Source organism: Streptomyces sp. NBC_01216 (genome assembly GCF_035994945.1).
GTDB lineage: Bacteria > Actinomycetota > Actinomycetes > Streptomycetales > Streptomycetaceae > Streptomyces.
On the sequence record NZ_CP108677.1, the window covers coordinates 1 to 115,343 of the forward strand.

Annotated in this window: 84 protein-coding genes and 9 pseudogenes (1 of these 93 running past the window's edge); 32 read left to right on the forward strand and 61 right to left on the reverse strand. The window is 69.9% G+C overall.

Features of this window, described 5'->3' with window-relative positions:
- Nucleotides 1-522 precede the first annotated feature (522 nt).
- Both OG393_RS00005 and OG393_RS00010 read left to right on the forward strand, forming a co-directional pair.
- The gene (locus tag OG393_RS00005) at nucleotides 523-912 is read left to right on the forward strand and encodes a hypothetical protein (protein WP_327372397.1); all 390 of its coding nucleotides are present in this window, start codon (nucleotides 523-525) and stop codon (nucleotides 910-912) included.
- Between the two features lie 66 nt (nucleotides 913-978).
- Complete coding sequence (locus OG393_RS00010; RefSeq protein WP_327372398.1) at nucleotides 979-3,498, forward strand: DEAD/DEAH box helicase; 2,520 nt, start codon at nucleotides 979-981, stop codon at nucleotides 3,496-3,498.
- Nucleotides 3,499-4,025: 527 nt separating this feature from the next.
- Here OG393_RS00010 and OG393_RS00015 read toward each other — a convergent pair.
- Nucleotides 4,026-4,673 (reverse strand): IS4 family transposase, encoded by a 648-nt coding sequence (locus OG393_RS00015; RefSeq protein WP_327372400.1) that lies wholly within the window; start codon nucleotides 4,671-4,673, stop codon nucleotides 4,026-4,028.
- 309 nt (nucleotides 4,674-4,982) lie between these two features.
- Nucleotides 4,983-5,306 carry a hypothetical protein gene (locus OG393_RS00020; protein ID WP_327372401.1) on the reverse strand — a complete coding sequence of 108 codons (324 nt, stop codon included), beginning with the start codon at nucleotides 5,304-5,306 and terminating at the stop codon, nucleotides 4,983-4,985.
- 746 nt (nucleotides 5,307-6,052) lie between these two features.
- Here OG393_RS00020 and OG393_RS00025 point away from each other — a divergent pair.
- The gene (locus OG393_RS00025) at nucleotides 6,053-7,813 is read left to right on the forward strand and encodes a proprotein convertase P-domain-containing protein (protein ID WP_327372402.1); all 1,761 of its coding nucleotides are present in this window, start codon (nucleotides 6,053-6,055) and stop codon (nucleotides 7,811-7,813) included.
- Nucleotides 7,814-7,858: 45 nt separating this feature from the next.
- Nucleotides 7,859-8,497, forward strand: a complete 639-nt coding sequence (locus OG393_RS35365) for a helix-turn-helix domain-containing protein (protein WP_442817236.1) — start codon at nucleotides 7,859-7,861, stop codon at nucleotides 8,495-8,497.
- A 1-nt stretch (nucleotide 8,498) separates the two neighbouring features.
- Here OG393_RS35365 and OG393_RS00035 read toward each other — a convergent pair whose 3' ends face one another.
- On the reverse strand, nucleotides 8,499-10,043 hold the full coding sequence (locus OG393_RS00035) for a replication-relaxation family protein (RefSeq protein WP_327372403.1): 1,545 nt from the start codon (nucleotides 10,041-10,043) through the stop codon (nucleotides 8,499-8,501).
- Between the two features lie 688 nt (nucleotides 10,044-10,731).
- Here OG393_RS00035 and OG393_RS00040 point away from each other — a divergent pair.
- On the forward strand, nucleotides 10,732-11,175 hold the full coding sequence (locus OG393_RS00040; protein WP_327372404.1) for a hypothetical protein: 444 nt from the start codon (nucleotides 10,732-10,734) through the stop codon (nucleotides 11,173-11,175).
- Nucleotides 11,176-11,607: 432 nt separating this feature from the next.
- On the opposite strand, the gene mobF is transcribed toward OG393_RS00040, so the two are convergent.
- Nucleotides 11,608-13,578 carry a MobF family relaxase gene (gene mobF, locus OG393_RS00045; protein WP_327372405.1) on the reverse strand — a complete coding sequence of 657 codons (1,971 nt, stop codon included), beginning with the start codon at nucleotides 13,576-13,578 and terminating at the stop codon, nucleotides 11,608-11,610.
- 485 nt (nucleotides 13,579-14,063) lie between these two features.
- Entirely contained in the window at nucleotides 14,064-14,774 is a 711-nt protein-coding gene (locus OG393_RS00050; protein WP_327372407.1) for a tectonin domain-containing protein, read from the reverse strand.
- Nucleotides 14,775-15,450: 676 nt separating this feature from the next.
- Here OG393_RS00050 and OG393_RS00055 point away from each other — a divergent pair.
- Nucleotides 15,451-16,182, forward strand: coding sequence for an HNH endonuclease family protein (locus OG393_RS00055; protein WP_327372408.1), 732 nt, complete (start codon nucleotides 15,451-15,453; stop codon nucleotides 16,180-16,182).
- Nucleotides 16,183-16,272: 90 nt separating this feature from the next.
- Nucleotides 16,273-16,488, forward strand: coding sequence for a DUF6207 family protein (locus OG393_RS00060; RefSeq protein ID WP_327372409.1), 216 nt, complete (start codon nucleotides 16,273-16,275; stop codon nucleotides 16,486-16,488).
- A gap of 153 nt (nucleotides 16,489-16,641) precedes the next feature.
- Here the strand turns inward: OG393_RS00060 and OG393_RS00065 are convergent.
- Nucleotides 16,642-17,249, reverse strand: a pseudogene (locus OG393_RS00065) (ATP dependent DNA ligase); the annotation flags it as partial.
- A 175-nt stretch (nucleotides 17,250-17,424) separates the two neighbouring features.
- Between OG393_RS00065 and OG393_RS00070 the strand changes: the two are divergent.
- Nucleotides 17,425-18,174, forward strand: a pseudogene (locus OG393_RS00070) (ATP dependent DNA ligase); the annotation flags it as partial.
- Nucleotides 18,175-18,408: 234 nt separating this feature from the next.
- Here the strand turns inward: OG393_RS00070 and OG393_RS00075 are convergent.
- Complete coding sequence (locus OG393_RS00075) at nucleotides 18,409-19,266, reverse strand: hypothetical protein (protein WP_327372410.1); 858 nt, start codon at nucleotides 19,264-19,266, stop codon at nucleotides 18,409-18,411.
- 413 nt (nucleotides 19,267-19,679) lie between these two features.
- Here OG393_RS00075 and OG393_RS00080 point away from each other — a divergent pair, with 413 nt between their 5' ends.
- The 4 genes from OG393_RS00080 to OG393_RS00095 are packed head-to-tail and all read left to right on the forward strand — an operon-like array spanning nucleotide 19,680 to nucleotide 26,341.
- Nucleotides 19,680-23,126 carry a DNA polymerase III subunit alpha gene (locus tag OG393_RS00080; protein WP_327372411.1) on the forward strand — a complete coding sequence of 1,149 codons (3,447 nt, stop codon included), beginning with the start codon at nucleotides 19,680-19,682 and terminating at the stop codon, nucleotides 23,124-23,126.
- Nucleotides 23,123-24,268 carry a DNA polymerase Y family protein gene (locus OG393_RS00085; protein WP_327372412.1) on the forward strand — a complete coding sequence of 382 codons (1,146 nt, stop codon included), beginning with the start codon at nucleotides 23,123-23,125 and terminating at the stop codon, nucleotides 24,266-24,268. Before OG393_RS00080 ends, OG393_RS00085 begins: the two co-directional genes overlap by 4 nt.
- Nucleotides 24,177-25,325, forward strand: coding sequence for a ParA family protein (locus tag OG393_RS00090; RefSeq protein ID WP_327372413.1), 1,149 nt, complete (start codon nucleotides 24,177-24,179; stop codon nucleotides 25,323-25,325). Before OG393_RS00085 ends, OG393_RS00090 begins: the two co-directional genes overlap by 92 nt.
- Entirely contained in the window at nucleotides 25,322-26,341 is a 1,020-nt protein-coding gene (locus tag OG393_RS00095; RefSeq protein ID WP_327372414.1) for a ParB/RepB/Spo0J family partition protein, read from the forward strand. Before OG393_RS00090 ends, OG393_RS00095 begins: the two co-directional genes overlap by 4 nt.
- Before the next feature lie 115 nt (nucleotides 26,342-26,456).
- Here the strand turns inward: OG393_RS00095 and OG393_RS00100 are convergent, their stop codons facing one another.
- The 12 genes from OG393_RS00100 to OG393_RS00155 form a co-directional block, all read right to left on the reverse strand.
- On the reverse strand, nucleotides 26,457-27,464 hold the full coding sequence (locus tag OG393_RS00100; RefSeq protein WP_327372415.1) for a DUF6207 family protein: 1,008 nt from the start codon (nucleotides 27,462-27,464) through the stop codon (nucleotides 26,457-26,459).
- Nucleotides 27,461-28,366 carry an XRE family transcriptional regulator gene (locus OG393_RS00105; protein ID WP_327372416.1) on the reverse strand — a complete coding sequence of 302 codons (906 nt, stop codon included), beginning with the start codon at nucleotides 28,364-28,366 and terminating at the stop codon, nucleotides 27,461-27,463. Before OG393_RS00105 ends, OG393_RS00100 begins: the two co-directional genes overlap by 4 nt.
- Complete coding sequence (locus tag OG393_RS00110; RefSeq protein ID WP_327372417.1) at nucleotides 28,363-28,587, reverse strand: hypothetical protein; 225 nt, start codon at nucleotides 28,585-28,587, stop codon at nucleotides 28,363-28,365. The genes OG393_RS00105 and OG393_RS00110 overlap by 4 nt, the downstream gene beginning before the upstream one ends.
- 923 nt (nucleotides 28,588-29,510) lie before the next feature.
- Nucleotides 29,511-30,608 carry a hypothetical protein gene (locus tag OG393_RS00115; protein ID WP_327372418.1) on the reverse strand — a complete coding sequence of 366 codons (1,098 nt, stop codon included), beginning with the start codon at nucleotides 30,606-30,608 and terminating at the stop codon, nucleotides 29,511-29,513.
- Complete coding sequence (locus OG393_RS00120; RefSeq protein WP_327372419.1) at nucleotides 30,523-31,464, reverse strand: phosphotransferase; 942 nt, start codon at nucleotides 31,462-31,464, stop codon at nucleotides 30,523-30,525. Before OG393_RS00120 ends, OG393_RS00115 begins: the two co-directional genes overlap by 86 nt.
- A complete protein-coding gene (locus tag OG393_RS00125; RefSeq protein WP_327372420.1) occupies nucleotides 31,464-32,618 on the reverse strand; it encodes a hypothetical protein in 1,155 nt (384 codons plus the stop codon). The genes OG393_RS00120 and OG393_RS00125 overlap by 1 nt, the downstream gene beginning before the upstream one ends.
- 13 nt (nucleotides 32,619-32,631) lie before the next feature.
- Nucleotides 32,632-33,297, reverse strand: coding sequence for a histidine phosphatase family protein (locus OG393_RS00130; RefSeq protein WP_327372421.1), 666 nt, complete (start codon nucleotides 33,295-33,297; stop codon nucleotides 32,632-32,634).
- Complete coding sequence (locus OG393_RS00135) at nucleotides 33,257-33,757, reverse strand: hypothetical protein (RefSeq protein ID WP_327372422.1); 501 nt, start codon at nucleotides 33,755-33,757, stop codon at nucleotides 33,257-33,259. The genes OG393_RS00130 and OG393_RS00135 overlap by 41 nt, the downstream gene beginning before the upstream one ends.
- Before the next feature lie 10 nt (nucleotides 33,758-33,767).
- The gene (locus OG393_RS00140; RefSeq protein WP_327372423.1) at nucleotides 33,768-34,256 is read right to left on the reverse strand and encodes a hypothetical protein; all 489 of its coding nucleotides are present in this window, start codon (nucleotides 34,254-34,256) and stop codon (nucleotides 33,768-33,770) included.
- Nucleotides 34,257-34,259: 3 nt separating this feature from the next.
- Nucleotides 34,260-35,102, reverse strand: a complete 843-nt coding sequence (locus tag OG393_RS00145) for an Lsr2 family DNA-binding protein (RefSeq protein WP_327372424.1) — start codon at nucleotides 35,100-35,102, stop codon at nucleotides 34,260-34,262.
- A 2-nt stretch (nucleotides 35,103-35,104) separates the two neighbouring features.
- On the reverse strand, nucleotides 35,105-35,665 hold the full coding sequence (locus OG393_RS00150; RefSeq protein ID WP_327372425.1) for a WhiB family transcriptional regulator: 561 nt from the start codon (nucleotides 35,663-35,665) through the stop codon (nucleotides 35,105-35,107).
- The gene (locus OG393_RS00155) at nucleotides 35,662-35,904 is read right to left on the reverse strand and encodes a hypothetical protein (RefSeq protein WP_327372426.1); all 243 of its coding nucleotides are present in this window, start codon (nucleotides 35,902-35,904) and stop codon (nucleotides 35,662-35,664) included. Before OG393_RS00155 ends, OG393_RS00150 begins: the two co-directional genes overlap by 4 nt.
- Nucleotides 35,905-36,007: 103 nt before the next feature.
- Between OG393_RS00155 and OG393_RS00160 the strand changes: the two genes are divergently transcribed.
- From OG393_RS00160 to OG393_RS00175, 4 genes are all read left to right on the forward strand, one after another.
- Nucleotides 36,008-37,111, forward strand: coding sequence for a tyrosine-type recombinase/integrase (locus OG393_RS00160; protein WP_327372427.1), 1,104 nt, complete (start codon nucleotides 36,008-36,010; stop codon nucleotides 37,109-37,111).
- A 9-nt stretch (nucleotides 37,112-37,120) separates the two neighbouring features.
- A complete protein-coding gene (locus tag OG393_RS00165; protein ID WP_327372428.1) occupies nucleotides 37,121-37,471 on the forward strand; it encodes a helix-turn-helix domain-containing protein in 351 nt (116 codons plus the stop codon).
- A gap of 3 nt (nucleotides 37,472-37,474) precedes the next feature.
- The gene (locus OG393_RS00170) at nucleotides 37,475-39,988 is read left to right on the forward strand and encodes a hypothetical protein (protein ID WP_327372429.1); all 2,514 of its coding nucleotides are present in this window, start codon (nucleotides 37,475-37,477) and stop codon (nucleotides 39,986-39,988) included.
- 781 nt (nucleotides 39,989-40,769) lie between these two features.
- Entirely contained in the window at nucleotides 40,770-42,269 is a 1,500-nt protein-coding gene (locus OG393_RS00175) for a YncE family protein (RefSeq protein ID WP_327372431.1), read from the forward strand.
- A gap of 151 nt (nucleotides 42,270-42,420) precedes the next feature.
- Here the strand turns inward: OG393_RS00175 and OG393_RS00180 are convergent, their stop codons facing one another.
- Nucleotides 42,421-43,827 (reverse strand): IS1380 family transposase, encoded by a 1,407-nt coding sequence (locus tag OG393_RS00180; protein WP_327372432.1) that lies wholly within the window; start codon nucleotides 43,825-43,827, stop codon nucleotides 42,421-42,423.
- Nucleotides 43,828-44,245: 418 nt separating this feature from the next.
- On the opposite strand from OG393_RS00180, the gene OG393_RS00185 reads away from it, so the two are divergent.
- Nucleotides 44,246-45,127 carry a hypothetical protein gene (locus OG393_RS00185; RefSeq protein ID WP_327372433.1) on the forward strand — a complete coding sequence of 294 codons (882 nt, stop codon included), beginning with the start codon at nucleotides 44,246-44,248 and terminating at the stop codon, nucleotides 45,125-45,127.
- A gap of 167 nt (nucleotides 45,128-45,294) precedes the next feature.
- Here OG393_RS00185 and OG393_RS00190 read toward each other — a convergent pair.
- From OG393_RS00190 to OG393_RS00235, 10 genes and pseudogenes are all read right to left on the reverse strand, one after another.
- A pseudogene (locus OG393_RS00190) lies at nucleotides 45,295-45,519 on the reverse strand (hypothetical protein); the annotation flags it as partial.
- Nucleotides 45,520-45,656: 137 nt separating this feature from the next.
- Nucleotides 45,657-47,219, reverse strand: coding sequence for a ricin-type beta-trefoil lectin domain protein (locus OG393_RS00195; protein ID WP_327372434.1), 1,563 nt, complete (start codon nucleotides 47,217-47,219; stop codon nucleotides 45,657-45,659).
- A gap of 329 nt (nucleotides 47,220-47,548) precedes the next feature.
- A pseudogene (locus tag OG393_RS00200) lies at nucleotides 47,549-47,827 on the reverse strand (hypothetical protein); the annotation flags it as partial.
- Nucleotides 47,824-48,504 carry a GGDEF domain-containing protein gene (locus tag OG393_RS00205; protein ID WP_327372435.1) on the reverse strand — a complete coding sequence of 227 codons (681 nt, stop codon included), beginning with the start codon at nucleotides 48,502-48,504 and terminating at the stop codon, nucleotides 47,824-47,826. The gene OG393_RS00205 and the pseudogene OG393_RS00200, both read right to left, overlap by 4 nt.
- Nucleotides 48,505-48,593: 89 nt before the next feature.
- Nucleotides 48,594-48,896: a hypothetical protein gene (locus OG393_RS00210; RefSeq protein ID WP_327372436.1), complete on the reverse strand. Its 303-nt coding sequence runs from the start codon at nucleotides 48,894-48,896 to the stop codon at nucleotides 48,594-48,596.
- A gap of 40 nt (nucleotides 48,897-48,936) precedes the next feature.
- The gene (locus OG393_RS00215) at nucleotides 48,937-49,317 is read right to left on the reverse strand and encodes a hypothetical protein (RefSeq protein WP_327372437.1); all 381 of its coding nucleotides are present in this window, start codon (nucleotides 49,315-49,317) and stop codon (nucleotides 48,937-48,939) included.
- Nucleotides 49,318-49,431: 114 nt separating this feature from the next.
- Nucleotides 49,432-49,650: a hypothetical protein gene (locus OG393_RS00220; RefSeq protein WP_327372438.1), complete on the reverse strand. Its 219-nt coding sequence runs from the start codon at nucleotides 49,648-49,650 to the stop codon at nucleotides 49,432-49,434.
- Nucleotides 49,651-50,011: 361 nt separating this feature from the next.
- The gene (locus tag OG393_RS00225; protein ID WP_327372439.1) at nucleotides 50,012-50,143 is read right to left on the reverse strand and encodes a hypothetical protein; all 132 of its coding nucleotides are present in this window, start codon (nucleotides 50,141-50,143) and stop codon (nucleotides 50,012-50,014) included.
- Entirely contained in the window at nucleotides 50,140-50,397 is a 258-nt protein-coding gene (locus tag OG393_RS00230; RefSeq protein ID WP_327372440.1) for a hypothetical protein, read from the reverse strand. The genes OG393_RS00225 and OG393_RS00230 overlap by 4 nt, the downstream gene beginning before the upstream one ends.
- A complete protein-coding gene (locus tag OG393_RS00235) occupies nucleotides 50,394-50,555 on the reverse strand; it encodes a hypothetical protein (RefSeq protein WP_327372441.1) in 162 nt (53 codons plus the stop codon). The genes OG393_RS00230 and OG393_RS00235 overlap by 4 nt, the downstream gene beginning before the upstream one ends.
- Nucleotides 50,556-50,558: 3 nt before the next feature.
- Between OG393_RS00235 and OG393_RS00240 the strand changes: the two genes are divergently transcribed.
- The 4 genes from OG393_RS00240 to OG393_RS00255 all read left to right on the forward strand — a co-directional run bounded on the left by OG393_RS00240 (nucleotide 50,559) and on the right by OG393_RS00255 (nucleotide 55,622).
- Nucleotides 50,559-51,761, forward strand: a complete 1,203-nt coding sequence (locus tag OG393_RS00240; protein ID WP_327372442.1) for a tyrosine-type recombinase/integrase — start codon at nucleotides 50,559-50,561, stop codon at nucleotides 51,759-51,761.
- Between the two features lie 25 nt (nucleotides 51,762-51,786).
- A complete protein-coding gene (locus tag OG393_RS00245) occupies nucleotides 51,787-54,228 on the forward strand; it encodes a tyrosine-type recombinase/integrase (RefSeq protein ID WP_327372443.1) in 2,442 nt (813 codons plus the stop codon).
- Nucleotides 54,229-54,392: 164 nt separating this feature from the next.
- Nucleotides 54,393-54,581 carry a hypothetical protein gene (locus OG393_RS00250; protein WP_327372444.1) on the forward strand — a complete coding sequence of 63 codons (189 nt, stop codon included), beginning with the start codon at nucleotides 54,393-54,395 and terminating at the stop codon, nucleotides 54,579-54,581.
- Nucleotides 54,582-54,950: 369 nt separating this feature from the next.
- Nucleotides 54,951-55,622, forward strand: coding sequence for a hypothetical protein (locus OG393_RS00255; RefSeq protein ID WP_327372445.1), 672 nt, complete (start codon nucleotides 54,951-54,953; stop codon nucleotides 55,620-55,622).
- A 5-nt stretch (nucleotides 55,623-55,627) separates the two neighbouring features.
- Here OG393_RS00255 and OG393_RS00260 read toward each other — a convergent pair whose 3' ends face one another.
- Nucleotides 55,628-56,098, reverse strand: a complete 471-nt coding sequence (locus tag OG393_RS00260) for a hypothetical protein (protein ID WP_327372446.1) — start codon at nucleotides 56,096-56,098, stop codon at nucleotides 55,628-55,630.
- Nucleotides 56,099-56,251: 153 nt separating this feature from the next.
- Between OG393_RS00260 and OG393_RS00265 the strand changes: the two genes are divergently transcribed.
- Nucleotides 56,252-57,457: an IS256 family transposase gene (locus OG393_RS00265; protein ID WP_327378267.1), complete on the forward strand. Its 1,206-nt coding sequence runs from the start codon at nucleotides 56,252-56,254 to the stop codon at nucleotides 57,455-57,457.
- A 25-nt stretch (nucleotides 57,458-57,482) separates the two neighbouring features.
- Here the strand turns inward: OG393_RS00265 and OG393_RS00270 are convergent, their stop codons facing one another.
- The 8 genes and pseudogenes from OG393_RS00270 to OG393_RS00305 all read right to left on the reverse strand — a co-directional run bounded on the left by OG393_RS00270 (nucleotide 57,483) and on the right by OG393_RS00305 (nucleotide 65,127).
- Complete coding sequence (locus tag OG393_RS00270) at nucleotides 57,483-57,689, reverse strand: hypothetical protein (RefSeq protein WP_327372447.1); 207 nt, start codon at nucleotides 57,687-57,689, stop codon at nucleotides 57,483-57,485.
- A gap of 73 nt (nucleotides 57,690-57,762) precedes the next feature.
- Nucleotides 57,763-58,056, reverse strand: a pseudogene (locus tag OG393_RS35370) (transposase); the annotation flags it as partial.
- A 94-nt stretch (nucleotides 58,057-58,150) separates the two neighbouring features.
- Entirely contained in the window at nucleotides 58,151-59,848 is a 1,698-nt protein-coding gene (ptsP, locus tag OG393_RS00280) for a phosphoenolpyruvate--protein phosphotransferase (RefSeq protein ID WP_327372448.1), read from the reverse strand.
- A complete protein-coding gene (locus tag OG393_RS00285; protein ID WP_327372449.1) occupies nucleotides 59,845-60,123 on the reverse strand; it encodes an HPr family phosphocarrier protein in 279 nt (92 codons plus the stop codon). Before OG393_RS00285 ends, ptsP begins: the two co-directional genes overlap by 4 nt.
- A 282-nt stretch (nucleotides 60,124-60,405) precedes the next feature.
- Nucleotides 60,406-62,403, reverse strand: a complete 1,998-nt coding sequence (locus OG393_RS00290) for a PTS fructose transporter subunit IIABC (protein WP_327372450.1) — start codon at nucleotides 62,401-62,403, stop codon at nucleotides 60,406-60,408.
- 145 nt (nucleotides 62,404-62,548) lie between these two features.
- On the reverse strand, nucleotides 62,549-63,496 hold the full coding sequence (gene pfkB / locus OG393_RS00295) for a 1-phosphofructokinase (protein ID WP_327372451.1): 948 nt from the start codon (nucleotides 63,494-63,496) through the stop codon (nucleotides 62,549-62,551).
- Entirely contained in the window at nucleotides 63,493-64,254 is a 762-nt protein-coding gene (locus OG393_RS00300) for a DeoR/GlpR family DNA-binding transcription regulator (RefSeq protein ID WP_327372452.1), read from the reverse strand. The genes pfkB and OG393_RS00300 overlap by 4 nt, the downstream gene beginning before the upstream one ends.
- A 393-nt stretch (nucleotides 64,255-64,647) precedes the next feature.
- Nucleotides 64,648-65,127 (reverse strand): hypothetical protein, encoded by a 480-nt coding sequence (locus OG393_RS00305; protein ID WP_327372453.1) that lies wholly within the window; start codon nucleotides 65,125-65,127, stop codon nucleotides 64,648-64,650.
- A 223-nt stretch (nucleotides 65,128-65,350) separates the two neighbouring features.
- Between OG393_RS00305 and OG393_RS00310 the strand changes: the two genes are divergently transcribed.
- Both OG393_RS00310 and OG393_RS00315 read left to right on the forward strand, forming a co-directional pair.
- Nucleotides 65,351-66,052 carry a transposase gene (locus tag OG393_RS00310; RefSeq protein WP_327372454.1) on the forward strand — a complete coding sequence of 234 codons (702 nt, stop codon included), beginning with the start codon at nucleotides 65,351-65,353 and terminating at the stop codon, nucleotides 66,050-66,052.
- Nucleotides 66,053-66,288: 236 nt separating this feature from the next.
- Nucleotides 66,289-67,815 (forward strand): DUF1996 domain-containing protein, encoded by a 1,527-nt coding sequence (locus OG393_RS00315; protein WP_327372455.1) that lies wholly within the window; start codon nucleotides 66,289-66,291, stop codon nucleotides 67,813-67,815.
- 100 nt (nucleotides 67,816-67,915) lie between these two features.
- Here the strand turns inward: OG393_RS00315 and OG393_RS00320 are convergent, their stop codons facing one another.
- Together OG393_RS00320 and OG393_RS00325 are read right to left on the reverse strand one after the other, a co-directional pair.
- Nucleotides 67,916-68,707 carry a transposase family protein gene (locus tag OG393_RS00320; RefSeq protein ID WP_327372456.1) on the reverse strand — a complete coding sequence of 264 codons (792 nt, stop codon included), beginning with the start codon at nucleotides 68,705-68,707 and terminating at the stop codon, nucleotides 67,916-67,918.
- A 96-nt stretch (nucleotides 68,708-68,803) separates the two neighbouring features.
- Nucleotides 68,804-69,397, reverse strand: a complete 594-nt coding sequence (locus OG393_RS00325) for a hypothetical protein (RefSeq protein ID WP_327378620.1) — start codon at nucleotides 69,395-69,397, stop codon at nucleotides 68,804-68,806.
- Between the two features lie 59 nt (nucleotides 69,398-69,456).
- Here OG393_RS00325 and thiC point away from each other — a divergent pair.
- A pseudogene (thiC, locus tag OG393_RS00330) lies at nucleotides 69,457-71,112 on the forward strand (phosphomethylpyrimidine synthase ThiC); the annotation flags it as partial.
- Between the two features lie 389 nt (nucleotides 71,113-71,501).
- On the opposite strand, the gene OG393_RS00335 reads toward thiC, so the two are convergent.
- The 3 genes from OG393_RS00335 to OG393_RS00345 all read right to left on the reverse strand — a co-directional run bounded on the left by OG393_RS00335 (nucleotide 71,502) and on the right by OG393_RS00345 (nucleotide 74,063).
- Nucleotides 71,502-71,900, reverse strand: coding sequence for a hypothetical protein (locus OG393_RS00335; protein WP_327372457.1), 399 nt, complete (start codon nucleotides 71,898-71,900; stop codon nucleotides 71,502-71,504).
- The gene (locus OG393_RS00340; protein ID WP_327372458.1) at nucleotides 71,897-72,181 is read right to left on the reverse strand and encodes a hypothetical protein; all 285 of its coding nucleotides are present in this window, start codon (nucleotides 72,179-72,181) and stop codon (nucleotides 71,897-71,899) included. The genes OG393_RS00335 and OG393_RS00340 overlap by 4 nt, the downstream gene beginning before the upstream one ends.
- A 238-nt stretch (nucleotides 72,182-72,419) precedes the next feature.
- Nucleotides 72,420-74,063 carry an ISAzo13 family transposase gene (locus OG393_RS00345; RefSeq protein WP_442817387.1) on the reverse strand — a complete coding sequence of 548 codons (1,644 nt, stop codon included), beginning with the start codon at nucleotides 74,061-74,063 and terminating at the stop codon, nucleotides 72,420-72,422.
- A gap of 81 nt (nucleotides 74,064-74,144) precedes the next feature.
- On the opposite strand from OG393_RS00345, the gene OG393_RS00350 reads away from it, so the two are divergent.
- Nucleotides 74,145-74,711, forward strand: a complete 567-nt coding sequence (locus tag OG393_RS00350) for a hypothetical protein (RefSeq protein WP_327373031.1) — start codon at nucleotides 74,145-74,147, stop codon at nucleotides 74,709-74,711.
- Here the strand turns inward: OG393_RS00350 and OG393_RS00355 are convergent.
- Nucleotides 74,629-75,459, reverse strand: coding sequence for an IS5 family transposase (locus OG393_RS00355; RefSeq protein WP_327372459.1), 831 nt, complete (start codon nucleotides 75,457-75,459; stop codon nucleotides 74,629-74,631). The genes OG393_RS00350 and OG393_RS00355 overlap by 83 nt on opposite strands.
- Before the next feature lie 283 nt (nucleotides 75,460-75,742).
- Here OG393_RS00355 and OG393_RS00360 point away from each other — a divergent pair.
- The 4 genes and pseudogenes from OG393_RS00360 to OG393_RS00375 all read left to right on the forward strand — a co-directional run.
- Nucleotides 75,743-76,187, forward strand: a pseudogene (locus OG393_RS00360) (transposase); the annotation flags it as partial.
- Between the two features lie 282 nt (nucleotides 76,188-76,469).
- Entirely contained in the window at nucleotides 76,470-77,837 is a 1,368-nt protein-coding gene (locus tag OG393_RS00365) for a S1 family peptidase (protein ID WP_327372460.1), read from the forward strand.
- Nucleotides 77,838-78,104: 267 nt separating this feature from the next.
- The gene (locus OG393_RS00370; protein ID WP_327372461.1) at nucleotides 78,105-78,347 is read left to right on the forward strand and encodes a transposase; all 243 of its coding nucleotides are present in this window, start codon (nucleotides 78,105-78,107) and stop codon (nucleotides 78,345-78,347) included.
- Nucleotides 78,348-78,953: 606 nt separating this feature from the next.
- Nucleotides 78,954-79,580: pseudogene (locus OG393_RS00375) on the forward strand (transposase); the annotation flags it as partial.
- 229 nt (nucleotides 79,581-79,809) lie between these two features.
- Here the strand turns inward: OG393_RS00375 and OG393_RS00380 are convergent.
- From OG393_RS00380 to OG393_RS00400, 5 genes are all read right to left on the reverse strand, one after another.
- Entirely contained in the window at nucleotides 79,810-81,519 is a 1,710-nt protein-coding gene (locus OG393_RS00380; protein WP_327372462.1) for a nickel transporter, read from the reverse strand.
- Nucleotides 81,519-82,955 carry a tetratricopeptide repeat protein gene (locus OG393_RS00385; protein WP_327372463.1) on the reverse strand — a complete coding sequence of 479 codons (1,437 nt, stop codon included), beginning with the start codon at nucleotides 82,953-82,955 and terminating at the stop codon, nucleotides 81,519-81,521. Before OG393_RS00385 ends, OG393_RS00380 begins: the two co-directional genes overlap by 1 nt.
- 131 nt (nucleotides 82,956-83,086) lie before the next feature.
- Nucleotides 83,087-84,667, reverse strand: coding sequence for a DUF4331 domain-containing protein (locus OG393_RS00390; protein ID WP_327372464.1), 1,581 nt, complete (start codon nucleotides 84,665-84,667; stop codon nucleotides 83,087-83,089).
- Between the two features lie 333 nt (nucleotides 84,668-85,000).
- Entirely contained in the window at nucleotides 85,001-85,429 is a 429-nt protein-coding gene (locus OG393_RS00395) for a hypothetical protein (protein ID WP_327372465.1), read from the reverse strand.
- A 142-nt stretch (nucleotides 85,430-85,571) separates the two neighbouring features.
- Nucleotides 85,572-85,733: a hypothetical protein gene (locus OG393_RS00400; RefSeq protein ID WP_327372466.1), complete on the reverse strand. Its 162-nt coding sequence runs from the start codon at nucleotides 85,731-85,733 to the stop codon at nucleotides 85,572-85,574.
- A gap of 225 nt (nucleotides 85,734-85,958) precedes the next feature.
- Here OG393_RS00400 and OG393_RS35375 point away from each other — a divergent pair, with 225 nt between their 5' ends.
- A complete protein-coding gene (locus OG393_RS35375; RefSeq protein WP_362950229.1) occupies nucleotides 85,959-86,339 on the forward strand; it encodes a transposase in 381 nt (126 codons plus the stop codon).
- Here OG393_RS35375 and OG393_RS00405 read toward each other — a convergent pair.
- The 11 genes and pseudogenes from OG393_RS00405 to eccD form a co-directional block, all read right to left on the reverse strand.
- Nucleotides 86,293-86,473 (reverse strand): annotated as a pseudogene (locus OG393_RS00405) (IS6 family transposase); the annotation flags it as partial. The gene OG393_RS35375 and the pseudogene OG393_RS00405 sit on opposite strands and share 47 nt — an antisense overlap.
- Before the next feature lie 90 nt (nucleotides 86,474-86,563).
- Nucleotides 86,564-89,875 (reverse strand): hypothetical protein, encoded by a 3,312-nt coding sequence (locus tag OG393_RS00410; RefSeq protein WP_327372467.1) that lies wholly within the window; start codon nucleotides 89,873-89,875, stop codon nucleotides 86,564-86,566.
- Between the two features lie 339 nt (nucleotides 89,876-90,214).
- The gene (locus OG393_RS00415; protein WP_327372468.1) at nucleotides 90,215-105,721 is read right to left on the reverse strand and encodes a WXG100-like domain-containing protein; all 15,507 of its coding nucleotides are present in this window, start codon (nucleotides 105,719-105,721) and stop codon (nucleotides 90,215-90,217) included.
- Between the two features lie 50 nt (nucleotides 105,722-105,771).
- Complete coding sequence (locus tag OG393_RS00420; protein WP_327372469.1) at nucleotides 105,772-106,134, reverse strand: hypothetical protein; 363 nt, start codon at nucleotides 106,132-106,134, stop codon at nucleotides 105,772-105,774.
- Nucleotides 106,131-106,607, reverse strand: coding sequence for a YbaB/EbfC family nucleoid-associated protein (locus OG393_RS00425; RefSeq protein ID WP_327372470.1), 477 nt, complete (start codon nucleotides 106,605-106,607; stop codon nucleotides 106,131-106,133). Before OG393_RS00425 ends, OG393_RS00420 begins: the two co-directional genes overlap by 4 nt.
- A gap of 31 nt (nucleotides 106,608-106,638) precedes the next feature.
- Nucleotides 106,639-110,106, reverse strand: a complete 3,468-nt coding sequence (locus OG393_RS00430) for an AAWKG family protein (RefSeq protein ID WP_327372471.1) — start codon at nucleotides 110,104-110,106, stop codon at nucleotides 106,639-106,641.
- A gap of 94 nt (nucleotides 110,107-110,200) precedes the next feature.
- On the reverse strand, nucleotides 110,201-110,665 hold the full coding sequence (locus tag OG393_RS00435) for a type VII secretion system-associated protein (RefSeq protein WP_327372472.1): 465 nt from the start codon (nucleotides 110,663-110,665) through the stop codon (nucleotides 110,201-110,203).
- A gap of 101 nt (nucleotides 110,666-110,766) precedes the next feature.
- A complete protein-coding gene (locus OG393_RS00440) occupies nucleotides 110,767-111,087 on the reverse strand; it encodes a WXG100 family type VII secretion target (RefSeq protein WP_327372473.1) in 321 nt (106 codons plus the stop codon).
- Nucleotides 111,088-111,166: 79 nt separating this feature from the next.
- On the reverse strand, nucleotides 111,167-111,442 hold the full coding sequence (locus OG393_RS00445) for a hypothetical protein (protein ID WP_442817388.1): 276 nt from the start codon (nucleotides 111,440-111,442) through the stop codon (nucleotides 111,167-111,169).
- Between the two features lie 277 nt (nucleotides 111,443-111,719).
- A complete protein-coding gene (eccB, locus tag OG393_RS00450) occupies nucleotides 111,720-113,261 on the reverse strand; it encodes a type VII secretion protein EccB (protein WP_327372475.1) in 1,542 nt (513 codons plus the stop codon).
- An 11-nt stretch (nucleotides 113,262-113,272) separates the two neighbouring features.
- The gene (eccD, locus tag OG393_RS00455) at nucleotides 113,273-114,673 is read right to left on the reverse strand and encodes a type VII secretion integral membrane protein EccD (RefSeq protein WP_327372476.1); all 1,401 of its coding nucleotides are present in this window, start codon (nucleotides 114,671-114,673) and stop codon (nucleotides 113,273-113,275) included.
- Between the two features lie 200 nt (nucleotides 114,674-114,873).
- On the opposite strand from eccD, the gene eccCa reads away from it, so the two are divergent.
- A protein-coding gene (gene eccCa / locus OG393_RS00460) for a type VII secretion protein EccCa (protein ID WP_327378268.1) crosses the window boundary here: on the forward strand, nucleotides 114,874-115,343 show its 5' portion. It continues 3,490 nt past the right edge of the window; the window shows 470 of its 3,960 coding nt (coding positions 1-470); its start codon is at nucleotides 114,874-114,876; the stop codon falls past the right edge of the window.

Here is a 115,343-nt window from a genome sequence, read left to right on the forward strand (position 1 = left end):
GAGCCGGGTCGCTGCGCTCCCCGGCCGCTCACGCTCCGCGTGAGCGGATGCGGCTCGCTCCGCTCACCGCCAGGCGGCACGCGCTGCGCGCGCCCCGCCAACCGCAGGGCAGGCGCCTCGCGTTGCGAGGCGCGGCCGGCCTCCGTCCGACCAGTGGCTTCCGCTGCGCTCCAGCCACCCGCAGTCGGCCCGTCAACTCCCGTGCGGACAAGGCGTGCCACGCTCCGCGCGGCCCACCCGTAGAGGTCACGCCACAAGCGGCAGCAAGAGGACGGTGGGTGACGGGCGATCGGATGAGAGCGGCAACACGGGGGGCCTGTCACTCGAACAAGAGAGTGAGCTGAGGGGCCATCAGGGCTCTGGATCGGCTTGCGATAAGTCAAGACCAACAGCTTTCAGCCACGTTAGGGGGATCTCAACTTTCGGGGTGTTTCATTTTGAGATGAGGATAGACTCTGGACTCAGAGCACACCACCTCGGACCGATCCGGCACTCCTTGGATCACGCCACCAGGAGGAACCAGTGTCATACCCGCAACCGCTCACCCCCGAGGAGAAGCTCGCCGACGCGAAGAAGCTGTTGAGCCTCCCGCGTATCGTCGTGATCTGCGGCTCCACCCGCTTCATGACCGAGATGAACGAGGCCGATCTGCGGGAGGCCAAAGCCGGAAGGATTGTCGTCAAACCGGGCTGTGACATGAAGTCGCCGCACGAACTCTGGTCCGATCCTGTCGAGGCCGAGGCGCTGAAGGTTCGACTCGACGATCTGCACCGGGCGAAGATCCGGCTCGCTGATGAGGTGCTCGTAGTCGGCGACTACATCGGAGACAGCACCCGAGCCGAAATCGCCTACGCCCGGTCGCTGGGCAAGCCCGTGCGGTTCACCCACCCCGAAGTCGACCCCGACGCCTGACCGTCCACCCCCACACCCTCCGCAGACACCCCTTGAAATTGATCATTTAGGAGAAGGCAGGCGAATATGTCGAGCACAGCCCGCGCTGACCAGCGCGAGGCAGCCCAGCGAGAAGCCATTGACGCGGTCCTGCGTGCCCTCGAATTGCCTGCAAGATCACTTGTGCCAGAGCGAGGGCTCCGAACGCAGGTGATCATGGCGACCGGGTCCGGGAAGACCCGGGTGGCGGTCCGCAGCGCGGAGGAGCTCCACGCGGGCCGCGTGCTGGTGCTCGTGCCCTCGCTGGACCTGCTCGCCCAGACCGAGGCCGCGTGGCGCGAGGGGGGCCGCCGGGGGCCGATGATCGGGGTGTCCTCGCTGCGGGGCGAGGAGGTGTCCTTCCCCAACACCACGGACGTGGACGAGCTGGTGGAGTGGACCCGCGGCCTGGAGAAGGTGACCGTCTACGCCACGTACGCCAGCCTGGGACTGGGCACGCTGGAGCGGGCGCACGCCGCGGGCCTCGCGGCGTGGGACTTGATCGTCGTGGACGAGGCCCACAGATGTTCCGGCCGGATCGGGAAACCCTGGGCGGTCGTCCACGACAACCAGAAGATCCCCTCCCTGCGCCGCCTCTACATGACAGCCACACCCCGGCTGTGGCAACTCGGAGACGAGGACGAGGCCGGCGCACCGGGCGAGCTGGTCGCGAGCATGGAAGACGACCCCGAGGGCCCCTTCGGCAGCAGGGCGTTCACTTTGACGCTCTCGGAGGCCATCGACCGGGGAATCTGTGCCCCCTACCAGGTCGTATGCGTCGACGTCACCGACACCGCGCTCCAGGCCGCGCAGCTCCTGGGCGCCGAAGGCCGCTCCGCAGAGGTCCGCGGGGCCCGGCTCGCCGCGCTGCAGACCGCCCTGGTGAAGGCGTCGGCGGAGGAGAACTTCCGGCGCACGCTCGTCTTCCACCACGTGGTCAAGGAGGCCGAAGCGTTCGCGGCCGGCCTCCCGGACGTCGCCGCGCAGCTGCATGCCAGCGACCCGGAGCTGTACCCCAAGACGATCTGGGCGGACTGGCTGTGCGGGGACCACAAGCCGCTCCACCGGCGCCGGCTGCTCGGGGAGTTCGCGGCCGGGATCGCCCCGGACGGCACCGTGGTAGAGAAGTGCTTCCTGTGCTCGGTGAAGGTCCTGGGCGAGGGCGTCGACACCAAGAACTGCGACTCCGTCTACTGGGCGGATGTGCGCGGCTCGATGCCCGACCTGGTCCAGGCGGTGGGCCGGGCGCTGCGGATGCAGCCGGGCGAGGGCAAGGTGGCGTCGCTCGTGGTGCCGGTGCTGCTCGGGCCGGGCGAGACGGCGGACAACATGCTGACCTCGCGGGCGTTCGGCGGGTTGGCGAAGCTGCTGGAGGCGCTGCGGGCGCACGACGCGCGGATCGTGGAGAGCCTCGCGGAGCAGCAGGCCCCGAGCCGCTACAAGCCCGTCAGCAAGGACGACAGCGGCAAGAGCACGGGCGGGAGCGGCGAGGGCTCCGGAGGCGTCAGCGCCCCCGCCAAGGCCCTGCTGAAGTTCTCCACGCCCCGCGACCCGGCCGCCCTCGCCGCGTTCATCAACCTGCGCGTCCTCAACCCGGAACACGAGCACTGGCGGCGCGGCGTGGAGGCCGCCGTCATCTACGCCCGCGAGCACGGCGACCTCCGCGTGCCGTTCACGTTCCGCGTGCCCGCCGCCGACGACCAGGAGGCGGAAGCCACCGGGTGGCCGGCCTCGCTCGCCGACTTCCCCCTCGGGCAGTGGACCGCCGACGCCCGCCGCTTCTACGCCCGCGGCGACATGGACGAGGACCGCGTCGCCCAGCTGGAGAAGCTCGGCATGATCTGGTCCCACCACGACGTCGCGTGGGAGGAGGGCCTCGCGGCCGCGCGCGGGTGGGCCGCCGAGCACGGCCACCTCCTGGCCCCGCTGGACGCCACCTACCAGGGCGCGAAGGTGGGCATCTTCCTGAAGAACGCGCGGGCCGCCGCCCGCAAGGCGCAGGAGAACGAGCAGCGGCGTGCCGAGGGGCTGCCGACGGGGTCTTCGGCCGGGGCGCTGTCGGACGAGCGGCGCGAGCAGCTGGAGGACATCGACGCGTCCTGGTGCCCGAGCTGGCCGGTGACATGGCAGCGGGCCTTCCACCTGGTCCGGATGCACCTGGACGCCGGTGAGGCGCTGCCCACCGAGGTGGGCGACGTCGTGCGCCAGGGCGAGGACCTCGGACGGTGGGTGCAGTCGGTCCGGCTCGGCTGGGACCAGCTCACGATCGTGCAGCAGTGGATGTGCGAGCAGGTCCTCGGCATCGAGCCCGCCACCGAGGACGAGACGCCCAAGCGCCGTACACAGGCCGACAAGTGGGCGCTGAACTACCAGGCCGCCCGCCAGTTCTACGAACGTGAGGGGCACCTTCAGGTCCCGAGGAAGCACGTCGAACGGATCATCGGCGAGGACCAACAGGAGCGGGAACACAAGCTGGGCGCCTGGATCAGCAACCAGCGCAGCAGGGCCGCGACACTGACCCCGGAACGGATCGAGCAACTGTCCGCGATCGGCATGCGCTGGGCATAGCCACGGCGGTGCCGGTCGCAGGGGCACTGGGCAGGCCGGGGCTCGCCGTTCCTGCGCTTCCGGCTCATCTCGTAGCTGGTGCCGGCCAGGTCGTTCAGATGCCACTCCAGCGTACGGAGTGCCTTGTCGACCTCATCCGGGAGTTCTTGGGCCAGCTCGACTTCGGCGTGGTGCGCCCACTCGCTGTGGGGGACCTCGCTCGTCTTGTCGGGGTCGTCGAAGTCCTCCTGCGCCACCGGTCGCGCGCGCCCCTCCCACCCGCAGCCGCAGACGACCTTGACGGCGGTGGGCGCGTGGGCGGCCGTCGCAGCCGTCTGCGAGCAGCCATAGCAGGCAACGAGCACCGGCTACCGCGGGAGCTACTGGCCGAACCCCCACGGCGTGAGGGGGCCCGCCGGCTCCCTCACCCCGTGTCACCAGCGGCAGGGACAGCCCCCTCGGGGAGAGTGGGCCTCTCCCCGAGGGGGCAGCGAGGGGCCGCCGCTGACGGCGGTCGGCAACCCCCCAGCACCGAACAACCCGCCGGCTCACCACGGCCACCAACTCGCACCGCACACACCGCGATCGGCCAGCAGCAGATCGTTCCCGCAGAGATGGCTGAACAGGCTGCGGGCCAGGGCTGGTTCGGACGACGACAGGGGCCCCAGGGCGGCGGCGGTGATGGCGTGGGTGCCGCACTCGGCCAGCGCCTCCATCTGTACCTGCGGATACGCACACCGTTCGATGCGATGGGTCTTCGGCCGCCCGAAGTGTGCGGCGTTCACATCGCTGTCGGGTGCGCCGAGGACCGTGCCATCGATCGCCACGAGCCTCCATCGCCCGTACCGGGCGCCCTGGGTCTCCCCGGTCGCCAACGGCCGTGCAACCTCGGCGAACAGCGCCTTCATCGGCTCCGGCCCCAGCTTCACCCGTGCCCTCGAGATCGCCGCCGTGCTCGGCACCTGCCACGAGCCCGACCATCGCTTCGCCCAGGCCAGACCCTGCGTCAACAGCCGTGCGACCTCCTCATAGCCCTGCCCGGAGAACAGACACATCGCCAGCACGAAGTAGACCACCACCCGCGGCGGCAGCAGCCGAGTGCGCACGCCCGGGCGACCGCACTCGGCGACCACCCGGTCCACCAGCTCCGGCGGAAACGTACGCGTCAGCAGCCCGACCGCGATCCGGTCCGACAACCGCTCATCCGTCTCCGGCTTGACCTGCCCAGGGCGAGGCTGATCCAGGACCCCAGGCGGTCCCGCAGCGATGACATGGACGCGGCGCGGCGCCCGAAACCGACCGGCCCCGACAAGCCTGCCACTCCGGGCCTGTTCCGGTGGTTGGTCTCCCGACGCGTACCGATCGGGGAGGAAGGGCGCGCTGAGACAGACCGCGAGGGCTGTTCGCGCACGTGATGATCAGGAAAGGGTCAGGCCCCGCCACTGCTGTCGGTGGCGGGGCCGAGCTGGCGCGGTTGTTTCTGGGACTTCTCGAAGGGCACTCCGTCAGGATGTTCGGATCATGATGATTTCCGAAGCACCCCCCGGCAGGTTGAGGGTGAAGCCGGTCACGGTCGGGGGTGACGTTCCGAGCATGCCGGACTGGCATTGCGTGTCGCTCGCCATGACCTCCACGTACGAGGTGGGTCCGGTGGGCTGGTAGACCGGCGCCATCAGCATCAGCCTGCCCACCGACTGGGTGGACATGATCTTCATGGGGCCCTGGACCTCGTGGGTGCCGCTCGAGCCGAGCACGGCCAGCTCCATGGCGTAGGTTCGATGCTTCGGGAACGTCAGCGTGTAGGTCACCTGCTGGGGGCCAGCGTTCACGAGCGCTGTCCCCGTGAACGTCCCCGAGTAGTCGCTGAAGGACTTCCCGCAGGCATTGGCTGCGACTGCCGTGGCCGCGGGGACAGCCCCCGGGACCATACCCCCGAGAGCCGCCACACCAGCGGCAACGGCAAGGCTCCTGCTCAGTACACGGGCAGACCTCATACAACCCCATTTCTCTCGTGGCCTAGGTGATCTGGCCACACTCATTGAGACGGGAGCACACCATGTGTTCCCCGGTGACCACGATCCTTACTGCGTCCTCGGCAGGACGCCACCTGACCAACCCAGACGAAGCATGAACGCTCACCACCCCATCCGGATGCCCGGAGGGAAGTGACAACAGGTCAGAAACGGCGTGCGAGGGAAGCGGCCGCGCCAGAACACTCCACCCCGACCAGGGCGACAGTAGGTACTACGCCAATCAGGCAGCCACCGAATCGGTGAATCTGAACCCATGCCAACCGGCGCTGAGGGTGACCGGTCACATCTGCCAGGGCTGTTGGCGCGGGATGTTCGAGGCTGAAACCGCCGGACTGTGCCAGTGTGGTGGCCGTACCGCAGCTACCGACTTCATCGAGAGCCGACACGGTACAACTCCTACCACGGCACATCGGCCTCGCTCAGTGCATTCCCATCGACTGCAAGGACGCGCTCGCGGTCAGAACGCCGATCCCCCCACCTCAAAGGCGACCATGTTCCCCACACCCCAGACGCCACCTGCAGTGCCCCCAGCGCACCTGAACATGCGCGCACTGCTCACCTACGTCATCACCGCAACGCTACTCGCAGCCTCCCTCGTCCTGGTAGCCGCAGCCCCCAGCCACGCGTCTCCCGGAAACCACCGCCCGGCCACCTGGAACATGCAAGGCGCCTCCAGCTCCAGTGACAGCAAGTGGACCAACACCGTCGCCCGCATGGCGGCTGGCGGAAGCAACTACGTCGAGCACGACGTGATCGCCCTTCAGGAGTCCGGCCCCCGCACCAGCCTGCCCGGCACCGTCATCGATACGGGTATCTTGACCGACTACGGAAGCAGGCACACATATTACCTTTACGAGGTGCGCAGATGGCGCATCGGCACTGCAACACGCGGCACAACCGTCTACGTCACCTGGCTGGATACTGATCCCACCGGCAACCGCAACAACGTCGCTTTCGTCACCCACGAAAGACCGACCAACGTTACGCTAGTCAGCGCGCCCCAGGCAGACAACCGCAACATGGGCATGCGCCCCGCACTCGGCATCCAACTTGCCGACGGCAGCCGATTCTGGAGCTTCCATGCCAGTTCCAACGGCGACAACCGCAGCAACGACGCACAGAACATGCTTACCGAAATCCAAAGGGCAAGCTCACCCGGCCTGTGGGCCGTCCTCGGCGATTTCAACCGCCGCCCCGAGAACCTCACCGCCCCCCCAGGCTCACAGATCTACAGCAGCGGCCAGGGAACACAGCAAAGCGGCGGCGAACTCGACTACATGGTCTCCAACGACCAACAGAACATGCAGGGATGGACGGGACGCCGACTCAACGGCGCAGGATCCGATCACTATCCCGTCGAATTCGCCTTCCGGGCAGCCTCTAGTAAGTACAAGGTATCCTCCGTGGATCATCCAGGCAGGTGTCTTGTCACACGAGACTGGAGCTGGGTCACAATGGAGAAATGCGAACAGGATCTGAATTGGTTCTACTATAGCGACATTGGTCATGATCTTCGTAATGCCGGCTTCCCTCGTCAGGTTTCGTGGTTTACTGGCGGCCAGACATGCATCTTCTTTCCCGAGCCCGAGAAGAATCCCGCTCACGCATGGATTCGCGCTTGCGATCAGTGGGATGAGAAGTACAGAAAGATCGAAGTTAAGGATGACGGAAGAATCATTCACAGCGCATCGGGGTACTGCCTCGACACGAGTGCCGATTGGGGCAATCAGTTGAGGCTCTGGTGGTGCGACGACGTCACGTATCCCGGTAACCAGAACTTCGTGCTCACCGGCAGATTCCCCTACGTCTGGAATTCCATCTGGCGCTTCGGCCCTGAGACCGGCACGGAAGATGCCGAGACCGGACTATCCGATAGAACTGCGGACCCCAGCCCCTGTCAGCACCCCCCGAATCCCTCCCTCGAGCCCTGCCACCACATCAGCAAGCGAGACACCCATGGCCACTTCGAGAATGGCACCGACGTCCCCATCCTCGACAACAACGAGAGTCACAGCCCTATCACGGTCAGCGGAATGACCGGAAAAGCTCCGGCAGACTTGAGTGTTGCCGTGGATATCGAGCACATGCGTCGCGGAGACCTTGAGGTCTCTCTCGAATCACCGACACGACGACGCTATTTGCTTGAATCCATCTCCCTGCAAGACAATGGCTACCACGTGTACAAGGCGTACACCGTTAACGCCTCCGCCGAAGACGCCAACGGAACGTGGAAACTCGTCGTCCACGACAGGCAAGCCCCTAACACCGGGAAAATCGATTCCTGGAGCCTCGTGTTCGATTGATCCTATTGATCCGAAACGCTTCTGATTCCGGGTCGTTGGAGGGGTGTGAGCGATCTGGCGGGGGACGCGCGGCATCTGTCGCCGTCGGCGCAGGAGGCCCTGCGGCTGCGGGCGGTGGCCGCGTTGGTGGCGGGGCAGGACCGTGAGGACGTGGCGGCGGTCTTCGGGGTGTCGCTGAAGGCGGTCGACACGTGGTGGGCGAAGTGGCAGGCCGGCGGGCGGGAAGCTCTGGTCATGCGGCCTCGCGGCAAACCGGTCAGGGTGCATCAGCTGCTCGGGGAGGCCGAGCAGGCCGCTGTGCGGCAGGCGGTCCTCGATCACCGGCCCTGCGACGTGGGGCTTTCCGGGCAGTTGTGGACGCGGCGGCTGGTGGGCGAGCTGACCGTGAAGCTGTACCGGCTGCGGCTGACCGAACCGGGGGTGGGCAAGTACCTGAGGCGGTGGGGGGCTGCCCTTCCGGCGTCCGGACAAGCGGGCCGTGGAGCAGGCGCTGACCTGGCCTTTTCAACCTGTGCCCATCGCCCGGCTGCCGCCGACGGCGCGGGCTTGCCCAGGGTGCCTTGGGCTTGCCCGCAGCCGCTGGCGGCTTGCCCGGCTCAGCCACGCAGGCGGGAGAACCAGCCGGCGGCCTTCTGCTTGGGCACGGCCTGGTCCTGCTCTTGGTCGCGCTCCTCCTGCCGGTGACTCACCCCCAGGTCTGCTCCAAGTCGGCCTCGAACCGCTGGTCGCAGTCGCCGCACAGAGACGGGCGCTTCGCTGGGGAGGGGCTCCAGCCGACGCGCGCGGTCGCCTTCCATCGTTCGTCGGTGAACGCGGCACCGCATTCGGTGCAGACGGGGCGCTGGGGGGCGGGCCAGAAGTCGTCCGGCCCCTCGCTGCGTTCCGGCTTTCGGCGCTCCTGGGTGGCAGCCGCTGGGCTGACGACGGCGCCGACCTTCTGCTTGCAGCTGTCGCACAGGTGCGGGTGGGAGTCCTTCGGGGTGCCCCAGTCCGTCGCCTGTGCCGCCTCCCAGCGTTCGTCGGTGAACTTCGCCCCGCAGCCGGTGCAGACGGGACGGCGGGCTTCGCGCTCGGCGGCCTGCTTCGCCGCCTGCTCCTGTGCCGCCCGTCGTACATCTGCTTGGTACGCCGCTGCACGGGCCTTGGCCTCTTCTGCCTCGCGGGCTTCGGCGGCCTCGAAGCGCGGGTTGCCGATCGCCTCCAGGAGCGGCTGCATGTGGTCGCGGCCGAAGCGGAGGAACACCGGGCCAGCCGGACCATGCTGGCGCAGCTGGTTCAGGCCGGTCGCGATGATCGGGATCTTCCGGTCGTAGAGATGGTGGCCGCCGCGCTGCCGCTCTCCCTGCCACGGGTGACGGGTCAGCTCTTGCAGGCGCGGGACGGTGCGGTTGGGGTTGCGCTCGCCGATGCGGTTGAACACCAGCAGCACGGGCGGATGCGGCGCATCGCCGTACCGGCCCTCGGGGACCGTCCAGCGGGTGCGCCACATCGGGCGCTCCTTGCCGTCGGTGTCCTTCACCTTCCGCCGGAAGAACCGGGCGTACTTCTCCAGCTTGGCGGCGAGCTCCTCCGCGGTCTCGTGGCAGTTGTCGACCTCGATGAACAGCAGCGGCACCTGGTCCTGCGGTGCGGTGAGAACCAGGTCGGCCTGGGCACCGCCCTTGCCGGGCGCGTTCCACGTGCCGGTCGCGGGCAGCGGGACCTCGGTCCAGTACGAGGCGATGGTGCCGATCCCGTCCGGTCCGTCGACGGCGGCCTGGGCGGCTGCCTGGACGTGCGGCGGGTCGTCGGCGAGCTTGGCCATGTTCGGCTTCGGGCGCAGCATCGCGATCACCGTCTCGTTGACGGCCATCGGGTGGGAGGCCCCGCTGGAGCCCGCGCCGCGCGCGGTGGAGCCCATCTCCGTCACCGGGCGCCGCAGCTCGTAGGAGGCGGCCTCCAGGCCCTTGGTGGTCAGGTTGCGCAGCGAGTCCCCCGTCTCGGTGGAGCCGCCGTTCTCGGACAGGCCGTGCTTGCGCATGTCGGAGAGTGCGCCGGTGTGCGAGGCGGTGCGGGCCTGCTTCTGCTTCGACGGGGTCTCCTTGTCGGCGTGGCGGTGGGTCAGGTGCGGTGCGCCGATCCGCTGGATCTGATCAGCCGTGGCCACCTTCAGCGCTCCGAGCACGCGCAGCACGTCGCCGCGGTAGTTGTTCGTCGACCCCGCCGGGTTGGTCTTCCGCTTCCCCGCCACCAGCTCTGCTCCCTCGTTGCTCGCGACCGGCCGCCGGCCGACCGCCGCCGCTGCTGGCCGCGCCCGGCCTGGGAGGGCGTCCGGGCCCCCCGGAACCCGATGCTCTCCTCCACCACGGACATATAGAGGAGAGAAGAGGGTCGTGACGGTGCAGTTTTCGCGCCGATTGCGGCCCTGACAAGGGGGGTTTTCCTCCGGCCTCGGGTGCCGGGCACCAAAGGGAGTTCCCAAGTGGCCTTCGAAGTGGGCACCCAGGGAGTTCCCTTGGGCTTGCCCGCCACGGGCCGGCCTTCCGGTGGGATCGGCCCGAGCGGTGCCGCTGCCCGGCCCCCCGGTGAGTGCTCTTCATCGTCCGCTCTCCTTCGCTGCCCCCGGCCGGGGCGGTCGTTGCGAAAGAGCAGCGTGCAACCGACCCCCTTGACCGCCGTCTGACCGGGGCCGGTAACGGCCCTGGTCAAGGAGAAACGCGGCGGTCGGGGCGGTAGCAGACCTGGACAAGGGGTCGGAAACGGGCTCGTGGTCGGACCGACCACGCTGGACAAGGGGGCCCGGTTTGGCCCTTGCAGCCCGGATTCGCCCCACCCCGGGGAGCTGAGAGAAATCTCTGATCTCTGTCCACAGGGTGATCATCCGAGGCTGCTGGGAGTCGTCGTGATCCGCGCGGCGCCACCCAGCTGAGGAGATCTCCATGCCGTACCTGATCCCGCCCCGTACCCCGCTGACGCCCAAGCAGGTGGAGCGGGGCTTCGACTACCTCTTGGCGCTGCAGATGGGTGGCGGCGCCGCTGTCGCCGGGCGGGCGGAAGCAGACCCGGAGCTGGCGTTCGTCATGCTGCGGCTGGCCGAGGACATCATCTGGCCCGTCACGGCCTTGGACGAGGACGCAGAGCTGTGCGCGGACTCCTTCGCGCTGGACGAGGTCGGGTGCGCGCTGCTGTCCGCGCTGCGCGACTGGGCGCGGGACTCCCCCATCACGGCGGCGCCGGGCATCGCCCGCAGCATCATCCGGTTCACGGTGAACGTCATTCCGGACCCCGATCACCCGGACACCGCCGACACCCTGGAGGCGATGCGCGATGAGCACCTGGTGCTCGCGCACGCGATGCACTCCGCACCCGGTGCGCACTCCTGACCGCACCACCGCACCGGGTGGGAGCGCACCGGTGCGGTGGGTGCGCACCCATCCAGTGCTCACTGGTGCGGTGGTGCGCGCACCGGGTCCATCCGGTGCGCTCCACTCGGTGGGCGGTGCGCGCACCGGTGCGGCCGGCGCGCGGAAGTGTGCGCACCGGATGGACGGTGGGGCGGTGGAGTGGGCCCGGGTGGAGGCGATGGGGCGGTGCGCTTCTCCTTGACCTGAGCTGAGGTCAAGGAGAAACGCACCGGGTGGATGCGCGGCCCCACTCCCGTCGATGGCGTCCACTCGGACCCGGTGGGCCCCACCCAGTGGAGTGGGTGGCGAGCACGATGGAGTCCACTCCCGGCCGGTGGACTCCACTCGGTGGAGTGGACACCTGACATCGCGGCGCGCACCACCGCACCGGTGCGCGCCATCGGGGTGCGCTCAGTGGCCGGCCTCCCGGCCTCGGTGCGGTCCGGGTTGCTGTGGGCGGTGCGCCTGCTGGTCGTCCCGGCGCACCGGGTGCACTGCATCGGCATCGTCCGGTGCGGTGGCGCGGGCCGCGCGGGTGCGGGCGTCCTCGCCCGCCTTGGTGAACACGTCCTGAAGGCGGCGCAGCCGGTCGGCCGTGAGATCGAGGGCTTCCACGTCCGTGCGGGACTCCCGCAAGGCCCGCAGCGCCGTCATGTCGATCGCCTCCCCGCGACCGGCCTCCGGCTCTTGGTCGTCGTGCTCGACTTCGCCGGCCGCAGACGCGAGCAGCTGCTCGGGCATCGCCGCCTGCTGATGGGCGACGACGTCGTACGCCCGGCCCCGCACGACGGCGGTCGTGGTAGTGCGCAGCTTCTCCCGCACCACCGCACCGGCGAGGACAGCTCGCTCGTACTGGAGCGGGATGCGGGGTATCTCCCACTCCCCCGTGTCCTGGCCCGGCGGCCGGAGCGCAGCCGGCTCGCCGGGATCGGTCGGGGGCTGCCGGTCCGGGTCGGGGGCCGGGGTGGGTGGGCGGCGCCGGCCGGGGAGGTCGGCCAGGTCCCACCGGGCGGTGTAGAGGCGGTACTCCGACAGTCGGCCGATCGTGGTCTTCGGCTCGCTGATGTCCAGGCAGTGGGTAGAGATGGCGGCAGCCACGATCTTCTCGTCCAGGTCCGGGTCGCGGCGGCGGCCGCGCAGGATCAGGGCGAGGTGGCGTCGGGCTTCGGCGAGCAGGTGCCGGCGGTGGAAGCGCCCGCCGTCGTTCATCACGAACACCGTCGCGGCGACGTCGACGGCCGCCAGCGCTATGTCGACCACGGCGGCGACCCGGGCCCGGATCGCGGCAGCCGCGGCGCGGGCGTACTCGAGGAGGGAGTTGATGACGTCGGCGGCGACCTTGGAGGTGAGGATCGCGCTCGTCTTCCACCGCGCGCGCAGCTGCGCGAGCGGCCGGGTCTTCTGCTTGGGCGGGCGGGTCTTGCGGGCGGCGATGGTGTTCAGCTTGGCGCGGGCGCGCTCGGAGACCACGGGCAGGAACCGCGGTTCGCCGTCGTCGTCGACGGCGGTGACGTACTCGTGCTCCAGCTCCGAAAGGCAGGTGGCGATCTGGTCGCTGCGCCGGGCAGTCCAGCGGATCAGCCCGTACGGCACCCCGGCGATCTCCATCACCGGCCGGCGCCCCGGAGTGACGGTGCGCGGCTCGGTCGCCAGCCCCAGCGTCTCGCAGACCTCCGCGGCCACGAGCTCGTTGTAGAGCGCGGAGGCGGCCACGGTGTTCTCGTACAGGGCGGTGGTGTGGATGGAGCCCCACTTCCCGTCCAGGCGCTGCCCCTTCACCGACAGCAGCACATGGTCATGGAGCAAGGGCCGGCCGGAGCGCGCCTCGTAGTGGCGGAAGCGGGCGGCGACCAGACCGCCCGGCGGCCGCACCCGGTAGATCCCGTCCTTGCCGTACCGGATCACCGCGACCTCGTCCTCGATCCACTCCAGCACCCGTACGATCGCGCACTCGTGCGCGGCCTCGATCACCCGCCGGGTCTCCTCATCCCCCAGCGCCCACAACAGGTAGATCGTCGGCTGCGGCCGGAACACGAAGTCGACACCGGTGACCATCACCCGGCGTCCGAGGGCGCCGGCCTTGAACGCCTCCCTCGGCGAAGCACCCGCAGCGAGCCGCTCGGCTTCGATCCGGTCCGCGTACGGATGCCGGCCCCACTCGCCGAACAGGTTCCGCAACTGCGCCTCGGTGACCTCCTCACCCGGCGCGAGACCGAACGCGGCCAGGCCGCGGCCCATCCAGCGACCGGCCGGGACCCCGGCCTGATCCTGGGCGGCGCGCAGCGGCGTACGCGCCGGACGGCGGCCGTCACCGACAACGGTCTCGCGCAAGTAGTAGCGGTACATCTGACCGGCCCGGACGACCCTGATATCCACTGTCATGCAGACCACGCCACACGGCTCTGACCTGCAAGAAAAGGCCGGACAGCCGTACGTCCCGCCAGGCGGGAGCAGCGGCCGAACTTTCTTCGCCGGTGCCCGCCGGGCGGGAAGCGGCCCCGGGCCGGACGCGAATGTCATCGCTCTCCGGCAGCCCCCACCGGCAGCCCTCAGACCACGGCCCGGGCGACACCATCCAGCGCCACCGAACGAACACCACCCACGAGCACCGTGCCCACCTTCGAGACCCGCCCCCGCCTCACCGCCGACCTCCAGCACCTCACCCCTCGCCCAGCGCCGACGCTTCCACCGCGTCGTCCTGGACGCCTTCGTAGCGGACCTGCCCACCGGCCGCCAGTTCCGCCCCGGCTTACGGGAAGCCGGCAGGTCCTCGGTGCCGGCTTGGTGGGCTCGTGCTACGTGATGGAGACGTGTGCGGCCCCCTGACCTGTTTCGGTCAGGGGGCCGCAAGGAGTGCTTGGTGGGGATCAGCTGGGCTGGTCGCCGGTGTAGCGGAAGATGTCCCCTGCGCTGTTGATGTGCCAGACGGTGCCGTCGGCGCCGGCGGCGATGTCGACGGCAGTGCCGGGAATCTTGATCCAGGGATTGCCGCCGCTGGCGTCGTTGTTGGTGTACCGGTAAATGCTGCCGGCCGGGTCGATGCCCCACACGTTGGTCCGGGAGCCCACCGCGATCCGCTTCAGGCTGCCGTTGACGTCCGCCCACGGGTCGGAGGGGTCCTGGTCCCCGGTGTACCGGTAGACCCGGTTGCTGCTGTTGACCCCCCAGACGGTGCCGTCCGCCCCGGCGCCGATGTCACTGAGCGAGCCGGGGATCTTGAGCCACGGGTTGGCGTCGTGGTTGGTGTACCGGTAGATGCTGCCGGCGGAGTCGACGCCCCACACGTTGGTCCGGGAGCCCGCGTCGATACGGACCAGGCTGCCGTTGATGCCCACCCAGTTCGTCGTGCTCTGGTCTCCGGTGTACCGGTAGATCTGGTTGCCGCTGTTGACCCCCCAGACGGTGCCGTCCGCCGCAGCGCCGATGTCACTCAAGCCTCCCGGGATGTTGATCCAGGGGCTTCCATCGTAGTTCGTGTAGTGGTAGATCGCGCTCGCCGCGTTCACACCCCACACCGTCGTCCTGGACCCCGCCGAGATGGCCGAGAGACCTCCCGCGACCTTCACCCAGTCCGCCATGATGCAATCACCCTTCCTTGACCGGCATTTGGCACCATCCTGAGCGAACTGGGCACGCTTAAGGAGGGCGTGACTGCTTGTCCCGATGCGGGACCAGCCGGAAAGAGCCGGTTTCAATTCCTGCCCGCCTTGCAGGCCAGCGGTGGAGGCCCCATGGTGGCCGGGGTTTCGACCGGAAGAGTCGTCACTCCCGCCGGGGATGGACACGAGATCCGGTTCGTGCATTTCGTCGAGATGGCGCCGCCGGACAGTCTTCGGCACCAGCGGGGCGTCACGGCCGCGTTCCCGAGCGCACGTCTTCTCCGGCCCGGAGGTCGTCAGCCCGGCCGGGTTACGGCCGGGCTGACGTGCATGCGGAGTGCGTGGGGCAGGCCCCTGCCACGCGAGAGCGGGAGGCCTACCGGCGTGTTCCCACTGGCCCGGCCGCAGCGTTGGTGCGGTTCTGGTGTGTGTGCTGCCGCTATCCGGCGAGGCTGAAGGCTCCGCCTCCGGCGATCAGCGGGACGCTGCTGAGGCCGGGCGGTCTCAGCCTCCCGCCCGTACGGGTGATAGCCGAACCACCGCGCAGCGCGCACAGAGCGGCCAAGCACGGCTGGGCACGAAGTGACGCGACTTCACGAAGGTCTGTGAGCTGCAATTATGAGCCCGCATCAGCCCTGATTCGTTGGAGATCTCCGTGAAGCTGCGCCGCCTCGGCTCCTTGTACGCCGCCGTGCTCACCGCCGCTGCCCTGACCGCCTGCTCGGCCGAGACTGTGGAGGCTGACGACGCCAAGCCCACCGCCACCGCGTCCGGGATCACCAGCCCGTCCGGTGCGCCCGGCGGTACACCGGAGGAGGCGGGGCTCCCCCTGGTCGAAGCCATCGGGGCGATCCCCGTCGCCGAGGAGAAGCGGACCGGGTACGAGCGGGACAGCTTCAAGCACTGGATCGACGAAGACGGCGACTCCTGCACGACCCGGGCGGAAGTCCTGCTCGCCGAGGCGGTCACCGCGCCGGAGCAGGGCGCCCGGTGTTCCCTGAGCGGGGGCAGCTGGCTCTCGTACTACGACGAAGTCGAGGTCACCGACGCCAGGAAGCTGGACATCGACCACATGGTCCCCTTGGCCGAGGCGTGGGACAGCGGCGCCTACGACTGGACGCCCGAGCGCCGTGAGGCATACGCCAACGACCTCGGCGCGGACAGGAGCCTGGTCGCGGTCACCGCGAAGACCAACCGGTCCAAGGCCGACCGGGACCCGGCCCAGTGGATGCCGCCCGCCGAGTCCGCGACGTGCACGTACCTCGTCGACTGGACCGCCACCAAGCTCCGCTGGGCCCTGACCATGGATGAAGCCGAGAAGGCCGCACTCCTCAACCTCGCCGAGCCGTGCACCGACTCCATCGTCCAGTACGAGCCGGCCTCGTAGCTCCACCCACCCCCGGGAGGCGGACTTCACCTTCAGTGAAGGCGGATTCGACTCTGAAGCGTGCGGGCGGCCGCAGCGTCAGGAGCAGGCATGAAGGAAATCGACGAGCAACACCTCATCGAGTCGGGCCTGGTGGTGCTCGACATCACCGCGGCCGATAACGAGACCGCGCACCGGGTCGTAGCCGAGTTGGGCCAGCGCTGGGCAACGTCCGGCCCGCCCGTTCTCCGGCGGACACCCGGCGTTCCGGGCGTCAGCGCACGTGTCTACGCCGACATCCGGCGCACCGGGACCGAAGAACCGTAGATCGGAGAGCAGGGCTGGGCACGAGCGACGTGGCCACCGGGCGTCTGTGCGTACGGCACGTTGGTGGACACCCTGGGAATTCGAGCGGGCCGGGCTGTAGCGCGCAGCCTGCGGCCGGCTGGCCCCGAGCCCCTCGCCCCGAGCGCTCACAGTTCAGCCGAGGTCGTCGCGGGTGAGGTCGGGGCGCAGGCGGTGCCAGGAGGGCTGGCGCAGGCGCCCGGCCTTGGTCCGGGTCGTGTACCGGACTTCTCCGACCAGGCGGGGCTCCACCCACCGGGCACCGGTCACCGCGCGCCGCTCGGTGAACGGGCACGTTTCGGACGCCGCGGTCTCGAAAGGGCCGAGAGGGTGGTGCGCTCAGCATCGCTCCAGCCGGTGCCGACGCTGCCGACGTAGTGGAGCTCCCCGCCGGGGTGGGGTTGGCCCATGAGGAGGGCACCGGGAAGGGAAGTGAGCCTGAGCCTCCCGCGGCCTGGCACCCATCCGCCGATCACGATGTCCTCGGTCCGCACGTGCCGGACCTTGATCCACGCCCGGGACCTGATACCCGGCTCGTAGAGCGAGGTGAGGTGCTTGGCGACCATGCCTTCCAGGCCGGCAGTCCGGGTCATCTCCAGTGCTTGCCGCCCGTGCCCGACGACCGCAGCAGGCGTCGACCAGACGGCCCCGGCCAAGCGCAGGGACCCCAGGACGGAGCGGCGCTCGAAGTACGGGGTGCGGGTCAGGCCGGGGGTGTCGAGGAAGAGGATGTCGAACAGCGAAGCGCGCGGGTTCGTGGATTCCTGGGGGCGTAGGCGTAGGAACCCGACCGCGGAAGCGCTGTTTTGCCTTTCCTTCAGTCTGGTTCCCGTCCCGACGGTTCGAAGACGCCTGCGAAGAAGCGCAGTGCCTCCTGACCCTCCTCCTACGAGTGCCGTCCTGCCGAGGATCGAGCCGATGCTCGCAACACCCGGCCCCCTGCCCTCGGCGGGGGTGGAGGACCGGTGGGCGTTCGAGGTGAAGCAGGACGGCCAGCGGGCCATGGTCTACCTGCCGGGCGACGGCACCATCCTCCTGCACGCACGTTCAGGTACGGACATCACCGCCGCCTACCCCGAACTCCTCCCCCTCGCCGACGCCCTCGGCGCGCACAGGCTCCTGACCAAACTGCCGTACGCAGAGCGACGGGAACTGCTGGAAGGTCTCAAGCTGGCCGGGCCCGCCTGGTCGACGCCCGCGGCGATCGTTGGGCACGGCGCCCAGGCATGGGAGATGGCCCGGGACGCCGGACTGGAAGGGCTGATCGCGAAACGGCTCACCTCACGGTACGAGCCCGGGGCACGCTCGAAAACCTGGGTGAAGATCAAGGTCCACCGGATCGCCGACGTCGTGATCGGCGGGTGGACACCCGGGCGCGGACGGCTGACCGGCCTGCCCGGTGCCGTCCTGGTCGGCGAGCGGCGCAACGGATTGCTGCGTTACGCGGGAAGCGTCGGCACCGGCTGGAGCGAGGCCGAACGCACCCGCCTCACCGAACTCCTCCAGGCCGCGCCCATAGACGCCTGCCCCTTCGCGCAGGTCCCGCCGGTCACCGGAGCCCGGTGGGTACTCCCCCGCCTTGTCGGCGAGGTCCGCTACACCTCCCGCACCCGCGCCGGACGCCTGCGCCATCCCTCCTGGCACCGGCTACGCCCCGACCTCACTCCCCGGCGACCTGGCCTGAGAGTGCGGTGGGCAGGCGCTCCATGCGTGCCGCTCGTCTCGGGTGATCCGGGAACGTGTGACCGAGCACGGTACCTGGCGTGGATGGACAACTCCGATGCACAGAATTGGTCTACAGGTGACGCTGCAGGGAGCGCAGTAGAAGAGCGTCGGGCGCTTGCGCGTCGAAGACCATGTGAATCCTTGCTGGCACGCGCTGCGGCAACTCCTTTCGGGGGCTCAGCTGCTGAGGTCAACCACGCCCCACGCGGTGAACGGCTCGGCCTGGACGTAGATCCTGCTTCCTCGGCTGACGGCGCGGCGGCGGCCGGGCAGGTGGCCGTCGGGCAGGGTGAGCAGGCCGACGTCGGTTGGCTCGACGGATGCTTCGGTGAGCTCTCCGCGGGTGAGCCGGTCCACCTCTTCGCCGTAGCCGCCGTAGAGGGCGACCCGCTCGCCGTGGATGGCCACTGCCTTGGCGCCCCGTATCTGGTTCAGCCACACCCTCACGGGCCGGTCGGGGCGTATCTCGACGAGCGGGAAGTCGGTGTACGTGCACGCCCAGGCGGTGGTGCCCGACACGTTCAGGGCGTAGCAGTCGAAGAGGCCGGGGATGTTTGCGCCGTCGGACGTCCAGTAAATGTGGCCTGTGGGGCTCCAGCGGCGGATTCCGGCCGGGTTTTCGTCGAAGTGCCCGACCCAGATGTGGCCGGCCTCGTCCACGAGCAGGTGCTCGATGGCGTCCCCGACGGAGAAGGAGGAGGCCTCGCGGCCGAGCGCGTCGAAGACCTGGACCTGGTCCGCGTCCTCGTACCGGCGGGCGCGGGATGCTTCGACGACGAACCCGCCGTCGGGCAGGCGGTCCAGGTGCGGCCAGCGGGCCCGCACGGCGCTCAGCTCGGTGAGTTCGACGTCGCCGCCCGGATGGACGGAGACGACCAGCGCGTCGAAGGGCAGGGCATCGCCGCCGGGCTGCGGAGCACGGTCGGCAAGCAGCCAGTGGGCGGTGCCGAAGACGTCGACGGTGCTGGTCAGGACGTGGCGGGCCTGGTGCGCTCGGGGGAGGTGGGCGTAGGGAACGAGGGCAGTCTTCTGCACGGGCGGGCTCTCCTGGGCGGGCGGTCACGGCGTTCGGGCGCTGCGGTGAGCGGTGGCGGTGCGCGAGCGGTGGAGAGCGAAGCGGGGCGCCTAGAAGGCATAGCCCTTTCTGGTGGTCATGAGGTGATCATCGTCGATGTGTGGCCCCCGTGCCAAACCCTTTCGGTCCAGCGCTCACGCCGTCTGTGACCCCACCCGCTCAGCCTCGACGAGGGCCAACCCGCCCGCCAACTCGAATACACAGCGCGACAAGTCCAGTGCTCATTGGGCAGATGCAGTGCACGGTCACAAGAACGGCCTGCTGGCTGAAATCCGCATGCCGTGAACTCGCGTGTTCGAATTAATGTTCGATACAGTCAAGGTGTAGCGAGGCCGTTTGACCACATTTTGGGGGTTTTTGGGCGGAGGTTGTCATGCGAGGAAGCGTTCCTCACCTGCATGTCAGCAGTGGGTTTTCGGCCCGATACGGTGCCTCGCATCCACATGACCTCGTAGCCCGGGCCGCTGAGCGCGGGATCGAGACGGTGGCGCTGACTGACCGCGACATGGTCACCGGCGCGGTGCGTTTCGCGAAGGCCGCTGCGGCCGCCGGGGTGAAGCCGATGTTCGGTGTCGATCTGGGCGTCGCCCCTCACGTGCGTCCTGTCGGGGTGCACCGCCGTACCCCGGTGCGCGGCGGAGCGCACGTAGCGGAGGCACCGTTCCGGGCGACGTTCCTGGCCCAGGACGCAAAGGGCTGGGCGCGGCTGTGCCGGATGGTGTCTGCCGCGCACACCGAGGCCTTCCCTGGCGGCACGCCGCCGACAGCGTCGTGGGAGATGCTCGCCCAGTACGCCGACGAAGGCTTGATGGTGCTGCTCGGTCCCGCGTCGGAGCCCTTGCGGGCTCTCGCCGCCGGCCGATCCGACATCGCCGAGCAGCTTCTCGCCCCCTGGCAGCAGAGCGTCAGCGTCGGGCTGAGGCTGGAGATCGTGTGCTGGGGCCTGTCCGGTACCGGTCCAGGCTCGGTTCGCCTGGCCGCGCACACGCTCGCGCTCGCTGACCGCCTGGGTGTCCCGGCCGTGCTGACGAACGCTGTGCGGTACGCCGACCCGGTCCAGCACCGAGTCGCGGACGTGCTGGACTCGGCCAGGCTGCTGCGACCCGTCGACCGGCGGCGGCTGGACCGCGGGGAGCGCTGGCTCAAGGACGGGTCCGCGATGACCGAGATCGCCGGGCGGGTGGCGGCTGCCGCCGGGGCCGACGGGACGCGTGCAGTGCAGCTGATCGCGGACACGGTGGCCGTCGCGGAGGCGTGCGAGATCGACCCGGTCCGGGACCTCGGTCTTGGGGTACCGCATTTCCCCGAACCGTCCGTTGTCGGTGCCGAGCCGGGGCCGGAGGGGTCGATGCGGCTGCTGCGGCAGCGGTGCGAAAGTGGCATGGCCACCCGCGGTCTCCATCGCGACCGGCGTGCGATGGACCAGCTCGACTACGAGCTCGGGACCATCGGCCGCCTGCACTACGAGCCGTACTTCCTCGCCGTGGCCCAGGTCGTCGCCGACGTGCGGGACATGGGCATCCGGGTCGCAGCCCGCGGCTCCGGAGCCGGTTCCATGGTCAACCACGCACTGTTCGTCGCCACCGCGAACCCGCTGGAGCACAACTTGCTCTTCGAGCGGTTCCTGTCCGAGCGGCGCTCCTCGCTGCCGGACATCGACATCGACGTCGAGTCCGCACGCCGTCTGGAGGTCTACGACCGGATCATCACCCGCTTCGGGCGGGAGCGGGTCGCGGTCACCGGTATGCCCGAGACCTACCGGGCCCGGCACGCTCTGCGGGACACCGGCCTCGCGCTCGGGATCGCCCCGGCCACCGTGGACCGGATCGCGAAGTCCTTTCCCCACATCCGGGCGTGCGACATCCGCTCCGCCCTGTCGGAGCTTCCGGAGCTGCGGGAGCTCGCGGCTGAGGCCGGGCGGTACGGGCCGCTGTGGGAACTCGCCGAGGGCCTGGACGCGCTGCCGCGCGGGATCGCGATGCACCCGTGCGGAGTGATCCTCTCCAACGTCAGCCTCCTGGACCGGCTGCCGGTCCAGCCCACCCCCGGCGGCGAGTACCCGATGCTCCAGGCCGACAAGGAGGACGTCGAGGACCTGGGCCTCCTCAAGCTCGACGTCCTCGGGGTGCGGATGCAGTCGGCGATGGCGCACGCCGTCACCGAGATCCGCCGTACAACCGGTAGGGCGATCGACCTCGACAACCCCGACCACGTCCCGCTGGACGACCGCTTCGCCTTCGCCCTCATCCAGGCCTCAGACACGGTCGGCATGTTCCAGCTGGAGTCACCCGGACAGCAGGACCTGGTCGGCCGACTCCAGCCCCGCGGCCCGCAGGACGTCATCGCCGACATCAGCCTGTTCCGTCCCGGCCCGGTCCAGGGTGGCATGCCCGCCCTCTACATCGCCGCCCGCCACGGCGCCACACCCGCATACCCGCACCCAGACCTGGAACCGGTCCTGCGCGACACCTACGGGGTGACGATCTGGCACGAGCAGATCATCGACATCCTCGCGGTCATGACCGGCTGCGACCGCGCCCTCGGCGAAGTGGCCCGCCGCGCCCTCAGCAACGAGCAACGGCTGCCGAAGGTCGAGGCGTGGTTCCGGCAGGAGGCGGGTGCACGCGGGTACAGCCCGAAGGTGCTGGACGACGTCTGGGACATCGTCGCCTCGTTCGGCAGCTATGGATTCTGCAGAGCGCACGCCGTCGCGTTCGCCGTACCCGCGCTCCAGTCCGCGTGGCTCAAGGCCCACCACCCGGCTGCCCTGTACGCCGGGCTGCTGGAGCACGACCCAGGCATGTGGCCGGCCCGCGTCATCGTTGCCGACGCCCGCCGCCACGACGTCCCCATCCTGCCCGTCGACATCAACACCTCCCAGGCGCAGTACACGGTCGAACAGACCCGATCCGGGTGGGGCGTGCGGATCTCCCTGGCCACGGTCCACGGCATCTCCGAGGACGAGATCGCCCGAATCGCCGAGGGCCAGCCCTACACCTCCCTGCAGGACTTCTACGCCCGCGCCCACCCCAAGCTCCCGACCGTCGAACGCCTCATCAGCATCGGCGCCCTCGACCAACTCAAGGGCGAGGCGACCCGGCGGGACCTGCTGCTGCAGGCGGCCGAGCTCCACCGCCAGGCCCGCACCCGCCCCGGGACCGGGCAGCTGCCGCTCGCCACCACCCCGCACGCAGCCGACTCGTCCGGGCTGCGGGAGATGACCGCCCGCGAACGGCTGGACGCCGAGCTCGGCGTCCTCAAGATCGACGTCTCCCGGCACCTGATGGAGGACCACCACCGGCTGCTGCGGGAGATCGGCGCCACCGACGCCAAGCACCTGCGCGCGATGCACCCCGGGCAGCGCGTCCTGGTCGCCGGCGTCCGCGCCTCCACCCAGACCCCGCCGATCGCCTCGGGCAAGCGGATCATCTTCGTCACCCTCGAAGATGGCTCCGGCCTCGTCGATATCGCCTTCTTCGAGGACTCCCACGAACGGTGCGCGCACACGGTCTTCCACCACGGCCTGCTCCTCGTCCGCGGCACCGTCGAAGCCCGCGGGCCCCGGCGCACCGTGGTTGGCGAGATGGCCTGGGACCTCGACGAACTCGCCACCGCCCGCGCCACCCACGGCCCGCAGGCCGTTCTCGACCTCCTCGGCCAGGCCCCCGCGCCCACACCGGCCCAGCCCGCATCCGGGCGGACGATCCCCGACGGCACCGCGGGTGCCCGCCTGCACCCCTGGAGTGACCTCCAGCCCGCCGGCACCCGCGCCGCCGACCTCACCCGCTTCGGGCACAAGAGCCCAGGGAGCGCCGGATGACCGCGAACCCTGCCTCCCGGCGACGGGCCCGCGCGATCCTGCGGATCCACTTCCACCCCGCCGAGCGGAGCGAAGAGCTGTACGGGCATCTGCTCACTGTCCTCGACGGCATCAGCTCCCGCGTGGAACCCCTGCCCGCAGACTTGTCCGCGTACGTCGACCTCACCGGCGCCCTGACGTACTGGGGCCGCGACGTCGAGGGCCTGGTGGCCGTGCTCCGTCTGCGCCTGCTCGCGCTCCACGGTGTCCCGAGCTCGGCTGGTGCCGGCCCCACACGCTCCATCGCGGCCATGGCCGCGGACGTCACCCCGCCGGGCGCCGCCACTGTGGTCTGCGACGACCCCTACGAGATTGCCGCGTTCCTCCGCACCAAGTCGGCCGCCGCCCTGCCGGGCATCGGCCCAAAGACCGCCCGGACGCTCGCCCGCTACGGCGTCACCACCGTCGGCGACATCGCCGACACCCCGCTCCACACCCTCCAGCGCATCCTCGGAACCACAGCCGCGCGGCAGGCCCACGACCTCGCACACGGGATCGACGAACGCCCCGTCGTCCCAGGCGCCGCGCGCAAGACCACGAGCGCCAGCCACCGCTTCGACCGCGACGAACTCGACCCCGAGCGGCACCACCGAACCGTCCTCCGCCTCGTCCAGGAACTTGGCAACCGGCTACGCACCAGCGGCGAGATCGCCCAGGCGCTCACGCTCACCGTCACCTACGCCGACCGCACCCAGACCACCCGCAGCCGCACCCTCGCCGAACTCACCGCCCACTCCCCCGCCCTGGCTGCCACTGCCCGCGAACTTCTCACCGGGCTCGGCCTCCAGCGCGCCCGCGTACGCACACTCGCCCTACGGGCGGAACGGCTGCGGCCCGCCGAGGACACCGTCCACCAGCTCACCTTCGACGAACGCGACGACAAGCTCCGCCGCCTCGAAACAGCCCTCGACAAGGCCGCGACCCGCTACCGACCGGGCATCGCCGGGGCCGCATCGGCCTTCCCCCTGGGCTGCGGTACAAACGGCAGCGTGCCTAGTAATGTTCGGCCGCATGAGCATCCCCAACCCCCGGGGAGAGCGAGAGAAGCTAATTACAGCCCTCACTCCCCAGCTACGCAGGCATCTGAAGATCCGCGCCTTTGAGCACGGAATGGACATCCAGGACGCGACCGAACACGCGATCAACGCCTGGTACTCGGCGGAGGGCTTGCCCGAGGTCAAGACCGACGGGGCGAAGACCTGGGGAACGTTCCTCCCGGTCGGCGGGCCAGACGAGTTCAAGGCCGCTTGCTCAGAACGCGGCGTCACCTACGTTCAAGGACTGGCGCAGGCCCTCACCCTGTGGCTCGACAACCACCCCTCCCCCAGCTCCCCATTGGTGGCGCAGCCGGTTGTACGGGTCATAGTGGCCAACCAGAAGGGCGGTGTCGGCAAGACGTTCATCTCCTCCGGCATGGCGCAGGCCCTCGCGGAGGCCGGCCACCGTGTCCTGCTGGTCGACTACGACCCGCAGGGGCACCTCACAGCGGAGCTGGGTTTCGAAGACCTCATGTACGAGGACGACGTCGAGACGCTCATGATGCACATGGACGGGACCGCCAAGGGCGATATACACGACCTTCTGGTGGCCCTGGACGGCGAGCGGTTCGGTGAACGGCTCCATCTGCTGCCAGCGTCCGACGACGCGTTCCTCCGTGATGTCGCGCTGTCCAAGGTGAGTTTCAGCGAGGCCGCGCTGGAGCGGGCGCTGGAGCCGCTGGAGGCGGACTACGACGTCATCATCATCGACGGGCCCCCCAGCCTCGGGCTGAACATGGACACCGCGCTGTACTACGTGCGGCGGCGTGACGGTGAACTGGCGGACCGGTCCGGCGTCATCACTCCGGTGTGGGCGAACAAGGCGTCGCACAGGGCGTTCCGGCTCCTGAAGTCGCAGAAGGACGACCTGTGCCGTAAGGGGCGTATTCAGGTCGACTACCTCGGCCTGATCATCAACGCGTATGACAGCCGTCGCGGCAAGCTCGTGAAGGAGAACAAGGACCAGTGGGAGAGGAGCAGCTCCCCGGGGGTCCTTGCCGTGATCGGTGATCTCAAGGAAGGGCGCGAGGCAGCGGACGGTGAGATCCCGCTGCTGGAGTATGCACCCGACAGTGAGCACGCACAGGTGATGCGCGACTTGGCGAAGGAGCTGGCGGTATGACACCCCCCACGCAGCGGGTCACCCGCGGCTTCAGCATCGATGACGAGGGGCAGGAGGCCAAGGCCGCTCCCCGTCGTATCCGTACCCGGCAGCAGATCATGAATGGGGAGGGTAAGCGTCCGCCGGCGGCGGTGGAGCTGAGGCATCTGGCGCACAATCCGTTCAACCCCCGCGAGGAACTCACCGACGTGGGGGAGACCGCTGCTTCGTTGAAGGAGCGCGGCCAGCTCCAGCCGGTTGCTGTGGTGCGCCGTGCGGCGTTCCTGGCTGTCCATCCTGACCAGGAAGCACAGATCGGCCTTGCCGAGTACGTGGTCGTGGACGGCAACCGGCGTTTGGCTGCCGCCAACGTGGCGGGTCTGGCGGAGTTGCGGATTGACGTCAACGACGAACTCGCGGCGACCGCTGCGGACATGGTGGAGTCCGCGCTCATCGCGAACATCCATCGCGTGGATGTACCGCCGCTGGACCAGGCGCGAGCGATCCAGGAGCTTGTGGGTGTGCACGGATCGCAGGGTCAGGTGGCCAAGCGGCTCGGGAAGACACCTGCTTGGGTTTCGCAGCGTCTCGCGCTTCTGGAGCTCACGCCCGCACTCCAGGAGAAGGTGGAGACGGGCGAGCTGAAGGTGGAGCCGGCGCGCCGTATCGGCCGGATGCCGAAGGACCGGCAGGCGGCGGAAGCCGAGAGGACCGTTAACGCCGTTAATACCCCTCGGAAGCGCTCCTCCCGGGCGACGCGGGAGGGTGCGGAGTCGCCTCAGGCTGTTAACGCCGTTAATACCCCTGGGGGCGGCGGTGACGGTACGACGGAGTCGGCTCCCGTGCCGGTCGGGGACAGTGTGGTGCCGCGGCAGGCCGGTGAGGTGTCTGTTCGATCGGAGGACCTGCCGTGGAACGACCCTCAGCTGATGCTTGAACAAGTCGTGTCGCGGATGGATCCTGCCAAGCGGCGGAAGCTCACGGCGCTGCTCTTGCAGTACAACTCGAAGGAGTCGGAGACAGCTGATGTCTCGTAGGGAAGCTCGCCTCAGCGGCTGATCTCGACGCCGAAGGGGGTTCGTGTCACCCGGCTGTCTGGGTGACACGAGAACCCCCTTCGGCGTTGCTGAGATGGTCGATTCGGTGTGGTGGCTATCGGGTCGTCTGTGACCCGGCTGGTTCGGTTGCCTGTGTGGTTCGCGGCTGGGGTGCCTTGGTGAGGGGGCGTCGGTCGAGGTAGTAGCGCATCCGTACGCCGGACCGGTCGGTTCTCCTGGGGGTTCGGTCGACGGTGGCCCTCTCCCAGCAGGCGGCAACTGCTTCGCGGAACGCGGATGCGGATTCGTCGTCCGAAGCAGCGATCTCGACCAGGACACGTTCCGGCTCCGCTGCACATTCTTCGTCGGGATGGTCGGGGGAGTCGGCGGTAGGACGGTTGGGAAGCGTCGTGGCTGACTGCTGTTGCCGGTCATGTGGGGTGTGCGGGGCTGCTGAGGTGGCGGCGAGGATGATCTGAATCTGCTCGGCGAAGTACGGGCCGGGCAGGGGGATCTCGTATTCAGGATGGCGGGCGTAGCCAGCGGCAACGGCTGCGGAGACGTACTCCATGACGGCGCGGGCGGCCTCAGTGTGTGCGCGGCGGGCCGTAGGGGTGAGGCGGCTGAGGATGCGAAGGAACGTTGGGATGCTTTCTTCGATGCTGGCCGTGTTGGCAGGGGTGTCGGTGGTGTCGGTCTGCTCATGCCAGAAGGCGGCTGCTTGGCGGTCGCCCAGGGCCCGGTGGTGAAGGTAGAGGCAGTAGGAGGCGGCTGTGTCTTCGGCACCGGCGGCGTACTGCCACCAGAAGCGTGCGCTGTCGCCAGCGCCGGCGAGTTCCAGAAGGCAGCCGAGAATCCATGCGCCGCGGGGGGCGGGGACCTGGTCGGTGATGAAGTCAGAGAGCTGTCCTGGGGTGGAGCGGCTTACGGCCACTTCGCACAGCGACCGTAGGTACGCTGCCGCGGTTTCGTCTGCCAGGTCACGGCCGTAGCCCTCTGCCAGGGGCAGCGCCTCAGGCGTGGAAGGGGGGTAGGCGGTGTCCTCGTACGCGACGGTGTCTCGCGGCACCTGCACGTCGTCTAGCAGCAGGGCTCGGGCAAGGAGGTCGTCGATGGTGCTCATTTCGGGGTGATCACTCCCGGGTTGTCATGGTGGGGGTAGATGCTCTCCAGTGCCCCTCGGGCGTGGTGGTCGTAGGCGTGAATGAGGGCGGGGGACAGGCCGGTGACCGTGGGGAGGGTGTCCTCATCAATGCCGCACAGGTAGCGCAGGACGACGAGGTCGAGGTGGTCCTGGGGGAGGCGGCCGACGGCGTCGAAGAAGGCAGCCATCTCACCGATTTCGGCCAGACGAGTCGCCATGTCGTCGATCTGGCTCTGGGCAACGGTGGAGAACGACGCGGAACGCAGGTCGGGGTGGCCGTCGGGGTGGTGATGGGCGCGGAGCATGACGCGCGAGCGCAGCAGGCGCCATGCGTGTCGGCGGACGTCAGGGCTCGCGACGGCTTCGTCCCAGCGGAGCCAGAGGATGTCGGAGGTCTCCGCGACGACCCAGGTGGCGCGCCTGTCTTGGAGGAAGGTGCGGGCGTAGGCGGTGTAGGGCCCTCGCATTGCCTGGGTGAAGGCCTGGTGGGCCACGGGTGGTTGTTCCTGCGTCAGGTACTGGACCTCGTGTATGCGTTCCTCGATCCACGTCTGGGGCTTGTTGGCTTCGCGGGCAGCCCCGGCCCACAGTCGGCGCAGTGGCCAGACGGGAAGGTCCAGGGCACGCACCACGCTGTAGGTGATCTCCCAGGTGGGGTAGTACTCCATGCCGCGCAGGAGGGCGGAGATACGGGTCTTGGAGTAGCCGGTGAGGCCGACGAGTTCGTCGAGAGTGAGGCGGGAGGCGGCCAGGCGGTTGCGTACCGGTTTCAGCCATGCCTGGTGGCAGGCGCCCGCCTGTTGTGAGATCGGCCCCTGCTTGCGGCCTCGCCGGCTCGGTTCCTCTGCCTTGGGCTGCTCCGGGACGGACGGTGGGGTCATCGCAGTGGCTCCTCCGGCCCGGCCGTGGCCGGCGGGGAGTCCACGGCGTCGGCGCGCCGTGTCTCCGTGCCGGTGAAGGCGACGACGATCTGCTGCACGAGCAGGCCGAGCGAGGGCAGCAGCGCGGCTACAGCCGCGAGTTGCCCCAGTACGGTCATGACCGTGCTCCACGCGAGGATTGTCGCCAGCACGGCAACGATCCACTTCTGCTTCTTGGGCATCGCACCATTCCCCTGAACTGGGTCCGTCTGAAAGGGCCTTCCGTGGCGGTGCTGACGCGCCGCGGGGGCTGGATCCAGCATGGTGTGCCGACCGTCAACCACTCAACGTGATCATGGAGTTACGGAACAATGCCGTCAGGGGTGGGGAGGCGTCCCGCTCTCAATACGCCACGACGCTCCGCGGTGAGGGCAAAACAGTGCTAAACGAACTCTTTTGACGGCGAAAATGCACATCGTCTTGCGGCACCCCCGGCTGGGCGCACCATGGAGGCGGGCGCCCTTGAGGCGTCGGACCTTCCCGTCTGGAAGGCCGTGCTGTCCCTTCGTGCTGAAGAACGACCGGAGGGGACTGCATTGCTCCCGCCCGCCCTCGTGCCGGGCGGGAGCCTTCGTCGAGCTGTTGAAGGGCAGCGTTTTGACCAGTGGGCGCCGCTGCCGTCGATGCCGCCTGCGACACCAGCCGTAGATGGCCACCCTGCCCGGCTGGATCCCCTCTCGATATCGCTGGCTTGCGCGCGTGAAGGTGGCTTCGGCGGTCCCTGAAATGCGAGAAGGCCCGTGCCCCCCAGCGGCGATTCGCCGGGGGCACGGGCCTTCAATGTGCTGGTCGTGTGGTCAGACCACCAGGTCGCGGGTGCGCCGTGGTCAGGGTTGGGGATGTGGCGGCGGTCGTCTGCGCGGCGGGGTGCCGCATGGTGGTGATCAAGACGGCTCCGGGCTCGGCGGGCGGTGCCCGGACCGTACGCCACGTGTCGCCCCCCTCGCATTCCACGGTCGTGGTCCGGGCCCGGATATGGAGGAAGATGCTGTGAGTCAGGACTGCGCGCGGGGTGCGGGGGATGGGCTCCGGTGGACCGTCGGCCGGGGGCACGGGTAAGGGTGCCGCCAGCCGTGAGCGCGGCCATGGACGCTGTGAGCATGACTCAGCGGGCCAGGTTGGCGAGGAAGGACTCGGCTGCCGACCACGGGGTCAGCTCGATGCCGAAGCCGCTGTGGGCATCGGGGCCTTGGATGTGGACCAACCGGCCGGACAGGTAGACGACGTCGCCGGTGCGGAACGCACCGGTGTACGCACCGAGGTAGCTGCGAAGGTGGGTGATCCGGCGGGCGAACACGGACGGCTCGTCGACCGTGGATTCCGTGACCGTGTCCACTTCGATCCCGTAGAGCGCCGGCGTGACCAGGCCTTCGGAGTGATCCGTGATACGGGCAAGGACGGAGATCGCCCCCACCTCCTTGGCAACCACCCCGGCGAACGTCCTGTCGCCGTCGGCCCTCAGCGGCTCGCAGTTGATGTGGGCCCCCGCTCCGGCTGTCAGTCCCTGCAGTTTGCGGGCCTCCTGACGCATGAGCGCGTCGAAGCTTCCTCCCACCATGTACTTGGCGCGCCGGACGTACAGCCGGGTGAGGGTCTCGCCCTCGTAGGGGTGGATGAGGGCACGTTCGGCGAACAGTGCTTGCGCGGCCTCGTAGCCGTGCGGCCCGTAGCAGACCAGATCGATGTCGGAGCGGGCGTTGCAGGCGCCGACGAGGAAGGACCCGGTCACGCCGATGACGTCCGCAGCGCCGGCCGCGACGATCCAGTTGATGATGGCGAGCAGGTCGTCGCCGACCGCTGTTTGGTCCAGGAGGCCGGGGGCCTGGTGCAGTGCGGTGAGGGTCTGGCGGCAGGAGTAGTGGGTGATGATCTCCTCGCGGGGCACGCCGGTGATGACGCATCCCACGGCGGGGGAGTAGATGTAGCACTCGGGCCGGTCGGCGAGGATCCCGAACGCTTTGGACACGACGCTGTTTTGCCGGTACGTCCGGCCGAACAGCACCCGGTCGCCGCGGTCGTCCGGGTAGTACTTGACGTACCCCAGGAAGTGCGTGCCGGGATGGACATCGCCGACGACTTTGAAGATCACCCCGGCGCGGTCCAGGAGGTAGTCGCGGTCACGGATGGTCGCCAGCGCTGTGCCCAGCGGCGAACTCTTCGAGCCGGAGGAAGAGGGCGGTATCGACCGTCCCGGTGCGCTCATACTGCTCGAGTCCCTTCGTGAAGAGATGGCGGCGGTACTGCCACTTCAGGTGCTTGTCCGTACGGGAGGGGTCGGTGGGCCGCATCAGGGCGAGGAAGAACAGGGCCTTGACGAGCAGGTATGCGCCCAGGTTCTGGCTGACCGGCTGTCCGGTTGCGGTCAGGCTCGCGTCGTCCAGCACGGCGGTGTAGCGGCGCCGCTGGCCGGGGCTGGCGGTGTAGCCCTTGCTGCCGCCCTTGAAGGCGATGATTTCCAGGGCCGGGAGGACGTCGTATCCGAGTGGCACCAGGCCGTGGTGCTGCCAGTCGATGACCCCGGCCGGAAGGACGTTGGGCAGGCCGTAATCGAGGTGGCCCGCCGCCAGGGGAACCGTGCCAAGGCGGTCCAGCGCGTGATCGAGCGCGGCGTGCGTCCGGGTGTTGTCCAGGTCGGGGTTCTCCTGGAAGACGTTCTGGGTGAACCCGGCGCTGTCCAGCCACTGCCGCAGTGAGCCGGGCGTGGGCTGGACGAGGTGGGCGGCCTGGGCGCGCAGCAGCCGGGCGGCGACCTGTGCGGCGGTGTCGGCGACGTCGTCGGCCAGAGCACGGCCGCCGTCCAGGGACGCCACCGCCCGGTCGTGCAGCGTCTGGTCGCCCAGCGACTCCTCCACGACGTAGTACTGGCCGTCGTCGGTGACGCCCTCCTCCAGGACGTGCGGGACCGGGTAGTTAAGGTCGGCGATCCGGCGCTGGAATTCTGCCTCCGCTTGGAGCTCGGCTCCGCCAGTGCGCCGGTAGCGCGTTCCGTCGGCGGAGACGTACACCACTCCGTCGGCGGCAGTCCGCTTCTTGACGAACTGCCAGTTGTTCTCGTTCATCAGCTCTCTCCTCCCGGCTCCTCTGCGAAGCCGTGGATGACCGGGTACTCGGGGATGGCCCGGGACAGGATCCGGACGTCCATGACCCAGCGCATATCACCCGCCGCGACGTGGCGCCGAAGTTCGGCGCGGGCGTCACTCCCGGGTGTGTCCGGCCGGGTCAGGTGGGCGCGGCGCCAGAACTTCAGCAGGCCCGGGAGCTGGGCCGCGGTGATGCCCGCCCGGATGTGTAGTGAGCACAGGGGCAGGAACCAGGTGAGGAACAGCTCTCGTAGCGCCGGGCTGACGCGGTGCACCTCGCACAGCCGCTCCAGCGTCGCGGTGTCGTCGTACGGGATGCGCCCGTGCAACGCGTACCGCAGCCGCGATCCGTTGTGCCTGCGGAACGGTGCCCCGTAGGCAGCGACGTTCACCGCGGCGTTCTCGGTGACCGTCATCACCGGCTGCCCGGCACCGTGCCGGGCGGCGGCGGCCAGCACGGCGATGTGCACGCCGACCCGCGGGTCCAGGACCAGGCCGTCGAGCCCGAGCGGCGCGAGGCTGATGCCGTGGTCGCGGGTGCGGGACAGGATCAGCCGCTCCGGGACGTTCTGCGCGATGGTCAGCAGATGCCCTGGTGGCTTGGCGTGGTGGGCGTGGAAGTCATCACGCGCGAGCACCGGCGTGCCGGGGGACCGGTCCCAGACCAGCAACCGCCGAGTGTGCGGCCGGGAGCCCTGGTGCCCGCACGCCCGGCAGGCGTGGGCGACCGTGCCGGTCATGTGGCCGCAGCGGGTGCAGAGACGGACCGCGACGGGAGTGAGGGTCAGGACCCTGTCCTGCAGGAGGCGCTCGGTCATCTCCAGCGCGAGGGCGGCCACGACGGGCGCGGTGTCGGTGAGAACGCCACCGGACGGAGCCGCTCCCGGTACGTACTTCGCGGCGATCGCGCGCTCCTCCCGCTCCTGCCGTCCGACGGTGCCACGGTCCGGGGCGTCGCGGTGGCGCAGGTCTCCGGCCAAGGTGGCGGTGTTCCACAGATGCGGGACCGGCCCGGTACCGAGGAGGGCGTTGAGCGCGTCGGCCGCGCGGATGCCAGCCGCCTTGCCCGGCCGTTCGGCGAGGGTGAAGGGGCCGTTCTGCACGGGCCCGTTGAGGTACAGCACGTTGTTCATGGCCGCGGCCTCCTCAGCAGTCCGGCTGGATGGTGCTGCGGGCGTGGAACAGGCCGTCGATCTGCTCGTAGACCAGGACGGCGGCGTTGGGTGTCTTGTGCTCCCGGGCCTCGTCGACCAGTTCTGTCACCGGCCGGCGCTCCAGGACCGCGCGCAGCGCGAGGATCGCGGTGTGGTGCGTGAACGCCACGACATTCGCTGCGGAGGCGGTGTGCAGGCCGTCGACGAACGCCGTGGCCCGCCGCAGGACGCCGCCCGCGAGGGACTCCCCACCGTCGCCCGGGGGCGTCCACAGGTGCTTGCGGGTCTGCCGGTCCTCCGCCCCCTCGGGGTAGGTGGCGTACAGCTCGTGTTTGGTCATGTAGGTGGCTGCGCCGTAGTGCTGCTCGTTGAGGAGCGCGGTCACTTCGTAGGGCAGGCCGGGCAGAGCGAGTTCGGCGGTGTCGAGGGCGCGGCGGTACTGCGAGGTGCGGATCGCCGGGTCGGGTCCGGTCAGGTCCCGCAGCGTCTGCCGCAGCCACAGGCACTGGTGGAAGCCTCGGGGAGTGAGGCCGACGATGTCCCGGGACAGGGCATGCGCGGCTGGCCCGGTCCACGGGCGGGGGTTCTCGTAGAAGCCGGTGTACTTGGTGGCGTTCTCAATCGATTCGGCGTGACGAACAAGGAAGAGCATCGTCATCCTCTTCAGGTTCAGGGAAGGGGAGTTGGTGAAGCGTGGCCGTGCGGGTGCGGTCCCGGATGGGGCGCGGCGGGGTGGGCGGCTCTGTGCGGGTGAGCGCGGTCTCGGGGAGGAGTCCGAGCTGTCCGGCGGCCGCCGTACGGGCGGCGAGGGTGATGGAGCGGGTGATCCGGTGGTGTCCGTGGTCGATGCGCAGGTGGCAGAGCTGGCAGGCGGCGAGCAGGTTCGTCTCTCGCACGTCTTCGGGGGTGTGGTTGAGGTGGGCGGTGGTGAGGCCGACCACGGACCCGGTATCGGGGTGGATCTCCTCGTGGACGGCGGGGCAGCGGCCGCCGGGGTGCGCCAGGCCGCACTGGCCTGTGCACTCGCAGCGGCCGCGGGCCCGCTCGAACCGGATCCGCGCGCTGATCTCGTTCCAGTCGCGCGGGTAGCGGTGCAGGTTCTCGGGACGGATGGGCACGGCGGCTCCGCTACTCGCCGCCGGCGGCCTGGCGCTGCTCGAAGGCTTCGAGCAGCTCGCCCAGGTCGTTCGGCTCGGGCGCGGTGCCGACCCACGTGCCGTCTTCGGTGAAGACCTCCACGTCGGTGGTGTCGGCGTCGAACCAGCAGACGTACGGCCCGTACCGCTCGATGAGGGCCGTGGCGACGGCGGCCGGGTCAGTCATCAGCGGCGCGGTTTCCAGCACGGTGAGCGCGGTGACGACCAGCCACATCGGCTCGTCCGGTGTGCGGGGGAGCCGGAGGTAGCCGGTGACGCGGAGCTTGTCGCCGGGGACCAGGTCGTGGATGACCGCGTGCGCCAGCTCCGCGTCGGCGACGCTGCACGGCAGGATCATCTCGTCCGTGCGCTCGTCCGTCGGGGAGACGGTGAGGCGGAACCGCGCCGTCGACCCGTGCAGGTCACCCGGCACGGTCTCTTCGTCCAGGAAGCCGTCCAGCGCTATCGCGTCGTCGCCCATGGGTCAGCCAGCCTTCCGGACCGGCGTCTGGTGGGCGGCGTCGTACGCCTCCAGGACCGCCTTGCGCACCATGCCCGCGTCGGCAACCTGGTGGCCGTTGGCGCGCGCCCACGTCCTGATGGCGGCGAGCTCCTCCCGGGTGCGGCCGCTGCCCAGGCCCGAGCGGATGGGGGTGGGCGCGGTGGCGGCCGCCGTGGTGGTGCGGGTGCCGGCCTTCACGGTGCGCAGCTCCTCCTGCGCCTTCTCCAGTTCGGCCTTGGCCTTGGCCACCTTCGCCTCCGCCTCGCGCTGCGCGGCCTCGCTGTCGCGGCGCTCGGTCAGCTCGGACAGGTCGGCGGTGATGCGGGCGGCGCGGCTGCGGACCGAGGCGGCCGGGTGCGCGGCCGCCCAGTCGAGCAGTTCCTGGATCTCGTTGGAGACGGCGAGCGGGACGACCGGGACTTCGATGCCCGGGGCGTCGGCGGCCGTGCGGGGCAGTCCGAGGACGTGGCTGGCGAGGAGGTCGCTGAGTTCGGTCTCGCTCAGGCCGGTGGCCTCGCGGATGGCCTGCTCGGTGTCGCCGTTGTTGTGCATGGAGATCGCCATGGCCTCGTGCGCGGACAGGGCCGGGGCGGCGGGGGTGTTCGTCATCGTGGGTGCGTCTCCGGTTTCCGGGATGAGGGGGAGCAGGGCGGTGAGGGTGTCGGTGTCGGTGGGCAGCCCGAGGACGTCCAGGAGCAGCACCATGTCGTCCTTGTCGCGGGAGCTGCGGGCGGTGACCCGGGCCGCGGCGGCGAGCTGCTGCTGCGGGTTCGGGTCCAGGGGCAGCGCTTCGGCCTCGAGGGCTTCGGTCCAGTCGGTGAACACGGTCAGGCCGCCTTGCCGCTGGCGACCAGCTCCAGCACGCGCCGGTTGGACGCGGCCTGTGCGGGGGTGATCGGTTCCTTCCAGCGGTTGTACGGCGCGGGCCGGGTGGGGATGGACTCCAGCTCGAGGCGGGCGAGGGCCAGTTCACGGACGGTCGGCGGCACGACGCGCGCCGCGCGTGCCCTCTCCCGCCGGAGCCGGTCCTGTTCAGCGACCACGCCGACCCAGTCGTCCCCGAGCCGCGCCACGAGCTGCTTGCGTAGCTGCTTACGGTCGCGGGCGGTGGTCGCCGCCCACACCCCGGCCTTCGTCAGGTCGGCGTTGGCGAGCGCCCACTTCAGGCAGCCCTTGACGATCGGGCAGCCGGAGCAGGCGTGCTTTGCCTTGACGAGCGCCTTCTCCCGGGCGCGGGGGTCTTCGTCTGTGTTGTGGATGTCCTCGATGGCGAACAGGCCGGGTTCCGTGCGGCAGCGCAGGGCCTGGTCGGTGTGGGGGAAGGGGATCCGGTCGTCGGCCGCGATGAACGTCGGCGGCTGTGGGACGCCGGTGCGGTTGCCGCTCATGAAGTGCCCTCCGGAGCGAGATGAGGGAGTTGGAGGAGGACCTGGTCCACGAGGTCCTGCGTGGGGCGCCACGGCCCGAGCTGGCCGTGCAGCCACGGGATGGGGAGGGCGAGCTCCTGGACGTCGGCGAGGACCAGGTGGTGAACGTCGGGCTGCGCCCAGCGGGAGCACGGGGCGGACTCCGGGGAATTGCATTTGATGCGTGAGGTTGGGCTGTCTGAGCTGGGGATCTGCGGCATCACTGTGCCTCCTGAGGGTGGGCGAGGCAGGCTTTTGACCTGCGCTCTTGCCGTGGATCAGTCATCTGATGCATGATTCGCGCACCCCGAGAAAGAGGGCTGCGTGACGACGACGGACTTGAGTGAAGGCTCTGCCCGGCTGGTGCTGCTGAACGGCGTGACGCTTCTACATCCCGAAGACGCCGTTTTCGAGGCGATGTTGGAAGGCTGGACGCGGCAGCAGCGTGGAGGCCGGCGTCTGCAGGCGAAGACGATCGGCGACCGTCTGCGCGTGGTGCGGCAGTTCAACGATTTCGCCGGGGCCTACCCGTGGAACTGGTCGGCCGCCGCGATGGACGAGTGGACGACTTACCTGATCGCGGAACTGCACCGCGCGGAGTCGACGATCCGCGGCTACCAGACGGCCGTTCGCCTGTTCAGCGACTACATCACCTCGCCGCACTATCAGTGGCCCCAGGAATGCGAACGGCGCTTCGGCACGCACCCGGTGCAGATCTGCCACGAGTGGAACACCGCCGCACACCTCATCGACTACGAGGGGCAGGCGGGCCGACGGCCGATGACCCGGGAGGAGATCCAGCTTCTCCTCGACTACGCCGACGACCAGGTCGAGCGCGCCATCAGACTCGGCCGCAAAGGTGCCCTGGCCGCATACCGGGACGCCACCGTGTTCAAAGTCCTCTACGGCTGGGGGCTGCGGTGCACGGAGGCGTCGAAGCTGGATCTCAACGACTGGTACCGCAATCCGAGGGCCGCGGACCTGGGCCGGTTCGGAACGCTGCACGTCCGGTACGGCAAGCGGTCCAAGGGTTCCCCGCCTCGTCGTCGGACCGTTCTGAGCGTGATGCCCTGGGCCGTGGAAGCGGTCGACGACTACGTCACCAACATCCGCCCCCGCTATCGTGCCGTGGCCGGGGCCGCCTTGTGGCCCACCGAGCGCGGCGGCCGACTCCAGAGCCGCGAGATCGAGGAGCGCTTCGCGGAGTACCGCGAGGCGCTGGGCCTGGACTCCGATCTCGTGCCGCACTGTCTGCGGCACAGCCATGTCACCCACCAGATCGAGGACGGCGCCGACCCGGCGTTCGTCCAGCGGCAGGTCGGCCACCGCTACGCCTCGACGACCGCGCTCTACACCGGAGTGAGCGGGGACTTCATGAACACGATGATGCGCAAGGTCTTGGACAAGGCCCTGCACCAGGGACAGTAGGGAGACGACGTGACGACGAAACTGGACTACCGGTGGCATCTGCGGGAGGTCATGGCCACCCGCGGCATGTTCTCCACCACCGATCTGCGGCCCCTGCTGGCTGAGCGCGGCATTGACCTGTCGGCCAGCCAGGTCTACCGGCTGGTCGTCGAGCGTCCGGAACGGCTCAGCCTGACCACGCTGATGGCGCTCCTCGACATCCTCCAGTGCCGCATGGAGGACCTGATCGAACCAGTGGCCGCACGGGCGGCGGGCAGGAAGACGGCAGCAGCAGGAGGCGACGGCACGGCTGCCGGCCCTGCAGCCGGTGTCGGCGATTACCGGCCCAAGCGGGCCCGTATCACACCCGCGGGGGAGTAGCGCGTGGACGCCTCCGCCCTTCCCCGCTACGCAATCGACCCCGAAGGCGTGATCGCCGAGGCGGTCGCCGTCGTCGAACCGGCTATGCCTCCCGAGCTGATCCGGTCCGTGGTGAAGGGCACCTTTCCCCGCGGCACTCAGCGGCGGAAGCTCGCCGAGCTCCTCCAGCGGGACCTGACGTGGCTGACGCAGGGGCGGTCGGAGTCGCCCACCATCGTCGAACGGCTCATCCGGGCACTGCGCGAACAGGGTGCCGTTCACGTTCAGCAGCCACGCTGCGGGAGCTGCGGCCAAGCGCGACGCCTTGTCGGCGTCCTTCCCGACAGCACGTCCCGCATCTGCAACACCTGTGAGGGGCGACGCCGGCACAAGGCGAATCCCTGCGCCGTCTGCGGCCGCCACGAGTTCATGACCCGGGACCGCGACGGGCAGCCCCGATGCCGTGCTCACCCTCCAGAGGACGGCGCCGACCCGATGGAAGGGCTGTGCCGGATCATCCAGCAGACCTGCCCGAATCTGCCCGTTGAGACGGTTGCCGAGGCCGTTCGAGCGGTTGCGCCGGTCATGGCCCGGCAGCGCAAGCTGCTGTGGGCTCTGGAGGAGCGGCCCGGCCTGCTGACCGGCCAAGGCGTCCACGGTTCGGTCAAAGTCCTGCACCTCATCGCGGCGCTCCAGGAGCGAGGAGCGGTGAACGTCGTGGCCCCGCCATGCCCCTACTGCGGCCGGGACGTGCCGCTGCCGCGTACACGTGACGGGCTCCGCTGCTGCACCGAGTGCCGCTCCGCCGCACGCGCCGAGGCATGCGCCCGGTGCGGACGCGACCGGCCGGTGATGGGTCGGACCCATGACGGCCTGCCCTTGTGCCACGCCTGCCGGCACCACAACCCAGTCGTCCACCAGGTCTGCGGTCAGTGCGGCGAGCGCCGCTACATCCGGGCTCGCAAAGACGGCCGCCCGCTGTGCCAGCGCTGCCACCAGTACCCCACCGCGACCTGCAGCGAGTGTGGGGAACAGCGCCCGTGCCTGCACATCTCCACCGACGCCCCCATCTGCGTTCCGTGCACACGGAAGCGGCGCCCCCGTGCCATCTGCGTCGGCTGCCAGCGCGACAACCAGGTCAGCTACCGCACGGTCGACGGAGAGCCGCTGTGCTCCTCCTGCGGCGCCACACCACGCCCCTGCGCCCAGTGCGGCCGGACGCTGCGCATCCACGGCATCACGCCGAACGGCGACGAACTGTGCCCCACCTGCTGGCGCCACCACCCGGCCCGCAAGCGGCCGTGCAGAGAGTGCGGCACAGCCACCCACCTGCACCATTACGGCCTCTGCCCCGACTGCGCTGCCCGCGCACGGCTTCGAGACATCCTCAGCGCCGGAGGACGCATGCGCCCCGGCATCGAACCGGTCTTCAACGCCCTGCTGAGGCAGCCCGGCACCAACGTCCTGTACTGGCTAAACCGCCGCCCCGCCCGGCTCAGCGTGCTGCGCACGCTGGCAGCCGGAAGCGGGCCGATCACCCATGACACCTTGGACGGCCTGCGGCCAGACAAGGTGGTCGACAACCTCCGCATGCACCTGGTGGCCGGCGGCGCCCTGCCCGCGCGAGATGAGCAACTCGCCACGCTCGAACGCTGGCTCGCGGCACGGACCACGCAGGTCCGTGACCCGCAGAGCCGCAAAGTACTCCAGGCGTACATCACCTGGCACCTGCTGCGCCGCCTTCGTCGCTTCTCTCGACGCCGCCCGGTCAGCCAAGCCCAAGCGCATGGCATCCGCGCCTACGTCACCCAAGTCGTCCGGCTCCTCGCCTGGCTCCACACCCAGAACATCGCCCTCAGCGCATGCACCCAGGATTTTCTGGACACGTGGCTGGACGACTACCCCGCCCGCGGCCCGCGGGTACACGGCTTCCTCGCCTGGACCAACCGCAACGGCCACACCCGCCAACTGGCCGTCGAACTCCCCACCCCCGCCTTCACCGGCCAACTCATCGCTCAGGACACCCGTTGGCAACTGGTCAACCGCCTCCTCCACGACGACGGGATCCCGGTGCCCGACAAGGCGGCGGGGCTCCTCGCCCTCCTCTTCGCCCAGAACCTGTCCCGGATCGTCGCCCTCACCACCGAACACGTGGAGGTCACCCCAAGCGCGGTACTGCTCCGACTCGGGCAGGTCCCAGCCCAAATGCCCCCACCCCTGGACGACCACATCCGAACGCTCCACGCCCAGGCGATGACCACGGACTCCGCGGGCGAGCGCTGGCTGCTCCCAGGCCGATTCCCGGCCCAGCACCTCAGCCGCAGCCAGCTCGTCCGTCGCCTCCATCCGCTCGGCGTCCGGCCACGCATGGCCCGCAACACTGCCCTCGTCGAGCTGGCTTCCGAACTGCCCGCCGTCATGGTCAGCCGACTGCTCGGCATCCACCACAACACCGCCGACTCCTGGAAGCGCATCGGCGGGCAGGACAACGCCTACGCCGCCGATGTCGCCAGCCGCCACCAACCCACGGCTCCCTGAACCTCGGATTCGCTGCACCCTCGGAAGGTGCTGACACTCGCTGCTGACATCGAGGTACTGGCGCAGTTCGGCCGTGTCCTCGCGGGCCTGCTGTGCCGCTCAGGGAGGGCCGCTGCGCAAATGCCGCCCCGAACCGCGGGTGCTCGCTCGTCGTAGCAAGCACGGAACAGAGTCGCCTACGGCAACTCCCGGGGGACGGCCGAAGCCGGTTGTGATCACTGGATCTGATGAGACCAATCAAAGTGCGTCGCCAACGCTCTGGCGTAATCACCCTGCGTGACAACGTTGCGCTTTCACGGATCCGGCTTCCATGCGGTCTCGACAGCATCCCCATTTCCGGCAGGGAGGGGCCGGGGCGGCACGAAGGAGGCCGCACCTGCGATCAGCCCGGGATGGGCCGCCCCGCCTCCGAGGGGTCGCCGACGGAGGTGGGTGCGGATGGCAACTGCGCTGTGTACATAGAATTTCGCTTTGGGTAATGTTCGACCCGGTACCGGGATCGGATCGCGCTGTCAGGGCCGTTCGCGGATCGCCAGGCCGGGCTGACGTGGCGCGGTCTGCCGACCGCCGGGCCGGGCGTACCGGTGCCAGGGGGTTTGTCTTGTTGCGTTCTCTTCCCGGCAGAGGGGCCACCCGCCGCTTCCTGCGCCGGACCGGGTTGGTGTTGTGTGCCGGTCTGCTGACCGCGACCGGGCTCGGTACGGCTACGACGGCCACGGCCGCTTCTGCGGAGACCGGCTCGGCCCGGCCTCTGTACGCACCTGGAAACAAGGCGGTTCAGGTGGTGGACCCGTCCACCGGTGCGAGCACCGCGACGCTCCCGCTCGGCGTTCGTACCTGGGATCTGGCGGTGAGTCCCGACGGCTCCACCGTGTATGCCACGCACCGGCTCGAGGGCACGGTCTCGGTGGTCTCCACCGAGACGGGCACGGTCACCGACACCATCGTCGGCATCTACCTCCCGTGGGCGGTAGCGGTGTCCCCGGACGGAGCGCAGATCTACGTCGCTCACCTCGCCCCGTCGGGGTCCTCCTATGCGATCGCGGTGATCTCTGCCGCGACCAATACCGTCATCGCGGACATCAGCGTGAGCGGGGCGGACGCCATCGCCTTCACCCCTGACGGCAAACGAGCCTACGTGGCCGGCTACGGCACCAACTCGGTCACCGCCATCGACACCGCAACCCAGGTTGTGACCACGGTCATCGGGCTGCCCAACAGCGGACCTGGCAACCTCGCGGTCACCCCCGACGGCACAGCCGTGTACGTGACCGCGTACAACAGCAACACCGTTCAAGTCATCTCGACGGCCACCAACACGGTCACCGCCACGATCAACACCGGCTCCCGCCCGCAGGGCATGTCCATCTCCCCGGACGGCGCGAAGGCATACACGGCCCTGCCCACAGAAGACGCCCTCGTGGTGATCGACACCGCCACCAACACCGTCAGCACCACCATCCCCGTCGGCGACAACCCGGTGGAGGTCCTGGCCGACCCGTCGGGCATCGCCGTATACGTCTCCAACTTCTACCCCCCGTCCGTCTCGGTGATCGACCCGGCGACCAACACCGTCACCGGCACCGGCACCCTCAGCGCCGCGACCTACAACCTGGACACCGCCCAGGCGCCACCGGCCGTGACCGCCATCAGCCCCGCCACCGGAACCCCCGCCGGCGGAAGCATCATCACCATCACCGGCACCCACCTGTCCGGCACCAGCGCGATCTCCTTCGGCACCACCCCCGCCACCGATGTCACCGTCGTCGACGACTTCACCGTGACCGCGACCGTCCCCGCGCACACTGCGGGCACCGTTGACGTCACCGTCACCACCCCGGGCGGCACCAGCGCCCCCTCACCCGGCGGCCAGTACACCTACCTGGCCCCGCCCGCCGACATCGACGTCGACCTGACCGCGCAGCCGCACCTGGGCATCCTGGTCCCCTACCTCACCTACACCCTCACCGCCCGCAACACCGGCCCCGGAACGGTCACCTCAGCAACCCTCACCACCACCCTGCCGCCCGGCGCAACCGCCACCCACCTGTCCCCGGGCTGCACCGCCACCGCCACCACCGTCACCTGCACCTACGACACGATCGCCAACGGCGCCGCCCCCAGCAAGACCTTCCGCATCCCGCTGCATCTGCTCTCCCTGGGCCACATTCAGGCCACCACCACCCGCACCACCTCCGCACCCACCGACCCCAACACCGCCAACGACACCGCAAGCGCGAACTGCACCGTCATCTCCATCATCCTGGCCACCTGCTCCTAGCCTCGCTCTTTCAGTTGGGGTGACGAGGGGCTGCTGATCGTCAACTTGCCGATGGTGGGGGTGCCTTCGCGGTGCGTGCAGGCTGAAGTGCCGGCGCGTTGGCCGGAGTCTCCGAGATCTTTCAGGTTGCGGGCAAGCAGGGACGTGCGGGTCAGCTGGCTGGTCGGGGCAGGGCTTGGAGCCTGTGGAAGGCCGCGGCGAGTTCGTGTCGCCAAGGCCAGGTCGCGGAGATCCGCAGGTGGAGGCGGCGTCCGCCGCGGGTGAGGCGGGCGGCGACGTGCAGGAGCCGGTAGCGGAGCTTCTTCGGCTCGGCGGTGGCGAGGTCGCCGTTGAGCAGGAGGAGCCGCGTCCAGGCGATCAGGTCACCGGCGGCCAGGGACAGCTCGAGCCAGGCGGCGTTGACGGCGAACTGGCGGGAGGGGAAGCGGCCGAGGCCGGTGTTCTTGCCGCAGCGGATGCGGTCTTCCACCGTGGCATGTCCGCGGTGGCGAACTTCCAGGAACTGGGCGGAACCACCCCCGGCAACGGGGGTGTCGGTGAGGAAAACCTGGTGGCGCAGGTCCTCGACGGTGTCGAACAGGGACAGCTGGGCGCCGGGGTGCGGACGTTCGCGGCGGACGATGATCCGGGTTCCGGCCGGGTAGCTGGCAAGGTCGGCCATGCTGGTCAGCTCGGCGACTTCGGCGCCGTAGCGCAGGCTGCCGTCCTGGTTGAGGGCCGGGTGCCACAGTCGGTCGGGAAGGGTGCGGATCGCGCGGTGGACCGGTTCGGTGACCGGGTTGCCGACCGAGAAGGACGTACGGATGCCGCGCTCGTGCAGGTCACGGATGTGGGCGAGGAATGCTTTCGCGGATCCGGCGCTGTCGGCGCGGATCAGCAGGTCGGTGCCGTATCGGTGGGCGTCGGGGATTTGGGCGAGTGCGTCGTCGAGCACGCTGATGTGGTCGCTCGCGGTGTTCGCGCCGGCGTTGCCTGGACGCAGCCTGCCTGCCAGGGCGCCGCCGGTGTTGGCCAGGAAGCACAGCAGCGGGTGGTAGCCGAACCCGCTTTTGTAGGTCGGTGCGGCATCCTGCTTCTCGGAATGGCAGGTCACCAGCGTGGCGTCAATGTCGAGTACGAGGCCGGGTATCTCGCGTCCGGCAGCCTTCACCACGGGGACGTCCTCGCCCTGGTCGGCGGCCTGCAGCCAGGCCACTTCACGGGCCTGGGCCCGGGCGGACCGCAGAGAAGCGAGCACCGTGTCGTCGATGTGGGCGAGCAGCCGCCAGGCGGTGGGTGTGGAGGCCACCGGGCCGAACACTTCGCTCTGGTCCCGCAGTACGGCCAGGTCCGTGATGGTCTCGCCGCCGTCAGCGATCATCACCGCAAGGTCCACGGCGATCCGGCCGGGATCGTGGCCGGTCCCGCGCGGCCGCAGCTGACCCAGCGCGGCAGAATACGCGGCTGTCAGGCCCGTGGCCTCGGCGAGATCTGCCAGAAGACGTGCTCCGGCATGTCCGACCGCCCCCGAGCCGTCGGTGGAGACATGAATCCGGGGACGTGAACGGATAGCCTGCACGCAGAAGTGCCTTCCAGGTGGGATGACAGAGACCCTCGACAAGTCTCATCGTCCCTGCTCAGAGGGCACTTTCGCGTTTACGGCACGGTGACCGCCCTCACCTCAACTGAAACGCCGAGGCTAGGCAAGGCCACCAGACCGCCGGAAGTTCGGGTACCTCGCCGTGGCCTGCACCGAGGCCCTGGAGTGCAGAGGGCCGTCACGGCAGCCGACTTGTGTCAACGTGACGTCGCGTTCTTGGCCGCCCACGGTATCCAGATCGTACGAGAGCGGAGCCGCTTACGGCATTCTGCGGGGGTGTGGGGTCGAGGCCGGTGGTGATCACTGGATCGGATGAGGCGCACTGGCGCCCGGTCACGCAGGGCTCTAGCGTGATCGCGCTGCGCGACGTCGTTGCGCTTTCACGGATTGAGGTTCCATGAGGTTTCGGCAGCACCCCCTTTCCCGGCTCGCCATCTGCGTTGCGGCGGTCGGGCTCGCGATGTCGGCCGCCGGGCCGGCGTTCTCCACGCCGAGCGCTCCGGGGCCGCCTTCGGCTCCGCCGCTGATGGGCGTCGAGGTCGTGAAGACCACGCGAAGCGTTCCCGACTACGAGAAGGTGCGTATCTTCTGCCCGGACGGGAAGGTCGCCATCAGCGGTGGTGCGGAGGCGACGGCCACCCACTCCGGCTACGACTCCGTGGCCCTGGTCAGCAGCTACGCGGAGCCCTACAGGGACACGACGCTGTGGGTCGCCAGCGCCCGGAACTTCGCGGGTCAGCCCAGCACGGTGACGGTGTGGGCGATCTGTGCGTGGAAGCCCAGCGGCTACGAGGTCGTCCAGGCCCCGCTCAGCCAGGTGCCGGTGGACCAGCCGGTCACGGTGCCCTGCCCGGCGGGCAAGGTCGCGCTCGGCGGCGGCGGCGAGATCCAGGGCGACAGGAGTTCGCTCACCAAGTCCTTCCCGGCGGCGTTCAACTCGGCCAAGCAGCCCACCCAGTGGGTGGTGGCCGGCACGACCGGCGCGAACCGCACCGCCGGGGTCGTCGCCTCCGCGATGTGCGCCGACCCGATCACCGACGTGACCTGGTCGACGGGCAGGGCGACCTCGAACAGCCCGGCCGGCGGCTTCCTCGTGTGCCCGGACGGACGTCAGGTCGTGGGCGGCGGCGCTTCCGCGAGCGGGCCCGGGTCCGTCCTGATCTCCTCGAAGCCCGGCCTCAAGAGCGAAGGCGCCCGCAGCGACGGCTGGTGGGCCCAGGCAGGCAGCCTCTACGAGCCGCTCACCGCAGACGTCTACGTGACGTGCGCCACCAGGTAACGGCCAGAGCATAGGAGGGCCCGCCGACCCCGACCGGTCGCGCGGGCCCTCTGCCGCGCCGGGGAGCGGCCCGGGTGATCAGACGGAGATGACCCTCTGGGCGATCTTCTCCTGCGGCGGGCGGCGCCGCGCAGGGACGGAACGGGGAGCCGGAGCCCCCGCCCGGCGGCGGCTTGGGGTCGGAGAACTGCGATCCGCCCGCGCCTGCGGCGGCGGGGGCCAACCGGTGAGGTGGCCTGGGCCTCGCCGCCATCAGCCAGCATCACCGCGAGGTCGGTGGCGATCCGGCCTGGGTCATGACCAGTTCCGCGTGGCCGAAGCGGTCCCAACGCGGTGGAATACGTGCTGGTCAGCCCGGTGACATTGGCTAGATCAGCCATCAACCGTGCCCCCCGGCAAGCGGGAGATTTGCAGATCAGGAATGCTCTGGGCAGCGGCCTCAGATACGGGGACTCGCCCGGGTGAAGTCCGCGCCCAGCGCCGCCCCCGTCGGCCCGGATTCGGGCATCGACGGGGACGGCGGAGTTGCTCAGTCGAGGGGGGCCCAGGACTGCGGGTTCGAGCTGTTGGACCACGTGACCATCACTTTGGAGCCCGGGGTGGCGCCCTCCCGGTCGAGGGTCAGGCCCGTCTGCGGAGTGGTGATCTTCAGTGTTCCGTTACTCTTGGTGATCTTCCACTTCTGGTAGCTGTCGGCGGGGTTGTAGGGCTTGAGCGTGACCGTGCCGACGCCGCCGCTGCCGGAGGGGGCGGTGAGGGTGAGCGGCTGGGCGCAGCCGTCAGTGATCCGCACGGTGCCGTCGGTGTTGGCCTCGACCTTCCAGCGCTGCCAGCCTCGGGTGGTGTCGGAGGTGTTGAGGCCGGCGGTCGCGCTGGTTTGGTTGGCGCATCCGCCCATGCGTTCGAGTACCAGTGCGCTGCCGTTGGTGAGGCTGTGGTACTTGCCGTCGCCGGTGATGGTGGGCCCGTAGTCGATGGTGTGCGGGTTCAGCTTGCCGACCGCGGTGCTGCCGGTGGGCAGGGGCGGGTTCGCGCCCGGGCGGGTGGTGTTGAAGTAATCGGAGAAGGTCAGGGGCTTCTGCGCGGTCATCGCAGCGATGCTCCCGTTCCAGTTGGTGTCGACGGTACGCCAGAGGGCGAGGAGGGAACCGGCGACGTTGCCCTCGACCTTGTCGCCGACGCCCCATCCGTTGCCGTACGTGAAGCTGGTGCTGCTTCCGTTGCTGTGGACGAAGCGGGAGTCGCCGAGCAGATAGGCGGCGGCGGCGTTGGCGAAGCCCTCCGACCACGCGCAGCCTTCGGTGCTCACGTTCGGGATGGAGTGGCTGTCGCAGGTGAAGCTGGAGGGCATGGGTCCGTTGAACATGCGGTGCTGGAGGAAGTGGGCGCCCTCATGCAGGATGTAGTGCTCGGAGTCGGCGTCCGGGCCGACGAGGTTGACGGTGTTGGTGGAGTCGCTGTACCAGGATCCGCCGGTGGCCTGGTCGTGCCATCTGACCGTGAGCGGGGTGCAGTTGCTGTTGTTCGTCTCGTGGGAGGACCAGCAGTAGCTTGCGGGGTTGCCTCTGGACCACCACAGGAGGTTGAGGGTGTCGAAGGCGTGCCAGGCCCGGGCCGTGGACGCCGGGGCCTTGGCCGTTCCGGTGTTCCTGTTGCCGGTGACGTTGGAGAGTGCAGGCAGCTGCCAGGTGATGTACTGGTTGTTGGTGTCGAAGACCCGCCACAGGTTGTTGCTGGTGGCCCAGACCTTCACCCAGACGGTGCTCAGCGAGGTGGTCGTGGTGGGCGTGTAGCAGAGGTTGTAGCTGCCGTCGCTCACAGCGGTGAGGCCCACGACGTTGAGTGCTTGCGGTGAGTCGGTGCTCTTCTCGGCGCCCCACAGCTCGACGGTGGCGTTGCGGAGCGGCTTGGTGCGGGTGGGCTTGGCCGTTCCGTCCTCTGCGGACTGGTAGTCGTACTGGAGCGTGCCGCTGATGCAGATCGGGGCTGCTGCCCGCGCGTTGGCGGCCGTGAGCGGGACGGTGGCCAGTGCGGTGAGAAGGGCCGCGGCCAGGGCGACGGCCGGGAACGGCAGTCGCAGTCGGATAGTCAAGATCATCTCCCGGTTGAGTCCAGACGAAAGCGCGTGTATCCCGGCGCGGGAGATGGCAGGGGCTCAAGGACGCGCCCGAACACCGGTACGGGCCGAAGCTGTTCGCCATCAACCCGGCTGGGCGGCCCCTCATGATCAACGGTGAGGACGCCTCCTGGCTGGGGCGTATGCGGAGCGCGCGGAAGCGTGTTGGTGGTGCGTGCACGCCAGGTACGCGCGCCCCAGCCCACCCCTGTGGGCGAAGGAACGCTGGGGGTACGAGGGCTCGGGCATATCGAGCCGCCTTTGCCTCGCCTATTGCGCAACTTCTGATAGCAGGAACTACCAGCAGAGCCGGCGGCGTCCTGGTGGCAGTCGATGAGGCGGGCGACGCCGATGACGACCCGGGTGGGCAGGCTGCGGCCGCGGATCGCGGTGGCGACCAGCGGGTCACGCATCGGGGCCCGCTCGGTGGCCTGCCCGGCGTGCAGCAGCAGCCAGCCGCGCCAGGACCAGGGGGCCGGGCGGTTCTCCACGTCCTTCCCGGCGAGAATGCAGGTCGTCCAGGGCTGGCGGATCGTGATGCCCCGGATCCAGGTGCCCGGGTTGACGGCGCTGGTGTCGCTCATGCCGCCCGCCCCAGCGTGTGGGTGCCCGGCCGTCCGGCGCGGCGGCCGTTGATGGAGGGCACCGTGGCGTGCTGCGGCCCGGCGAGGACCGCCCGGCCGGTGTGCTTGCCCGCGTACATCGCGGCGTCGGCGGCCCGCTGGAGCACGGACAGGTCCGTCGTGCCGAGGACGTCGGGGGAGGCCGCGCCCACCGAGGCGGCGACGTCGACCAGGACGCCGTCCTCGACCTCCACCGGCTGCGCGAGCAGCTGCGTGAGCTGGGCGAGACGGAGCTCGCGGCGGGCGGGTCCGATCCGCACAGCGACGGCGAACTCGTCCCCTCCGAGCCGGCCGACCGCCCCGCGGCTGCCCGCCCAGGCGGTGAGCCGCTGTGCGGTGGCGGCCAGGACGCGGTCGCCGGCGGCGTGCCCGCCGGGCCCGTCGTTGATCTGCTTGAAGTGGTCCAGGTCCACCAGGACGACCAGGGCGTGGTCGCCGTGCCGGTCGGTGATCTGCCGGGCCTTGGCGGTGAAGCCGTCGCGTCCGAGCAGACCCGTCAGCGGGTCGCGGCGGGCGACGGACAGCTTCCTGTGCAGCGCGAGCGCGTGCACGGTCCAGCCGGTCAGCGGCACGGCGAGCGTGGTGATGAACAGGGCGCGTTGCCCGATCGGGGCCTGTACGCGCACGGTGGAGACCATACTGGTCTCTCCCTCTCGTCATGTACGGGTTGGGTGGCCTGGGACGGCCGACTGGTTTTCCGGCCTTTGGCGGCCGTCCCGGGGCGGACCTACAGCTCGAAGGGCTCGGAGCTGAGCCAGCTGTAGGGGTCGTACCAAGGGCCGGCCTTCGCGGCCTGCCAGTCGAGCGCCCAGTCGGGCCGAAGCCCCCGCGCTCCCCAGCCCCCGGCCTGCTTGCCGGGAACCTCGAGTCCGACCTGCTGCGCGGCGAGCGCCGCGTCGTACACGTCGTGTGCGATGCGCAGGGCCTCGCTCTTGGACGACGCCTCGCCGGTGAAGACGTGTACGCCTTTCAGCTGGCGGTTGGTGGTGTGGTGTATCGGGACGTCAACCTCGAAGTAGCGAAGCGGCATGACGGCCCATCTCCCTCCATCGCTGGTCGTGACCCGGGGCTCAGTGGCCGGGTGCGTGGGCGGCGGTGATGCGGATGGTGTCCGCGAGCAGCACGGTCAGCTCGTGGCCGTGGTTGACGGCGTCCTCCAGGCGCTCGATGAGCTCCGGGGGCAGGCCGCGGTTGCGGGCGCCGGTCAGGACGCCCTCCAGGTAGAGGACGTCGGCCAGGACGCGGCCGCGAACGTCCAGGACGCAGGGCTGCACGGTGAGGGCGTCGGCGTTCTTGGCGGTCGCCAGCTGCGCGTGGTCGGCGGCTTCGGTGTAGGCGGTCTCGGTCTGCTCGGTGAGCAGCGCGTCGACCTGTGTGGTGTCGCCGTAGGCGCGGCGCCAGCCGAAGCGGGCGGCGGCGGCGTTCATGAGGGAGCGGCGGGCGAGGGGCACGGTGACCTCCGGGGAGGGCCGGTCGTCCGGTCTCGGGTGACCGAACGGACACCGTACGGCCCCGCTGTCGCCCGCCCGGGGGCGGTGCGGCGGGGCCGTACGGAGAGCGTCCGGTCAGCGCTGGAGGCGGCGCAGGATCGTGAACTCGGTGCCGGTGCCGTAGGTGCGCGGCTTGGCGGTCATGAACTCCGGCTCCTCATCCGCGAGGCGCTGCAGCTCCTCCTCGATCCACTCGGTGGAGCGCTGGAGGGCGAGGCGGTCCAGGTGGAAGCTGGTGAGGTAGACCGTGGAGTCGTAGTCGGAGCGGCGCTCCGCGTTCAGCCGGCGCCGCACGATCTGGCGGGCGGTGTCGTCGTCGGGGCGGGTGGGCAGGTCGCGGGGCAGCGCCCGGCACTGGGCGGCGTGGGCGTTGGCGATCTCCCCGCCCGCCTGCTCGGAGGCGAGGTAGTTGTCGCGGTCCGTCTTGGAGCGGGTGCGGTACGAGCAGCCCAGGCAGGCGACGGCGTAGTAGGTGCCATTGACTCCGGCGTCGGCGGTGTAGACGAGGACGACGGCACCGGCCAGCCCGAGGAAGCGCTGGGTGACGATGACGCCCTCGGGCTTCCAGGTCTCGCCGATCTACGGCCACGGCTGCTGGGTGTGCTCCGGCTCGGGAGCGGTGCGGGTGCGGGAGAAGAGGGTGAGTGCCATGGGATTACTGCTCCTTCTGGTCGGCCTGGGCGTGGATGCGGGCGATGGTTCGGCGGGCAGCGGAGATCACGAACGGGGTGATGAGCGCGCCGGCGAGGCTGGCGTAGGTGGCGAAGAAGTTGGCGGGGGTGCTCACCGGCTGGCGCCTCCCTTCGCCTGCTGGTCGGCGAGGGCCAAGAACTCCACGGCGAGGTCCGGCGCGGACAGGATGGTGCGCAGGATCGAGGCGAAGCCGTCGCGCTCGATGGGGTTGAGCCGGTCCCACACGGCGTGGGCGTCACTGTGAGCACGGACGGCCTTGAGGTAGTCGTCCTCGGTGGTGGCGGTGTGCTCGATGCCGCACCGTCCACACCGGAAAACGGCCTGGTCCCAGCCGCATGCGGGCGTCACCGGCGGTCGCCCTTGCGCAGGGTGATCCAGGTGGTGACCAGGGCGGCGGCCACGCCGATCGCGCGGTGCGCCGCCTGGTCTGTTGACTGCACCGCGTTGGTGATCCGCTGGTGTTCCGGCTGGTGGGTGCCGAGGATCTCGGCATGTCCTCGTTTCATGGAATGTCCTCCGTACATCGGGATCTGATGGACGGCCGCGGCCGGTTGCCGTCGGTCGGTGCGGTGGTGGAAGGGTCGAGACCTTCGCTGCCGTGGTTCGTGGTCGATGCGGCCGGCCGGGAGATCGAGCCGGTGAGCCGGTACCTGCGGGATCTCGCGCTCGGCGACGCGAGCGCTCTGACGGGCCGCAGCTACGGCTACGACCTGCTGCGCTGGTTCCGGGTGCTCTGGGCGGTGGATGTCGGCTGGGAACAGGCGACCGAGGCGGAGACGACCGCGATGGTCGGCTGGCTGCGTACGGCGCCGAATCCGCAGCGGCGCCGTACGCAGCCGGACTCGATGCCCGCGGGCGTGGTCAATCCGAAGACGGGCAAGGCCACGCTGCTGGATGGGTACGCGCCGCGGACGATCGCGCACGCGTTGACCGTGGTGCACGGCTTCTACGCCTTCCACCAGCGCTACGGCCGGGGGCCGGTGATCAACCCGGTGCCCGAGAGCCGAGACCGCCGGGCCCGGCTGGCTCACCGCTCCCCGCTGGAGACGCCGGCCCCCACCCGGCGGGCCCGGCTGCGGCCGAAGGTGCGGGAACGCACGCCCCGGGCGATTCCGGATCGGCTGTGGGACGAACTGTTCGCGCAGATGAGATGCGATCGGGACCGTGCCCTGCTGGCCTGCTACGTCAGCTCCGGTGCCCGCGCCAGCGAACTGCTCGGGGTGCGTCTGGAGGACGTGGACTGGTCGGCCGGCCGCTTGTGGGTGATCACCAAGGGCACCGGCCAGCGGGACTCGGTGCCCGCGTCCCCGCAGGCGTTCGCCTACACGGCGGCCTACCTGGACCAGGCCGGGCTGCCCGAGCCGGGCAGGCCGCTCTGGCGGACCCGCCGGGGTGATCCCCGCCCGCTGACCTACTGGGCGATGCGCCGCGTGCTCCAGCGGGCGAACGCCGTGCTCGGCACGAACTACACGCTGCACGACACCCGGCACACGGCGGCCACGCGGATGGCGCGCGATCCCTCGCTGACGCTGGTGGAGGTACAGACGATCTTGCGGCACGCGCATCTCAGCACCACCGCCCGCTACACCGCGGTCGGCCTGGAGGACCTGATGGACAAGCTCGCCGAGCACTACCAGCGTCCCCGCCAGGAAATCCGCTGGTCGCAGACCTACGATCCGGCAGACGTCGTGGCGGTGTTCGGTGCCCGGTAGTACCGCTGGCTACAACGCACGGGCGATGGGCCCGACGACCGGGCGCATCCAGCGCAACTCCCTGCGGGAGGCGCCGGCGGACCGGGTGAACACCAAGGTCATCCAGCCCGCGCCGCCGCCCGAGCCGGAGAACCCGCCCCGGCCGGCCGGTGACCTCTCCCGGGCCTCGCTGGCCAAGGTGGCCGACGCTGTCGTGACGGCCTGGGACGACGAAGGCCTTGAGCGGCGCCGGCTGTGCCGCCTCAGCACGGTGACGATCCTCGAACACCTCCAGCGGTTCCCCGGCACGACCTGGCAGCAGCGCTGGGTGGCGGCCGGGCTGGACGAGTACGGCACGAATCCCGGCGACCTGGGCGGCGAGGACAAGAAGCTGCGCAAGTTGTTCATCTCGGGCACCCGGCAGTTGTTCTGCCTGCGGGTGATCCGTCCGAGCCTGGACGCCTTCCGCGGCCACACCTATCCGAACTACGCGCTCGACTTCCGCCTGGTGGCCAAGGACCCGCTGCTGGACAAGTTCCACGCCGCGGTCGAAGCCTCCGATGCGACCCCGGCGGCCCGGCGCACCGCGCTGTTCGACGTCGCCTGCGCCCTGACAGTGTTCGGGATCTCCCTGGCCGACCTGACGCCGGAGGTGCTGTTGCACTACTCGCTGGAGTCGCGGCGCAAGCAGCTCACCCGCGGGGCCACCAAGCGCGGCCAGGAGTACAACTACGCGGCGATCGCGGCCTGGCACATCCTCTACGAGTCGGGGCACTTCCCGCCGTCGGCGCCGCACGTGCTGCGGGCCGCCCTCGTCGGCGGGCAGAAGAGCGTCGAGGAACTCGTCGACCGGCAGCAGCTGCGCAACACCAACGTGCGCAACCTGCTGGTGGACTACCTTCGCCGCCGTGCCGCCGACCTGGACCACTCCTCGCTGCGGCAGCTGGCCCGGGTTCTGCCCGGCACGTTCTGGAGCAACGTCGAGAAGGTCAACCCCGACCAGGCCGACCTGCGGCTGAGCGAGGAGACCTACCAGCAGTGGAAGGAGACCATCTCCGTCCTGCCCGGCGGGCGGCCGCGCCTCGACATGGACGGTGTGCTGCTCAAGGTCCGCACTTTCTACCTGGACTTGCAGAGCTGGGCGGTCGCCGAACCCGAGCGCTGGGCGGCGTGGTCGGTGCCCTGCCCAGTCCGGGATGCCGAACTGCGCTGGTTCAACGTCCGCCGCCGTGAGATTCACGCACGGATGGCCGAACGCACCCGTGTCCGCCAGCCCCTGCTGCCTCTGCTGGTCGACCACGTCACCAACCGGTGGATGCGGCTGCGTGAGATCCTCGCCGCCGCCCAGGCCGTCGAACCCGGTGAGCGGTTCACCGCCGCTGGCGCACAGTGGCAGCGCACCGCCAGCGAGTACGACCTGAAGCGGGCCAAGACGGAGAAGTCCTTCCCCGTCCGGGCGGTCAACCGGGACACCGGCGAACTGGTCGCCGTCACCCGGGACGAGACCGCGGCCTTCTGGGACTGGGCCGTCGTCGAGGTGCTCCGGCACGCCGGCCTGCGGATCGAGGAGCTGACCGAGCTGACCCACCTGAGCGTCCGCAACTACCAGCGTCCCAACGGCGAGGTCGTCGCGCTCCTGGTCGTCACTCCCTCCAAGACGGACCGCGAACGGGTGATCCCGATGTCCGCCGAGCTGTTCCACGTCATCGCTCAGGTCATCCGCCGGCACCGCAGCGCCTACGGCACGGTGCCGATCGCGACCCGGTACGACGTCCACGAGAAGGTGTGGTGCCCGTCCCTGCCCTACCTGTTCCAGACCCAGACCGGCCTGGAACGGCAGGCGATGAGTAACACCACCATCTGGCGCCGCCTGCGCAAGTGCTGCACCGAGCTGGCCAAGACCCACCCCGAGTTCGTCGGGACGGCGTTCTCCGCCCACGACTTCCGCAGGATCTTCGCCACCGACCTGGTCAACTCGGGGCTGCCCATCCACATCGGTGCCGCCCTGCTCGGCCACCTGAACATCCAGACCACTCGTGGCTACGTCGCGGTCTTCGACGACGACATCGTGCGGCACTACCAGCAGTTCCTCGACCAGCGCCGCCAGCTGCGGCCGGAGGAGGAGTACCGGGCCCCCACATCGGAGGAGTGGTCGGAGTTCCAGGAGCACTTCGACAAGCGGAAGGTCGAGCTGGGCTCCTGCGGACGCCCATACGGAACGCCGTACGCGCATGAGCACGCCTGCATCAGATGTCCCATGCTTTCGGTCAACCCGACGATGCTGCCCCGGCTGGACGAGCTGGAAGACGACCTGGTCGCCCGCCGCCAGCACGCGATCGCCCAGGGCTGGAAGGGCGAGGTCGAGGGCATCGAGCTGACCCTGACCTTCCTGCGCTCCAAGCGGTCCCAGGTCCACCGGTCGCAGCAGCTGCCCCCAGTGAACCTGGGCATCCCCCCTGTCCCTCACAGCCGACTCACAACCGAGTGATCAGCACGGCGGACTGGTGCAGGACCTGATCGGTCAGCGGATGCGCTCGATCGCTGATTCGGCCCGGCAATTTCGCCCGACCCGATAGTCTGCCTTAGGCGTTGATCTTTCGGGGGTCCGGCCGCTCTGGTCTGGGTCCGCCGCATCGCAGTGAGGAAGACGGCATGAGTTTCGTCGCGAAGTACGACAGCGGCACCTGCCCCAAGTGCCGCGCTCCTATCACAGCCGGTGAGGAGATCGAGACCTATAGCGTGGGACGGATCAACCGGTACGAGCACGTCCTCTGCCCGAAGACCGCCGATGTGACGTGCAGCATCTGCAGTGGCAGGTGGATCGAGTGCGACTGCCCCTGACATAACGCGGTCTCGCATACCCTCGACGGTCGAGATCGACGTGGCCCCCGTCGCCCTCTCCCCGGCTCGTCCCAGCGGCAGCTTGGTGCAGAGAAGGTCCAGCTCCATCAGCGCGGTCCCGGGACCGGAGACGTCCTGGACGGCCTCGGGGTACTCGGTGCCCTCACCGCCGGACTTGCGGACGACCGTGGCGTGCTTGATGTAGCCGGTCTTCCCGGCCTTCTCCGCGAGTATCGGTAGGTTCCGATATTCGGGCGTGCGGAATAGGGCAATCGGGCCCATGCCTCCAGCTCGACCGGGACACGGTGCCACAGGAGGCGCAGGGGGCCGGAGCCTGCGGCCCCGGGGCTACTCGGTAGCGTCCTTCTGGTGAATCTCAACCTCTTCAACGATGTGCCCGACGGCCTGACTCAACGAGCTCGATCGTTCGTCTCAGTGCACGGAGTCAAGGTCGACGTCAGGCACGTCGAGGACCACAGACAGTGGTGGCTTGAGCGAGACATCCCGGCGGCGGTCATCGACCGGATGGCGGCTTATGAGGAGCGCTGGGGCGGTCTGGTCCTACCACCCGCATCTCGGTACGACGGCGGCCCGAGGTACCTCGAAGCAGACTGCCCCGAAGGTTCTGAATCTGAAGGTTGGTGGTTCGAGGCTGGGGTGCAGAGGAGCGCGGTCCCGTACGGGTTCTGGATCGGGCCGTCTGGCGAATTCGGCATTCACTCAGGTCAGTGGGTGCCTCTCCATGCCACCGTCGAAGGCTGGGTGGAGTCGCTCGCGCTGACCCACCACGCGTCCATGTGGGCAACGCAGATCATCAAGGTCACCGGCGACGATGTCGATGGCATCGTGCTGGACGGGTTCGAGCCGGTGCGCGAAGTGATGGGACTGGCCGACACCTGGTGGCGAGGAGCCGACTCGCTGGTGGCGGTCTATACAGGTGAGGCCGAGGCCCTCTCCTTTCCGCGGGGCCGCACTGCGTTGATCTACTCCGGCTTGGATGAGTGGGGCCTCCGAGGAGGCGTCAAGGACAGCACCAGCTGAGGACATCAAAAGTGAGCCAGAGTCTCGCCAGCGTCTGATCGGCGGGCCACCTCGGCTGCGTAGGCCGTTCTGACGGCTCCTGCTGCCCATCGGTCGGCAGCGGCGGGGCTGATGCCGAGGAGCCGTTCGAGGACGCCCGCGGGCATCGTGGTGCAGATGTCGAGCAGGGCCGCGCAACGGCCGGACTCGGAGGGGAGCCCGATTTTCCGGAGTCGGGCGAGGAGCTGGCCGCTGGTCAGGTGCTTTCCCGGTTGTTGGGTCGGGAAGAGCCAGGGCGTGTTGGACTCGTTCGCCGTCACGGTGTGCTGGTGATCATTGGCGATGTCGACGAGTCGGAGGACCAGGGTGTCCAGGGGCGGCGGCAGCCTCAATGGGATCTCGTGGAGTTGAAGGGCGACGCCCTTGTCGTCCTGGATGACGTGTGCGGTGGTCAGTCGGCAGGTTCGGGCGGGGGTCTGGCCGTAGAGCAGGACCATCAGCCCGGCGACGCGGTCTTGGTGGGAGTGTTCAATGATCGGCGGATCCGATGATCAAGGAGACGCCAGATGAGCGACACGACCATCGAGCAGATACCGGGCAGCGAGCCGACGGCGGGGGCCGTGGCGGCGAGTGACGAGCAGTTGGTTGCGATGCTCGTGGATCGGGCCCGGTCGGAGGGCCTGCAGCTGACTGGGGAGGGTGGGCTGCTCCAGCAGCTGACCAAGCGGGTGCTGGAGTCCGCCCTGGAGGGCGAGATCACCGATCACCTCGGATACGAGAAGCATCACGCCGAAGGTCGGGGCAGTGGCAACAGCCGCAACGGGACGCGGGCGAAGACGGTGCTGACCGATGTCGGCCCGGTCGAGGTCAAGGTCCCCCGGGACGTGGCCGGAACGTTCGAGCCGGCCATCGTCAAGAAGCGGCAGCGGCGCCTGTCCGGGGTGGACGAAATGGTGCTGTCGCTGTCCGCGAAGGGACTGACGCACGGGGAAATCTCCGCCCACCTGGCCGAGGTCTACGGCGCGAGCGTGTCCAAGGCGACCATCTCCACGATCACCGACAGGGTGATGGACGGGATGGCGGAATGGTCCAACCGCCCCCTGGACCGCGTCTATCCGGTGCTGTTCGTGGATGCGATCAACGTCAAGATCCGGGACGGGCAGGTGGCAAACCGTCCGATCTACGTCGTCATGGCCGTGACCGCCGAGGGCCACCGCGACATCCTGGGGATCTGGGCCGGTGACGGCGGCGAGGGCGCGAAGTACTGGCTGAGCGTGTTCACGGACCTGAAGAACAGGGGCGTCGACGATGTCCTGATGCTGGTCTGCGACGGACTGAAGGGCCTGCCCGAGGCGGTGGAGGCCGTCTGGCCTCGAACGATTGTGCAGACCTGTGTCGTTCATCTGCTGCGGAACTCCTTCCGGCACGCGGCCCGACAGGACTGGGACAAGATCGCCAAGGCGTTGAAGCCCGTCTACACGGCGCCGAACGAAGCCGCCGCGACCGAGCGGTTCGGCGAGTTCCAGGAAGCCTGGGGCAAGAAGTACCCGGCGGTCATCCGGCTCTGGGAGAACGCCTGGGCCGAGTTCGTGCCCTTCCTCTCCTTCGACGTCGAGATCCGCAAGGTCATCTGCTCGACGAACGCGATCGAGTCCGTCAACGCCCGCATCCGCAAGGCAGTACGCGCCCGCGGCCATTTCCCCAACGAGGCCGCGGCCATGAAGTGCGTCTACATGGCCCTCATGTCGCTGGACCCGACCGGCAAGGGCCGCAAGCGGTGGACCATGCGCTGGAAGGCGCCCCTGAACGCCTTCCAGATCGCCTTCGAAGGCCGGCTCACCCCGGCCGCCAACTGACCCCTACAAAAACTGGATCAGCCGTCTACTGGACACACCCCGCAAGGGCGGTTTCCTGCGTGATGGCCGCGTAACGCCCCGTGCGGACCCTCTTGATCATTCCTTTCTCGGTCCAGCGGGCGAGTTGTCGGTAGGTAGCGACGAGGGTGACGTCGCCGAGGAGTTCGGCGATCTCCCGTGAGCGCCATAGCCGTTCGGGTTCTGCCTGCAGGATGGCCAGGACACGTGTCATGCGGGTGCTGGTCCTGCCGGGGCCGGTGTACTGGGGGACTGAGGTCGTGGGCAGTGCGGGCTCCGGCACCGGCGACGGGGCTGAGGTCGGTCAGCACGCTCTTCGCCCGGGTGCCGTTGCGGCTGTTGCCGTTGTTCTTCCCGGCCGGCTCGTGCTTCTCGTATCCGAGGTAATCGGTGATCTCGCCCTCCAGGGCGGACTCCAGCACCCGCTTCGTCAGCTGCTGGAGCAGCCCGCCCTCCCCGGTCAGCTACAGGCCCTCGCTGCGGGCCTGGTCCACGAGCATCGCGACCAACTGCTCGTCACTCGCCGGCACGGCCTCCGCCGCCTCACTGCCCGGTATCTGCTCGATGGTGGTGTCGCTCATCTGGCGTCTCCTTGATCATAGGATCCGACGATCATTGAACACTCCCCGACTGGGCGTGACGCGGTCCATGGGCCGGGGCGGCTCTCGTCGGCGCTCAGGTCGACGCCCTTTTTACGGCCTCGCGGGCGGCCGCCGCGTCCGGGGCGGCGAGTGCCAGTTGGGCGAGCCGGCGGCAGTCGTCCAGAGCGTGCGAGGCCAGTGATGCCCGGACGTCGCCGACGCGGCCCGGCGCGGCCGACAGGCTCGTGACGCCCAGGCCGACGAGGACCAGGGCGAGCAGCGGGTCCGCCGCTGCCTCGCCGCACACGCCGACCGGCCTGCCCTGGTCGGCTCCCGCCTCCGCGGCCGTCGCCACGAGTTCGAGGAGGGCCGGCTGCCACGGGTCGAGGAGTTCGGCCAGGGCTCCCAGGGTGCGGTCGGTTGCGAACGCGTACTGGGCCAGGTCGTTGGTCCCGACGCTGAGGAAGTCGCACCGCCGCGCGAGCTCACCGGCGCGCAGTGCCGCGGCGGGCACCTCCACCATGGCGCCCGCGGTCCGCAGCCCGTGGGCCTTCGCCCGTTCGGCGAAGTCGGCCGCCTCTGCGGGCACCGAGACCATCGGCGCCATGACCCATACGTCGGCGTCACCGCCCGGCGCCGCCGCGGCGATGGCGGCCAGCTGCGTTTCGAGGAGCTGCGGGTCCCGGCGGGCCGTGCGCAGGCCGCGCACACCGAGCGCGGGGTTCTGCTCGTCGGCCGCGGTGGCGAACGGCAGGGGCTTGTCGGCCCCGGCGTCCAGGGTGCGTACGACAACCCGGCGGCCCGCGAAGGCGGCGAACACCTCGCGATAGGCCGCGGTCTGCTCCTCGCCGGTGGGTGCCTGTTCACGGTTGAGGTAGAGGAACTCCGTTCGGAACAGCCCGACGCCCTCGCTGTCGGCCGCCGCCGCGGCGGGCAGTTCCTGCAGCGCGCCGAGGTTGACCAGCAGTTTGACCGGATGGCCGTCGGCCGTCCGCCCGGGGCCGAATGCCTGTGCCGAGAGCTGGCGCCGCTGTTCGTCGCGGCTGGCGGCTGCCGCGACGGTGTCGGGCTCGGGGTTGGGAACGACCGTACCGGCGGTGCCGTCGACGAGGACCGGCGTGCCGTCCGTGAGCACGTCTGCGCCGGCGCATCCGACGACGGCGGGCAGGCCGAGGATTTTCGCGAGGATCGCGGTGTGGCTGGTGGGTCCGCCGCGTTCGGTGACCAGTGCGAGGACCCTGGCCGGGTCGAGGAGCGCGGTGTCCGCGGGCGCGAGGTCCTCCGCGACGAGGACGTACGGCCGTCCGGGGTCGGGCAGGCCGGGCACCGGGAGTCCGAGGACGCGCGCCACGGCGCGGTCGCGAAGATCGTCGAGGTCGGCGACGCGCTCGGCGAAGTGGCCGCCGGCGGCCGTGAGGGACGAGCGGAAGACGCGGAACGCCCTGTCCAAGGCGTGGGCCGCGTCGGCTCCGCCGAGGACGAGCTCTCCGACTTGGTCGGCGAGGGTCGGGTCGGCGGCCATCATGGCCTGCGCGGACAGGACCGCGGCCGCTTCACCGCCGGCGGCGGCCGCCCGTTCCTCCAGATGGGCGGCGACGCGTGCCAGTGCCCCGCGTGCCGCCGCGGCCTCCGCGGGCACGTCGGCCGGGGCGACGGTGCGCGGCGGCGGCAGTGCGGCCGGGGGCGCCATGCGGGCGACGGGCCCGGCGGCGCTGCCGCCCCCGGTTCCGATGCCGTGCAGCACGGGTGTGCCCCTGGTGGTCGTGGTCGTCGGGGTCCTGCCGGTGGTCACCGCTGCTCCTGGGCGTCGAGGTCGGCGGCGGCCAGCGTGGCCAGTTCCTCGAGAGCGGCCTCCGCGCCGTCGCCGTCCGCGGACAGCACCAGCGGGTCGCCGTGTTTGGCGCCGAGAGCGAGCACGGACAGCAGGCTCCGGGCGTCGACCGGAGTCCCTCCGTCGCGGGCCACGGTCACCCTGACTGGCTGGCGGGCCGCGGCCTGGACGAAGACGGCGGCGGGCCGGGCGTGCAGTCCGGAACGGGAACCGATGACGACAGTGCGCTGGGGCATGGGGATGACACTCCTACGGGGATGGGGCGGGGCTGCCGGTGGGACGTGGGTCCGCCGCGGAGGGCCCGGCGGCGGTGCCGGCGCCGGCGGTACGTGACCCGGTCCGCCGCGGAAACTGCGGCGGGCGGGCCGGTGGGGTCCGTGTCCGGCGTGGACACGGCGGCGGACCGGCGGGAGTACGAGAGCCGGTCCGCCGGGTCCGGTCCCGGGCCGTACCCGGGGGCCGGGCGGGCCGGGCGGGACCCGGGGCCGGCCCGGGGCGACGGTCCCGGGCCGGTCCGGTCATGCGGCGGCGGGGACCTTGGCGTCCGCGTCCGCGCCGGTGGCGGCCGGGGTGGCGCCCCCGGCCGCGGTCTCCGGCTTGCGGTGGCTCTTGAGCAGCACCACCAGGGCGGCGGTGACCGCCGTGCCGGCCGCGATGGCCAGCAGGAAGAGCAGCGGATTCCCGATCAGCGGGACGACGAAGACGCCGCCGTGCGGAGCGCGGAGCGTGGTGCCGAACGCCATCGCCAAGGCACCGGTCACGGCTCCGCCGGCCATCGCGGACGGGATCACGCGCAGCGGGTCCGCCGCGGCGAACGGGATGGCGCCCTCGCTGATGAAGGAGGCACCGAGGACCCAGGCCGCCTTGCCGTTGTCCCGCTCCGTCTTCGTGAACAGCTTCCCGCGCACGGTCGTCGCCAGCGCCATGCCCAGCGGCGGGACCATACCCGCCGCCATGACGGCGGCCATGACCTTGAGGCTGCCGTCGGTGGGGTCGGCGAGGCCGCCGACGGCGAAGGCGTAAGCCACCTTGTTGACCGGACCGCCGAGGTCGAAGCACATCATGAGGCCGAGCAGGACCCCGAGCAGGACGGCATTGCCGCCGGACAGGCCACCCAGCCAGTCGGTCAGGGCCTTCTGCAGGGAGGCGATGGGCTTGCCAACGACGACGAACATCAGGAATCCGACGACGGCGGACGAGATCAGCGGGATCACGACCACAGGCATGACACCGCGCAGCACGGACGGGACATGGACGCGCTGGACGGCCTTCACCACGGCCCCCGCGATCAGACCGGCGGCGAGCCCGCCGAGGAAGCCTGCCTCGATGGTGACCGCGAGCGCGCCGCCGACGAAGCCCGGTACGAGGCCGGGTCTGTCGGCCATGCCGTAGGCGATGTATCCGGCGAGCACGGGGACGAGGAAGCCGAACGCGGCGCCGCCGATCTGGAACATCAGCGCGGCCCAGCTCGCGGCCTCCGTCCACACGAAGTGCTCGGCGACGGAGGGGGCGCTGTTGATCTCGTAGCCGCCGACGGCGAAGGCGAGGGCGATGAGCAGGCCGCCCGCGGCGACGAACGGCACCATGTAACTGACTCCGGTCATCAGCCACTTGCGCAGCCGGGTGCCGAAGTGGTCGCCGAGGGCGCCGGTGTCCATGGGTGCGGGACCGACTGCCGCGGCGGTTCTCTCGCCGCGTTCGGCCCTGCCCCGTACCTCCGCTACGAGTTCGGCGGGCCGGTTGATCGCGGCCTTGACCCCGGCGTCGACGGTGGGCTTGCCGGCGAACCGTTCCTTCTCCCTGACCTCGACGTCATGGGCCAGGATCACACCGTGGGCCGCCGCGATCACATCAGGATCGAGCCGGGCGAATCCGGCCGAGCCCTGTGTCTCGACGACGATCTCGACTCCCGCCGCCTCGCCGGCCTTCTGGAGGGACTCGGCGGCCATGTAGGTGTGGGCGATCCCGGTGGGGCAGGAGGTGACGGCCACGATCCGGAACGGCGCGGCCTCAGGCGCAGGGGTGCCCGCCGGGACCTCGCCGGGCGCCGGGCCGTCCGCGGGCGTGGCCGGAGCCTCGTCCCCGCGGACCAGGGCCGCGACCGCCGCCGGGTCGCGCTCCGCGCGGAGCGCGGCGGTGAAGGCGGGGTCCATGAGCCGCCGGGCCAGCGACGACAGGATCGTCAGGTGGTCGTCGTCCGCGCCCGCCGGCGCGGCTATCAGGAAGATCAGGTCGGCCGGCCCGTCCGGGGCACCGAAGTCGATGCCGGAGGCGCTGCGGCCGAAGGCGAGGGTCGGGGCGGTGACATGCTCGCTGCGGCAGTGCGGAATGCCGATGCCACCGTCGAGTCCGGTGGGCATCTGGGCCTCGCGTGCCGCCACGTCGGCGAGGAAGCCGTCGATGTCGGTGACGCGCCCGGCGGCCACCATCCGCTCGGCGAGGGACCGTGCGGCGGCTTGCTTGGTCTCGGCGGACAGGTCGACGTCGACCAGTCCTGCGGTGATCAACTCACTCATCACGCGGCTCCTTGCTCGCGAACCGCCGCGGGGGCGGTGGTGGGACATGGTGGTGCTGCATCCGCCGGGCGGGCCCCGCCGGAGCCGGTGCGGTGGTACCGCGCTCCGGTACGAGGGGGACGGAGGGCCCGGCCCGGACGGACGATCATGGCGCCGGCTCCCCGAGGACCCGGTCCAGCGGGACGGACCGGGTGACCGTCACCGCCGCCGGATCCAGGTGGCCGGGTGACGGCATCACGCTCCCCGGCAGCTGGACGGCGGCGGTTCCGTGGGCGACGGCGGCGGCGAGGGCGGCGGGGCCGCTGCCGCCGGCGCTGAGGAAACCCGCCAGGGACGCGTCCCCGGCACCGACGTTGCTGCGGACCGCCTCGGCGGGCGCATGGCCGAACCAGGTGCCGGTGTCGTCGACGAGCAACTGGCCGTCGGCGCCCAGACTGGCCAGTACCGCCAGGGCTCCCCGTTCGCGCAGCTCCTCCGCCGCCTTGACGGCGTCGCCGACGGTGGCGAGGGGGCGCCCGACGGCCTCGGCGAGTTCCTCGGCGTTGGGTTTGACCACGTCGGGCCCTTCCCGCAGCGCGGTCGTCAGGGCCGCGCCGGAGGTGTCGAGGGCGACCCGGGCGCCTGCCCGGTGGAGGCGTGCCACCAGCTCGGCGTACCATTCGGGGCGCAGACCGCGCGGCAGGCTGCCGCAGCAGGCGATCCACTCCGCGTCGGCGGAGCGGGTCCGTACCGTCTCCAGCAGCGCCTCGGCCTCCGCGGCCGTGAGGTCGGGGCCGGCCGCGTTCACCTTGGTGAGGGTGCCGTCGGGTTCGACGAGCGTGATGTTGACGCGGGTGGAGCCGGCCACGGGGACACCGGCGGCCTCGATGCCGTGTTCCCCCAGCAACCGGTCGAGCAGCGCGCCCTCGGGCCCGCCGAGCGGCACCACGGCCACGGTGCGGTGACCGGCGGCGGCGACCGCACGGGACACGTTGACGCCCTTGCCGCCGGGGTCGACGCGGTCCCTGGCGGCGCGCAGCACCGCTCCGCGGTCCAGGGACGGCAGTTCGTAGGTACGGTCCAGGCTCGGGTTCGGGGTGATGGTGAGGATCATGCGCGGACGACCTCCGTGCCCTGCGCCTCGATGGCGCGGGCGTCGTCGGGCGCGAGGCCCGTGTCGGTGATCAGCAGGTCGACGTCCGCGAGGTCGCCGAAGCGGGCGAAGTGCTGCTGCCCGTACTTGGTGGAGTCGGCCAGCAGGACGACCCTGCGGGCGGCGCCGATGACGGCCCTCTTGACCGCCGCCTCCGCCAGGTCGGGAGTGGTCAGGCCGCCGTCGGGGGTGAATCCGTTGGTGGCGAGGAAGACGACGTCGGCCTTGATCTCGGCGTACGCCCGCAGCGCCCAGGCGTCGACGGCGGCGCGGGTGCGGTGTCTCACCCGGCCTCCGACGAGGTGGAGGGCGATGCCCGGGTGGTCGGCGAGCCGGGCGGCGACGGGCAGCGCATGGGTCACGACCGTCAGTACCGAATCCACCGGGAGCACCGCGGCCAGCCGGGCGGCCGTGGTGCCGGCGTCCAGGATGACGCTGCCGTCGGCGGGGAGTTCGGCGAGCGCGGCGAGCGCGATGCGCTCCTTCTCGTCGGTGGCGACCGTGTTGCGCTCCGCGAGGTCGGGCTCGAAGTCGAGGTGGCCGACCGGGATGGCGCCGCCGTGCACACGCCGCACCAGACCCGCGCGGTCGAGGGCCTTGAGGTCGCGCCGCACGGTTTCCGCGGTGACCTGGAACTCCTCGGCGAGGGACAGCACATCCACCCGACCGCTGTCGCGGGCCAGGCGCATGATCTCCTGCTGACGCTCCGCTGCGAACATGTGGTTTTACATCCGTTTCCATGACCGAGTCTGTGGTTTTCCAGGATGCTACGCCCACGCCTCGGAGAAGTAAACACATCCGGGCAGGCAAACAGACAGAAACAGGTGGAGTGCCGAGGCCGCCGAGTGGCGACATCCCGCGAGCTCTTCACCTGGATCCGCATACCGTCCGGCAGGTTCAGCCACCGCATCGGCCGGGTGCAGGTCTCCCACACCGGTGCCGCGGTAGGCGATCCGGACCACGGTGACCTTGCCCAACACCGTGGCCAGCCTCCGGTGCCGGCCCCGCTCGATCCTCGAGCGCCCGACACCGGCGGCGTCCACGACATCCCGCCGAGGCGGCGAAGGCGTCCTCACACTCCGCGAGCGCGCCCCGGGCCGGCCCCACCACGCTCACCACCCCTGCTTCCTGCCGTCGACCTTGAACAGCCCGGGCAACGGCTCGGCCAGGATCCCGCGCTCCACCAGCCTCTTCAGCTTCGAGCGCATCCCTTCCACATGCCGCGGCTCGGTCCCCAGCCCCAGATGCCCGCAGACCTCTTTGCACCGCATCGCCACCCCCGAGGCCGCGAACAACCCGATGACCGCCTGGTATTCCGGCGACATCACCGTCACATCCAGCTCGGCCTCGGCCTTCACCAGCGCCACAACGACCCCACCGGCACCCCCGCCCGCGGCGTCCGCGTCCGGCACCGGCGAAGACGGCGCGGCCAGGACCTCCTCCACCGTCTCCCGCGTGACCTGCAACCGCGCCAGCCGCTCCTCGACCCGCGACAACTCCTCGGACAGACCAGCGATCTGCTCACGCAGCCGCTCGGCCTGACCCAGCACCTCAGCCCGCCTGGCCTCCAACGCCTCCATCAACGACGGCACACCACACCCACCCTCGCTCAGCACCCACACCCTCACGGCGGCTCGACCCCGGCGACGGTAGAAGCCGACACGACCAGCCACATCCCGAACCCTCGCGAATCACCCCAACGAGGCACCCCGAGAAGATCTACACCCCCGCAACTTCGCCGGACATGAACTGTGGGGCCTGGCCCGAGCCACCGGCGCCCACCTGGCCTGGCGGATCAAGAAGAGTCTCGTCTTCGTGCCACTGCGGGTACTGCCCGACGGGTCCTACCTGTCCATCATGCGCACGCCCGCGGAGAATGTCCGCCACGGTCAGGCCCGCGCGGCCGGACGCACCCTCCCCGGGCCGCCCCAGGGGCATCTGGTGCGGATCGTCGAGTACACCGTGACCATCCGCCCGCGCGCCGGCCTACCTCGCACCGAGGCATTCCGGCTGGTCACCAGCCTCCTGGACCACCGCCTCGCCCCAGCCCACCAGCTGGCGACGGCATATCACCAGCGGTGGGAGATCGAAAACGGGTTCGCGGAACTGAAGAACCGCCTGCGCGGCGCCGGATTCATCCTGCGCTCCAAGGCGCCCGAGCTGATCTGCCAGGAGATTTACGCCCTCCTCACCGTCTACCAGGCGCTGTGCGCACTGCAGATGCACGCCGCGGAACACGGCGGGATCGATCCCGACCGGATCTCCTTCACCGTCACGGTGCAGCTCGCCCGACTGACTGTCGCCGCCCAGGCCGCAGCCGACGTGACCGCGCTGGACACCGCACGCCGCGAGGCCGTGACCGAGCTCCTGGCCGCCCTCCTCCCAGCCCGGCGCAACCGGCAGTGCCAACGCGTCAAGAAGCCGTCCAAGAACACCTTCGAGATCAGAAAACGGGACCAGCCCCGCACTCCCAGTAACGTCCACTACACACTGAGAGTCACCAAGCACCACATCTGACCTGCACTGATGCCCTAACTCACCGACATTGGGAAGAGCTGGGCAGACCAGCGAATACTCCCCGCCCGAACCCGCAGAACAACCACCAGACGATTCGAAAACCCCCAGAGCGATCACTCCGGAATCAGGCCGGTGGATCCGGGCTGAAGACTTCCACGTCTTCCGCACAGGTCTGAACATCCCATCGACGGTGTCCGTATGGATTGACGCGTACTTTCCCCCGAGATTGGAGTTCCATGGGACGCACATCGAGAAGACGTTCGACGCTGGCAAACCGGGCGATCGCCGCCTCGGCTGCCCTCCTTCTGGGCGGGGGTGGGTTGGTTGCGGCCAATTTCGACGCTTCCGCCCATGAGAGCTGGGGCGGCGACCGGAAGAGCCCGAGAACCCAGAGTGCCGGCCAGTCCGTCTCGACCATCGACTGTCCGGAAGTCGTCAACTCCATCAAGGAGATCCCTGATGACCAACGGCGGGCCGTGGACCGGGAACTTGCCACACTGGACAACCAGATCACCACATACTACAAGCGGTTCGCCGAGAACAAGCGGCGCGTGCAGAGCGACCGCGCCTGGGCACAGAACCAGATTCTGACACCGCTGAAGAACGAACGACTGGTGATCATCCAGCGGATCGTCGCCCTGATCGACCGCTCGGCGGAACGCCCCAAGGGTCTTAAGGCGACGGCACCGTGCACACTGCGCCGCGACGACAACGACGGCAACAAGAACAGGAGGGACAGAAGGGACAGGAACAACAACGATCAGAACGGCAACGACGGGAACAACGACGGCCAGGACCAGGGCGACGGCCAGGTTCCGGTCGACAACGGCAACGGGGCCGCGGGCCCGGTGGCCGAGGACTTCATCGACATCAACGGTGTCCGGCCCAACTCGCGGGACCTGGAGAACGGCCTGGTCGCCAACGGGAGAACCGGTTCGACCGGCTCCTTCACCACCAAGTGCGGTGTCAACGAGAACGACCTGTCCAACAGTGACAACCTGATCGTGGCCCCGGGAGTCGACAACGGCGCGCACCACACCCACGACTACGTCGGCAACCAGGACAACGACGCCTTCTCCAGCAACGAGGACCTCGCCAAGGCCGGCACTTCGTGCCAGAACCAGGCCGACAAGTCGACCTACTATTGGCCGGTTCTGCGGCTCCAGGACGGTACGAAGGAGTTCGACGCAAACGACCTGGGCGGTGGCGCCGAGGGCAACGTGGGCAAGATCCTGAAGGCCAGCGAGGCGGAGCTCAAGTTCGTCGGCAACAAGCAGAGCCGCGTCGTCGCCATGCCGAAGTTCCTGCGCATCATCACCGGTGACGCCAAGGCCTTCACCAATGGCCTCGCGAACGCCAACACCTCGTTCAGCTGTACCGGCTTCGAGGACCGGCAGGTGACGGACAAGTACGTGCTCTGCCCCGAGGGCAGCCAGGTGGTCCGGACGTCCAACTTCCAGAGCTGCTGGGACGGCCGGAACATCGACAGCGCCAACCACCGTGACCACGTGGCCTTCGTCGAGGCGGACGGCAGCTGCCCGAAGGGTTTCCGGGCGATCCCGCAGCTGCAGGCCCGCCTGGTGTACGACGTTCCCACACCGACCATCGAGAACGGTCAGGTGCAGAACCCGTACGCCGTGGACGGCTTCCCGGAGCAGTTGCACAAGCCGATCACCGACCACAACGACTTCATCAACGTCTTCGACGAGAACCTGATGAACAAGATGGTGAACTGCATCAACCGCGGCAAGAACTGCCAGTGAGTTGTGTTCATCCTGAACGTGCAGGTCACGGGGGTGGCGTGGACGGGTGATGTCGTACTGGTACTGGTCGTCGGGAACTGTCTGGTGTGAAGATCGTCGGTCAGCGGGCGATTTCTCGCTGGGTGAGGATCATCAGCGCCCGCACCAGCCGGGTGGCCCACTTCACGTCGAGGCGGAGTTTCGTCAGCGCGCGCCAGTTCTTCAGGTGCGCGAACGCGTGCTCGCATACTGCCCGTTCAGCCGCGATCAGCTGGTTGACCAGCTTCTTCGCGGGCGGGAGCTTCTTACCCTTGGGTTTCTTGTAACCGGTGATGACCGCCGGGTCGCCCATCTCGTCGTCCAGGCCGACGAAGCCGAGGTCGGCGATCGCGGCCAGGCCCGCCTCACGGAGTCGGCCGACCAGGTCGTCGTGTCGGCACGCGGTGATCTCCGAGCCGCGCGCCGGGCGGGCGGTGGAGGTCCACAACAGCCGCCCGCGCACGTCGGTCAGGGCGATGACCAGCAGCCCGTGCCGCTTGTGTTTCGTCGACCAGCGGCGCCTCATCGGCAGTCCGGTGCGGCGCTGGGTGGGTATCAGCGACCCGTCGAGCAGCACGACGCTGCCACCCTCACGGGCGATTTTCGCCAGCACCCGCTCCAGCCTCGGCGCCTTCGCGGCCAGCAGATCGATCATCTCCTTCAGCCAGCGGTCCACGGTGGTGCGCGAGACGTCGTTGCCGCCGGCGAGATCGGAAAGGCGCTGGTCATGCCGCAGCGCGGCCAGCACGATCACCGCGATCCGCCCGGTCGGCAGCTTCCGCCACCGCGAGTGGATCTTCTTCAGACGGGCGGACAGCAGCCCGGTCAGGAAGGTCAGGGTCCGCGTGGACAGCGGCAGTCGGCACTGATACACAAGCTCATTACGGTCCCCGGCCGGGATGGTGTTTGTAGGCATACTGCGTCAACTCGGGCCGGGGACCGCCGGGTTACGGGTCTGCACCCCGCAGTTTCACGCCCGCGCGGTGAAGGTGCCGTTCGGCAGTTTGTGCAGCCAGCCCCGCCCGGCCAGCTTCGACAGCTTCCCGCGCAACGGCTCCAGCCGGCCCGGCGCCGAAGCGTCGATCCCCAGCTCAGCGCCGACCTCCTTGACCATCACCGGCCCGCCCGCCTCCTTCACGATTTGCAGCATCCGCTGGTAGTCGCCGGGCAGCGCGGACGCGTCCGCTACCTCGCTGCGGTGCGGCACTTTCAGCACCGACCGGCCCGCGACCTGCACCGACTGCGGTGACACGGGCCCAGCAGCCCCGGCTTCGTGCTCGTACAGCCGCCGCAGCACCCGCTCCGCGACCGCGAGTTCCTCACGTTCGGCGTCCACCTCGGCCAGCTGCTTGGCCAGGGCCTGCGACAGCTCGTCCAGCTCAGCCCGGCGAGCGGCGATCTTCTCCAGCGACGACACGGTTGCCCTCCCGAACGGCGCGGCACCGCTCTCGCCCGGGATCGTAGAAACCCCGTCGCACACGGCGCGGCCGAAGCAGGAAACACCCACCCGCGCCAAGTCGGATGATCTACGCTCCAGCCGCCCGCCCCCGACCAGCACGAGCACGCCACCGGTCTCCCACGCCAGCACGGCTGACCAGCAGAGATTCAGGATGTGCAGGGCTCAATGGCGAGGACGTGACGCTGTACGACACGTCCGGACCGTACACCGACCCGCAGACCGAGACCGATGTCCGCCGTGGACTGGTGCCGTTGCGCGAGAACTGGATCATCGGGCGCGGAGACACCGAGGAGTACGCCGGCCGCCCCGTCCGTCCCGAGGACGACGGCATCAAGCACACCTCGCCGCGGGGCGGGCTGCGCAACCTCGACGCCGTCTTCCCCGGCCGGCCCCGGCAGCCCCGCCGTGGCCGCGGCGGACAGGCGGTGACCCAGCTCGCCTACGCCCGCCGCGGCGAGATCACGTCGGAGATGGAGTTCGTGGCGATCCGGGAGAACGTCTCCCCGGAGGTCGTGCGTGAGGAGATCGCCGCCGGGCGTGCCGTCCTGCCGGCGAACGTCAACCACCCGGAGATCGAGCCGATGATCATCGGCAAGCGGTTCCTGGTGAAGGTCAACGCCAACATCGGCAACTCCGCCGTGACCTCCTCCATCGAGGAGGAGGTGGAGAAGATGACCTGGGCGACCCGGTGGGGCGCGGACACGGTCATGGACCTGTCCACCGGCCGCAACATCCACACCACGCGCGAGTGGGTGCTGCGCAACTCCCCCGTGCCGATCGGCACCGTGCCGCTCTACCAGGCGCTGGAGAAGGTCGACGGCCGGGCCGAGGAGCTGAGCTGGGAGATCTACAAGGACACGGTCATCGAGCAGGCCGAGCAGGGCGTCGATTACATGACGGTCCACGCCGGTGTGCTGCTGCGGTACGTGCCGCTGACCGCACGCCGCAAGACCGGCATCGTCTCGCGCGGCGGTTCGATCATGGCGGCCTGGTGCCTCGCGCACCACAAGGAGTCGTTCCTGTACGAGAACTTCGAGGAGCTCTGCGAGATCCTCGCCGCGTACGACGTGACGTACTCGCTCGGCGACGGGTTGCGGCCCGGCTCGATCGCGGACGCCAACGACGAGGCGCAGTTCGCCGAACTGAAGACGCTCGGCGAACTGAACAGCATCGCCAAGCGGCACAATGTCCAGACGATAATCGAGGGCCCGGGACATGTCCCGATGCACAAGATCAAGGAGAACATCGACCTCCAGCAGGAGATCTGCGAGGATGCGCCATTCTACACCCTGGGGCCCCTGACGACCGATGTGGCGCCCGCCTACGACCACATCACCTCGGGCATCGGCGCGGCGATGATCGCCTGGTGGGGCACCGCGATGCTCTGCTACGTCACGCCAAAGGAGCACCTGGGCCTGCCGAACCGGGACGACGTCAAGACCGGCGTCATCACGTACAAGATCGCGGCCCATGCCGCGGACCTCGCCAAGGGACACCCGGGTGCGCAGGAGTGGGACGACGCCCTCTCGGACGCGCGCTTCGAGTTCCGCTGGGAGGACCAGTTCAATCTGGCCCTGGACCCGGATACGGCGCGGGAGTTCCACGACGAGACGCTTCCGGCGGAACCGGCGAAGACCGCGCACTTCTGCTCGATGTGTGGGCCGAAGTTCTGCTCGATGAAGATCAGCAGGAGCATCACCGAGCAGTTCGGCGGTGACGAGCCGGCGGAGTCGGACGAGGCGATCGCCGAGGGCATGCTGCAGAAGTCCAAGGAGTTCGCGGCCTCGGGTAACCGGGTCTACCTGCCGATGGCGGACTGACTCCGGGCCGGAGGAAAGACGACGGCGGACCCGCGGCCCCGGGGGAGCCGCGGGCACGCCCTGTTCCGACTGATGCGAAAGGCCTACGCCCGGACAGGACCTACTGAAGTTGAACTCGTGGAGTGGTAGGGGCTGACGGCTCGTCGCCCGTGCGGCATCAGCAGGGCATGCGGTATCCACGGGGAGGCGGGCTGGCCAGAACGGCAGGGATTTCGCGAGGGGGGCCAGCTTCACGTGGCGATCCTGCACCGGTGGCGCACTGAGTAACTGGGCCCTCAAACGCGCCGAACACCACACACCACCGCGACCCGACGCCCCAACAGTCACGATCGCCGAGCCCACGAAGACCATCTACACCCGCAGAAAGCCCTAAATCACTGGTATTGGGCCTAGTGGAAGCCGAGCATGCCGGGTGAGTCGATGTCGACAGTGACCACGCCGGGCGGATAGGCGCCCTCACGGCCGGTCAGCAGGATGGACATGCCCGTGAACTCGGGCCTGGGCAGGGCGCAGTACAGGGCGTGGCAGGTGTCGGGGCCGCCGTAGCCGTCGCGGATCATGGTGCCGACGCTGACTGCAGCGACCATGTCAAGCGGGTCGACAGTCACCGAGGAGAACGTCAGCACCCGGCGCGCTGCACCCTCGTCGTCGGCTTCGGCCTGCGCCAGGCACAGGGCCGGGATCCGCAGCTGCTCCCCCGGCGCGAGGGCCATGTTGCCGGCCAGGAGACTGAGCGTCTTGTGCCCTGCGGCGAGCGCGGCCACCGCGCTGGAGTCGAGGATGATCACGCAGCCGAGTCCCGGGCCATGCGCGCTTTGTCCGCAGCGATCTTGTACAGGTTGCCCAGCACGTCGGGGGCCTGGTCAAACTCGGCATCACTGATCGCCACCCCGAGCAGACCGCGCACCGCCTCCCGGTCCGCCGCCAGCCGCTCCGCCCGCTGTGCAGCCGTCGGCTGCTCCGCAGCCAGTGCCTCCACCAACTGCCCGATACTCACCCCACGCTCCCTCGCCAACTCGGCAAGATGATCACGCGTCTCCCGCGGCACCTGAATCGTCGTCGAAGCCATAGCGCTACTATAGCGTGCTTACAGTCCTGCGTGGCGGACCGCAGCACGGCCCCCTCCGCCCCGCAGGGTTCGGTGTGTTCGGCGTTGAGGAGCCTGTCCATGCCCTGGCAGGGCGGACAATTCTGGCGGGGTGAGCCCCCGCCCGACCGAGCCGATCCGGCTCGCCCTCGAGACCTCGCAAACGGGTCGGTGCCGATTGCATCGTAGGGCGCGTCGAGTTTTGGGGGCCGTCGATGAATTAGTGGGGCGTTTCTCGTTCGCGGTCTGCAGCTGTCACGTGCATGACGTAGTTGGCGAGGTCGCTGGGGTCGATCAGCCGGGCGGGGATGGGTTCGGAGTGGTGGCCGAGGTCCTCGAGGTGCGGTCGGACCTGCCTGATCAGGCATCTCATCTGGTTCTCCCCGACGCGGAAGAGATAGGAGATCAGGGAGCGGGACAGGCCGCGCTGGTCGAGGACGGCGGCCCAGATGATGTTCTCCGTAGTCATCTTGCGGTGCCGGGGCCGCTCCTTGGGCGGCAGGGCGTCCAACCGGTCGCGGACGCCGGTGGTGAGATCGTCCAGGTCGTGGCGCTCGATGCCTGTCAAGAGGGGGTGGGTGGCCAGGGCTGCGCCGAAGGTGTGCGCGGTGCGGGGGTGGGATCTGGGGCCGGGCGGGTGGAGGGGGACGTCGGGGATGCCGGGCTGGGGCGGGATCGTGTAGTTCCACTCCCCGTGGAAGTCGTAGGGGCGGATCGTGAGGGCGGCGGCGTGCTGTTCGCTGATCTCGATTCCGGTGGGGTAGCTGCCGGTGTCCAGGCGGGCGGTCACAGTCAGCCCGGTGCGGGTGGTGGTCGCCGAGATGAGGTTCAGGACGGTCTCGTAGCTGGTCAGCGGGCGGGCGCGCCAGTTGAGGGAGATGAAGGAGAACAGGCGGTGCTCGACCCGGTTCCACTTCGAAGTCCCGGGAGGCAGGTGGCACACGCTGATCTGAAGGCCGGTCTCGGTGGCGAGAACGGCGAGGTTGGCCTTCCATGCCTTGGCGCGGGAGCTGTTGGAGCCGCCGCCGTCCGCGGTGATCAACAGTCGCTTCGCGTGCGGGTAGGCGGCCCGTCCCTCCTCGGTCCACCAGCGGCGCAGGCTGGCCACGGCGAATGCGGCGGTGTCGTGATCGGTGCCCACCACGACGAAGCCGGTGTTGCGGGCCAGGTCGTAGGTTCCGTACGGGATCGCGGTGCCTGTGGCGTGGGAGGGGAAGTCGTGGTCGAGGACCTTGACCGGAGCGCCGGGCGGGGCCCACTCACGACCGGGCCGGGCGAACAGCCCGATCTGCTCCTTCTTCTTGGTGTCCACGCTGATCACCGGGTCACCGGCCTTCAGGAAGTCGGCCACCGTGGCGTTGAGGTGCTCGAACTGCGCGTCCCGGTCCGGGTGGTGGGTGCCGGCCAGCACCCGCGCGTTGCCGCGCAGGCTGAACCCGGCCGCCTTCAGCAGGGCCGCGACGGTGTCGCGGCCCACCTGCCTGCCCTGGGCGGCAAGCTCGTCCGCCAGGCGGCGCAACGACTTCGTCGTCCACGTCAGCGGCCTCATCGGATCACCCTGTGTGTTGTCCTCGACCAGCTCCAGCAGGGCCGGCACCAGGCCCGGGTCCTTGTCCGCCAGGGCCGGGCGGCCAGCTCCCGGCCGTCGCACCCGCCCGCCCGGCTGCGCGTCGGCGTCGAGTTCGGCCAGGCCCCGGCTGACACAGCCCTTCGAGACCCCTGCGGCTCGCGCCACCGCGGCGATCCCACCGTGCCCCAGCTGGCGGGCCTCCGCGCCATAGAGGATCCGGCGCTGCCGCTCGTTCAGATACGGCGTCACCGCCTCAGTGCGTTGTGGCAAAGGGAGTCTCTGTTCGATGAGCAGGGGTTTCTTCGTGTGCGGGGCATGTTCGCGGAGGGGTAGGGGCAGGCAGCGGACGGCTTGTTGTGGATCGAGGAGGGCGCGATGCCGTCGGTGCTGGGGTTGATGGAACGGCGTGAGGCGCGGGCGAGGCAGGAGCTGGAGTCCTGGACGGAGGTCCTGGAGCAGGCTCAGGCGGAGGTGGATGCTGCGCGAGAGCGAGTCGAGCGGGCCCGTGTGGGGCGTGAGGAGCTCGTGTCGGTGCTGGCCGAGGAGAGTGCGGTGAATACGCCGGCTTCCGTGGCGTCTGGTGGTGAGGCGGCTGCCGTGATGGGTTCGAGCGGCTCCGACGCGGTGCATGGCGAGCGGCCGCCGGTGTGGCGGTCGGGCATGGGCGAGGAGGTGCTCAGCGGCCTGTATCGGGAGGTGTTCGCCGCGGTGGTGGCCGCTTCGGGGCCGGTGAGCGGGGTGGAGTTGACGCGCGTGGTGGGCCGTGAGGCGGAGATCAAGAACGAGGTGGAGAAGATCCGTCACCGTGCCTACGCGCTGGAGAAGCGGGGCTGGCTGGTGCGGGAGAAGAATGGACGGTTCATGCCTGTGCCCGGGGCCGTCGGCCGGGACGCTTCTCCGGCCAGCGCGGGGCATCGCCGGCCACCTGGCGCGACAGCCTGATCGTGGCTGCCCACCACACCATCTGCTGGTGGTGATCGGGGCGGCGTTCGTGGTCGCGGTTGAGGCGGCGTGAGCGGGAGAGCCAGCTCAGCGTTCGTTCCACGACCCATCTGCGGGCCAGTACGACAAATCCGCGGTGTCCGTCGGATCGGCGCACGACCTCGATCCGGACTCCGTGACGGGCGAACGCCTTGGCCAGGGCCGAGCCCTGGTAGGCGCTGTCGACCCACACCAGTTTCAGCAGCCGACCCGGGTGGTCCATGAACGTCTCCAGCAGGGCGGGGGCGGCCTTGGAGTCGTGGACATCGGCCGTGGTCACGGTCACCTCCAGGAGCAGACCCTCGGTATCGGTCAGGATGTGACGCTTGCGCCCATCACGTGACTTGCCGCCGTCGTATCCGCGACTGTCCTCGCCGACGGTCTCGGAGGCGTCCACCGACTGACTGTCGATGACTCCCGCGCTGGGCTCGGCGTTGCGGCCTGAACGTTCCCTCGCCGAACGTCGCAGGCGTTCGTACAGCTCACGCGCGTAGTCGTAGGCCCGCCAGCGGCGGAAGAAGTCGTAGACCGCCCGCCAGTACGGGAAATCGACCGGCAGAGCCGTCCACTTCACGCCGTTGTCGACGAGGTAGCGCACCGCGTCAAGCATCTCGCGGTGGCAAAACGCCTCCGGACGCCCGCCCAGCTTGAGGAGCCACGCCGGCACCGGCATCGCGGCGCGGACCTCGGCCCACTCCGCATCCGTCATGTCACTGGGGTAGCAGCCTGCCCGCCGTCCCGGAGCGATCGAACCGAACCGGTGCACGTAGCAGTCACACCCAAGGGTGACCGCGGTGGACGCATGCACAGAGATACTGCTCAACTGATCAGGCAACGGGCTTCCTTGGTCGTGCTGGTGTCGTAACCGCGTCACTACCAAGGGGCCCGTTCTCTCATGCCCGCGACCGCACCCGAACCTCCGTCCAGATGATCACCCGCTGCCACTCGAACAAGATCCGGTTTGCCACAACGCACTGAGCGTGTTCACGGACCTGAAGAACAGCTTCCGGCACGCGGCCCGCCAGGACTGGGACAAGATCGCCAAGGCGCTTAAGCGCGTCTACACCGCGCCGAACGAGGCCGCCGCGACCGAGCGGTTCAGCGAGTTCCAGGAAGCCTGGGGCAAGAAGTACCCGGCGGTCATCCGGCTCTGGGAGAACGCCTGGGCCGAGTTCGTGCCCTTCCTCTCCTTCGACGTCGAGATCCGCAAGGTCATCTGCTCGACGAACGCCATCGAGTCCGTCCCCGCATCCGCAAGGCCGTCCGGGCGCGCGGACACTTCCCCAACGAGGCCGCGGCCATGAAGTGCGTCTACATGGCCCTCATGTCTCTGGACCCGACCGGCAAGGCCGAAAGCGGTGGACCATGCGCTGGAAGGCACCCCTGAACGCCTTCCAGATCGCCTTCGAAGGCCGGCTCACCCCGGCCGCCAACTGACCCACTACAGAAACTGGATCAGCCATCTACTGGACACACCCCGTTTTCTCCGCGCTGTACGGTGCCCGGCAGGCCGTCATGAACCGGGCTCTGCGCGATTCCGTCCGCGGGCCGGTCTTTCGGGCGGGGTGGCCGGCACGCCGTCAAGCGGCGCCGGTGCCGTCGTCTGCCGTGGTGAACGCGGCGGCCGGGCCGCACGTATGCGTAGACGCGCCGTTTTCCCGTGGGGCCGGCGTCGCCGACGCCGTGTCGGAGCGTCTTTGAAGAGGGGGCCGGAAACGGATGAGTCACGCACGACGCAGCCTGCAGCGCATCACGCGTTTCGCCGCCGTCGGGGGATTACTGTGCGGCGGGCTGTTGGTGACGACCGCGGCCGCAACCGAGCCGCCGGCCCACGACCGGGAGCGGGCCGGGCCGGGTGTCCACGGCCCGGAGCAGACCGAGCGCCCGTCCGGGCTGGGCACCGGTCTGGTCACACGCCTCGGGCCGTCGCGCACGGCGGGCACCTGGATGGGGGCGGACGGGCGGTCCGTCGTCGCGGTCACCGACGAGGACGCCGCCGTCGAGGTCGGCCGGTCGGGAGCGCGTGCCGAAGTCGTCGAGCACAGCATGAGCCGCCTGCGCTCCGCCGTGGACGCACTGAGCGCGGCCCCCAGGGTGCCGGGCACGGCATGGGCGGTCGACTACGCCTCCAACCGCATCGTGGTGCAGGCCGACAGCACCGTCTCGTCCGACGACTGGTCCCGCATGTCCCGCCTCACCGAGAGGATCGGCGACTTCGTCCACATGGAGCGGAGCCCGGGTGCACTGTCCTCCCGGCTCAACGACGCGGACCCGGTCTTCTCTCCTAGCGGCCGCTGCTCCGCGGGGTTCAATGTGACCGACGGAAGACGTGCGTTCATCCTGACGGCCGGGCACTGCGGTCCACCGGGCACCGCCTGGTTCCAGGACCCGCAGGGGACGAAGGAGGTCGGCACGACGACCGCCGGACGCTTCCCCGGCAGCGACTTCTCTCTCGTCGCCTACGGAAACGCCGACGCGACCGCCGCGGACAACGTCGTACGCCTCGAAGGACGGCAGGGCATGCGGATCACAGCGGCCGCCGATCCCGTCGTCGGGCAGGAGGTGTTGCGCAGCGGAGGTACCTCGGGGGTGCGCTCAGGCAAGGTGACCGCGCTCAACGCGACCGTTAACTACCCCGAAGGCACGGTCACCGGACTGATCCAGACCACCGCCTGCGCCGAACCGGGCGACAGTGGAGGGCCGTTGTTCGCGGGCGGCATGGCTCTCGGGGTGACGTCGGGGGGTATCGGCGATTGCCGTAGCGGAGGCAGCACGTACTTCCAGCCGGTCACCACGGCGATGGAAGCGCTGGGGGTGCGGCTCGCGGGGATGGCCGGCCCCGGGGGCGGCGCCGACTTCGGGGACGGCGCAGGCTCCACCGCTCCGCCCTTCACGGCGGGAGTCGGCGCGCTGCCGGGCCGGCCGGACACTCCCACGCGCCGCACCGGAATCGTCGGCGCCCACACCGTCAAGCCGGGGCTGGCGGTCATCGGGGTCAGTCTTGTACTGCTGGTCGCCAACGGCCTGATCCGCTCGGCCTTCGACCACAGGAACTACCGACGGCAGTACTCCCAGACCTGGAGCTGACACCGGGAAGACACAGAGGAGGCAAGACACGATGAGGACAGGACGCAAAGGCATAGGGCATGACGGATGCTGAGCTTGACTCTGTCGGGGATCTTGGAGTTTCGCGGTACGGCAGCATGGCCAACAGGCAAGCTCGGGTGGTTCCGATGACCGATGCAGCTGTCGAGGTGCCCGTTGTCCCTCCGTTCCCGTTCCGGTGAGCACGTCCCGCCCCTGACTGCGCAGGTCGCGCGGGCGAGCAACCCAGGCGGTACGACGGCGATATGGGTGAGAGACCGCCTGGACGGGCTGTGGTGCGACGAGGACTTCGCTGACTGGTATCCGCGTGACGGGCGTCCGGGTCTCTCGCCCGCCCAGCCGGCCACCGTCTGTGTGCTGCAGTTCGTGCTCGGCCTGTCGGACCGGCAGGCCGCCGAGGCGGTTCGCTGCCGCATCGACTTCAAGTACGCCATGGCCATGGAGCTGGACGATCCCGGCTTCCACCACAGTGTGCTGGCCGACTTCCGCTAACGTCTCGCCGAGGGCGACCGCGCCGACCGCCTCCTCGACCTCGCCCTGGCCCGCCTCAAGGAGACCGGCCTGGTGCGCGCGAGCGCACCGACTCCACTCACGTCCTGGCCGCGGTACGCGACCTGACCCGGCTGGAGATGGTCACCGAGGCCGTCCGCGCCGCGCCGGAGGAAGTGGCCGGCACCGCCCCGCACCTGCTGGACGATGTGGTCGACGAGGACTGGGGGCGCCACGGCGGCCGCCCGGTCCGCCTGGGGAAGAACCCCACCAAGCCCAGACCAGGATCCTCGCCACCGGCGACGACGCCGTCCGGCTCCTGGAACACCTCTACCGGCAGGGAGCGGACCGTGCGTCGGGCCCTCGTGTCCAGGCCCTGCGCCAGATCCTGGTGCAGAACCATCACCGTGACGCCGTGGGCCGCCTGCGCCGGCGCACCGCCGAGACCGAAGGCGGACCCGGGCTGCCGCCCTCGTCCCGGGCGATCGTCTCGCCCCCACGACATCTCGGCCCGCTACGCGAGGCACGGGCACATCATCAGCTGAAAAGGCGTTCTCCGCCCATCTGACGGAGACCTGTGCTCCCGACGGCCCCAACGTGATCACGGACGTGGCCACCACCGCGGCCACCACCCACGACAGTCAGGTCCTGCCCGGCGTCCACACCCGTCTGGCGCGGCGCGGGCTGCTGCCCGCCGAACACCTGGTCGACAGCGGCTACACCTCCCTGCCCCACCTTGCACAAGCCGCACATGACCACCAGGTCACCCTCTCCGGGCCGCTCCGGGGCAACCCCACCCGGCAACACCGCCGGGGTGAAGGCTTCACCCGCGACGACTTCCATATCGACTACGACCGCCGACAGGTCACCTGCCCCCAAGGGCAGGTCAGCCAGGGCTGGCACGGCCCCTACCCGACCTCCTCACCCACCGCAGCCCCGCTGATCGTGGCCCGGTTCACCAAGAGCCAGTGCCACCCCTGCCCGGCCCGCACCCAGTGCACGACCTCCCGCGAAAGCCACCGCACCGTCGGCTTTCCGCCACGAGAACTCCGCGACCTGCAACTCCGCGTCCGCGCCGAGCAACAGACACCCGAGTGGAAGACCCGCTACACGGTCCGCTCCGAAGTGGAGGCAACGGTCGACGAGTTCGCCCACGGTCATGGCATGCGCCGCTGCCGCTACCGAGGCCAGGGCGAGGTCCATCTCCAGCACGTCCTGACCGCCATCGTCATCAACATCGAGCGTCTCAGCGGTTTCCCACCGACCGAGGAAGCACCCCCTCCCCGCCGACCGACCGCCTTACAGAACTACCTCGACCAGCGCGAAATCCCCCGGCCAAAATCCTGGCGCACCCTGGGCACCGCCTCGGAAGCTCCAAGATCCCCGACAGAGTCAAGCGAGGGGAGGGCCGCCAGAGGCGGCCCTCCCCTCAGTCGTTGTGTCCGGCCGACCGGGCACTGGCGCGTCAGCTCAGCGTCGCCGCCAGCCCCCTCGTCAGCAGCCCGCACCCCAGCGTCAGAACGACCGCCGCCGTGCCGAGTGGCGCAAACCGGTGGAAAAGCGAGAACAGCCGGCCCTGCGGACGCCTGGCCAGCCGACGCGCGGTGGTGTCCCGCAGCCGGATCACCGCCAGCCCAGCCCCCGCGAGGGTGAACGCCAGCCCTGCCCCGTACGCCAGGACCAGCAGGAAGCCGAACCACGCCTGGCCGAGGGCCGCCGCGCCGACCAGCACGACGACGGCCGACGGGCTCGGCACAAGCCCCCCGGCCAGCCCCATCAGCACGACGCCGCGCACACCCGGCGCGGGCGGCACATGGCTGTGGCCGTGCCCGGCGTCGCGGGGACGGGAGTCCGCGGCCGACGCCGGGACGGCCGTATGCCCCCCGGCAGAGCCCGGCGCGTCATGCCCGCTCCGGTGCGCGCCCGCCAGCGCGGGCGCCCGCGCCTCGTCGTGCCGGTGTTCCCGGGCGTGGTCGACCCCGCGGTCATGCTCGTGGTGCCCATGACCGCGACCGTGGCCGTCATCGTGCTCATGCCCGTGAACCTGACCGTGATCGTGATCGTGACCGTGCGGGAGAGGCCGCAGCCGCCAGGCCCGCCGCAGCAGCAGTGCCCCCGCGACGGCCACCGTCGCACCGCTCACCACGGTCAGCCAGGACACCACGGTCGGGGCCGCCGCCGACCCCGCGGCAATCAAGGCACCCAGGAGGAAAACGCCCAGCGTGTGCGTGACCGTCACCGACGCGCCGAGCGCCAGTACCTCCTTCACGGAGCCGCGGCCGCGGGCCGCCGCGGCAGCCGCCATCATGGTCTTGCCGTGCCCCGGGGCCAGCGCGTGCAACGCGCCCAGCAGCAGCGACACGCCGAGCGCCAGTGCCGCGAAGCCCGCGGTCAGTTCATGCCGCGCCACCAACCCGGTCAGCGCCTGGGCCCAGCGGTCCGCGCCCCGGGGCAGCACGGCGGCCGCAGGGGACCCGCGGTCCTCGTCCGCGCCGTGACCGCCCGCCTCCAGCGCAGGCCCGCCCGAGCGGACGGCGAGGGCCGCCGACCGGACCGCGGGAGGCGAGGAGAGCAGATCATCGGGGTACGCGGTCAGCTCCCGCGAGACGGACGCCCGCGGCACATCCGACTCCGAGAGCGTCATCCGGTCGCCCCGAGCGGTGATCTCCCGCCACCCAGCCCCCATGGAGACATCGGCCGGGATGTATGTCAGGCGCAGCGGCGCGTCAGCGGACGGCGGCGCGGCCAGCGGCGCGGTGAGCGTACAGGCCGTCCGGAGGGTCGGCAGCCCGGCTTGTCCGGGGCGGACCGCTGCCCGTGCGCTCCCGGTTACCGGCGTGACGGCCTCCCTCGGGCCGTCGGCGACCGTCAGCCGGGCGTCTCGCGCCGCCGCGTCACACCGCGCCCGCGCCCACGTCGACAGCTCCGCCTCCGCGAACCGGCCGTCCCCGTTCGCGTCGACGCGCTTCCGCTCCTGTGCGGCGGGGATCTCCGCGAGGTCCTCCACATGGCGCACGCTCAGCTTCCCGGGAGCGACGACGACGCCGTCGTACTGACTGACCGTGAAATTGCCCAGCGGATGGGCCTGCGCCGCCCGGACGGGCAGCAGAACGAGGGCGGCCGCCGCGGCGAGCGTGGCGAGCGGGGCCAGGGCTCGGGCGGCGGCGCGGCGCATCACGATCCCCCTCGGGCCGCAGAGCCCGCGGACTGTCCCGACCGCACTGCCAGTTCGCCCAGCGCGGCCTTCGCCTGCCGCGCGTGAGTCAGGGAGAAGCCGGAGTTGAGCTCCAGTGCCGCCCGCAGATGGCGGCGCGCCGCCGTGTGCTCGCCGAGCGCCCGCTCGATCATGCCCCGGTGAAACAGGAGGGAGGCGTTCTGGTAGCCGGGTTCCGGGGCCGTCGCCTTCTTGGCATAGCCCAGCGCCTCCTTGTACCGCCCGTTCGCGTGGAGCGCCCAGGCGAGCGCGTCGGCCGTGTGGACGCTGTGCCGCCGCGACCACTCGTCGCGTGCCGCGGTCAACGCCTCCGCGGCGTCTCCGTGTCCGGCCTCCACGAGAGCGGACTCCGGTTCGGCGGCGACGCCGTTCGCCCGGGCGAGCCGGGTCCAGGCGTTCATGAGCGCGTACTGCTCCTTCGCGGCCCCCTGCCGGCCCTCCGCCTCGTACAGTTCCGCGAGCGCCGCAAGTCGGCCGGGCAGGGGACTGCGCCGTACGGCCTCCTTCAGATCGCGTACGGCGCTCTTCAGGTCGCCCAGCGCCGCACGTGACCGTCCCCTCCCCTCCAGCGCGGGCACATACTCCGGCTCCGCACGCAGCGCCGCGTCGAAGTGGCCCAGCGCCCGGCGGAAGTCCCCCCGACTCCACGACAGCTGCCCCAGCTCGGTCGCCACATACGCCTTGTCGCCCGCGCTGAACGCGGAGTCCAGTGCACGCAGCAGCACCCGGCGCGCACCCTTCACATCGCCGTGCAACTCCAGCACATACGCGTACCGGGTGAACACCGGCACACCGGGCCGCCGGCGGTCGGCCAGCTCCACGGCCTTCCGCGCCTCGCGGTAGCGGCCCAGCTCGACGAGGGCGTCGACCCGGACAGACAGGGCACGCTCGCCGTACGGGTTCACCTCCAGCGCCCGGTCCGCAAGCCGCAACGCGGCCGTGAAGTCATGCCGTGCCGCGGCAAGAGCCGCCTGCCCGGCCAGCGCCGCATCGTTCTCATCGCCCCCACGGAGCCGCAGCGAACGGCCGAACGCCTTCTCCGCCTGGGGATAGCGCGTCGGATCGCCGATGGTCCTTGCCTGCTCGACGTAGGCCGCACCCAGCGCCGCCCACCCGCCCGCGTCCCCGGGCTGCGCCTTGAGGCGCCGCTGGAGGGCGTCGACGCCGCGTGTGAGGTCCCGCGACGTCAGCGCCGCAGCCGGCACATCCGCGGCGAGCGCGGAAGCCGTCTGCCCGGACGCCGCCCGCCAGGCCCCGTCCGGCGTGCCATCCGGCCCGAAAGCCACCGAGACGGCGGTCAGCCCCACCGCCATCGCTGCGGCCGACGCGATCCGCCTCCGCCGCGTCACCCCCCGCAGACGGCGCCATCGTGCGAACTGCGGCTTCCATGGAAGCATTCGATCTCAGCCTTCCTCGTTCTGCCGTACGGGCTCATCAGAGCTCTGGTGTCGGGCGGCCCCGCCACGCCGTGCACACATGCGACGACGCGTAGGAGGCCACCCGAGAGGGACAGGGCAGGCGCCCGGCGTCAGCCCAGCCAGGACCGGCGCGCCGGGTGCCGGCGGCCACGCAGCCAGCTCACGCCGAGGCCGACCAGCAGCACCCCCACGGCCCCCGACGCGGCCGACATCAGCATCAGCGTGTCGCTGCCCCATGACGCGGCGACCGACGACAGCCCGCCCGTCAGCCCGGTTGTGCCCGACTTGGTCGTGGCCCTGTCCGCCCTCGCGTCGGAACCGGCCGTGGGCAGGGCGACGTACGGGAAGTCGCCGCCGAACTCCTTGTCGTTGGCGTCGACCGCGTCGCCCAGGTCGTTCGCGGCGCCGACCAGCTCGCCCTGAACGGTCTGCAGCGCGATGTCCACCACGTCGTCCGTCAGCCGCCGCCCGTTCGGGAAGCCCGCGTTGTCCCCGTCCAGCACGCCGAGCCGCTTCGGCTCCGCGACCGGCTTGACGGACGTGTTGAGGCGGAGCATCTCCGAAGGAGCGACGTTCGGTGGCTGGTTGAGGTCCTCGACACCGGTCAGGAACACCGACACCAGATCGTTCCGGGGCTCTTCCGGCGCCTTGATCTTGTATATCTGCTCGATGAGCTTCGGCAGCTCCGGCTCCGTGACGTTCTTCAGGAACTGCCCGTCGTCCTCCGGTGAGGAAGCGTTGAACCTGTCCTTGTCCTTCACCGGGTTGACGACCTCGTTCACCAGCGGCATCCCCAGCCGCGACACTTGGGCGAACTTCCCTTCGGCGTTCTTGCGCTCCGTTGTTGTGTACACCCCGATCACCGGCTGCTCCGCCGACTGGCGGAGGTAGGAGCTCGGCACCTGGAGGGCGAGCGTGTTGACGTTGTACCCCCGCAGCGTGTCGTTCCCGACCTCCGACAGGTCCCCTCCGTACAACAGATCGAAGACCCGCAGATCGAGGAAGAACGGGTCGTCCGCCTGCCCGGCGAAAGCCTTCAGCCCGCCGGGGAGCTCACGCACCGACTGGTCGCGCAGCGTCTGGTAGTGGGGCATCGATGCCTTGCCCACGTTCGACGGGGCAACCGGCAGATGCCGCCCCAGCACATGGCGGGAGACGACCTTCTCGTGCTTCAGCCGCAGCAGCTCTATGTCGTAGGTCTGGGTGAAGTTGAGATCCGGGTCGTCCAGACTCTCCACCGCACCCGTGTTGTAGAGGAAGGTGTGCTCGTTCTTCCGGTGGTCCCGGAAGGTGAAGCGGTAGACGAGATCGTCCTGGGCGTCGCCGTCGCTGTCGATGTGCAGGTTGTAGCGCGCGTCCTGGGCGAAGGGGTAGAAGTTCGGCCCGCCCGCCGGTTCCTGGAACGGCAGCCAGTTCGCCACCACTGTCGTGGTGTCGGGATGGTCAGGGCTGACGAACGCGTACAGGTCGGTGGTGTCGAACTGAGGCTGCCCGGAGATCAGCGGCGCCTCCCGATGGCTTGACGCGCTCGCCGTCTCCGGTACGGCCACCCCCACCCCCGCCGCCGCGAGCCCCCCGGCGGCCAGCGCGGCACCCGTCAGCAGCGCGACGCCCCTGAGTCCGCGCCGCGTCCGCCCGCCGGCCTCCCGCCCGGGCCGCCGCGTCCGCCGGCCTGTGCTGTGTGCATTCATATCGCACGTCCTTCATCCGTCATCCCGTCTGTCCGGGCTTGCTTGACGTGAAGTACGCGTGCGGAGCCGTTCATGTTCGGAGCCAGCACCGGCCGGCGCGGGCTCCGGCGGCCGCTCCCGCCCGGTTACAGGGCCAGCTCAACTACACCGGCCCCGCCACCTGGCCCGGCCTCGTCCACACGGCCGTGCCCGCCGCCCGCACCTCGGCCAAGACCGGCACCGCACGGCGGGTCTTGATCGGCGACTGCTCCCCCGAGGACTGCGACGACTACCTCGCCCGCCGCATCACCCGCGGCGGGCAGCCCCTCATCAGCGAGCCTGTCCGGCAGGTCATCACCACACGCTCGCACGGTCTGCCTCTTCCATCTCGATCTGTCCGTCGCCCGGTTCCTGGAGCTCAGCCGCAGCGGCCGCACTCCGCAACCCGGCGACTTCGACCACGACTTCCCCGCTCTGGTCGCCCGCACCCTGACCGACCTCACGCCCGACCAACACCACGTCCTGCGCTCGGTGAGCCTGCTGGACGCCTTCGACGTCCCCCTCGCCACCCGGGCCGCCGGTCTCGCCCACGAAGGCCCAGCCGTGCGGCTGACCGAGCGCCCCTTCGTTCGCGAGGACTCTTTGGGCCTGTGGACCTTCCACCTCCACGGCCTGGTCCGTTCCGCCGTACGCAACGCCGACGACACCACCGATGACCACTGGAGTGAACGCGACTGGCAACAGGCTGCGCAGCGTGCCTTCACCACCCTTGCCGAACAGCACCACGGCTCCTCCGGGGCGGGCAGGCTGCGGCGCACAGCACACGCGGCGGCGATGGCGATGCCTGGTCACCGCACGCCGCGACACCCTGCGTGCTTCGCCGTGACGGCGCCGACCCGGGACGTCCTGTTCGTCCAGGGCCGGTTCAGCCGATCACGGACCGTGCGAAGGCAATCGTGCCGGCGAAGGCGCCCCCGGCAGCCAGTACCGCGAGAGCCCATGCGTTCCCTGCCAGCAAGGTCAGCACGCCAGCGGCCACAGCGACCTGCGTGCCCAGCATCAAGATGACCGCGGCCCGCACCGTCATCAACGGCTCCTGCGACCGGTCGGACTGCGCACGACAGCTCCTGAAGGTTCTCGCGCCTGCGCCACTCTTTGCCGAGCCGGTGCAGCTTGCGTCGGGCCCGCTCTCCCTGCGCCTCATCCTGCTGCACCAAGTCCGACGCTTTGGGCCACGTCATGGCGTGAATCTTCCCCTTGATCGTGGACACCTGGAGACTGGGATCTGAGGTTCCAGAGGAAGTAGTGCCAGGTGGGAAGCAAGGACACGAATCGGTATTCGGCGGAGTACGAGCGGGACGCGATCGAGCTCGTGCGGTCGTCGGGCCGGACGGTGACCAAGGTCGCCCGGGAACTCGGGATCAGCTCAAAGTCCCTGCGAGGCTGGGTGAAGAAGGCCCGCGCCGCCCAGGACAACGGATCGGGACCCGGCGCCGTGCGGGCCGTCAGGACGTCCCACACCAGGTCGGACGCGGATCATACGGGGTTGGGGCGCACGACGACGCACTGGGTGGATTCCAGGGCGGCCAGGCGCCGGGTCGCGTTCACCTCGGTCCTTCGGGGTCGTGGGCGGACGAGGCGCTGCCGCCGAACCGGTCACACCACTGCCGGACCGCTTCGCGGAAGACGGTGACCCCGCGCGCGGGCAGCAGTTCCTCGACCTCGCGGGTAGCTGAGCGGGAAGCGGTGGTACAGCCACACCGCGTGTGGGATGATCTCCGCCGGGAAACGGAACCTCTTGTACGACACCGCCACCCCGGCCTCCATACGACGCCGTCCCCGACCTCAACGATCATTCCACAGGCCATCCGCATCAAGTTGACAGTGCCTGCGGCATCGCTACTCCATTCCATGGAGTCAGTGGTCGAGTGGGCCGCCCACAGGTCCGGCACAACGGCCGGGCCAGTCGAACGTCCTCGCCCCGGAAGGGCGTTGGGCCAGGGCCTCATCGAAGCGAGCGAGTACGGAGCGGTCCTGGTTGTCCAGTTGCGTCCGGCTGAGGAGAACAGCGCCCGGGGCAACCGGTACTTCCCGCAGGAGGATGAGCGGCGACGGGTCCTCGCCGCGCATATCGAGCACCCTGAAAACGGTGCCGGGCGCGAAGACGACCTCGTCTGCCTGGGCCTGGGGGCCCGTGGCGCCGAGCAGCTGCCGCACCCGGCGTCCCGTCACCGACCAGATGGCGTACCGGGTGCTCGCCGGGTACGCGCCGGAACTATCGCTCGGCAGGGCGCTCACGGGGGCGGGATCCCGTAGGACGGCGCCGGGCGCCGGTGTCTCGCTGCCGTGCTCACCGGCCCCGCGCAGCGCGAGACCCCGGAAGGACGGCAGACGCCGCAGGGCCGAGGCGACGCAGGCCGCGTAGGGCAGCAACCGCGGGTCGCCAGTGCGCAGGCACCGGTCGAGTTCCTCGTGGCCGAGTTGCTGGCCATCCGATGTGCGCAGGTAGAGGAGCAGTGCGATCAGGTCGGCGCGCGCGGCCTCCTGCTCGTGTCCGCGCAGCGCGGGCATCCTGGTGAACGTACGGGTGACGACTGCCGCCTGGCGGTCCCACACCGCGTCCGCGAGGACCCGGAACGCGGCACGCTCGGCCGGTGTGCTCTGGTGTCCGGGCTGGAAGGGAACAGCGGGCAGCGGGTGCGCGGCGAGTGCGGGCCGCGGCGCCGGGGCGGTGCCCGGGACCGACAGAGTTGTCGGCGCCCCGAATGCGCGTGCGGGCGTCCCGTTCGGCGCTTCGGGGCGGTGTGGCTCCTCGGCGTGTCCGAGAGCGGCACTGGTGAGGCTCGGCCGGACCGGGGGACCCGGCAGGGACAGCTCTCCGGGGTCCTGACCGCCGCCGCGCACCGCAGGGATCGTGTTCGCCTCGGCACCGGGGCTCGTCGGGCCCGTAGGCGCGATCGCAGGCGGGGACGACGAGGCGGACGAGGAGGTGGAGGCGGTCACAGCGGTGGCCGCGCCGCTGGTGGCGCCATCCGGCGCCGACCCGCGTTCGGGCGTGTTCCGGGCGGTGTCCGGTTCCGGCAGCGCCGGTTGTCGCAGCGCAGGCTCTTCCGGGTGCGCTTCGTGTTCCTGGTGCCGTTCGCGCTCCGGGTCGGTGGCCTGCGGTGAGGGAACCGTGCGAGCCTGGGGACGGGTCCGCTGGATACCGGTCGCTCCTGCCGACCCGCCTGTGCGCGCGACGTGACCGGCCGCCGCACCGGCCGCCGCTGGCGCGGAGTTCGGCTCCGGGGGCACGGTGGCAGCGGGTGCGGCAGGCGCCGCGGGCAGGCCCGAGGTACGGAGCGGCTGGTTCCTGTCCGGCCGGGTGGGCGCACCGAGCTCGCTCGTCGAATCGGGTACACCGGCCGTCGCCCCGGTGGGCCGCGTGGGTGTGGCCGTCAGCGTCGGCACGAAGCGCGGCGGGGTGGGCGGCAGCTGTGGCCCGGCGGCACGGACCGGAACGCCGTCCGCGCCGGAAGGCGGGCGGATGGCGGAACCGGATGCCGGCACAGGTGCGGCCGGCTCATGGGAGCTGCCGACGCCGGCCGGTGCGGGAGCACCGACGCCCCCCGGACCGGCCACCGCATCGGGCCGGATGCCGGCACGCGGCACTGGTCCGGCGGCAGGCATCGGGGATCTCGGGAGGGGGACGGTCAGCGGCGGAGCATTCACCGCCGGAGCGTTCGCGGCCGCACCGGGGCCGCCGCTCACCAACTGCTCGCGCCGCTCCCCCTGGGACGTCGCGAGGTGACCCGCGGGCTCGTTCGCCGCCTGCGCCCGAGGAGCTTCGGTTGACGGCGTCCTGGCGAACGCCGCGAAACGCAGGCTCCTGACCTGGTACTCGGCGGCCAGCCGGCGCAGCTCCTGGCCGCCGTCGACGGCGGTACCGTGCACATGCACGCGAGCCCGGGAGGACATACCCGGCGGCAGCCCGGCGAGCAGTCTCTCCAGCACCGGGGACAGCGACCGGTCCAGTACTTCACCGGGACGGCCCACCTCGATTTCCGGGCCGCGGGCGTCGACCGGGCGGGCCAGGAGCGCGCCCGGCTCGGTGTCCGTCCCGCTGATCCACAGTCCCGCCCGTGTCGCGGTGACCTGCCACCGGTCGGACAGGCGCACCAAGCCGCGCTCGGCGTTGCCCGGGCCGGGCAGCGGCGGGGTCCAACGCAGCAACCGGGGCGAGGAAGTGCCAGGGGCGCAGACCACGGAGTCGACGAAAGGCTGCCAGCTCGGCGTCCCGTCGGTGCCCACGGCCATCGAGCGCACGGTGTCGCGGTGCCGACCGGACTCGGCGAGCAGCGGCAGCCCGCTGTAGACGACGACCTCGGCGTCGGTCAGTTCGGCAACGCCCTGGCCGACGCGCAGCACGTCCCGCCGGCCTCCCGGGGCGAGCCGCAGGGCGGCGCGGGCGGTCTCGGACAGTGCCGTCACGACATCCGCCACATCGTCGGTGACGACGTCCTCCCCTTCCGGTACACCGACGACGACAAGGAGTCCGCACCGGTCGACGGGGACGGCGAAGCACAGATCGCCTGGGCGCGGAGCCCGGGCACGATCGGGCCGGATGAGCACCCCGGCCGGTATGTGCTGGACGACGCACCCGTTGCGGGTACGGGACGGCAGGCTGCCGGGGGCGGGCTGCCAGTCCGGGGCGGGTTGGCGGGGTCCTAGGGGGACCGCCGGGGCGCCGGGCGAGAAGAGCCACCAGCCGCGTTCCCGGTCGACCGATTCGGAGCCGGGCGGCAGCTCGTGGACGAAGAGTCCACCGCCGGGCACGCCGAGGACCGTGCCGTCGGGGGCTATGACATCGAACCCCCAGGCGTCGGCTATCCGCCGGGCGACGGAAGGCAGCCCGGGACGCTCGTCACCCGCGCCGGACATGGCGAGCCGGACGGTGCCGACACCGTCACCGCGCAGGGCGTCGAGGAGGGCGGCCAGTCTCCGCCACAGAGCGGGAGCGGAGGTTTCGTCGGCACCCGCGACAACGGTCATCGTTCCGTCGTCGTCCGACTCCAGAATCCGCGTGAGATCAGCGATGTCAGCAGGAACCAGCAGTTCGTCGGAGAACCGCCTCAGCAGCAGGAGGCGATCGTACTCCTCGACGAGAAATCCAGGCTGAGCGGATTCGTCCTGGCGCGTCCGGTCGGTGCCGGACGGACGCGCCTCGGACTGGCGGCGGCCCCAGCGCATCAGCGGTGCCCTCCCTCGAAGGCCGGGACCGGAGAATCAGGGTCCGGCACTATTGCATACACCACATACATAGAAGGTGAATCCCCGGTGACATGACTGATCGGTTACGTGGAACTCGGATCCATGAACGCCTCACAGGCGCCCGACGAAGCGGCTCAAGGGAACTCCGCGGCGGCGGTCTTCTGCGCGAGGCCGCCCCACCCGGCAACTCCCCTGATCGACGGGCGAACCGAACCGCCGCCGGACAGCACGTACAAACGTGACGGATTTTCACGGTACTTGCCTGTCGCATGAGGAACCTGCCTGCCCCGGATCATACGTGGCCGCCTGGACAAGTTGTCACGAAGGATCCTCAAGGACGCAATACCGCGTGCCATCGAAAAGCAGGCGCACCGTGCCGTGCTGACCGCTACCGAAGGTGTGCGAGCGTCCGTCCGTGGTGACGACGACTATCTCGACGTCGAGGACCGCCGCGGCTGCCGCGATCTCTCGCGCCCAGCTCCCACCGTCGTCGCCCGCCTCCTCGCCGACTCCCTTCGCACCCAGGCCGCCCGCTGTACCGTCAGCCGCGAGGACGTCGACGGCTGCTGCCTGACTCAGCAGCCAGCGCAGATGCTGCTCCTGGGTCAGTCCGAGCTCCTCCACTGTCAACGAGCCTCCCAGCAGTACCGCCTGAGCGGTCCGGCCTCCGGTCAGGGTCACCCCCAACCCTGCCAGGTCGGCCACGGGAACCATTCGGCCGCGGTCGGTGCGCAGCGGCGAACCGGTCTCCCCAAGTGCCGACACCAGGGCCTCGGGGAAGGACTGTCCCTCTCCGGATGCCTGCGCCAGGTCGTCAGCGCCCTCCCGGACCGATGGCTCCTGCGGGGCCGGCACGTCTTCAGCGGTGTCAGGAGTCCGGTCCGTCTGCGCAGCGAAATGATTCAGGGTCAGTTCCGTTCCGGGGGGCAGCAGATCGCGGGCGCGCTCGGCGGCATGCCACAGAAGGGACAGAGCCTGCTCCAGGTCCTCCGCGACGATCCCGGCCGACCTGGCCAGCTTGATCAGCGCCTGATCGTCGGCGCGAACGATGAACGGGGCGGGAGACGCGAGCCGGTCCAACGCGGCGCTCAGCTCGCGCTCCTCGTCCCCGACACCGTCCTCCGGGCCGTACAGCCGGGTTATCCGCTGATCCGCCGCGCGTTCGGCACCGCCCGGACTCCCGACCTCCCTGCCCAGCTCGACACTGAAGCCAAGGCTCTGGCCGCCAGCGAAGTCGCGTAGGAAGACCGTCATGCTCTCGGCTTCAGCGCGGGTGGTGAACCGCTGGGCGGACCCGAACAGGTCACCCCAGTTGAGCACGATCCGGTCGACGTCGGTCCAGGACAGCTCGCCGTGAATCTGGCTCTCGAAGTACCGTCCCACAGCCGCGTAGCCGAGTTGCGCCACGTCACGGTTCATCTCGGGGTCGTAGCGGAAGCGGGTGGCCTCGGCCAGCGCCAGCCTCACCCGCCGCTCCTCGCCGTGCGCGAGCAGGGGGTAGACATGGGCATTGTCGGTGTACGAGAGCACACCCCGCTCCCCCGTGTCGGCGCTGTCACCCGGAGTGTGGGTGACCCTGGTGCGCACCGACTCCTTCCAGCGGACGACGGCACTGCCGTAGGAGTAGGTGCCTCCCTTCTGCGCCGCGGACACCAGAGCCGCGTACTTGGGGAGTTCGTTCGGGCTCGGCGGATCGAATTCGCCACCGCCTGGACCGTCCTGCGGTGTGCCGTCGACACGGCGCAGAGCGGCCGCGTAGCCCTGGAGTTCCTCGACCCAGCCGCGGCCGGCACGGCTGGCTGTCCCTCCGGTGGTGCCGCTTTCCCAGAAGTTGCGGAAGCCTGTGTCGGAGGTGAGGGCTTCCGCCCGGGTGGGGACGGTGCCGTCGGGGCACGGGGCCGCACCCGCGGGACGGCTCGCGAGGTCGAAGTTCGAGGCGATCGGCAGCCGGCTCACATGATCGTGCGCAGTCTGGAGGATGTCCGCCATTCGCTCCGCGTCGTCCACCGGATACCTGGTGTGAAACACGGAGTTGAACTGGGTGACGCGCTGAAGGAACGCCTCTCGGTCGCGCTCGTGGAACAGCTCGCCACGCTGTTCGGCAGCGAGCAGCGCCCACGACTGACTGGGCGTCAGATCCTCCCAGCCCGTACGGTGCCGGGGGTCGCCCGGGGTGCGCATGGCGTGCAACGACTCCACGTCCTGTGCATCCGGAACCATATGCCGGTCCCCCTGGTCGGACCCCTTGGCGTGCTGCGAGGCGTGCACGGTCAGCGGCTGACGGTGCCGGGTCTCCGGGAGCGGACGGGTGATCGCCTTCTTCGCCAGCTCCCGCCGGTCCAGCGCCTGCGGCATGATCAGCGTACCGGTGGCCCCGGCATCGGTGATCGTGGCAGGAGAAGGCGCGGCGCTGCCGGGCGGCGCGCCGTGCAGGGCGGCTTGTTCGCGTCGCCGCATCCGCTCCACACGCCGGCCGATCTCCGCCTCGATCCACGGAACACGCACCTCAGCGGCAGCCGCCTCCGCGTCCCAGACCGCCTGGCTCACCTCGTCGGGATCCACCAGGCGTACATCCGTGAGCAACTTGCCGAAGTCACGGGCGTTACCGTGCCCGATGCCGATGTTGTGATGCGTCTTCCCCTCGATGACGTCGTCCACATCCGACGGCGATCGGAAATTCGCCGCCGCACCGGTACGCAGACGCTCCTGATGCACCAGCGCGGACGCAGGGAGCTGATAGGCACCCGGCTGCTGGTTGGGCACACCATATCCGTTGACGAAGTCCCAGTAGCCTCTCCAGGACAGGGTGAACTCGACCACCACCTCGTCATCCGAGGCGGCATTCGCGTTACTGAACACACTCGTATGCGACAACGACGTCGTGAAGAACTTCCGGTACTGCCCACTCTGGTTATAGGCCATCGCCGCCCTCAAACCAGCAGCCGCAGCCCTTCCCTCGAACTCCTGCGCCTCGAGAACCGACATCTTCCGATACAACCGCATCGGCTCACCCGACCGACGGTAGATCGGCTTCGCGGACGCTGCCTGCTCCGCGTGAATTCTCACCAACTCATCATGGAAGCCGGCCATCTGCTGGATCATCCGCTGTCTCAGCGCCAGATCCGGCACCAGCACACCCTGACCATAGGCAAACACGTAATAGCCGCTGGTGAAATCAGTCGCGGAATCATCCGTCTCGAAGAACTCCGCATACGCCCGGTAATAGTCCTCCATCACCCAAGACGTCACTTGCACCGCCGGAGGCGCACCATGCACAGACACAGGTGTGCCATCCGACACAGGTGGCTCCTGGCCACTATCCGAAGAGGAGACCTCCGTGGTGGATGAGCCGGGGGTGGGGTCGGTCGGGGGTTCGTCGACTTCGCCGATGCTGGTCATGAAGTCGGTGAACGCGTCGTACTTCGCGTTGTCCACGGACGTCGCCGCGACCGGGTTCGCCACCGCCGCGTGCACGGCCGCCGGGTCCGCCCCATACAGCCGCTCCAGCAACGGCACCAGTTCCGGCTCACTCGCCCGCACCCACGCGGCACCATTGTTCCGCGCCCGACCCGTCACCGAATCACTGCCGTGGTTCGTGCCCAGAAACGCGTTACTCAGCTGCGCGAAGAACTCAAACGCATCCATCGACGAATAGTTGTCGGCATCCATACCCCAGAGATCGCGCCGCACACCGTCCGGCCAGGCAACATCGTGACCGCCCGCCCTCTTCGCGTCGAAGACCCGGCCGATCAACTCCCGCTCCACATCCGTCAACCCGACGGTGTGAATCAGGTGCGCCATCTCATGCGTCGCCGAGGAGTAGCCCTCCGGCTGATTCGGCACCACACCCACCGAAGTGCGTTCACCCAGCAGGTTCTCCTCCGGGACCGCCGCGACCAACCCGGTCTGCGCACCCCGCAACTCATCCAACCCCCGACCGTTCACCCCATGCACACCGGCGAACGAACTCACCGAACCCAACGGCACATCCTGCGGCAACACCACCACCGACGCACCCGCCGCCAGCAGCCGCGTCACCACACCCGGATCCCGCAGCAACCGCGCCACCTGCGCATAAGCCTCCCACCGCGCCGACACCGGCCGCACCGACTCACTCGGCACCACCACCAACAACCGCGCACCGAACTGCGCGAACTCCCCCACCGACAACCGCGACCGGACACCCGCCACAAACCCCGACCGACCCGCCAACCACCGCCGCACACCCACCGGCGACAACGCCACCGCGTCCCACAACTCCGACGCCGAAAGCGCCGACAACCCGGACACCAACGCATCGCCGTTCACCGGCTCCACCGCCTCCGGCACCACCACCCACGCATCAGACACCACACCGGCACCACCACGGCCCTCGAACACCTCGAGACCGAACGGCACCCCATACACACGACTACGCGCCGCAGCCAACTTGCCGTCGATCAACTGCGACGCCATCCACCGCAAATCCTCCCGCACAGCATCCGCTGCCGCCCCCACCGCAGCCCTCACCTCACCAGCCGACACCACACGCAGTCCAGTCACCAACCGAGCAAACGCCGACGCATTACCGTGACCGATACCGATATTGTGATGCGTCTCCTCCTCGACGACATCCTCGACATCCTCCTGCACATGAAAGTTCGCCGCCACCCCCACACGCAGCCGCTCCTGATGCACCAACGCCGAATCACGGATCTGATACGCACCCGACACCTGATTCGGCACACCGTACTTCGAAACGAACCTCCAGTAGTCCTTCCACGACAGGGCGAACTCGACCACCACCTCCTCGTCCGAGGCAGCATTCGCGTTACTGAACACACTCGTATGCGACAACGACGACGTGAAGAACTTCCGGTACTCCGCACTCTGGTTATAAGCCATCGCCGACCGGAACGCCGACTTCACATCCCGCGCCGTCAAGAACTGACGCGCCTCCACCGTCGACATCTTCCGATACAACAACATCGACTCACCCGGCTCATGAACGATCCGCGTCGCCATCGCCGCCCGCTCCGCACGCAACCCCATCAACTCTTCATGGAACCGCACCATCTGCGGACGCAACCGGTCATCACTCGCCAACCTCCGCGAGACCACCTCCTGCTCATCCACAAACGCATAGAACACACTGTCGAAGTCCCACACACCCGAACCCAACCCGAACAGGAAGTCCGCATACTCCCGATAGAACGCCGCCATCACACCAGGAGTGAACCGACCCGACGGCGCACCAAGCACCGCACCGGATCCGGAAGCGTCCTTCTCTGCATCGGAGGCGCTGTAGTGGCTGCTGGTGGGGCTGTAATAGACCTCGACATGCGGTGTACCGGCAGCTTGGGGCCCGTGCTGGGAGACCACGATGGCCGGCCGGTCGGCGAAAGACCGGGCGACGTCGAAGGCGACACCGAGGGCGTGGGCCGTCAATGCCAGGAATGTCTCACCGTACGGTGTCGCCCAGTTGGTGCTCCAGTTCTCCACGGCCGCCAGCAATGGTGCCAGCTCCTCGGAAGTCGGCCTTGCGGTGCTTGCCGGGTACGCGGCAAGCACCTGCGCACGCAGCTCTGCGTCCGTCAGACCGGCGAGGGCTTCCGGTGCACCGAGGCCATGCCACTCCGCCATGTTCAGCAGATCGGCACGCGTCGTACGTGGATCCTGTAGCTGCTGCCCGAACTCCCCGACGGTGGAACGACGCAGCTGACCGATGACTTCGTAGGGAAGCGTCTCGGTGGCGATCGCTTGGTCCAGATAGTCTGCGATGAACCCACGCAGCGCGGCAGCGGCGCTCTCCGCGCTCACATGCGAAGGCATCTCCTCGGTGTGGGAGAACACCGTCGCCCGGTGGGCCAGCACAGTGCGGACGCCGTCCGTGCCGGAGAGCCACCGGTGGACATCGGGATGAGCAGTGGCCAGACCGGGCAGTGCATCCCTCACCAACCGCGGAACGCTCCCGATCACGGAGTAGAGCAGGCACTCACCATTGGCCGCGGTACGCAGGAGTCGCCCGCGAGCCGGCCCGCCGGTTGCGTTCGCGGGGGCAGTCGAAGCGTCGGCTGTCTTGGCCTGTCCCTCTGAGCTGGATGTGCTGCCACTCTCTTCTTCCTGCGGAAGCGTCGCTTCCGATGCCCCCGGCACAGGCTCGCTCGGCGCAGGCTTCGCCGTCACGGCATCACTCGTGCTGCCTACCCGCCCCTTCTGCCGCGAGACACTCGCTTCCGATGTCCCCGCCACAGGCAGCACCCCGGCAGCACCGCCCGTGCCGCCGCCCTCCTCCTCCTGCTGCTGCGCAGCCGCCGCCTGCGACTTGACCGGGGCTTGCCGCGGCTGCGGGACCACCGGCGACGGGCGCAGGGTGTTCTTCGGCCCCGGCCTGCTGGCCGGTGTGGAGGCCAGGGACGACAGCGGGACACTGACCAGGCCCTCGCCGGTTCCTCGCCGGAGATCACTCACGTTGTGGGCGAGGCCGGGCAGTCGCTGGTGCGCCGCAGACTGCGCGGCGGCTTGTTCGGACTGCTGCTTGAGTGCTTCCACGACGGACCGGTTGAGGGCGCGCAGGTGTGTAAGCCGCGCATCGCGGTCCTCGCCGGCCTGGCCGAGACGGTCGTTGGCGTTCATGAGCTCGGTCGCCGCGTCGACTGCCGCGGTCTCGGCGCCGGAAAGCGCCTTTTGCAGTGCCGGAAGCCGACCGGCGGCGTCCTCGGCCGCGGTCCGGGCGGCGCCGGCCTCGCCCCGCAGGCGCTCCTGCTCAGCGCGCAGCGCGTCGAGTCGACCGCGCGCGGCTTCGAGGCGGGCATGTGCCTTTGCCGCTCGCTCCCGCGCCTCGCGTGCCCGGTTCTCGGGGACGGTGCCCGCCTTCTGCCGGGCTATGTGCGTCAGCACGAGCTTGGCTGCGCGCACGACGCCGGCCGCCCTGGTGGTCTCGGCGGTCGCCTCGCTGATCCGGCGAGGGATCTCCAGCAGCAGTGCGGTGATCCGCTGGGTCTCCGCCTGCCATCGGTCACGCTCCGATGTCACGGTGTCCCGCTCCGCACGGGCCGTAATGACATCCGCCTCGGTTCGGGTGGACACCTCGGCGGCCGTGTGCTGTTCGATCTCGGCTTTCGCGAGGTCCTCTTGAGCAGCGTCGAATTCGGTGCGGCTCTGCGCCTGTGGGCCGCGCAGGCCGGCCTCCCGGTCCCGTGCCTCGTCCTGGGCACGGATGGCATCGGTGTGGGCGGTGATCTGGGCGGACAGGCCGGTCCAGGCATCGAGGGTGCCGACGTCCGTGCTGTCCAGGTCGCCGGTCGGCGTGAATCGCCAGTGGCGCGACCCTTCGTCGGTACGCAGCACCAGTTCGACAGGTCGGTCGGCGAGCGCGGCCGTGCGCGAGGCGGCGTACAGGGCGCGGGCCAGCAGGGACCCGTCCGGGTCGGGGCCGATGGCGAGCCAGAGCTGGGCGGCGGGGTCACTGGGGTCGAGGCCGTCCGCGAGCGCTCGGGGCAGTTCGCCGAGGGGGTGGGTGGTCCAGTCCCGGAGATCGGCTTCGGGCATGCCGGCCAGCATGGAGCGCAGGTCGTAGACCCGCGGGTCGGTGCGCGCGTCGGTGATGCCATAGCCGAGCACCTCCCTTTCGCCCAGGCGCATCTCGGTGCTTCCGGTCACGTACAGCGTGCCCTCGGGACCGTTGACGGTGATGACGGCGTCGACCATGGTCTCGTAGCTGCGGGTGCCCCGGCCGTTCTCGGGCAGTGCGGTGATACCACCCTTGAACCACTCTCGTCGGGTCGCCGCTATGCCGGAGCCCTCACCTTGACTGACCGGCTGCTGGGCGAGGAAAGGACCTCCAGTGCCCAGGAGGTTGCGGTCATCGGCGGAATAGGCCACCCGGAGGAGGGTGGCGAGTGCGGATCCGGCCACGAGCGAGTTGTTCGCGGCGATCGTCGGCAGCCGCAGTCGGTCCAGGGCGACGTCCCCGGCGTCGGTGATCCGTCGCGGGTTGAACAGCTCGATCTGCAGGCCGGGCGGGTCGTCGGACTCGAACACGTCGGGGTAGGCGCCGGGCAGGTTCTGGGTGACTCCGGCGGCGCGGGGGGCGTCAAAGCTGATCTTGCCCGCCTGGATGAGTTCACCGATGCGGACGCTGATGGCCTCCGCGGACTCGGACGCCGTCGTCGCCCGCCACTTGGCGGCGAGCCGGGGAGCGACGGTGGTCAGTGCCTGCGCGAGTTCGGCGTACGCGTTGTAGTGGAAGACCGGTGTGGGCCCGGTCGGCACGATCCGCTGCCCGTCGGCGATGTGTGGCTGGTCGGTGCCGGCGCGCGGGGTCCTCAGGGGGTGGACGGCGGAAATCGCGGGAGCGGTGGGGGTCACCGGTGTCGCGGGGGCTGTCGCCTCGCCGCCGGTGAAGCGAAGCGCGACTCGGACGGGCACAGTCGCCGTGGCGGCGGGGCGGCCGTGCAGCATCCGTTCCAGCCAGGTGACGAAAGTGATGTCCTTGTCGTACCAGGCCAGCACACCGGCCTCGACGATGCCGCCGGGCACGTCGAAGGGCCAGTCGGTGACGAGCTCGGAGCGGACCGAGGCGGTGTACTCGTAGTCGACTTCGAAGTCCGCGGCGTTGTCCGTGCGCAGCCAGAAACGGTCTTCACCGGAGGTCGCGGTCTTGTCGGTGCCCGTGCGGTTGACGGTGTTGCTGAAGGCCGGGCTGGTGCGGTCGGTTCGCGTGTCGTCGGACGGGCGCGGATAGCGGGCTGCCGGGGTGAAGGTACTGACGTGCCGGCGGTTGTGGGAAACGGCGCTGGAGGTGTTCGCGGGGGCGTGTACGTGGACCTGTTCGAAACCGCTTCCGCTGCCCGCGGGGCGGCCCCGGACGGTACGCAGCCCGGCCGTGTCCTGGACGGGCTTGGCGCCCAGTGTGACCTCGACCAGCCGGGCACCGCCCTTGGTGACGTGCCGGAAGTGGAAGCCTTGCACTCCGCGGGGACCGCGACCGGGCAGGGCGCGCAGCGCGGTCGGGGAGGTCATGTCCGCGATCCGCGACTGTACGCCGGGCAGGAACGAGGGGTGGCCGGGGATGGTGGAGCCAGGTGCCTCGCGTTCGACGAGGGCGGTCAGTTCGGTGCGCAGGCGGTCGCGCTGCTCGGTCTGGTCGTCGCTGAACTGCCTGGCCGACAGGATGCCGGCGTGACCTGGTTCCCGGGTTCGGGCGAAGCGGTCCGGGAGGGGCAGGGTCGCCTCGGGCCGGGTCGGCACGGTCAGTCCGTCGAGGCCGGTGAACCACGCGGCGTCGCGGGCCAACTGGGCGTCGCCCATGAGGAACTGGGTACCGGGGGGCAGGTCGACGGCGATGGTGACGGGTTCGGCGCCGGTCAGGCCGAGTGCGTTGCCGACCAGGTTGCGGCGGCCGTGCCGGACGGTCATGAGGATGGTGGAACGGCTGCCGACGCGGTGCAGGGTGCTGCTCTCCGTCGGGGTGCGGGTCACACCGGTGCTGGAGCCCTGGGTGTGTGTCCGGTCCGTGCGGCTGCTGTACGCGTGCTGACCTGACGGGTTGAACGCACCCGTGGGCTCCGGCTTCTTCGCGTCCCTGGGGGTCTTGCGCGGCAGTTGCAGCGAGGTGGCGGTGACAGCGACCTGGTGGCCGCTGCTGCTGGTGACCTGCTGACGAGTGGTGTCGGTCGCACCGACGTCGGTCTCCAGGTACTGCTTGCCGCTGTGCAGGTGCTCGGCGTCGTGCAGATATCCCTGGAGCTCCACACTGAATTCATGGTCGGCGCCGAGGCCGGGCAGTGTCAGTCCCTCGATGACGTAGCCGCCCTTGAAGATCTGGTGGGCGCGGCCCAGCCGGTTGGCGGGGCTGAGGGCGCTGCGCAGGGTCTCGGTGAACGGTGTGCTCTGGTCGGTGGCGCCGGATCCGGCGAATGTGTCGGCCACCTTGCCGACGGCCTTGGCGAGAGCGGGGGCCTTCGAGGCGGCGGCCTGCTTGACGGTGTCCAGTAGGCCCTGTTCGGGGTGGCCGGGATAGGTGTTGGTGACGATCTGTTCGAACACGTCGAGAAGGGCGGCGGATCCGGCGAAGACGTCCATGATGGCGTCGTCGGGAAGCCGGACGACACCGTCGACGGGGTTGCCGTCCGCGCCCGTCAGAGCCAGGCGCGCGTAGTCGGTGGCATCGGCGGGCCGGATGTGGTGAGTGCCGGGCGCCTGCCGGGGGGAGCCGGCGGAGACCGTACGGTTCCGCGGGACGGCAAGGGTGAAGTGTCCGGCGACGGTCGCCAGGGGCGTTCCCGCAGGGGCGGCGGGGCGCTCGATGTCCGCGGGTCGGGTGGGGTGTGCCTCGGGGTTCGAGGCGGGGTCGGCGAACCGCACCGCGGGTTCGGTGCCCTGGCCTTCGTAGAGGTCCAGGGCGAACTGGGCGGGCACGTCGAAGATCTCCGTGGACTGACCGCTGCCGATGAAGAACTGGTCCTGGTTGACCCCGGATCCGACCGCGGCGGTGTGGGCGGTCTGACCGGCGTACAAGTAGTCACCGGTGCCGCCGAGGGTCCACGGTGTACCGGAGCCGAGCGGGCCGCTGGGACCGCCGCCGAGACCTCCCCGCCATCCGTAGGCGTACCCGTTGGCCTCGGTGCCGCTGGCGGAGAACGACGAGATTCCCATGACCTGAACGTCCGGCAGGGTCCGGCGGTGCCGGGAGTCGGTGGCAGGGCCGGGAGCGGTGTCGCGGAACGCGGACAGCCGCAGCTGGACGCGGCGGACTCCGCCGGTGCGGTCCGGCAGGTCGAACCACTCCGGGTGGCCACCGTCCACCATGGCGTCGGCCGCGGCGCTCAGGCCGATCTCGGAGCGGGCCTGTTCGAAGCGCCGCAGGTTGGCGAGCTGTGCCTGGGCACGTGCCTCGTCGAAGATCCCGAACTTCGCTTCGAGCGGCGGGAGGAAGCCCTCGGCCCGCAGCCATGCCTCGGCTCCCTCGAACATCTGCGCCGGGCCGTCGACGGCCAGGGGCGCGGTGGACGCGCCGAGAGTCCGCAGGTTCTCCAACTCCTCGGGAAGTTGGCGATCGCCCTGTCCCGGAAGGTGTTCCGTACCCTTGGCCTGCTCTGCGGCGAGAACACGCAGACGCATCCCGTCGTCCCACGGTCCGAACGTGAGCGCGGTGCTGCCGCCGCGGGCCCTGATCAGCGTGACCCGGTGGGTCACACGTACCGGGGTGACCAGATGGCTGCGGTTGCTGCGCACAGCGTGCGCCATCGTGGCCGAACCGCTCGCTGACAGAATGGCGCTGGTCCGCCCCTTCACACCGCCCTTGACGGCGAAGCCCCCCGCGGCCTTCGACGAGGCGTCAGGGTGCCCCTGGGCACGGTCGCCGGTGAACGAAGGGCCGACACTGCCGTCGAGGGCTGCGCCACTGGTGAGCTGGGCCGAGCTGTCGATCTTGACCGTATGGACGACATGCGCCTCCAAGTTGATCTTGCCGTCGAGGGAGCGGTGAGTCGGGGCGCCGGGTGCCACCTCGGTGGTCACCTTCAGCATGCCGATGACGTTGCCGTCGCTGTCCAGCAGGAGCGGCGAGTACAGTCCGCGGCCCCGCTGGAGGGGCAGGGTGCCGCGCAGCACCGGCTCCGACAGGAACGTCTCGAGTTCCAGAGCGGAGGTGTCCGACAGGTCGGCGAGGTCTGTGGCGAAGCCTCGGCGCACCTCGGCCAGCAGACGGGCCGGCTCCCGCACCGAGTCGACGCCCCATACCCGGAGGTCGTCGAGATCCGCGGGGACGGCGAGTTCTTCGCTGGACTCGACGGCGAGGTGCTCGGGGAACCAGACGGTGACCGGGCCATGTGTCTGGGCGTCGGTCCATCCCACTGCCGGGGGCTGGGCCGGCGGATCCACCCTGACCTGCCACGCGGTGCTGAACTCGATCGGCTGGGACAGCTCGTTGCTCCGCTGAGCGGTCATCGTCTGCACGACGTGGGTCACGGTGGTGAAAGACGCGTACTCGTTGTGGGTCAGTGCGAGCGCGAGCGCACCGTCCACCGCTGACACCGGTCCGGCTTTGGCGATGGGGTAGCGGCCCGACCAGTTCATCGGGATGGTGCGGACCGTCCCGGACCCTGCCGTGTGCGAGGACTCCTGGCTGCCCTGGGCACGCCGCTCCACCCTCTTCTCGGGGTCCTCGGCGCTGTCACCGTACCGCTCGGAGCGGACCGGCTCGCGCAGGCCGAGCCGTACGTCCAGCGTGCGGTCGCGGCCCTCGTGCCGGACGGTGAACCGCGCGCCGGTACTGCTTCGCAGGTAGGGCAGCTGCCGGGCCAGTTCATGGTCCGTGAGGGTGTCGCGGAGGTGGAGCAGCACCGGGTGGTTGTCGGGGGCGGTACCGGTGATGCCGAGCGCGGCGAGGATCTGCCGGTGCACACCGTCGACGACGGACACGGACAGCGGCTCGACATGGACAAGGCCGACGTGTCCGTCGTGCTGGGAACCGTAGTCGCTGACGTACGAGGACAGGGGTGTGGACCAGCCGCGGGGCGACTGGCTCACGTCCCAGCGCCCGTCGTGCGTCTCGGGGGGCAGGGGGTCCTCAGCGGCAGGGGTGTCCTGCGATACGGGTGAGGTCAGCGCGTGGTCGGATACGGCAGGCCCGGCGTCGGGGGCGGCGGCTGCGCGGTCGAGCCTGGGCGGACGGCTGCGGTCGAGCGGGGAGTGGGTCCAGTGCCGCTCGCGGGGTGTCTGGACGGGAACGGCCGAGGTCGCCTCGGTGCGGGGAGCCGGGGTGGTGAGGGGGGCGGGCGGAGCGGGCTCGGACTCGGCTTCAGGCTCAGGAGTGGGCTGTACCGCTTCAACGCCTTCGGCAGCACTCTCGGTCCGCGTCCTGGCGCTGCCGGATGGGCTGTCGGACGAGGTGGCGGCTGTCTCGGTGAGTTCTGGTCCGCTCGCGCCGGCGGCGGGCTGCATGGCGGTGGCCAGCTGAGGGGGCGTGCTCATCGGTCCGGACACGGTGGTCAGGGGCGCCGCCGGGGCCAGGGCCGAGGTGGCCTCGGTGTCCGCCGCACTGTCGGCGACAGTGTCGGCCACGGTGGTCTCGTTAGTCGTGTCCGTCGGCCGCGGCGACCGGGGAGCGTGCGGTTCGGCGCCCCAGCGCCTGCTTGTCGTCGTCACCGGCTGCTGCGGGGGGTGTCCGGCCGGCCGGGGCTCTGCCGGCGCCGTCGTGAGGTCGCCGACCAGGGCGCCTAGCAGCGCGAGGTGGCGGCCGCGCAGGCCCCCCTGTGCGAGCCCGTCCGGGGCGGGCTGGGTGAAGTCGCCCAGCAGGCTGCCCGGGATGTCGGGCCGCGTGGCCGCGGCCGGGTCGCCGCCGCGCGACTCGTCCCTGAGGCCGAGTTGGTGGGCGATCTCATGGGCGTAGTCGATGGGGTCGGCGTCCTCCCACCAGGCGCTGCGGGTCATCTGCCGGTCGCGGCCGACCAGGCCGATGCTGAGCGCGTGGGGGTGCGTGTCCCCGGACACCAGCTCGACGGTCACATGCAGGAGGTCGCCGTCGGGCAGGCGGTAGCCCGCGGCGTTGAAGTGCGCTTCGACTCCGGCACGTACCTTGTCCCAGACAGGGGCGGGCATCCCGTCCGGCGCCGCGACCTGGATGGTGAGGTCGGTGATCGACCGGCCGTCGAAGGTGAAACGGCGCGCGTCGAACTTCGAGTGGACGACGTACTGCGTCGTCTCGCCCGATCGTGCGGGGTCGGCGGGGGTGGAGACCGGGTCGACCCAGGTGTGCGTGCGTGTCATCGGGGACGCGGCGGCACGTGCGGCTTCGAAGCCGGGGTTACCGGTCAGTGGAGCGGGCGCGGCCGGGACGGGGTGTGCGGTCGCTGCGGGCGGTGTGTCGGTATCCGCCCGGTCGCCCGTGCCCTGACCGGGCCCCTCGTCCCGGGTCTCCGAGGTGGTGCGCTGTTCGGGCACCCCGCTGCCCTGTACGCCCTTGCTCGGCTCGGCGAGGTGGTGGGGGTTGTGCACGCCAGGTGTCGCCCCGGACGTGGCGAGAGGCGCGGCGGGCAGCACGTCGGCCGCCGCGCCGTCGGACTGCTCCTGTGAGGCGCCCTGTTCGGGGACGAGGGTACGACGCTCGTCTCCGCCCTGCGCCCCGGACGCGGTGCCGGTGCCGTGCGGCAGGGACGTGTCCGTGTCGGTCGGGTGGCCGGTGGAGGACTGCGGCGTGCTGTCGTCGGTGTCCTCACCGAGCAGGTCGTCCGAGGTGTCGGCGGTCCGGACGTCGGTGTGTCCGGCACTACCGGGTGCCGTACGCGGTCCGGTGGCAGAGAAGTTGGCAGGGGTGCCCGTGCCGGTTCCGGTGCCCGTGCCCGTGCCCGTGCCCGTGCCCGTGCGGGAAGTGTGGGTCTCCTGGGTGGAGGTGAACACCGGGGACGCCGCCGGGTTCAGGCCGTCGTCTGTTCCGTCGAGGCCGTCCACGGCGTCGACGGCGTCGACGGTCCAGTCGGTAACGTCGTCGAAGCCGACGCGGGAGCCGGAGTTGCCGAAGCCCTTGGCGGTGGCCGGGGAGGAGATCGCCGCCGGGTCGGTGCCCAGGGGTGCGTGCGAGGACGTCGACGCGTCCGTGGTGTCCGACGACGTCGACACCGGGAAGGACGTGTGGGTGGGCAGCGGCGTGGTCGGGACGTTCACCGTCGAGGTCACCGGCGCAGGCGCGGTGATCGGCGTGGAGGGGGTGTTCGTCAGGATGTCGGTGGTGACCGTCGGGAGCGGCGACGGCACGGGCACCCGCACCGGGGCGGCGGACGTGGTCGGGGGGGTGGAGGTCTCCCCACCGCCGTTGCCACTGCTGCCGCTGTCATCGGACAGCGTGGACCTGTCGTTGATGTCGTCGGGCCCGAGGGTGGTCGCGAACTTGTACACCTTGAGGCCGCCCTGGGCCACTGCACCATGGGCGATCACGGTGAACACCGAGCTGGTGCCGGCCCCGACGAGGGTCTCCCACGTGAAGTCCCACTCGCCCTCGAAGGCGCCCTGGACGAGGTACTCGGCGGCCGATTCGCTCACCGCGCTGGAGGTGAACTTCCCGGTCAGTCCGGCGCCGCCGTTCAGCCCCTTGGTCCACTTGGGGTACTTCTTGGCGAACTTGTCGAAGCTGTCGATTTTCTTCACCCAGTTCTTCAACAACTTGCCGCCGCCATGGAAGAACAACTGGAACAGGCCGGTCAGCGCGCCGGCGGCGGCCGACTTGCCGACGTCACGCCAGTCGATGCCGTTGGGCTTGCGGTCGCCCGGGTTCAGTGCGATCTGGGCGAGTTGCACCGCGAGGCTCTGCAGGGCTTCCTCGAACGCCTCGGTGAGCACCGCGGTGAAGGGCGCCAGTTGCACCAGGCGCTGGATGATCATGAACACGGCCAGCCTGCTGCGGGCCCTGGCCAGCGCCATCTGGGAGATGGACGTACCGCCCGTGATCGCGGCCAGCGCGGCCAGGAGGGCCAGCTCGATGAGGAGCATGACGATCTCGGCGATGATCTCCCACTTCGCCGCCTGGATCTTGATCGAGTGGTTCACCTGGCCCTGGGCGATCTCCTCAAGCTGGTCGATCATCCCGTCGAGGTGGTTGACACCGCCGTCGTTCACCAGCAGCGACAGGCCCTGGACGTAGGCGTCACCGACGTCGTCGGGCAGGGAGGTGGCGGCATCGACGATGGAGCTCTGAATCTCGTTGCGGAGGGAGCGGAGACCACGGCCGAAGTTCAGATAGAGCTCCTTGCTGTAGTAAGCAAGGTTCTCCCTGGCCTGCAACGGCATTTCGCCGATGATTATCCAGAGCATCTTCCTGACGTCCTCAGGAAAGTCGATCTCCTGCATGTAAAGCTCCGCTCACCCTCAACTGTCGCTCGTGCCCCCACCTCCTCGCGTCAGCGGCGCCCGCCGGTGTGGCCGTCGATGGCCTCTTCGGTCCGCCTCTGGTGCTCGCGAATCTGCTCCGTGGAGTCTGCGGCGTTCTTCTCGATGCCCTCCAGGTTCGAGAGAGTCGCGGAAACCAGGCCGTCGAGCGCGTCGAACAGAGTCCTGCTGGTGCCCATGCAGTACTCGTTGTTGCGGTCGTAGACCGGGCGGACCTTCTCGGCGAAGTCGTCCGTCCAGCCGGGCCATTCCGTGAAGTTGCGTTCGTTGCTGTCGAAGTCCTCGCCCAGCTTGCGGGCGAGCTCGGGCAACCGCTTCATCCGCGCGATGCTCGCCCTCAGCGCCTGGGTGTTCGCCTCGTACACGCCGCTCATGCCCGGCCCCTTCCTCGGTTGTGCGTGTCGTCGCCGTCCTCGTGGATCTCGTCGCGCAGCCGGTTCCTGCCGCGGCTGCCGTGTCCGCCGCCGGCTTCGCCGCTGAACGCGGACCCGAAGATGCGGTCCCAGTCGACGTCGACTCCGCGCAGTTCCGGAAGGTCGGTGCTGGGCGCGGTCAGCGGCCCGAAGGTGTCCATCACCTCCCGGGCCATCCGGGCGCGGCCCCGCCCCACCGCCTCCATCACGGACTGGGCGAGTTGGCTGGCGTTCATCGAACGGTACTTGTTGTCCAGGAACTTCAGTCCGGTCAGCTCGCCACCGGCGCCGACCGTCACCTCGACGGCCCGGTCCCGGGAGCGGACAGTCGCTGAGGCGCCGGCCAGCCGCTCCTCGGCCTGCGCCACGGCCGCCTGCACGGACTCCAGTTCGGCCATCGCCTTGGCGATGCGCTGCTCGATCGGTTCTGTCACGAGTGGTTGCTCCTCGGCTGCGCTGCGGTGCTCATCGGCCGATGACGGCGGGGGCGCCGCCCTCGTCGGTGCCCCATACGTCGTCTTCCTCCTCCGCCCATACCTCACGGGCGCGGTCACCGCTCTGTGTCTGCGGTTGGCCGCCGGGGGCGCCGGAGCCACCCATGGGGAGGAAGGGGCTGGAGCCGGTGGTGCTGGACGCGCGGGGTGCGGACACCCGTACGTTGTTCTCGTCCTGGACGGGTCGGACTCCGGGGCCGCGGCGTCCGCCGCGGCTGTTCAGCGGCTGCCCGTCGTCGATGACGTTGCGGACCCGCTCGGACTGTGCCTGGTTTCCGCCGCCCGCACCGCCCATGCCCCCCATACCGCCCATCGGCATGCCTCCCATGCCGCCCGCACCGCCCATGCCGCTCATGCCGAGGCCGCCGGGCAGCGAGCCGGTGTTCAGCGGGGTGCCGCCGTCGCCCGCGGACGCCGCGGCACGGGGCGCTCCTGAGGTGGCGTACGGCGACTCATAGGTGGACTCGTCGTACAGCTCCTCCTCGTAGGAGCCGTGGTCGTAGCCCGACGAGGCGCCGGGGAGCGAGCCGAGCGAGCTGCCACCGGAGTGGAAGCCGGGTGCGGTCGGCAGTCCGCCCGATGAGCCGTTGAGGTCGCCCGAGGAGACGGTGCCGTCCGGGAGGGTGGTCGTACCGATGCCGGTGTGCGGGTCGACCTTGCTGACCGTGCCGTCGGGGAACTCGGTGACGATGTTCCCGTCGGAGCCGAGATGGGTGACGCTGCCGTCGGGGTTGGGGAGCAGGTCGCCGACGTTGAGCGGGCCGGTCTCGACGGTGCCGTCGGGGTGGGTGACCGTCGCCGTGTGCAGGTCGGGGTCGATGCGTACGGAGCTGCCGTCGGGGAACTGAGTGACCAGTCGGTCGTGGGCGTCGAGGGTGGTGTGGCTACCGCCCGGGTTGGTCAGCACGTCGCCGGAGAAGGAGTTCGCGGTAGCCCTGTCGGGCCACTGCGAGTTGAGGTCGCCGATGTTGAGGTCACCGGATCCGATGACACCCCGGTCCGGGAGGTCGAGACCGCCCCGGTTGAGCAGCCCCTCGGTGCTGCCCTGGGCCTGTTGCCAGGCTTCCTCCTGCCGCTTCTGGGCTTTCTCCTGCTCCGCCTTCGCCTCCTTCTCCTTGGCTTCCTGCTCCGCCTTCGCCTCGGCCTCCTTCTGCTCCGCCTTCGCCTCCGCGGCGGCCTGCCTCTGCTCAGCCTCCGCTTCCCTGGCCGCCTGCTCCGCCTTCGCCTCCCTCTCCTTGCCCTCCTGCTCCGCCTTCGCCTCGGCCTCCTTCTGCTCCGCCTTCGCCTCCGCGGCGGCCTGCCTCTGCTCAGCCTCCGCTTCCCTGGCCGCCTGCTCCGCCTTCGCCTCCCTCTCCTTGCCCTCCTGCTCCGCCTTCGCCTCGGCCTCCTTCTGCTCCGCCTTCGCCTCCGCGGCGGCCTGCCTCTGCTCAGCCTCCGCTTCCCTGGCCGCCTGCTCCGCCTTCGCCTCCCTCTCCTTGCCCTCCTGCTCCGCCTTCGCCTCGGCCTCCTTCTGCTCCGCCTTCGCCTCCGCGGCGGCCTGCCTCTGCTCAGCCTCCGCCTCCTTGGCCGCCTGCTCCGCCTTCGCCTCGGCCTCCTTCTGCTCCGCCTCCGTCTCCGCTTCCTGCTGCTTCTTTTCCTGCGCCTTGCGGGCGGCTTCCTGGTCGGCGCGGGACTGGTTGAACTGGCTTACCTGCAGTTGCTCCGCGCGTGCCTGGGTCTGCTTGGCCTCCTTCTCCTTGGCTTCCTGCTCCGCCTTCGCCTCGGCCTCCTTCTGCTCCGCCTTCGCCTCCGCGGCGGCCTGCCTCTGCTCAGCCTCCGCTTCCCTGGCCGCCTGCTCCGCCTTCGCCTCCCTCTCCTTGCCCTCCTGCTCCGCCTTCGCCTCGGCCTCCTTCTGCTCCGCCTTCGCCTCCGCGGCGGCCTGCCTCTGCTCAGCCTCCGCTTCCCTGGCCGCCTGCTCCGCCTTCGCCTCCCTCTCCTTGCCCTCCTGCTCCGCCTTCGCCTCGGCCTCCTTCTGCTCCGCCTTCGCCTCCGCGGCGGCCTGCCTCTGCTCAGCCTCCGCCTCCTTGGCCGCCTGCTCCGCCTTCGCCTTCGCCGCTTCTTCCTTCTGCCACGCCATGAAGTCGTCGCTCTTCTTCTGAGCGGCCGCGGCGGCCGCCGCGCCGTCGTCCGCCGCCTTGGCGGTCATGTCCTCGTTGTAGGAGCCGGTGAGGTCGTGGTCTCCGCGGGTGCGGACCGATCCGAGGTCGATGTTCGTGGAGCTCCACCTGTTGTGGATCTCATCGAGTGCGGCGTTGGCCGGTTCCACCAGGTTCTCGATGACAGACGCCTGCCAGTTCGAGACGGCCTTCTCCCCTATCGCCTTCCAGGTGCTCAGATCGGTGAGCCTGCCGAAGTTGTCGTTCTTGCCGTACCGGGTCGCCGTATCGTCCATAAGCGAGGTGGGGTGGTACGTCGTCTTGAAGTTGCCTCGGCCGACGCTGTTCACCTTGTAGGTGATCTGCCTGATGTTCTTCTCCCACACGTGGTCGGTGACCTCGACCAGCAGATCGTGGAGCCAGCGCAGCGGGTTGCCCATGGCGACCTCCCAATGTGCCCAGCTGGTCTGCAGTTTCCTGGCGGCGTGGGACAGGGCGTCTTTGGCTTCCCGTATTTCATTGCCCTGCTTGGACCGGGTGCCGGTGAAACCCATGTCCTTGACGTAGCCGGTGTACTGGCGGTCGATGGTGTGGATCAGGTTCCAGAAGACGCCGGCGGCCTGTCCGCGCCAGGCGTCGTCCTGATCGGTGCCCACGCGGCGCTGCCACTCCTCGACGATCTTCTGCTGTCTGTAGAAGAAATCGCCGACCCGATCGAAGGCGGCGGCTGCCGTGTCGAAGGACTTGAGGGTGACCGCCGCGTCGTTGGCGACGTTCTTGCCGTTCCACGACCAGCCGTAGGTACCGTTCTCGTTGCCGAGCATCCGCTCCAGCGCGCGCCCGGTCCCGTAGGCGTACTGGCTGAGCGGTGCGGTCGTCCAGACCGCGTCATCACCTTTGAGGCCGAGGTGCTCGGAGTACTGGCTCTTGAACTCGCCTCCCTCCACCACACCCCCCACCGGAGCGCTGTTGCCGTTCTTGCTGCCGAGCAGGGTGATGCGGGCCTTGTACATCGTGACGCCGTTGCCGTTCGACCCTCCCCGCATGTAGAAGGGGATGACGAAGTCGGTGTTCTGGATGTTGAAGCCCGCGTTGTCGACACGCCAGTCGAGGTCGCTGGGATCGGCGTAGTCGACGTAGTCCAGCTTGGTGATCTCCACCTTCATCTGCTTGATCTTCTCGTTACCGAGGAGTTCGTCGAAGAGGGTGTCCCGCGCGGGCGCGTTGTACCCGGTGAGGAGCGACACCGCCTTGCGCCAGCTGTCATTGTCCGAGGTGAGCGGAATGACGTTTTTCTCGTCCATGATCGGTCTCCGTTGACGGCTGGGGGCACGAGGCGGGGATGCGGGAAGTGAAAAGCGCTGGGCTCTGAGCTACCAGGGCAGGAACCAGGTCGTCCTAGTCGTCCTTCTTTTCACCGCCGCCCAGGGAGTCGTCGACGTCCTCGAAGACATCCAGCAGTTTCTGGCCGTCGATCTTGGCGAGGTTGTCACCTTGGGTCTTGAACAGCTCCTCGATGCTGGCGCCCAGGTTGTCCTCGATGTCCTCGAAAAGGATCGCCTGGTTCTTGAGGATCACGTCAATGGCTCCGATGACCTCGGTGATGGATCCGACGAGAGCCTCACCGTTCGTCCGAGCGTCCTTGACCATGCCGCCGATCGTCAGGGGGAGCGCTGCCTCGGACGGCGTATCGTCGGGGATGTCGCCACCTGGCAGCAGGTTCGGCAGACTCGGTGCCGACTTTTTGTCGTACTCCCCATCGAGAAGTATCTTTCTCAGCTCCTCACGGAAGTTGAAAATGTCTTCCTTGAGGAATTTCTCCAACCATGCCTTGTCGAGGTTGACCGTCGTACCGTCCGCCATGTCCTTCTCCTGCCGGGGCTGTCACTGCCGGGACGCCGGGCGGCGGCCCGCGTACGTCGCAGCGGGCCGCCGCCCGGCTCAAGGGATTCGTGTGTACCGGCTCAGCGGCCGACGCGGACGCTCTCCCACAGCTGGGTGAGCTTCTTCTCGCTGTGGTCGTAGTTACCGGACACGTCCGTCAGCAGCCTGGAGTGGTTCTCCAGCAGGTTCTTCATCGCCTCGACAGCGCCGTTCCACGCGGCCTGCTTGGCGTCGTAGACCTGGCGGTCGTCACCTTCCCAGGACACTTTGAGTGCCTGGAGTTCGGCGTCCAGGTTGACCAGGATGCTGGCGATCGCCTTGGTCTGCTGCACCATGTCGTCCGCCGCGTTGGACATACTTCGGTAGTCGACGTAGATGTGTCCGTCGGTGAAATCGCTCATCTCGGAGCCTCGTCTCGCATCAGGTACGGGAGGGGGGCAACGGCCGGGAGTCCGGCCCGTGCCGGCGCGCTCTGCGGGATCAGCCCTTCAGCGCGTCGAAGACGCTCTGGGACTGGTTGTACGCGGTGTTGATGGAGTCGTTGTTGGACCCCTGGGTCAAGCCCTGCTGCTGGAGCGTCTCATTGAGGGTGTCCACCATGTCCCGCACGTTCTTGGAGATGACCTCAGCCTGGTCGTCCCAGAGTTTCAGCAGATCCTGAAACGCCTTGCCGTCCGAACCCTTGAGGCCGGAGGCCAGGTTGAACTTCATGCTCTCGACGTCCTGCCGGCAGTTCTGCACGCCGGTGAAGGCCATCTCGAGGGCCTGGATGCCGTTCCGTGTCGCCTGCTCCTCTGACCGCTGGAAGCCTGCCACTTACCGCACCTCCTGGTGATGGTGTCCGGTCCCCCGCACTGAACCGGCCTACAAGCATGCCCGGAATACGAAGCTCCGCTTGACGGGGAGAACTGCGCCCGGCTCGGGGCCAGTTGACCGAACATGGTGAATCGCAACACGGCCATACTTACATGACAGCGTTGCCAACTTCTTTTGTCTTGAGGTCAATTTGAGGGATCTCCTTGCTCAGAACAGGTCAGTTCTTGCTCACAGACTTGTCCACCGCCGCGGAATCTCCCCCTCCGCCCCGCTTGTCCGTTCCACCTGTCGCAGCCTCCGGTGAAGCGGGCTTCGCCACCCCCGCGCAGGGAGCGGCCGTCGCCCTGCTGTTCCCTCCGGTCACGGCCGCCGCCGGGCTGAGGTCGGGACCGGTGGGCAGCATCGCGAGCAGCGGCGAGGGGATCCCCCTGGCCTGCCCGGCGCTGTATCCGAGCGCTGCCAGAGCCTCGTCGGTGGCGATCCGGTACTTCATACCGCTGTCGGTCACGAGGTAGACCGTGCCGCCGGCGGCCCCGCCGGCGCTCAGCGCCCGCACCAGCGCGCCGCCGCCGGGGCGGACGGTGATCCGGTCGACGGGCACACAGGCCGGTGTGAGCCCCTCCGGAGCAGGCTGCGCGGCCGGTCCGAGTTCCGGCAGCGAGACGAGCGCGACACTGACCCGGGCGCCTGTTCCGCCACCTCCCTCGATCCGTGCGCAGGCCGTCCGCTCCCCGCCGAGGCCGACGGCCTTGGGCGGCGCCGGGGGGAGGTCCGCGAGATCCGTGCCCGGGGCGTCGGCGGTATCGCCGTTCAGCGCGTCAGCGCCCAGTTCCACCGCGCTGGGAACCTGCTTGTCGTACGCCTCCTCACGCGTCTTCGGGTCGCCGAGGAGCAGCGCCGCGCCCGTCGCGGTCAGCGGCCCGAGACCCTCCTCGCGCAGCAGGTAGTAGCGGGTGTCCGCGCCGGGCACCGCGACCTGGAAGACCTGGCCGATCCGGGTCTTGCGGCCACCGAACTCCGGGCCCTTGCCTCCGCGGCCCGGCACATCCGGCGGGGACAGGTCGGGTCCGGCCGGAAGGGAGTTGAGGAACGCCGACGACACCTTCACCCGGGGGGCGGTGTCGTAACCGAGGGACCGCGAAGCACCCCGTGTGTCGTCGAGGCGCAGCCTGCTGCCCCGCCACACCAGGTAGTCCGCCTTGTCCGGTCCGGTCACCACCAGCGCCTGAGCGGCGCTGAGACCGGAGCCGTCCGCGGACGCGCCCACCGCGAGGAGCGTGGTCACCGCTCCGGACGACGCACCGGAGCAGACCTGCCAGGCGCCCGTGTCGAGACCGCCCGCGGCGGGCAGCGTGTCAGGCGCTCCGCTGATGCCCACGGGCGCGCCGGGCGGAACGCCCTCCAGGGAGCGGGAACCGACCTGGACGACCTTCATCTCGGCACCGGCGAGCAGGCGCGCCGACGCGTAGTTGCGCACCGGACGCAGCCGGCCTTCCAGGTAGAGGTAGCGGGACCCGGTGTCCTTGTTGACGACGAGAGTGCCCGCCGCCTTCCAGGAGTCCTTGACACCCGGCTTGAACAGGCCCAGCACGAAGGAGCCCGCCGTCAGCAGCACAGCGATCACCACACCGACGGCGACTCCTCTGTTGGTCCGGCCCTGGGGGCTCTCCGGGGCGTCCGGATCGCCGCGGAGCAGGGCCGAGGTGAGACGCCCCATGACGAACATGTGGGCTTGTACCTGGTCGCGTTTGGACTGCACCGTGTGCTCCCTCAGCCGTTGAGGGACCGCAGGGTCCCGTAGACGCCGAGCACCCACAACACCAGTGGCAGCAGGGCGATCGCCGCCGCCGAGTGCAGCAGTTCCGCTCCGCGGCCCCAGTACGGCACCAGCCTGCGGCCGGGTACCGTCCAGGAGGCGATGGTTATGCCCGCGGTGGCGGCGAACAGCCCGGCCACGGTCAGCAACCGCCCGGTCGAACCGGCGCCCTGGGCCTGGGAGAACACCAGCAGTGCCAGGCCCCAGACCGCGGGCAGCACCAGAAACAGGCGTTGCCAGACGTTGCCGAGCCCCCTGGCGTGCAGCAGCAGCAACAGCGCCAGCGCCAGCGATGCGAAGACCTCCGCCAGACCTGATTCACGGGCCATGACGGTGAGGCAGCCGGCGCAGACCACACCGACCGCTCCGTACAGCGAGCTCATCCAGCCGTCCGCCAGCACCGAGCGGGTGGCGACGACCGCGGTGGGATGCGGGTCGATGCCTTCCTGGAGCTGCTGGGCGTTCGTCGGCAGCGGAGGCATGCGCAGCCCTGCCATGCGGAAGGAGAGCGAGGGCACGAAGGCCCCGAGGAGCACGGCGGCCAGCGCGGTGACACCGGCGACCTCGTCCACGGTGAGGCCGGCGGCCAGCATCACGATGGCGGCCAGCGCGCCGAAGGCGGCGACCACGGCGGGCGCGAGGAACACGGCGGCGTACGCGGCCACCGCGGCGAGCGCGAGCACCGCTCCGCCCGCGCCGGCGGCGGTCGCGGCGAGCGTCCGGGAGCCGAGCATCTCCTGGCCGTGCGGTCCGGAGAGGTCACCGCCGGGCAGCAGCCAACCGGCGAGGGCGAGATAGGGGACGGCCATCAGCCCCAGGGCCGCGCCGGCCCCGCCGTCGCCGACGGCCCGGCTGGCGGCGGCGGCTCCCGCGAGCAGCAGCAGCGCGGCGGCGGCGGCGCACACCGCACGGGTGGTGCCCGAGCCGCCGGGCAGGGCGAGCACCACCAGGCCGACCGCGAGCACGGTCACGGCGACGCCGCGCAGCAGCACACGGCCCGCCGCCGCGGTCCATCCGTACGGACGGTCGCGCAATGCGGTGGAGATGCCGTCGACCAGGTCGTCCAGGTGCACTTCGGGAAGCGCGTCGACGCGGGGTCGCAGATAGACCGTCTCGCCGTCGCGCAGTTCGAAGGAGTCGAGGGTGCGTTCCTCGTCCAACGGCTCGCCGCCCAGGCGCTGCAGCACCCAGCCGCCGTGGTCGATGCCGGTCTCCTCCAGGTCGTCCCCGGCGTAGCCGAGCACGGCGGGCAGCAGGTCGGCGACCGGCACGTCGGCGGGGACGGCGAGGTCGATCGTGCGGGCGGGGGCTCTCACGGTCAGGCGGCACAGACCGGCCACCTGGTTGTCACTCATCGGTCTGGCTCACGCCTTCCGGGTGTGCTGGCGCATGTCAACGCAAGCAGATGGGAGGTTGCTGATTGGTGGTCAGATCGCAGGATCGTAGTATCAAACGTCTCTTCGGGGTGACCCCGCCCCCACAACATCCCGTCCCCCACCCGTGAGGGCGTTCCGTCAGTGTGACGGCCGCTCCGTAAGGAGACCGTACGGTGAGTGTGGTTCTGTTCCGTCGACCGGCCCGTAGACGAGGCCCGGACATGCCGGACGGAGAACTGACCCTGCAGGAGCCACCCGTGCTCCCTGAGATGGTGCCGGACTCCTCCGCCGTCTGGACCTATCTGCCGATGGCGCTGATGTCGGTGTCGATGATGCTGATGTTCATGCGGCCCGGAATGAGCAGTGGCGGCAGCAGTTTCATCTACCTCGCCCTCGGCCTGATGATCATCTCCTCGGCGGCCATGATGCTCGGTCAGGTGATGCGCCGGAACAGCGAGCGCAAGCAGCGCCTCAGGGGCGAGCGCCGGGACTACCTGCGCTACCTCACCCAGACCCGGCGCAAGGTGCGGGCGGCGGTGGTGGACCAGCAGCGGGCCCTGGCCTGGCGGCACCCCGAGCCGTCGGCGCTGGCGTCTGTGGTCGGGTCGACCCGCCTGTGGGAACGCCGACCGCAGGACGAGGACTTCGG

What these genes read in the sequence shown, in the direction of transcription:
- OG393_RS00115 (WP_327372418.1), bottom strand. Translation starts at nt 30,608, where the DNA reads ATGAGCGCACCGGGACGGTCGATACCGCCCTCTTCCTCCGGCTCGAAG.
- OG393_RS00440 (WP_327372473.1), bottom strand. Translation starts at nt 111,087, where the DNA reads ATGAGCGATTTCACCGACGGACACATCTACGTCGACTACCGAAGTATG.
- OG393_RS00060 (WP_327372409.1), top strand. Translation starts at nt 16,273, where the DNA reads ATGAAGGAAATCGACGAGCAACACCTCATCGAGTCGGGCCTGGTGGTG.
- OG393_RS00285 (WP_327372449.1), bottom strand. Translation starts at nt 60,123, where the DNA reads ATGCCCCAGCGCACTGTCGTCATCGGTTCCCGTTCCGGACTGCACGCC.
- OG393_RS00365 (WP_327372460.1), top strand. Translation starts at nt 76,470, where the DNA reads ATGAGTCACGCACGACGCAGCCTGCAGCGCATCACGCGTTTCGCCGCC.
- OG393_RS00210 (WP_327372436.1), bottom strand. Translation starts at nt 48,896, where the DNA reads ATGCCGCTTCGCTACTTCGAGGTTGACGTCCCGATACACCACACCACC.
- OG393_RS00080 (WP_327372411.1), top strand. Translation starts at nt 19,680, where the DNA reads ATGCGAGGAAGCGTTCCTCACCTGCATGTCAGCAGTGGGTTTTCGGCC.
- OG393_RS00120 (WP_327372419.1), bottom strand. Translation starts at nt 31,464, where the DNA reads ATGAACGAGAACAACTGGCAGTTCGTCAAGAAGCGGACTGCCGCCGAC.
- OG393_RS00400 (WP_327372466.1), bottom strand. Translation starts at nt 85,733, where the DNA reads ATGACGGTGCGGGCCGCGGTCATCTTGATGCTGGGCACGCAGGTCGCT.
- OG393_RS00140 (WP_327372423.1), bottom strand. Translation starts at nt 34,256, where the DNA reads ATGGGCGACGACGCGATAGCGCTGGACGGCTTCCTGGACGAAGAGACC.
- OG393_RS00095 (WP_327372414.1), top strand. Translation starts at nt 25,322, where the DNA reads ATGACACCCCCCACGCAGCGGGTCACCCGCGGCTTCAGCATCGATGAC.
- OG393_RS00150 (WP_327372425.1), bottom strand. Translation starts at nt 35,665, where the DNA reads ATGAGCGGCAACCGCACCGGCGTCCCACAGCCGCCGACGTTCATCGCG.
- OG393_RS00350 (WP_327373031.1), top strand. Translation starts at nt 74,145, where the DNA reads ATGCCGTCGGTGCTGGGGTTGATGGAACGGCGTGAGGCGCGGGCGAGG.
- OG393_RS00430 (WP_327372471.1), bottom strand. Translation starts at nt 110,106, where the DNA reads ATGGACGAGAAAAACGTCATTCCGCTCACCTCGGACAATGACAGCTGG.
- OG393_RS00260 (WP_327372446.1), bottom strand. Translation starts at nt 56,098, where the DNA reads ATGGTCCTGCTCTACGGCCAGACCCCCGCCCGAACCTGCCGACTGACC.
- eccD (WP_327372476.1), bottom strand. Translation starts at nt 114,673, where the DNA reads ATGAGTGACAACCAGGTGGCCGGTCTGTGCCGCCTGACCGTGAGAGCC.
- OG393_RS00445 (WP_442817388.1), bottom strand. Translation starts at nt 111,442, where the DNA reads ATGGCCTTCACCGGCGTGCAGAACTGCCGGCAGGACGTCGAGAGCATG.
- OG393_RS00410 (WP_327372467.1), bottom strand. Translation starts at nt 89,875, where the DNA reads ATGCGCTGGGGCCGCCGCCAGTCCGAGGCGCGTCCGTCCGGCACCGAC.
- OG393_RS00290 (WP_327372450.1), bottom strand. Translation starts at nt 62,403, where the DNA reads ATGAGTGAGTTGATCACCGCAGGACTGGTCGACGTCGACCTGTCCGCC.
- OG393_RS00025 (WP_327372402.1), top strand. Translation starts at nt 6,053, where the DNA reads ATGCGCGCACTGCTCACCTACGTCATCACCGCAACGCTACTCGCAGCC.
- OG393_RS00010 (WP_327372398.1), top strand. Translation starts at nt 979, where the DNA reads ATGTCGAGCACAGCCCGCGCTGACCAGCGCGAGGCAGCCCAGCGAGAA.
- OG393_RS00205 (WP_327372435.1), bottom strand. Translation starts at nt 48,504, where the DNA reads ATGGTCTCCACCGTGCGCGTACAGGCCCCGATCGGGCAACGCGCCCTG.
- OG393_RS00240 (WP_327372442.1), top strand. Translation starts at nt 50,559, where the DNA reads ATGTCCTCCGTACATCGGGATCTGATGGACGGCCGCGGCCGGTTGCCG.
- OG393_RS00355 (WP_327372459.1), bottom strand. Translation starts at nt 75,459, where the DNA reads ATGACGGATGCGGAGTGGGCCGAGGTCCGCGCCGCGATGCCGGTGCCG.
- OG393_RS00390 (WP_327372464.1), bottom strand. Translation starts at nt 84,667, where the DNA reads ATGAATGCACACAGCACAGGCCGGCGGACGCGGCGGCCCGGGCGGGAG.
- OG393_RS00245 (WP_327372443.1), top strand. Translation starts at nt 51,787, where the DNA reads ATGGGCCCGACGACCGGGCGCATCCAGCGCAACTCCCTGCGGGAGGCG.
- OG393_RS00340 (WP_327372458.1), bottom strand. Translation starts at nt 72,181, where the DNA reads ATGGCTTCGACGACGATTCAGGTGCCGCGGGAGACGCGTGATCATCTT.
- OG393_RS00100 (WP_327372415.1), bottom strand. Translation starts at nt 27,464, where the DNA reads ATGAGCACCATCGACGACCTCCTTGCCCGAGCCCTGCTGCTAGACGAC.
- OG393_RS00185 (WP_327372433.1), top strand. Translation starts at nt 44,246, where the DNA reads ATGAGGTTTCGGCAGCACCCCCTTTCCCGGCTCGCCATCTGCGTTGCG.
- OG393_RS00385 (WP_327372463.1), bottom strand. Translation starts at nt 82,955, where the DNA reads ATGCTTCCATGGAAGCCGCAGTTCGCACGATGGCGCCGTCTGCGGGGG.
- OG393_RS00270 (WP_327372447.1), bottom strand. Translation starts at nt 57,689, where the DNA reads ATGACACGTGTCCTGGCCATCCTGCAGGCAGAACCCGAACGGCTATGG.
- OG393_RS00415 (WP_327372468.1), bottom strand. Translation starts at nt 105,721, where the DNA reads ATGCAGGAGATCGACTTTCCTGAGGACGTCAGGAAGATGCTCTGGATA.
- OG393_RS00130 (WP_327372421.1), bottom strand. Translation starts at nt 33,297, where the DNA reads ATGACGATGCTCTTCCTTGTTCGTCACGCCGAATCGATTGAGAACGCC.
- mobF (WP_327372405.1), bottom strand. Translation starts at nt 13,578, where the DNA reads ATGACAGTGGATATCAGGGTCGTCCGGGCCGGTCAGATGTACCGCTAC.
- OG393_RS00155 (WP_327372426.1), bottom strand. Translation starts at nt 35,904, where the DNA reads ATGCCGCAGATCCCCAGCTCAGACAGCCCAACCTCACGCATCAAATGC.
- OG393_RS00435 (WP_327372472.1), bottom strand. Translation starts at nt 110,665, where the DNA reads ATGGCGGACGGTACGACGGTCAACCTCGACAAGGCATGGTTGGAGAAA.
- OG393_RS00300 (WP_327372452.1), bottom strand. Translation starts at nt 64,254, where the DNA reads ATGTTCGCAGCGGAGCGTCAGCAGGAGATCATGCGCCTGGCCCGCGAC.
- OG393_RS00105 (WP_327372416.1), bottom strand. Translation starts at nt 28,366, where the DNA reads ATGACCCCACCGTCCGTCCCGGAGCAGCCCAAGGCAGAGGAACCGAGC.
- OG393_RS00420 (WP_327372469.1), bottom strand. Translation starts at nt 106,134, where the DNA reads ATGAGCGGCGTGTACGAGGCGAACACCCAGGCGCTGAGGGCGAGCATC.
- pfkB (WP_327372451.1), bottom strand. Translation starts at nt 63,496, where the DNA reads ATGATCCTCACCATCACCCCGAACCCGAGCCTGGACCGTACCTACGAA.
- OG393_RS00085 (WP_327372412.1), top strand. Translation starts at nt 23,123, where the DNA reads ATGACCGCGAACCCTGCCTCCCGGCGACGGGCCCGCGCGATCCTGCGG.
- OG393_RS00040 (WP_327372404.1), top strand. Translation starts at nt 10,732, where the DNA reads ATGCCGTACCTGATCCCGCCCCGTACCCCGCTGACGCCCAAGCAGGTG.
- OG393_RS00380 (WP_327372462.1), bottom strand. Translation starts at nt 81,519, where the DNA reads ATGCGCCGCGCCGCCGCCCGAGCCCTGGCCCCGCTCGCCACGCTCGCC.
- OG393_RS00250 (WP_327372444.1), top strand. Translation starts at nt 54,393, where the DNA reads ATGAGTTTCGTCGCGAAGTACGACAGCGGCACCTGCCCCAAGTGCCGC.
- OG393_RS00050 (WP_327372407.1), bottom strand. Translation starts at nt 14,774, where the DNA reads ATGGCGGACTGGGTGAAGGTCGCGGGAGGTCTCTCGGCCATCTCGGCG.
- OG393_RS00265 (WP_327378267.1), top strand. Translation starts at nt 56,252, where the DNA reads ATGCTCGTGGATCGGGCCCGGTCGGAGGGCCTGCAGCTGACTGGGGAG.
- OG393_RS00315 (WP_327372455.1), top strand. Translation starts at nt 66,289, where the DNA reads ATGGGACGCACATCGAGAAGACGTTCGACGCTGGCAAACCGGGCGATC.
- OG393_RS00125 (WP_327372420.1), bottom strand. Translation starts at nt 32,618, where the DNA reads ATGAACAACGTGCTGTACCTCAACGGGCCCGTGCAGAACGGCCCCTTC.
- OG393_RS00090 (WP_327372413.1), top strand. Translation starts at nt 24,177, where the DNA reads ATGAGCATCCCCAACCCCCGGGGAGAGCGAGAGAAGCTAATTACAGCC.
- OG393_RS00235 (WP_327372441.1), bottom strand. Translation starts at nt 50,555, where the DNA reads ATGAAACGAGGACATGCCGAGATCCTCGGCACCCACCAGCCGGAACAC.
- OG393_RS00110 (WP_327372417.1), bottom strand. Translation starts at nt 28,587, where the DNA reads ATGCCCAAGAAGCAGAAGTGGATCGTTGCCGTGCTGGCGACAATCCTC.